Raw genomic sequence first — 107952 nt, forward strand, 5'->3', positions numbered from 1 at the left:
GTCAGCGCGATGATGCCGGCAGTGAAGGCATCGAGCTCGATGCCGAACTCCGGCAGGATGAAGAAGATCAGGAAGATCTGCACCAGGAACGGCGTGCCGCGGATGAGATCGACCCAGGCCCCGATCAAGCTGTCGATCAGACGGTTGCCGCCGGTGCGCAGGATGCCGAGACCGAAGCCGAGCAGGGTGCCGAGCACCAGGCTGATCAGCGACAGCACCACGGTCATGCCGAGGCCGCGCAGGGCCAGCGGATAGGAGCCGGCGAGGCTTTGCAGCTGTTGCCAGATCATGTCCGCGCCCCCGCCGTGCCGAGCCAGCGGCTGGAGAGGCCAGCCAGTCCCTTCAGTCCGTAATAGAGCAGCAGATAGAAGGCGGCGATGGTGAGAAAGCCCTCCGCCGGCATGAAGCGGTCGGAGGCGAGCAACTGGCCGGCGCGCGTCAGTTCGGAAACCGAGATCAGCGACAGCAGGGCGGAATCCTTGACCAGCACGATCGCCTGGCCGAGCAGCGGCGGGATCGTCACCTTGAAGGCCTGCGGCAGGACGACCAGGCGCATGCGCTGGACATAGGTCATGCCCGAAGCGACGCTGGCTTCGACCTGGCCGCGCGGGATCGACAGGATGCCGGCGCGAATGATTTCAGCGATATAGGCGCCGCTGTTTAGCGATAGCGCGAGGATGCCGACGACCAGCTCCGGCAGCACGAAGCCGAGCCGGGGCAGGCCAAAATAGAGGAAATAGAGCTGCGCCAGCAAGGGCGTGGCGCGCACTGCGTCGATATAGGCCTTGGCCGGCGCGCGAAACAGCCAGCCGCGCTGCAGGTTCATGGCGCACAGCACGATGCCGACGATGAGCGCGCCGACAAAGGACAGCGCCGACAGCCAGACGGTTGTGACCAGGCCCTGCCCGAACAGCGGCAGATATTCGACGATGGTGCGGAAACTGAAATTTTCGAGCATCGTTGGGTGAAATCCCAGAGTGCAGGAAACGACGGATGAAGCGAAATTCCAGGCGGTTTCGCGGCGCTTGAGACGTGCGCGAAACCGCCGGGTTCTATCGCTGCTTAGTGATCCTTCTTCCAGGCGTCGGAATTGACCCAGTAGTCGAGGTTCTTCTGCAGGCGGCCGTCGATGCTGACCTGGTTGAGGAACAGGTTCATCCAGATCAACAGGTCCGGCTCGTCATAGCGGGTGGCGAAGGCAAGCGGCTCCTTCGACAGAAGGTCCGGCATGATGGTGAAGGTGCCGGCCGGATAGGCTGTCGACTGGCCCTTGACCGCCGAGATGTCGTTGACGCCGCAATCGGCCTGGCCATTGTTGACGGCGTCGAGCAGCAGCGGACCGCCGCCCTTGTAGCTCTTGATGTCGGCATCGGGGAAAGCGGTCTTGGCTTCCTTCTCGCCGGTGGCGCCGAGCAGCACGGCGATCTTGGTGCCCTTGGCCTTGCAGTCCTCGGTGGTCTTGAACTTGCTGTCGGCCTTGGTGAAGACGGTGCTGCCCGTGTACATGTAAGGCGTGGTGAACGCGACCTTCATGCCGCGCGCCAGCGTTGGTGTCATGTCGGCGACCAGCAGGTCGGCCTTGCCCGACAGCAGTGCCGGGATCAGGCCGTCCCAGTCGAAGTCGAGGAAGGTGATCTTGACGCCCATTTCCTTGGCCATCAGTTCGGCGAGTTCAACCGAACTGCCGGTGCGCTCGCCATTGGCGCCGACCAGCGAGAAGGGGGGGCCCTGGGTCTGCACGGCGACGCGCAGTTCGCCGCGCTTGGTGATGTCGTCGAGCGTTCCGGCACTGGCCGCGGCGGTGAGCCCGGCGAGGGCAAGTCCGGCGATGAAAAGTCTGGCAATCTTCATTTCGGTATTCCTCCTTGTTTTATTGTTCCACGTTGTTTTTCACCCCTGGGGGTGCTTTTTGAGCGGCAGCGCCGTTGCCGGCGGCAGCCACCGTTCGAAAATCCTCAGTCCCAGGCCACCGTCTCGGCAACCGTGATGCCGCGCCTGGCCAGTTCGTCGAAGAACCTGATGTCGGGCACATCCAGCAGCGGGTTGAGCAGACCGGGTTTGGTGATCTCGCCGCGTGCCAGCATCTGCGCCACGATGCTGGCGGGATAGCCGACGCCGAGGCTCATGCCGAACAGGCCGGAAACCAGGTCGCGCTCGATGATCAGGTCCGACGTCACTGTCTTGGCGCGGCCGCCTTCAAGGCCGGAAAAGACATTGCGCATCACGCACAGGTCCTTTTCGCCGGGGCCATATTGCAATTGCGGCCCGAGCAGCCGGCCGAGGAATTCGCGCGGGCTGTTGCCGGTGCCGGGCACCTTGTCTTCGGAGAGGAAGCCGAGCTCCTTCAGCGGCGCCCAGAAGGCCGACCATCCCGGCCAGCGCAACGTGTAGCGGCCGGAGCGGCGCAGCCCCTTGGCCGCGTCCAGCATCTCGACATAGTGCAGCGCATCGCCATTGGGGAAGGCTTCCAGCCTGCCGAGGCCCGCGATCTCGATCTCATGGATGAACGTATTGTCGTGCTGCTGGCCGGCCGGCACCGCGACGCGTTTTCCGTCCTCGATCATCACGCTGTCGCGGTTCTGGCTGACCAGGACCATGTCGAAATTCCAGCTCACCTTGTAGCAAAGCGGCTTGGCCATCGCCTTCGGCTCGGGGATGCCGCCGCAATAGGAATCGATCGAAGAAATCGAAGAAAACTGCCTTGCGGCGCGCGCGTAGAGCACCAGGTCGATGCCGGGGTCGAGCCCGCATTCGGTCATGATCGGGACGCCTGCCTGTTCGGCGGCCGGCGCCAGGTCGGCGATCGATTTGGCGTAATTGGTGGTGACCAGCGGCGTGCGCGTTGCGATCGCGGCCTGCACCGCCTCGCGCATCAGCGGCTGCGGCAACAGGTCGATGACGGCGTCGACATCATCGAGCACCGTGGCCAGCGCCGGGCCGATCGCGCCCTCAGGTACCACGAAGCGCACGCGGGCAAGATCGGTCAGGCCGGCAAGCCGGGCAGGGCCGTCCGCTGCGGTGTCGACGCAGACGATTTCCTCAACGCCGTCGCTGGCGACGAGGTCGGCGATTGCCGCCCGGCCTTGCAGGCCGAGGCCGCCGAGTACCGCGATCTTCATACCGGCTCCTTGCGGTCGTCCGACCAGCAGCCTTCCGGCAGGCTGACCCATTTGTTGCAGGACGCCATGACGACGAAGGTTTCGCTGCGCACCACTTCGCCGGGCTCGCCGGCGCCGGGGATCAGCTCGCTGGTGACGCGGTAGAGGTCGGCGACGTCGCCGGCCACCGTCACGTCGACGATGATGTCGAAGCGCCCGGTGACCACCGAGGCCGAATTGACGAAGGGCAGTTCGGAAATGCGCTGCGCCAGCTCGCGGGCCCGGCCGCGCCCCTGGGCATTGATGCCGACAATGGCCGAGATCAGCTCGGGGCGCTCGGTCAGGTTCAAGAGCCCGACGATCTTGAGCAGGTTGCGGTCAAGCAGATTGCGCAGCCGCGTGCGCACCGTCGGCACCGAAATCGCCAATATCTCGGCGATGCGGTTGATGCCCGGCTGTGCATCCTGCGACAGCTGTTTGACCAGCCGCCGATCAGTCAGATCGAGATGTTCCCGCAAAGTCCCCGTCTTTCACAAAAGGAAAAAACTTCGGCAATTTTTTTGCCAATGTGCAAACAAGCTACGTCACGAATATTTGAAAAGCAAGGCAATGATTCAGCGCTTCTGAGGATGCCGGCGCCAGTCGGCTCAGCCTTGCGGTCACTGGTCCGGCTTAGACGAGTGCTGCCGCCAGCAGTTTTGCCTGCGGCGTCAAATCGTCGAAGCGGCGGGCGCAGAGGTTGAGCTGGCGCGTCGCCCAGTCGTCGGTCAGGCGCAGGCTGCGCAGCGAGCGTGCCGAGCGGCGCGCCGCACTTTCCGGCACGATGGCGATGCCCGCACCTTGCGCGACCAGCCGGCAGACATTGTCGAGGCCAGGCACGCGGATGCGAACATGCAGATGGCCGCCAAGGCGGGCGGCCTGTCGGGTGATATGCTCCTGCAGCGCGTGGCCGGTGCTCAGTCCAACGAAGGATTCGCCGAGAATTTCGGTGAGGCTGATGGTGCGCAGGCCGGCGAAGCCGGGCCAGTTCCGCGCGGCGATCACCACCAGCCGGTCGATGAAGAACGGTTTCTGCTCGAGATGCGACAGGCCGGCCCACGTCGCGGCGATGCCGAGATCGGCCGCACCGCTGGCCACGGCTTGCGCGATCTCATGGCTGGGGCGCTCGTCGAGATCGATGTCGATCCGGGGATGCGCGACCAGGAAGGCCGGCAGGATCTTGGGCAGCAGTTCGCTGGTGGCGGCGGTGTTGGCCAGCAGCCGCACGCGGGCGCGCAGGCCATCGGCATAAGCGGCGAGGTCGCCGGCCATCGCCTCGATCTGGTTCTGCACGGCGCGCGCATGATGCAGCAGCGCCTGTCCGGCGGCCGTCGGCACCACGCCACGGCGGCGGCGCTCCAGCAGCGGTGCGCCGAGCCGCTCCTCCATGCCCTTGATGCGGGCGCTGGCCGAGGCCAGGGCCAGCCCGGAAAGCTCGGCGCCATGGGTGATGCTGCCGCGTTCGGCCACCAGCAGGAACAGCCTGAGATCGACCAGATCGAAGCGCATTCTTTTGCTCCTGTGAAGATTCGGCGCCCCGGGGGAGGCGGTCGCCCTCCAGCCTTCGTCCTAGCCGAAGGCTGGCAGCGCAACTTCCACATTGTGACCGGCCGGGATGTTCGTCAAACAGTTTCGAAGGAGAAGTGTGATGAACGAACGAACATCAGGCCGGCTCGGCATTCTTGAAAGCACGGCGATTGCGTTGGCTGTTGCCGTGGCTGGCCTTGCCATGGCGCGCGCGGAGCCAGGCCTGCGGGGATGCGCGGCGACGGTCGCATCCACCAGCCGCGATGCCGCGCCGGCAAAGCCGACGCCAGAGGCCGACGCGACGGACATGCTGCTGCATGACTGATCCGGCCCTGAAGATACGATCATGCTGAGCGCCGGCGTCCTCGCCTGGATCGGCGCCGTCTTCCTCGCCGCCGGCTTCGTCAAGGGCGTGGTCGGCATGGGGTTGCCAACCGTGGCGATGGGCCTGCTGGCGGTGACGATGCCGCCGGCGCAGGCCGCTGCTTTGCAGTTGATCCCGTCGCTGGTCACCAATCTCTGGCAATTGCTGACCGGGCCATCCTTTGGCGGCCTGTGCAAGCGGCTGTGGACGATGATGGCCGGAATTGCGCTCGGCACCGTCACCGGTGCCGGCCTGCTGACCGGCGCGCATACGGGCGCGGCCTCGGCGGGGTTGGGCCTGGCGCTGGTGCTCTATGCCATCCTCGGTCTCGCCAAGGCCGGCTTCACCGCGCCGGCGCGCCACGAGGCCTTGATGTCGCCGCTGGTCGGCGTGGCGACCGGGCTGGTCACCGGCGCCACCGGCGTCTTCGTCATCCCGGCGGTGCCTTATCTGCAATCGCTGCGGCTGGACAGGGAGGACCTGATCCAGGCGCTCGGCCTGTCCTTCACCGTGTCGACGGCGGCGCTCGCCATCGGGCTGTTCAGGACCGGCGCCCTGGCATCGCCGAGCGCGCAACTGGCGGGGTCGATCCTGGCGTTGGCGCCGGCGCTGGCCGGGATGTTCGCCGGCCAGGCGCTGCGCCGGACAATGAGCGTCGAGACCTTCCGCACGGTGTTCTTCGCCGGGCTGCTGGCGCTGGGGGTGTATCTCGTGGGGGAGGTGGTGCTGTAGCCGTGCTTCGCAGCAGACCCTACCGCACCACCAGCACCGGGACCTCCGTGTAGGACAGCACTTCCGCCGTCTGGCTGCCCAGAAGCAGCTTGCCCAGTCCGCGGCGCCCATGCGAGGCCATCACGATCAGGTCGCAGCCCAGGGCCTGCGACAGCTCCAGGATGGCTTCGGCTGGCCGCTTGTCCTCGACATGCACGACCTCCGCGGAGACGCCGGCGGCGTCCGCCGACGCCTTGCTCTTGTCGAGAACCTCCTTGGCGTATTTGCGTGCTTCTTCCTGATAGGCGGCCAGTTCATCGCCAGCGGCATAGCCGGCCATGGCGCCTCCCCAGGCGAAGATCGGGAATTGTTCGGAGACGGTAACGAAGGTGATGGAGGCGCCGAGGCCCTTGGCCAGCGTCAGGCCGTGGGCAACGCCCTTGTCGGCCAGTTCCGATCCGTCCGTGGCAATAAGCAAATGTTTGTACATGATGACATGACCTGTTGTGCAAGGGCAAATGCCCTTGAGGGCGGGGAGCCTTGTGGAGGCTGACCTTGATATAGTTGCGGCATCGGGCTGATCACAGGGCCAGCCTGATGCGGATCAGGGCCAGGCGACCACGCAGTTTTGTACCAAGCGGATTCCCCTTTGCCGCATCGTCGCTTAAGGTGCCGGCGACATTGAAAGGCATCCCATGAGCAGCGCGTATCCCCAAATCCATCTGGTCCGGCATGGCGAGACGGCGTGGAGCCTTTCGGGGCAGCATACCGGCCGCACCGACATGCCGTTGACGCCGGCCGGCGAGGCCGCCGCGCGGGGTGTCGCCGAGCGGCTCAAGGGCCTGTCGTTTTCGGCGGTGTGGTCGAGCCCGTCGCAGCGCGCCTACAACACCAGCGTGCTGGCCGGCTTCGGCGCGCAGAGCGTCAAGAAGGACGATCTGCAGGAGTGGGACTACGGCGCCTATGAGGGGCTGACGACGAAACAGATCCTGGCCGAGCGGCCCGGCTGGAATGTGTTTCGCGATGGCTGTCCGAAGGGCGAGATGGCGGCCGATGTCGGCGCGCGCGCTGACAGGATTATCGGACAGCTTCGTGACGCTGGCGGCTCGATCCTGGTGTTTTCCAGCGCACATTTCCTGCGCGTGCTGGCGGCGCGCTGGATCGGCCTGCCGCCCGAGGGCGGCGCGCTGTTCGTGCTCGATACGGCCAGCATCAGCGTGCTTGGCTACGAGCATGATTTGAGCGAGCCGGTGGTTCGCAAATGGAACCAGAAATAGAACGGCTGAAAGCAGATCACGACCATGCATGACATTCAGCCGAGGCTGCTGCTTTCCGTGCAACGCGCGCTTCTGGGTGCCGTTTCGCCCAACCTTCGGGCGGTTATCTGCGGCTGGGCAGGCGTGGAGATCAAGCTCCGCTTTGTGTTTGACGGCGAGATCGCCGAAGAGAACCTTGACGATGTCCGCATCGTCGGAGCCGAAGTGGCCGCCGACTTTCCGGCACCATGGACCACCAGCGAAGATGTTGCTCGACTGGACTATCCCCACGACATACGCCCGGGCGCACTCGACCTTTGGGCATACCTGCGCAAGGAAAGCGTTGCGGCGACAGGAAATCCGTACTGAACCACCAGCTAGCGCCGATGGCCAGGTGCCTGCCGCCGATAGCCGGACGGCAACGCTTTATTTGTCGAACTTCCTGATCGCTTCGGCGGTTACCGGCGTGAAAAAATTGACCAGATTGCCATCCGGGTCGCGAAACAGCAGCGAGCGGTTGCCCCAGGGCATGGTGGTCGGCTTCTGCACCGTAACATCCCTGAGGAGGTCCGAGAGCCTGGCGAATTCCGCATCGACGTCGCCGACGCGGAATTCGAGGATGGCCGTGTGGTTGTCGGCAGGGCGGGCGATGTCGCCGCCGAACAGCATCAAGGTGCGCGTGCTGCCGATCGCCAGCGTGCAGGCCGGCGTCGCCAGTTCCGCGAAGTCTTCCGTGTACACCGTCACGGGCATGCCGGTGATCTCACCATAGAAGTGCACGAGACGCTGGACGTCTGACGTGATGATGCGGACTGAGACGAAATTCATCGCGTGGCTCCTTGATCGTTGAAGCCGTGGCCGGCTCCCAACCGATCTATAGGCCAGGCCTCCTGACAGCTTTCCGTCAGGAGAGGGGCGTAACGATCATTTGTTCGGCGCGGGCCAGACGGGCGGCAGGCCGAAGGCGGCGAACAGTTCGGCCGCGAGCGGGCCGACATAGACCGTCAGCGAGGCGATCCGGCCATCGGCCGGTTCGATGACATGCAGCGACTGCGCGCGCCATTCGGGTTCCCGATGGCGCCGGGCATAGACCGCAACGGCGGGCTGGCCGTTGGCCCTCGTCGCGACGGCATGGTAGCCGGCGAAATTGCCCCAGACGGTTTTGAAGAAATTGTGGATCGCCTCGCGCCCCTGATACCAGTCCAGCCATGGCGGCATGTGGTAGGTGGCGTCCTCGCGCAGCAGCTCGATGAAGCCGTCGAGATTGGCGGCCTGCCAGGCCTGCATGTAGCGTTCGAGCAGCAGGCTCTCTTCGCGATTGGGCCGCTCGCGCTGCAGGGGGCGTCCCTGCGGATAATGCATCGCCAGCGTCGCGCGGGCGCGTTGCAGGGCGCTGTTGATCGAGGCGGTCGTGCCGCCCAGCAAGTGCGCCGTCTCGAGCGCCGACCAGCCCAGCACGTCGCACAGAAGCAGCGCGGCGCGCTGCCTGGGCGGCAGAAGCTGGATCGCGGCGACGAAGGCAAGCTGCACGGCTTCGCGGGTCTCGTAGCGCGCGTCCGGGCCGGGCTCGCCGTCGACAAGATCCGGCAGTTCGGCGTCCGGGTACGGCTCCAGCCAGGAGAGCTCAGTGGCGGGCCCGCCAGCGGCGTGCCCCTCGGTCGGTGGCCGGCCGGGCTGCTCGAGAATGCGATGCGCTGACGACCTCGCCTTGATGGCGTTGAGGCAGCTGTTGGTGGCGATGGTGTAGAGCCAGCCGCGCGGCGAGCCGCGCCCGTCGAATTGCGAGCGGCCGCGCCATGCCCTGAGAAACGTCTCCTGCACGAGGTCGTCGGCCTCGTGCAGCGAGCCCATCATCCGGTAGCAATGCAGCTTGAGTTCGCGGCGGTGGGCCGTTGTCAGGCGCTCGAAGGCCAGACGATCGAGGACCGGCTGGCTTGTCCGGCCTTGGGGCTCAAGCGGGCCGGGAGCATCTGTCATAGTGAGCCTGCGGTGCTGATTTCGGCTGGCATCCTGCGCGCCTCATGCCGCCGCCGCAAGGCCGCTGCCGCTGACCGCGAAGGAGACGCCTGACAGCTTGCCGCCGGCGAGCGTGACCACGGCACGCCCGACATCGGCCGGCGTCTGCACGTCGGTCATGCTGGCGAGGAAATCCGACGGGCTGATGCCGAGATAGGCCGAGATGCCTTCGATGCCGCCCTGGCCGACGCCGGTGCCCGCCATGATGCGCATCGGTACCAGCGCCATGAAGCGCAGGCCAAGGCCCAGCCGGTCGGCTTCCTTCTGGCTATGGCTGGCAAGAAACATCTGCATGCGCTTGGCGCCGGAATAGCCGCCGGAATTCGGCGGCCCGCCGCTGAGTGCCGCGCCACTGGAGATCAGCACCACCCGGCTGCCCGGCTTCAGCCGGCCCTTGAGGGCCGCCTTGCAGAACAGGAACGACGCCTTGACGTCCATGTCCCAGTTTGCGGAAAAATCCTGCCAGCTCTGGTCCGGGATAGGCGCGGACGGGGCAAGCGCCCCGGCGCAGATCACCAGCACGTCCGGTTGCAAGGCGGCGAACACCGCATCGGGTGCCGTGTCCTGCGTGGCGTCTGCGGCAAGCGTCTTGACGCCTGACATCTCCCAGGAGAGTTCTTTCAAATCGGCCACGCCGCGGGCGACGGCGAGCACTGTCGCCCCCTCGCTGAAGGCGGCTTCTACGATCGAGCGGCCGACACCCCTGCTGCCTCCGACAACGACGACATTCTGACCTCGCAACGATCCCATGGATCACCTCGCTTTTCGGCCCGGAGGATTCCGGTGCCTGTAGGTGAAGACAGTGGGGATGGGTGGAAATCATCGGTGTGGGTGAGAAATTTTCTGAGACGCTCTCAAGAACCCACCGCCGAGTTCTGCCTTTGAGCTGTCACTCAGCGCTCAGCAGCGCCAGTTCCTCCGGCGTCAGATGCCGCGCCGCGCCCTTGGCGAGGTCGCCGAGCGGCAGGCGGCCGATGGCGATGCGGATGAGGCGCTTGACTTCGATGCCGTGCGCGGCGAGCAGCCGGCGGATGTGGCGGTTGCGGCCTTCGTCGAGCACGATCTCCAGCCAGGCGGTGCGGCCGCCGCTGCGCAAAAGCTCGATCGAGCTGGCGGTCAGGGTCTCACTGTCGACGGTGACGCCGGCGCGGAACTTGTCCAGCATCGTCTCATCCGGCACCGTGCCGATCTGCACGTGATAGGTCTTGGGCAAATGCGAGGCCGGGTCCATCAGCCGGTTGGCAAACCGGGTGTCGTTGGTCATCAGCAGCAGGCCTTCGCTCGCCTTGTCGAGGCGGCCGACCGGCGAGACGAAGGGCAGGTCGAGCCCTTCGAGGCAGGCATAGACGGTGTCGCGCTGTTGCGGGTCGTCGCGGGTGGTGACCAGCCCGCGCGGCTTGTTAAGCATGAGATAGACCTTGCGCTCGGCAACCACCGGCCTGTCGTCGACGACGATGCGGTCGCGGTCGAGGTCGACGCGCAGGGCTGCATCGCGCACCACCTTGCCGCCGACGCGCACGCGGCCTTCCGCGATCAGCACCTCGGCCTGCGTGCGCGAGCACAGGCCAAGCTTCGACAGCGCCCGGTTCAGGCTGACGCCGGCTGGCTTGCCGGTGGCTCGTGGCTGGCGTGGTGTCATGTCCTGCTTTGTCATCCGGCTGGCTTGTCCGGTTCGCCGGCGAGCTTGCCGCCGGCACCGTCGTTTCATGGTGGGCGGACTTGCCGCCGCACCTTGGCTATCACGCGCATCCGGTGCTGCTCAAGCTGCTGGCATGGGGCGGCCTATCTGGTGGCGGCCGCGACCAGCATTTCGCACGGCCCCTCGAACTGTCCGTCATGCTCGAACTGGCCAAGCGCGGTCTCGATCTCCGCCCAGGCGTCGTCCTGCTCGCTGGGCGACAGGCCGGCCAGCATCTGGTGCAGCGCGCCGAACGATTCCTGCTCGAACTGCAGGCATTCCAGCGCCGACTGCAGCCGCACCGGCGCGTTGACCTTCTCGATGCGCACGTCATGGAAACCGGCATCGGTCAGGAGTTTGGCAAGCACCGCCGGGTCGCCCAGGCTGAACGGTCCGGGCTGGCCGGGCAGGGGGGCGGGTAGGGCGGCGCGGCGGCGGATGATACCGACCGGGATCGAGAAGAACGGGTTCTTGTCGGCGGTGGAATAGACGATGGCGCCGACCTTGCCTCCCGGCTTGAGATGATCGCGCATGCCGCCCAGCGCCCGGTTCTGGTCGGGAAAATAGATCAGCCCGACGCGCGAGATCACGGCGTCGAAAGGTTGGGCTGATATGGCATCCAGCATTTCGCCGTCGGCAACGACCGTGTCGACATTGGCATGGCCGGCTAGCTTGGCGTTGCTGGCGGCAAAGTCGAGAATGCCCGGTGAGATGTCGGTGGCCAGCACATAGCCCGTCGGTCCCACGCGCCGCGCGGCGGTCAGCGTCTGTTCTCCGGCACCGGCGGCGACATCGAGGACGCGGCTGCCCTTGCCGATATCGGTCATATCAAGCATCAGTTCGGTGGCAGGCCCCAGCCAGCGGGTCAAAAGCGAACCCCAGCGGTTCCAGGCTTCGGCGGCGCTGTCCCATTGCTTTCGGGTGGTGTCCTTGAACTTGACCGGATCGAAAACCGGTTGCTGTATGGTCATGGCTTCCTCCTGAAAGGCACTATTGCCTTGCCGGAAACCGTATTGATCGCGTAGTTCTGGTGCCATTCTCGAAATCTCGACGCCCATTTTGCAAAATTGCACGGATCGGGGTCCAGGATGCATTGGGATGACTTGCGGATCTTCCTGGCCGTCGCGCGCGACGGCTCGATCAGCGGCGCCGCAAAACGCATGAACATCCAGCACTCCACCGTGTCGCGCCGCATCCGGCTGCTGGAGACGCAGCTTGGCACGCGGCTGATCGAGCGCAAGAAATCCGGATATGAGCTGACCCCGGCCGGCGACGAGTTGAGGATGGCAGCCGGCAAGATGGAGCTCGAAGTGCTCGAGATCGAGGGCGCGCTCGGCGGTCAGGAAGACCGTGTCGCCGGGGAACTAAGGGTATCGGCGATCAACAACATGGCTTCATCCGTGCTGATGCCGATCTTCGCTGACTTCAGCGAGGCCTATCCGGATATCCGGCTGCATGTGCAGGTCTCCAACAAATATGTCAGCCTGGCCGAACGTCATGCCGACATCGCCATCCGGCTGACCAACACGCCGCTGGACACATTGGTCGGCACGCGGCTCACCAATGTGGCGTCGGCCGTTTACGGAGAAAGGCGCTACCTGGAGGGCCTGCGCGCCAGCGGTGCCACGCCGCTCTGGATCGGCGTGGAATGTTGCGCCTTCCATCAATCCTGGACCCATGCGGCATGCCCGGATCACCGGCACAGTTTCTTCGTCGATGACACGCTGCTGACGCTCGCCGCCCTGAAACAAGGGCTCGGCCTGGCCTATCTGCCATGCTTCATGGGCGACAGCGCCGAGGAGCTGGCGCGCTTTCGCCAGCCGGACCCGATCCACGATCTCGGACTCTGGCTGCTCTACCATCCAGACCTGCGGCGCACCAAGCGCATTAGGGTGTTTCGCGAACACATGGCGGCACGCATCCGCGACCAGAGTGCGCTGTTCGAGGGCCGCCTGCCGCAGCCAGATCGGCGTTAGCCGCGTGAATGCGCAGCATGAGTGAGTCTCCCGCGCCGATCACCAAGACCGTCGTCATCGGTGCCGAGCCGGCCAAGGTCTGGCGGATACTGACGACGCCAGAAATGATCCCGCAATGGATGTCCGACGAGGAGTTGACCGTTAGCCTGCAAGGGCATGCCGGCAGCGCGATCGTGATGCGCGGACTACTGCACGGAATGCCGTTCGAGAACCATGGCACCATCCGCGCTTTTGAGTCGGAAAAGAGCTTCGCGTACAGCTACTGGAGCACGCTGTCGGCAGATCGGCTGGCGGACGTGCCCGAGAACCACACGGTGGTCAGCTTCGATCTGGCGCCGGCGGATGGGGGAACGCTGCTGACGCTGACGCTCAGCGACTTCGCCGAACCGGCGATCCGTCCGCATGCCAATCTCTACTGGGGTCCGACCTTGCAGATCCTGAAGGCGGTCTGCGAGCGCGCTTGAGGGCGGGCGTCATCGCAGCGGATGGGTGCCCTTACTCTTTGGAGTGTCGGGCGAGGGCCAGCGCGCGGATGCGGTCGGCCACCGCGCTGTCGACCGGGTTGTAGACGGTCAGGCTCAAATCCGGCCGGCCGTCGACCGCGAACCCCGAATATTCCAGCTCGATATCGCCGAGTTCCGGGTGCTTCAGGCGCTTTGTCCCGTCGCCGTGGCTGAGCACGTCGTTTGCCCGCCAGAGGGCGGCAAACTCGGGGCTGGCGCCGCAAAGCTCGTCGACGAGCTGGGCGACCTCGGAGACCGCGCCGGCGCGCGCCGCATCGGCACGGAACGCGCCCACCACGAAACGGGCCAGGTTTTGCCAATCGTGCTGCCTGGCGCGGATATGGGGACTGAGGAACATGAAGCGCAGGATGTTGCGCTCGCCCTCGGGCAGGGTGCTGTAGTCGGTCATCACCACCTGCGCGGCGCGGTTCCAGGCAACGACATCCCAGGTGGCGGTCCTGACTATGGCGGGGCTGGCATCGAGCGTGTCGATGAGGCGTTGAAGCCGGGGGCTGACGCCCTCGACGCCCCTGTAGTGGACTTCGGGCGGGCGCCCCAGCCCGAGCATGAAAAGATGTTCGCGTTCCGCCTCGGTCAGCAGCAGGCCCTTGGCGATGCGGTTGAGGACATCGGCGGAGGGCGCGCCGCCTCGGCCCTGTTCCAGCCATGTATACCAGGTCGGGCTGATGTTGGCGCGCTGGGCGACCTCTTCCCGGCGCAGTCCCGGCGTGCGTCGGCGCCCCGAGAAGCCAAAGGACGCCGGATCAAGCCGGGTGCGCCGGTCTTTCAGGAACGCTGCCAGTGAGCCGGCGGAATTGGAGGGCATCCTGTTAGCCATTATACCATGATAAGATCACTACTTTAATAGAATAATAGACCAGCAATATTACGCAGGCAACTGTGCAGGAGATTTTGCATGCGTATCTTTCTCACCGGCGCGACCGGTTTCATCGGTTCGGCGCTGGTTCTCGAACTCATCAAGGCGGACCATCAGGTCGTCGGTGTTACCCGCTCCGACGCTGGCGCCGAGGCGCTGGCCGCCGCTGGTGCCGAGGTGTATCGCGGGACCCTCGAAGATCCCGAGGGGCTGCGAGACGGCGCGGCCAAGGCGGAGGCCGTGATCCACACGGCATTCGACCACGACTTTTCGCGGTTTGTCGAGAATTGCGAAAAGGACAAGCGCGTCATCGCGGCACTCGGCGCCGCACTGGCCGGCTCCGACCGGCCGCTGGTGATCACCTCCGGCGTCGGCATGGGCAGCCCCGGACATGGCCAGTTGGCGATAGAGGATGTCTTCAACGCCAGCCATCCCAATCCGCGCATCGCCTCCGAGATGGCCGGCAATGCCTTGCTGGACGCAGGCGTCAACGTGTCGGTGGTGCGGCTGCCGCAGGTCCACAACCCGGTCAAGCAGGGCCTCATCTCGCCGCTTATCGAGATCGCGCGTGAAAAAGGCGTCTCGGCCTATGTCGGCGAGGGCCGCAATCGCTTTTCGGCGGGGCATCTCTCGGACGCGGCGCGCCTTTACCGGCTCGCCGTGGAAAAGCGGCAGCCGGGCGCGCGCTATCACGCGGTCGGCGAGGAAGGTGTCGAGATGCGTGCAATCGCCGAGGCGCTTGGCCGGGGCCTGAAATTGCCGGTCGTTTCCATCGCGCCGGAAAAGGCGGCGGAGCATTTCGGCTGGATGGCGATGTTCGCGCCGATGGATCTGCCGGCCTCCAGCGCACTGACCCAGGCACGGCTGGGCTGGCACCCGACCGGCCCGACGCTGATCGCCGATCTCGACGCCATGCGATACGCCGATTGACGGGCTGAAACCTCGGCGCTGAAGCGGACGATATAGGGTCGGTAATCTCAGTCAGATTGCCGGCCCTTTTTGTACGAGCGCATCATCCAGGAGTAACTGCGTAGCGCAGATGGACGAGCCCATGCGCCAGCGCCTCGCAGCTCTTCAGGGACAATTGCGTCTTGCCCGCCAGGCCATTCTCGCCGAACTCGACGAAGGCCTGGTTCGCGGCGCGTCCATCAATGGCAGGCGCGACGAGAAGGCTCAACTCATCGACGAGGCCGGCTGCGAAGAAGGAGCCGTTGATGCCGGCGCCGCCCTCGAGCAGCAGCCTTCGGATGCCGAGTTCACGTCCGAGCGCCTCGAGCATCGCGGCGAGATCCATGTCCGCCGTTTCCGCGACGATATAAGACACGCCGTCGGCGGTAAGTTCTGCCAGATGGCTGTCGGCCACGGCATGCCCGAGCAGCACCACGACATGATCGCCGCCGATGTCCGGTTTGGAAAAGTGAAGCTTGCCCGAGGCATCGAGCGCCACGGCATAGCTGCCCGCACCCATTTGCGCGAAATGATAGGGCCGGTCGACCTTGCCGGCTTTGGCCGGCGGATGCGCGCCGGCCTTGCTCATCTCGGCCATGGTGACACGCCCGACGATCCAGCCGTCAGCCGCGAGGTCGTTGTGGATGTGCTCATAGAGGCTTGACCACTCGGCCCGGCTGCCGTCGGGGCTGTTGGTGTAGCGGCTGGGGTGGAGGCTGCCGTCAAGGGATGCCAGCATATGGCAGATGATTTGCGGCTTCATGCGGTTTCTCATGTCAGGGGTTTTGAAAGCTCAGGCTCAGTCCAAGGTAGCGCTGGGCCGAAAGAATGGAAGCAGCGAACAGGTTATTGGCCCGGCCACGCACTCTTATGCGGATATCGCGACAATCCAAACCCGCGCCGTAACCCTTTGTTTTCTTGCGGGGCGTATCCACAAGGGCCGCGTCGCCTGTGGCCGACGCACCAATGGACGCGTGAAGCATGGGTTCACCCTGGTCCGAATTGCTGGCCAATCTCGCCGTCGTAGCGATGTTCGTTTCCGTCTGGATCCACACCCATGTGTGGCTGGACCGCAGGGCGGCTTTGACGCGGGCGACGGCTTTCGGCCTACTGATGGGGGCCGGCGCCGTCATCCTGATGCTGACGCCGATGCAGTTGCAGCCCGGCCTCTTCGTCGATCTGCGCGGCACGATGATCGCACTGGCGGGCTTCTTCGGCGGTCCCGTGGCCTGTGTCATCGCTGGGCTGGCCGCCGTCGCGTTCCGTTTCCATGAAGGCGGTATCGGCGTGTTCGCCGGCGCCATGGGGATCGCCATCGCCACCTTGATCGGTATTGCCGGCCATCTCGCCCTGCGCGGCCGCGCGCCCGGCCGGGTAGACATCCTGATCCTGGCCGCAACGGCCGCCGCCGGCTCGCCGCTCGGCCTGCTCGCCCTGCCACGGGAGATCATGCAGACGGTGCTGCCGCAAGTGGCGCTGCCGACGTCGCTGCTGATCTTTCTTTCGATCATGCTGTCGGGACTTGCGCTCTACCAGGAACGCCGCCGCATCGAGGCACTGCAATCGCGGCGCATCTACAAGGCGGTCGTCGAGGCTCTGCCCGATTGCCTCAATGTCAAGGATCTGGAGGGCCGGTTTATCGCCGCAAATCCGGCTACCGCAAGGCTGATGCGCGCCGTGGATGCCAAGGCGCTGATCGGCAAGACCGATTTCGATTTCTATCCGCAGGAAACAGCCCGGAAATTCCACGAGGACGAGCTCGCCATTCTCGCGGGCGGCGTACCCTCCACCATCGAGCAGCGCCTTCATCACGAAGACGGACCCGACGGTTGGCTGTCGACGCTGAAAGCGCCGTTCCGGGATCACAGCGGAACCATCGTCGGGCTGATCACGCACAATCGCGACATCACCACGCGCAAGCAACTGGAGGACGAACTGGCTGAAAGCCGTGTCCGGCTGGCGGACGCCTTGACGCATATGGCCGACGGCCTGGTGATGTTCGACGGGGATGGCAAACTGGTGCTCGGCAATGCCCAATACATTGCCATGTTTCCACAGACAGCCGACATCCGGATACCCGGTGCCGATTATCGCGATATCCTGCGCATCTCGGCCGCGCGCGGCGAACAGATTGTGCCGCCGGACAAGATCGAGGATTGGATCGGCGGCATCGTGGCGTCACGGAAGCTTCCCAGCAACCGCCAGGAGATCAGGCTTTCCGACGGGCGCTGGCTTGACGTCAGGACGAGGCCGACCAGCGATGGCGGCAGCCTCAGCGTCTACTCCGACATCACCGAGGCCAAGCATGTCGAGGCTGAGTTGCTGGCGGCCAACGAGAAGCTGAACCTGCTGGCCAACCGTGACGGCCTGACCGAACTGCTGACGCGCCGGGCCTTCGATGAAGCGCTGGCGCTCGAATATGCGCGCGGCAAGCGGAGCATGGCGCCGCTGAGCCTGCTCATCATCGACGTCGACTGGTTCAAGCGGTTCAACGATCATTACGGCCATCCGGCTGGTGACGAATGCCTGCGCGCCGTCAGCGGCTGCATCAAGGCAACGGCCCGGCGGGCGGCCGATGCGGCCGCCCGCTACGGGGGCGAAGAGTTCGCCCTCATCCTTCCTGAAACCGATGCGCGCGGCGCATTCGTGATCGCCGAAAATCTCAGAAAAGGCGTGCGCGACCTCAGGCTCGCACACGCCGGCAGCGAAAAGGGCATCGTCACCATCAGTGTCGGGGTGGGGACCTTCGATCCGGGCGGCGCCTCGATCGAGATCGCCGATCTGCTCAGGCGTGCCGACGAGGCCCTCTATGGCGCCAAGGTGGCGGGGCGGGACCGGGTCCACGGCTGGCGCCCGCATGTCAGCGAGCCGCACGCGACAGGCGCACGACGCCGGTCGTAAGCAGGGGCGGGGGCAGCGTCCGGTAGGGACGCCCATGCCCGCAATTCAAAAATCCGACAATTCCGATAATTTGCCCGGCAGCTCTGTTATATCGATGTTGCACAAATGGTTGACCCTGGGTTAGCATCTCCGGGCAGGCGTCGGTGGGAGGCTCTTTTAACAGCGGCGGCCAGCTGGAGCGGCATGCGTTTTCGGGCGCAGGGAGGATGCTCCAACACTTTGAACCGACGCATGATCCTTCCTGAAACCGATCCCGGTTTTCGGGATCGTGCGTTCTTGTGGAGGAGGATCCCATGAACAGACGCGAATTCCTGCTGTCGTCCGCGGCCTTTGGCGCCATGATGCTTGCCGCACCTTCGGTGTTTGCGCAGGACAAGCTCACCATCCTGGGCTCGGTGCCCAATCTCGGCTTTCCGTTCTTCGTGCACATGCTGAACGAGATCAAGGCCGAGGCCGCCGCGCAAGGCGTCAATTTGACCGAGAGCGACGGCCAGAACTCGGCCACCAAGCAGACCGCCGACATCGAGGCGGCCCTGGTGCAGAAGGTCAACGCCATCGTCATCTCGCCGCTCGACGTCAACGCGCTGGCGCCGGCCATCGAGGAAGCGGTCAAGGCCGGCGTTCCCGTGGTGACGATCGACCGCCGCGTCGACGGTGTCGAGGGCATCCTGGCCCATGTCGGCGCCGACAACGTCAAGGGCGGCGAGGCGGAAGCCAACGCCATGGTGGCGGCATTCCCCAACGGCGCCAAGATCTTCCATCTGCAGGGCCAGCCAGGTGCCGGTCCGGCGATCGACCGCAACAAGGGCGTCCACAACGTGCTCGATCCCCTGAAGGACAAGTACCAGATCGTCTTCGAGCAGACCGCCAACTTCGCCCGCGCCGAGGCGCTGTCGGTGACAGAGGCCGGCCTTGCCGCCAACGGCAAGCCGGACGCCATCGTCTGCGCCAATGACGACATGGCGCTGGGCGCCATGGAGGCCTGCGCGGCGCGCAACTTCACCGACGTCAAGATCTACGGCTTCGATGCGCTGCCGGAAGCGCTGGTCGCGGTGCGCGACGGCAAGCTTGCCGGCACCGTCGAGCAATTCCCCGGCGAACAGTCGCGCACGGCGGTGCGCATCGCGGTGGCCTTTGCCAAGGACAAGACCGAGCCGAAGGAGAAGCTGGTGCTGCTGACGCCGATTGTGATTGGCAAGGACAATTTGGACAAGGCGGAGCGGATTGGCGAGACGAAGTAGGGGGTGAGAGCCGGGCGCATGACGGGTGGAGGTCGCGTTCTGTCGCGCCCCCTCTGTCCTGCCGGCAAAACTGCCAATCTCCCCCCTCTCGTGGGGGAGATGTCCGGCAGGACAGCGGGGGGCGCTGTCCCGCATCCTGCTGAAATCCGGGAGCAACCCTTGCCAGCTGAAGCCGCATCGCCCAAACCCGTCCTGCTTGCCGTCGAGGGCATCACCAAGCATTTTTCCGGCGTGACCGCGCTCAGCGATGTCTCGCTCGACATCCGCCCCGGCGAAATCCTTGGCCTGCTGGGCGAGAACGGCGCCGGCAAGTCGACGCTGTTGAAGATCCTGTCGGGCGTGATGCCGCCCTCCAGCGGCCACATCATTTTCGACGGCGCCGACTATCAGCCATCCAGCCCGCAGGACGCCAAGCGGCTCGGCATCGTGACCATCTATCAGGAGCTGAGCCTGATCCCGACGCTGACGGTGGCGGAGAACATTTTTATCGGCCGTGCGCCGGTGGGGCCGCTCGGGCTGGTCAGTTGGCGCAGGATGGAGGCGGCGTCTCGCGACATCATCGCCCGCGTCGGTCTCTCCATCGATCCGATGACGCCGGTGTCGGCACTGTCTGTCGCCGAACAGCAGCTGGTCGAGATCGCGCGTGCGCTGTCGCTGAAAAGCCGGCTGATCATCATGGATGAGCCGACCTCGGCGCTGACCGAAACCGAGGTGCAGAGGCTGCTGTCGATCATGGACCGGCTGCGCAAGGACAAGGTCGCCATCATGTTCGTCACCCACCGGCTGGAAGAGGCTTCCGCGATCTGTGACCGCATGACGGTGCTGCGCGACGGCAGGCTGGCCGGACATCTCAACCGCGAGGGCGGGCCGATCGCGCTGCCCAGGATCATCGAGAAGATGGTCGGCCGTGCGGCGTCCGAACTCTATGCGCGGCCGGCGCAGCGCGCGGTGGCCGGCGATGTCGTGCTGTCGGTGCGCGGCTTGCGCACCGTGCGCGACCCCGAGGCGCCGCATGCCATCGTGCTCGACGGCGTCGACATCGACCTCAAGGCCGGTGAAATCCTCGGCGTTGCCGGCCTCGTTGGCTCGGGCCGCACCGAACTGGCGCGCGCCATTTTTGGCGCCGACCGCATCGCGGCCGGCACCATCACGCTCGACGGCAAGCCGATCGCACCGGCATCGCCGGCGGACGCCATCGCGCTCGGCATCGGCCTGGTGCCGGAGGACCGCAAGCACCAGGCGATCTTTGCCGCACTCGGCATCCTGCCTAATTTCTCCGTCGCATCGCTGGGCAGCTTCAGCAACGGTTTCGGCTTCATGGCCGAACGGCGCGAGCGCGATGCACTCGCCGGTTTTCGCAAGATGCTGTCGATCCGCATGGCCTCGGCTGAGCAGGCGATCGAGGGCCTGTCGGGCGGCAACCAGCAGAAGGTGATCCTGGCACGCTGGCTGGCGCGCGATCCCAAGGTGCTGATCGTCGACGAGCCGACGCGCGGCGTCGATGTCGGCGCCAAGACCGAGGTGCACCAGATCCTGGTGCAGCTTGCGGCGCGCGGCATTGCGGTGATGATGATCTCGTCGGAACTGCCGGAGGTGCTGGCGGTGTCGGACCGCATCGTCACCATGCGCCGCGGACGCATCACCGGTCAGATGCCGGGCGTCGAGGCAAACGAGGAAAGACTGATGGAACTGATGGCACTCGACCGCAAGGAGACACCATGAGCGTGGCGGAGGACCAGCGCGGCGGCATCAATTTCGCGCGGCTGTTGATGAGCTTCGGGCCGCTGCTGTTCCTGGTGGCGCTGATCGTCGTCTTCACGGTGCTGAAGCCGAGCTTCATGGACCCGATCAACCTGTTCAACATCACAAGGCAGATCTCGATCACCGGGCTGATCGCGCTCGGCATGACCTTCGTCATCCTCACCGCCGGCATCGACCTGTCGGTCGGCTCGCTGCTCGCCTTCTGCGGCATGGTCGCCGCCGTGGTCGCCAAGGGCGGTACCGCCAACACGCTGTCGCTGTCGACGAGCGGAACGCAAGGTTATGGCTGGTTCGCAGCACTGCTCGCCGCCGTCGTGGTCGGCGCTGCGGCCGGCGGCGTGCAGGGGCTTGTCATCACCCGGCTCAAAGTGCCGCCCTTCGTCGTCACGCTGGGCGGGCTGACGGTGTTTCGCGGGCTGACGCTGACCATCTCCAATGGCGGCCCGATCTCGGGCTTTGACGCCTCGATGCGCTGGTTCGGTACCGGGCTGATCGGCCCGGTACCAGTGCCGGCGCTCATCTTCGCGGCGGCCGCCATCCTGTGCCACATCGTGCTGCGCTACACGCGCTATGGCCGCGCCGTCTATGCCGTCGGCGGCAATGCCGAGGCGGCGAGGCTGTCTGGCCTGCGCGTCGACCGCATCCTGGTCTCGGTCTATGTCATCGTCGGCTTTTTTGCCGGGCTCGCTGCCTTCGTGCTGTCGGCCAGGCTCAACTCCTCGGAAGCGGTGGCCGGCATCGGCTACGAGCTGACGGTCATTTCGGCCGTCGTCATCGGCGGCACCTCGCTGTTCGGCGGCATCGGCTCGGTCGGCGGCACGGTGGTCGGCGCGGCCCTCATCGGCGTGCTGCAGAACGGGCTGCAGTTCAACAACGTCTCGTCCTACACGCAAAGCATCGTCATCGGGCTGATCCTGATCCTGGCGGTGGCGTTCGACCGGTGGCTGAAGTCGCGGGTAAGGCGGTGAGGGGACGGTTCTCTTTTCTCCCACAAGGGTAGAAGGGGAGCCCCATTCCTTGCAAAACAATCATGCTTTGCTAGAAAGGTTTTGGCGGGTGGCATCGTGAGAGAACCTCATGTTTGCCGATATCATCAGACCGATCACCTTGAGTTTTTCGCTGCTGCGGCAGTTCTGGCCGCAGCTCGCAGCGCTGGTGCTGGCCGGCGTGCTGGTCGGCGATCTCCTCATGCAGCTGGCGGCGAGGGTGGCGCTTGCCAATCACTTCGCCGGGCTGGCGATGCTGACGCTGGTGGCGCTGGCGCAGCTGGTGGTGACGGTGGCGATGTTCCATGTGCTGCGCCCCGGCCTGCCGCATGTGCTGGCTGCGCAGCGCAGCGCGGACAGCGCCGCAATCGCCGAGGCGCAAGCCGCCGGCAAGGAGCAGGGCGCCGCGGCGGACCGGCGCGGCTCGCGGCTGGTGCGGATGATCACCATCGCGCTGCTGCCCTTCTTCGCCTATTACGCGGCCTGGGGATTTCTGGGCGACATCGTGCGCCAATATTCGCGCGCCACGCTCGACCAGGCCGATTTCGGCCAGAGCGCCAATGTGCTTGACGTGCTCGATTCGCGCTGGCTGCTGGTCTCGGTGGCGGTGTCCTGGCTGATCCGCCGGCTGGCCAAATTCATGCAGACCAAGACGAAAGCCGCCTCGTTCTGGCAGATCGTCGTGGTGATCTGCGAGACCAACTGGATCTTCGTCGGTCTTTACGTCATCAGCCGCTGGAAGGACAGCGCGCTGCAATGGCTGATGAGCCGCAATTTCTGGTCGGCCCTGCAAGCATCGGCCGACGGGCTGGCGAGCCCGGTGCCGATCGCCTCGGCCGCGCCCATCGTGCCGGTCGAGATCACCTCGATCGCGCCGTCGACGGTGGCGATCAATTTGTTCTTCTTCATGCTGCTGCCGCTGATCTGGCTGGTGATGGCGGCGCTGATCTATGGCTATGACGTGCGCGACGATGCTGCGCTGATGCGGGTGCATGGCCGGCTGGAGCGCGCCGGCCAGCGCTATGCCGGCCTGCCGAAATTCCTGCGCGATTTCGTCGAGCATTTCATTGCGGGCTATCGCTCGCGCTACCTGCCGATCGCCAATGGGGTACGGCTGACGGTCAGCTCGAGCCTGGTGCTTTTGTGCACGCTGGTCGTCGGCTACCGTTTGCTCGACTGGGGCGCTGCGTGGCTGTGGCTCGGTGCGACGCGGCTGATCGGTCCGCACGAGCTCGACGTCTGGCAGATTTTTTCGCACGGCGTAACGCTGCTGTTCGGCAGCCCGTTCCAGGATTCCTCCACCGGCATCCTGATCGAGCCGCTGCGCATATGCTTTCTCGCCGCCGCGCTGGAGACGGCGTTTTCGATGGCGAAAGGGGCGGGGGCGATTGGTGAGGTGGCTGAATAGCTGGCGAGGAACCCAGGCCCTGAGAGGACGGCTCACTTCGGCGGCCTCTGAAAACGCAGATACCACGGCCGTTCGCTGCCCAATCCAACCGCCGGGCGGATGGTCTTGACGGCATCTTCGGGCACGATGAAGGTTTCGCCGACGGTGATGACGTTGCCTTTCTTGGCGCCGGAGAAGATCGCCGAGGTGCAGTTCATCACGCCATCCGGCAGGCTGACGCCGGAGATGAAATCCGGCAGCCAGCGGCGGCCGGTGGCATCGGTCAGCATCAATTTGCAGCCCAGCCACTGCTTTTGCAGATCGGGATCGCCGACCGTGACGGCGAAGGTGGCGATGACGGCGAAGGCGTGCTCGGGCAAGCGGCCGGCCTTGCCGCCGCGCAAATCGGCCAGCCGCCAGTCGCTGCCGCCGAACGGCATGGACTGGCCGAAGTCGATATCCCTGGCGACGAGGTCTTCGCCGTGCAGCCATTCGCGGACGCTGTCATAGCTTATCTCGGCCAGCGTCAGCGGCAGCAGGATGGCGAGTGCGCCAAGACCGCGCCGGCGCCATTTTGTCTCGGCCTGCCGGACGTCGCCGGCTGGTTCGATGTCGGCCGAAACTGCGCTCATGACTTGCCTTGAACGGATGGCACAGCAGCGTCGAGATCGTATTGCGGCAAGATCTCTGCAGGCTGGCCATCGGCGCCGGTCGGCACCGCGTCGAGGCTGATGCGGGCCTGGGCGTCGAGCGGAGCGAACTGGCGCGCAGCGACCAGCAGGCTGGCGCCGCGGATCTGGTCCGGCGGCACTTCGAATACGAACAGGCCGTTTCTTTCCAAACCCGGATCGACGGCATGTGGCGGCATGTCCTGGCGATAGCTGAGCCGCTCCGTCTGGTGGTAGCGCAGGCCGGTCCGGCCTTGCCAGGTGCCGTCGGCGACCGTGGTGGAGGTGCTGGTGGCGGTGAGATTGGTCGTCACTACCGCCCACAGGCCGCTCGTGGTCAGCACCCTGGTCTGGCCGAACTGGTCGGTCTTCAGCGTGCGGGCGAAGACCACTTTGTCGAGGCGGACATCGAAGCTGCGCGCCCGCACCGTGTCGTGCATGGCGCCATCGATCGGGATAGGCGCGGTGAGCTCGGCATAATGCGGCTTCGACACCTGCATGCCGTAGCTGAGCGCCACGGTGGCGGCGAGGATCAGGAGATTGCCGATGGCTCGGATCTTCATGAGCCGGTTCCCAGTGAGTCTGTCGGCAGGTCGGCGATCGGCAAGGTGACGGTGCCGAGCCGGGTGGGATTGAACCAGCCGGGCGTGCCGTAAAGATTGTCGCGCGGCTTGAAGATTTCGGCGGTGATGCCGAAGCTGAGATTTGCCGGTACGATGGCGTCACCGGCAAGTGGCCAGACATAGGCCATGCGCTCGGTCATGCCGGGATGCAGTTCCGGCGTCAGCGTCTGATCGCGGGTCAGCGCGATCATCGGCAGGCCGTCAGGCAAAGCGAGGCCGTCCGGCGCGAAGACATTGAAATAGGCCTTGTCGGATTGCGCAGTGCGGTTGGTCATGTCGGCCTCCAGCACCAGCGCCTTCTGGCCGGGCTTCAGCGGCACGCCATAGACCTTGGCGCGGCTGACATAGGCGCGCACCGACTGGACCCGCCAGCGCCCGGCATCGATGGCGGCATCGGGCGGCAATTGCGGCGGCGCGTGAGCGGGCAGGGCGCCGAAGGCCCCCATCAGGCCGGCGACGAACAGGGCGGCGATGGTTCCGGCGCCGGCCGTTATCCAAGTCTGAAATCTGCTACGGGCAGTCTTGAACATTCCAAACTATGCACGTCGAACGATCAGCCACCCGGGTGCACTCTAGAAAGAAAAAACGGCTGATGGAACCCGCAATTGGCTGGTCCAGCCCTCGCGCCGCTTCCCTTGCCCAGAGCCTGTGGCCATGGCGGCGGAAGTAGCGCGCCACCAGGCGCTGTTGCTTGGCCCTGATCAGGTCGGGCAGGCGCCGCTCCTGACGCCAGCGCGGCATGTTGCGCCAGCAGGCGATGACGCGGGCGGCATCCTCGATGGCTTCCTCAGCCGACAGTGCCGGGCCGATCGCCGCTAGGAACAGCGCCTCCGACTGCTTCAGCTCGTCGATCACCGCCTTGCGCCTGATGTGATCCAGGCGGGCGTGGACGATGCCGTTGCGGCGGATGGCTTCGAAGGCTTCGAGGAGGGCAGGGCTGTCGCCGGTGTAACCGCAGGCGCGGGCGAAATCGGCGGCGTCCATCGTCACTCCCGGGCTTGATGTGGCGGTGGGTTTGAGCCCCGACTCACACTTACGAGTTGATGTAAGCATAACTCAAAGATAGGTAGAAGAAAAACTTTTGGGACTGTTTGGAAACTGCGACTCGACTCCCGGCGCAAAACGCAGGAATATGCGAACAAATCAGGAACAAAAGGCGAGGAGGGGCGATGGCATTGCGGGGCAGGGAACCAGTGATCGCGCACGTCGCCTCGATCTCGGTCGAGTGCGCCGATTGCGGCCGCAACCGTTGGTGGCGGCCCGATCAGCTGAAGCGGTTCGGGGTGACAGGCAACACGCCGCTGGCCGCCTTGTCGGGCCGCATCGTCTGCTCGGCCTGCCGCGCCGAGGGGCTGCCGGGGGCGACTGTCACGATCCAGGCGGCGTTCATAGACGAGCGCCAGCGCGTGCGCAGCGAAGCGCAGATGCTGAGTAAGCGCGAGGTGCCGCTCGAGGGGTCGCGGCGGGCTTGAGGGGGAGAAGGAAAAAGGGCGCTAATACCCCAGCAATTCCTTCAGCGGAATCACCCGCCAGACGTGTTTGATCGCGTAGCGGTTGAAGGTCAGGGTCTTGGGTGGATTGTATTGCTCGACGACCAGCTCGGCGGCGGTGCGCTTGACCAGCTTCTTGATGAAGGCCTTGCCGTTGCGCTCATTTTCTTCCGGGAAGGTCTCGATCACCACATGGTCGCCGGGCACGGCGTCGCGGCCGCCGCAATAGATCAGGTCGCCGGGCTCGTAGCGCGGCACCATGGAATCCGAGAGCACGTGCAGCGCAAAGACCTTCGGCAGGTTGCGCACGCCCGGTGGGCGCTGGACATAGCCTGCCGGCTCGCCGTTGAAGGTGAAATCGCCATCATCGCCGCCGACGGCCGCGCCCAGTACTTCGATATCCATCGACCCGGCGGGTAGCGGACCGGCATCGGTGACGATCTCGGCGTCGGCGACCGGGCCGGCATCGTCGAGGAAGACGACCTGCCCTTGGCCCAGCGCCACCGGGTCGACGCGCAGGAAGGCGGCGGTCTTCAAGAGGTTCTCGGTCTTGGGCAGATTGCGGCCGGTTTCCCAGTTGCCGACAGCGGCGACATCGGTGTCGTTGTGCTCGGCGATGTGGCGCATGACCAGGCCGCGCTGCTTGCGCGCCTTGCGGATCGCCGCTCCGACCTTGATCGACAGTTCCGTTTTTGCCATGGCGCCATGTGAGCGATGAAAGCGGCTCTCGTCCATGAAAGAATGGCTTGCATCTATTTTTGAGTTATGCTTATATATGATCATGCAAAACCTGTCCAGCTTTGAAGGCGCAAGAGCGCCGGCCTCACGCGAGGCGCATCCGGCGGTCGTCACCGCTGCCCATTCCCTTCCGCCCCGGCCGTCCTCCTCCCCGGCCGAGGTGAAGCCCGAGGCTCAGTGCTTCAATGCACCAGCCGCGGGTCCGGTCCGCCCATCCCCGGCGACCGGAACGGCCGGAGCCGCCGCTCCCAGCGGCTCCGGCCCCCAATTCGATCAGCGTGGCGCCGGTCTGTCCGACAGGTCGTGCATCCGTACCGAAGACGGCACCGTCATCCTGTTCGACAGGCCGACGGGCAGGGCGGTTTCCGCCCCCGACAGAAAGACGGCAGAGGCGCGGCTTTCGCGCCTCGCCCAAACCGCCGGGCTGCAAAGCCGGTCCGGCTGAGCCGGCGTCAGCCGGCCCTCGAACCACACACCCTGACTGCGGCCCGGCGGGCCAAACCTGACGCTGCCTGACGGCGCGCGGCCGAAGGCAGAACTTTGGATGGAGCCTGGACATGGCAAGCTATACCGACCCCGAATTGCAGGAGATCGCCCGCTGGCTGAAGGACGGGCTTTCCGCCTCCAGGATCGCCGCCGCATTCAGCGCGCTGCGCGGCAACGCGGTGTCGCGCAACGCCATCATCGGCATCGTGCACCGCAACGCCATGCTGGGCGCGATCGGCTTTGCCAATGGCAAGGGGTTGCCGGCCGGGGCCAAGCGGGCTGCACGCAAGCGCAGGGTGAGCAAGCGGGCGAACGGAACATCGGCGAGCGCCAGGCCGGCCGCCGGCACCATCGACGCTGCGCTCGCTGTCACCGGCATGCGCAAGGCGGCCACCACAAAGCGCGACGCTTCGCCGGCCTGGCTGCCGCCGCGCCTGTTCGTATGCGAGGTGGGCGTGCTGATCGCCGACGGCGAGGCCTATCGTTTCAAGGTCCCGGTGCCGCCGCGCACGCCCGTCGGCCGACAGCCGCATGGCGTGGCGATGCGCTTCATCGACTGCCTGTTTGACCGCTGCCGCGCGCCGCTAGACCTGACGCTGGAAGAGGACCCGGACAACGACGCTCCAGGCAGCCGGCCGGGCGCCGACATGCTGTGCTGCGGCATGCGCACCAGGGCGCTGAAAAGCTATTGCCCCTACCACCAGGCGCGCTTCCAGCGCCGCGTTTTTGTGGCGGGGTAAGGCTGCTCTCCCATTGCTGCCGCCAGCCCCCTCATCCGGCCGCTTCCCGGCCACCTTCTCCCCGTGGGGGAGAAGAGGGAGGCGCCGGCGCTGCAAGTCTCCTCTCCCCTCGGGGAGAGGTCAGCCGAGCGAAGCGGAGGCTGGGTGAGGGGGCTGCCTCGCCGTCACTACCAGGGGTGGAGGATCTGAGATGAATCAAGCCAAAAACAAAACCACCAAAACCCTATTTCGGCGCCTGCCGGCCCTGCTTGGGCGTGCGGCTCTGCACGCTCCTTGCATCCATCGTCATGGCCGGGCTGCCTTCGTCGACCAATATGTCGGCCACCCGGGCAAAGCCGGTGAACACTTTCATGGCATCGGCTTCGGAAATCTGCGCGGCGATTGCCGCGCTGCAGGCGTTGAGGGCGCTGCGGTAGACATGGCCGCGCCGCTCAAGCGGCCAGCGTTGCAGGAAGTCGGCAGCTTCGCTGACGCTGTCGATCTCTTCAATCTGCTCGTCCATCCGCACCTTGAGCGGCACTCCGGTCTTCATCGTACCCACGGCGTTCACCTTCGCTTTGCGCGCGGCTCTACCTACCGCTTTCATAAACGCGCCGCGCCGGCGGGCGGTTGCATCAATTTTTCGGCCGGCGCGCGCCTGTCACCAACCGGCCACGGCATCCAGCCAGTCATGGGCGCGGCTTTTCGGCTTCGCCACAACTATGTTCTGTTGCCTGGCCGCCTTGGTGAGAGCCTCGAAGGCGATGCGCTGGCAGCAGGTGCCGTCGACGGCGAGCGTGACCAGCCGGGCCGCCTCGACATAGCCAGGTGCTGTCTTGTCGGGCCATTGCTGGCTCAGCGCCCTGGCGGCCTCGGCCACCGAGCTGACCAGCATGGTTGTGTTGTCGCAAAAGCGCAGGGTAACCGGCATGAAGGCTGTCATCGGCATCTCTCCCGTGTCCGTGGACGCCGCATAACGTCGAAAATTCGCGCTGGTTCCATTAGCCCTGATGCGGGCAAGCTCCCGCGTGTGCTGCCATGAGCGAACGGCCCTTCATGCAGCTTTACGTCTCCGATTTCGTCGGCGACACGCTGCAGCTCTCCACCGAGCAGATCGGCGCCTACATGCTGTTGTTGATGGCGATGTGGAACGCCGGCGGCAGCTTGCCCGACGACGACGCCAGGTTGGCGCGGGTGGCGCGCCTGTCGCTGAAAAAGTGGCGTGCGCTGAGTCCCGACCTGTTGACCTTCTTCGAGCGCGCGGGCGGCGAGATCGGCCACAAGCGGCTGACGAAAGAGCTGCGCAAAGCCCAGGTCAAAAGCCAAGCGAGGGCCGCCGCCGGGGCACGCGGTGGCGCCGCCACCGCTTTGAAAACAAAGACGCATGCAGCGGCAAATGCCGGTGGATTGCCGCGGCATCTCCCAGACTCCAGAAACCAGATGGAAAAAGCTGCCGCTTTTTCCCCGGACAACGCGAAGCGTTTGTCCTCCGAAAATGCGCAGCATTTTTCGCTGGGCAATGCGAAGCCTGCGGATTTCTCCCCGGCAGGCAAAAACAAAACGGCTCCCGTTTTTTCGGGAAGAAAGCCCGGCTGGCATCAGCCGAAAACCCACACCGACGCCGCCAACGCCATCATTGAGGAGATACGCAGACATGACCGCAGCCGAATTGCAGCAGGCGACCAAGGCGTTGGCCGCGATGTTCTCATGCTTCCCGCAATCCGCGCTGACTGACGTCGACATGCAGATGCGCGGCTATCTCAGCGCCGTGCAGGATGCCGAGCTGACCGACGTGCAGAGCGCCATCCAGCGCTTCATGCGCGGCGAGGTGAAAACCGGCAACGCCCAGTTCTGCCCCTCCAGCGCGCAACTCTGCATCGAACTGCGCGAACGCCGCGCGATACGAGAGCTGCTGGCGCGACGGGCGGCGGGCACGCTGGGGCCTGCTGCCAACAAGAGGAGCTAGACCCCCTCATCCGACCGCTTCGCGGCCACTTTTGCCGGGGCGAGTCACCTGCCTCGCCCATCCTTCGGACCCCCGGTGGGGAGAAGAGGAAGGCGCCGGCGCTGCAAGTCTCGTCTTCCCTCGGGGAGACGGTGGCCGAGCGAAGCGGAGGCCGGGTGAGGGGGAAGTTACACGGCCAGTTATCAGCCAACGCCCGACCCAACACCCAAACCAGGAGCCATCCATGCCCAGGAAAACCAAATCCGCCAAACCACAGGCGCCGAAACTGCCCAAGGGCGAGGCCGAGCAGGTACGCATCCGGCGCGAGGTCGGCCATGATTTCGCGCTCAGGGACGACGCCTTCGGCCGCAAGCGGCTGGCCGCCGGCACTTCTGAGGCAAGCCGCGTCTACGAAGTGTCGAATGACGGCTTCGCCTCCACAGGCGGCATCGTGCGGGTGCGCACGATCGATCCGCTTCTCGGCATCACCTCGCTGTCGCGCCAGCAGCGCGAAGCCGGCCTGCGCTACCGCGGGGATTTCCGCTGCAGCCAGCAGGCTGATGTCAAGCCGATGCGCTGGACCGAGCGCATCGACGGCGGCCGCCACGGCGGCGGCATCGCCGACAGCGTGCTGGACGCCGGCCGCGCGCACGCCGCCGCCACCAAGGCGCTAGGCCATTGGGAGGTGGCCGCCGTGGTGCGACAAGTCTGCTGCGCGGAAGGCTCGATCAAGGGCGTGGCGGAACAGACCGGAGAGGGTCGCGAGGTGGTGACGAAGCTGCTGAAGGTCGGGCTGGATCTGCTGGCGGTACATTATGGGATGATGATGGGGCGGCGGTGAGGGGCGCAATGATCCGACCAGCGATGCCGGCCGGATCATGATTTCATACGATCAGGTTACCGGCAGACGCGGATTTCCTCAGTGATCCTGTGGTGGTAGCGCCAGTGCGTGACCAGTTCCACGTGGCAACGGTGGTGCCGGTGGAAATAACGCGGCCTGTAGCCGTTGTCGTAGGCGTCGTAGGGGCTATAGACGTAGCGGCCGCCATAATCCCCATAACCATCGTAATAGTCGTTACCGTAGTAGTCGTTATAGCCGCCGATGCCGATAAAGACATGACTGCGGGCATCCGCGGGGGCGATCATCGCCGCCGCCGAAGCAATGGCGATAACCGAAACAAGCAGGAGCTTCTTCATAGCTACCTCCTTTTCAAGGTTGACCTAATATAACCCCTAAGATGCGGCCTCGTTCCACAGATTCGTAAGACAAAGGATGCGGATACCGGCGCGCGAGAGTCCTGGGCCGCGCAATGGGGTGGCTGGCGTGGTGCGACAAGTCTGCTGCGCCGCTTCTCACCCCTAAAACAGCGCCCGCTCCAACGGCCCTTCCAGCGTCTCCGCAAACGCCGTCGCCAGATGGTGCCTGTCGCGGAAAGCTAGCTTGCCGCCGATGACGACGTGGCAGGCTGTTGGGCCACAGAAGTGGTTGGTGAGGTCGACATAGCGCGTGTCGGGCACGCTTGCCACGACCGCGCGCTCGGCGGCGGCGGTGCTGTCGTTGGCGGCGTCCGTCCTTGGTGTGTCGCAGTGCGGCGAGGGTGCTTCGCGCCACCACAGCGCGCGCGCCACGCAGGAGTCGGCGAAGCTGTCGTTGATCGGTGTGTCGCGAATCACGGCCGTCTCGACACCGGCCCGACTGAAGGCCTGCAAGGTCGAGCGCAGGCCTGCCTGCCAGCGCGCGGTCTCGGCTCTGCGGCCGGCGGTGGGCATATCGCGCGTCAGGTTGCCGATGGAGAATTCCGAGATCACCACCAGGCGCGGCTTGGCGCGGATGATGTCTGCTATCGCTTGCTCGCGCCAGGCGTCGCATTCGGTGTAGTCGCGCTTCAGCACCGTGTTGAAGGTGGAGAGCCGCGAGGCGCGGCATGATGATTTGAGGTAGGTGACCACCTTGGTGTCGTTGCGTTTCGCCGCTTCGATCAGCGGCGTCGACCAGTGGTCGGCATGCGAATCGCCGAACAGCACGACGGTATGGGCGGCGTCCGCGGCGCCGAACACGCAGGGTTTTGGCGTCACCGTGTGGAAGTCGAGCAGGCAGCTCTTGTCGACGGCACGCGCGATGGAGGGTTTTTCGGCGGCTTGTTCGATGCCGCGCTGCTCGGGGCCGATGTTGCGCTGGGCCAGATGCGCATTGGCATAGGCGACCGCTACGCCGGCACCGGTCAGCGCCAGCGCTGGAATCAGAGCAATTGCAGGAAAAGTGGGAAGCGGTTTTGCGCCCGCAATTGCGCTGGGAAAGGCGCGGGCGCCCGCCGTCAGCCAGGCGCCGCGCCGCGCCGGGTTCTCGATCAGATGATAGGTGAGCACCGACAGCGCCAGCGCCAGCACACCGCAGCCAAGGCGCTGCGGGACGGAGAGATCCGGCGCCAGCATCCCGGCATAGACGATGACCGGCCAGTGCCAGAGATAGAGCGAATAGGAGAGCGTGCCGATCCATTGCAAAGGCGGCAGTGACAGGGCGGCGGCCGGGCCAAGGGCTGGCCTGCCGGTCCGCCCATTGGTCTGCTCCGCGCCGGCACCGCTCAACAGCACCAGCACCGTGCCGGCCACCGGCAGCAGCGCGTACCAGCCGGGGAAGGGCAGGTCTTCGCTCAAGCAGAGATAGGCCGCCGCGATCAGCGCCAGGCCGAGCCAGCCAAGGGCGGGCCGCAGCCAGGCGCGGTGTTGCTGGAAAGCTGCCGGCACCAGTGTCGCCAGGCCGCCGGCGGCGAACTCCCAGGCGCGCAGCGGCGAGAAATAGAAGGCCCAGGCCGGCGCGACGGTGGTCAGCCAGAGGCAGGCGGCGAAGGAGGCGAGGCCGGCCACGCCGATCACGGCCACGACCGTGCGTCGGCCCGGCCGCAGCCAGGCGGCCAGCAGAAGCAGCGCCGGCCAGGCCAGATAGAACTGCTCCTCCACGGACAGCGACCAGAAGTGGATGAAGGGATTGCTGGTGGCGTCGGCGGCGAAATAGTCGAACGACCAGCGCAGCAGCCACAGATTGATGGCGTAGGCGGAAGCGAACATGGCGCCACGCGAATAGAGCGCCTGCTCCTGCGGCGCCAGGATGAAGTAGCCGGCGGCCAGCGTGACCAGGATGACGAACAAGGCTGCCGGCAAAAGCCGCCGGGCGCGCCTGGCATAGAAGCGCCAGAGGTCGAGCCGGCCGGTCTCGGTGATTTCCTGCATGAGGTGGGTTGTGATCAGCCAGCCGGAGATGACGAAGAAGATGTCGACGCCGGCAAAGCCGCCGGGGAGCGCGGTGAGGCCGAAATGATAGGCGACGACGCCGCCGACGGCGAGCGCGCGCAATCCTTGTATGTCCGGCCGGAACGATGCTGCCACGGAGACTCCTTCGTGTAAGCCCGAACCCGTCGCCAGTGTCGGCGGGGCAGGCTGATATCGCAACGCAACAAATCTATCGCAGTGCAACATGACCAGAATGGGACGACGGTGCAGGGAGTGGGAGACGGTCCAGGTCTGGCGACGCTCACCAAAACGTTCTTGGTCGCAGCTTGACAGGGCGGGCACGGCTGATGCCTCTTGGCGTTGTCATTCGGGCCATGGGGACATCGATGAAGAAGATTTATGAGAAGCCGACGCTCGACAAGCGCGGGAAGCTGTCCGCCGTGACAGCGGGTCCACCCAGTTCCGGGAGATAACAAATATCCTTCGACCTTTGGCTGCTTTCTGTGTGCCATCCCGGTGTTTTTAGCTTTGGCTTGACAACATCTTGCCGCGGGCGCCCTTTAAAGCGCTCGCTTGGGGGCAGAGGATATCCCGTGAAAAAGACCTACGAAAAGCCGGTGCTGGTAAAGCGCCAGAAGCTCTCAAATGTCGTGGCGAGCGCGGTCTCAGTGACGGACTGACAGGTCCCGCTCGACGATCAGGGTTTGAAGCCGACAGGCTGCGGGCTTGCCCGTTTCGAGGCCCGGACGCAAAACAGCCCCGCAAAGGGGCTGTTTTTCTCGTCGGTTCAGTGGATTGCTACTTGCTGCCGCCGTTCGCTTTCACGCTGCTGCAGAATTCCGGATGGCTGTTGGCCGCAGTGGCGTCCTTCGACTCGTCCTCGCAGGCCTTCATCATCGCGGTCTGGTCGTCCGGCGTTAGGGCCTTCCAGGCCTTCACGAAGTCGTCGTTGCTGACCATCGTCTTCATGCTGGAGTCGGTGTAGAAGGGCTGCATCTTGGCCGGATCGTCGAGAGCCGACGTTTTGGCAAACGCCGCGCCGCCGACCATCGAAAGCGCCATGGCGCCCAAGCAGATCATCTTGATGTTCATGGTACAATCCTCCTGTTGCTTTGAGATCGTCGAGCAACGATCGTCTGGAAAAACGACAGGTTTGGATGAAAGTTCCAGGAAGCAGGCCAATCCCGGGTAAAATATAGTCGAAAAAAGCTTGAAACTTTTTCGGATTTTGCTCGTTTCGGCCAAAGTGGGATTCCATGACCGGAATCATTTGCCGCGCGATCAAGATTGTGGGCTGCCTTGCTGTGCCGCGATGCGCATAGGGCCACTGTATTTGCCGCTCTGGTCGACTCCAGACAATCAACCGGCATGTCAGGCAGGAAACAGGAACGCCGCTGTCGGATCGAAAAAGACCTGCCGGCTGCAGGGCGTCAGGTCCTGCAACTGCATGGCGGCGGAGGTCGGCCTGATGTCGACCCCCTCGCCGCCGGCGGTGCGCGCGACGATGCGCCGGCGCTCGCCGTAGAAGGCGACATCGACGATCTCGACGTTGAGTTCCGCGCTCGCCGGGCGCCTCACCATGCCAAACGCTTCCGGCCTGATCATCAGCCTGGTCTTCTGGCCTTTGCCGAACGTGCCGTTGGCCCTGACGCCGGAGACGACCGAACCGTCGGCCAGCCGGATTGTTGCCGTGCCATCCTTGGTGTCAAGATGTTCTGCGGCGAGGAAATTCGAATTGCCGATGAAGCCGGCGACGAAATCGGTGGCTGGCCGCAGATACAGGTCCTCGCCGCTGCCGGTCTGCTCGATGCGGCCGTCCCGGAACAGTGCGATCCGGTCCGACAGATGCAGCGCCTCTTCCTGGTCGTGGGTGACGTAGAGGATGGTGACGCCGGTCTCGCGATGGATGCGGCGGATCTCGCCCTGGATCTCTTCGCGCAATTTCTTGTCGAGCGCCGACAAGGGTTCGTCCATCAACAGGATAGGCGGATCGTAGGCCAGCGCACGGGCGAGCGCGACGCGCTGCTGCTGGCCACCCGACAGGGCGCCCGGCAAGCGCTGGGCGAAGCTTTCGAGCCGCACCAGGGCCAGCATGTCGGCGACCTTCTTCTTCACCTCGGCCTCCGGCCGGCGGCGAACCCGCAGCGGAAAGGCGACGTTCTCGGCCACCGTCAGATGCGGAAACAGCGTGTAGCGCTGGAACACCATGCCGATGTTGCGCCTGTGCGAAGGCACGGCAAGCAGCGATCTTCCTTCCAGCTCGACATCGCCGGAACTCGGATCCTGGAAGCCGGCGATGGCGTAGAGCGTCGTCGACTTTCCCGAGCCTGAAGGCCCGAGGAAGGTCAGGAACTCGCCTTTGGGTATATCGAGGGTGACGTCGTGCACGGCGGTGATGGCGCCGAACGCCTTGCGCAGATTGCGGATGGAGAGGAAGGGCTGGGTCATGTCTTGACCTTTCGCTGCAGCAGTGCCGTCACCACCATCAGGGCCAGCGTCAGCCCGACCAGCAGGCTGGAGGCGGCGGCGATCACCGGGCTCAGATCCGAGCGCAGACTGCCCCATATCTTGACGGGCAGGGTTTGCAGGCTGGGGCTCGCCATGAAGATCGCCACCACGACTTCGTCCCAGGAGGCGAGGAAGGAAAAGATCGCGGCGGAAAAGATGCCGATGCGGATCGATGGCAAGGTGATCCTGAGCCTGGCCTCGAGCGGGCTTGCGCCGCAGACGATGGCCGCGTCCTCGATCGACTTGTCGAAGCCTTCCAGTGCGGTGGCGATCGGGATGATGGCGAAGGGCAGGGCCAGCACGGTGTGGGCGATGACGAAGCCGATCGTGGTGCCGCCGAGGCCGAGGCGCAGGAAGAAGGCGTAGATGGCGATGGCGAAGACGACGACGGGCAGCACCATCGGCGTCAGCAGCAGGCCGCGCAGGATCTCACGCCCGGCAAACTGTCCGCGAACCAAAGCGAAGGAAGCGAGAAGGCCGATCACCACGGACAGGATCGCCGTCATGGTGGCGATCCTGGCGCTGGTCAGCGCAGCGTCGAGCCAGGCCGGATCGGCAAACAGCTCGTGGTACCATTTCAGCGTCCAGCCGGGCGGCGGAAAGGCCAGCCAACGCGACGAGCCGAAGGAGAGCAGGACGATGAAGACGACAGGCAGCAGGAGAAAGCCGGCAACCAGAGCGGTGAAGCCGAGCAGGGCAATTTTCAGCCAGCCCATACGGTCATAGTCGAGCAGCATCTCAGGCGCCTCCGCTGATGCGCCTGGCCCCGACAAGGCGCAGCTGCAGCGCGTAGAGCGCCATGGTGACGACAAGCAGGATGAAGGCTGCGGCGCTGCCCAGCCCCCAGTTGAGCAGCGACTGGATCATCTGCGCGATCATTTCGGCCAGCATCATGTTCGAGGTGCCGCCGAGCAGTGCCGGGGTGACGAAGTAGCCGAGCGACATGACGAAGACCATCAGGCCGCCGGCGGCGACACCGGGCAGCGACAGCGGCAGCAGGATGCGGCGGAATGCCTGGAAGGGGCTGGCGCCACACAGTGCCGCGGCACGCAGCGTCATCGGGTCGATCGCCCGCAACGTACCGACCAATGGCAGGATCATGAAGGGCAGCATGATGTAGACCATGCCGATGGTGACGCCGGTGAGATTGTTGATGAGCGGCAGCGGCTGGTCGATGATTCCAGCGGCCATCAGCGTCCGGTTGATGACGCCGGTGCGCTGCAGCAGCACCATCCAGGCATAGGTGCGGGTCAGCAGGTTCGTCCACATCGACAGGATGATGACGCCGAAGACGATCGAGGCGAGTGCGGAGGGCATGATCGCCAGCATCCAGGCGACCGGAAAGGCGACGAGGACGGTGACGATAGTGACCACCGACGCGACCAGAAAGGTGTTGAAGAACACCCGCGCATAGGTGCCGTCGCCAAGCAGGGCGGCGTAGTTCTGCAGGCCGGGTTCGGGCTCGGTGACACTGCGCAAGAGCAAGGCCAGGACCGGAACGACGAAGAACAGCACGATCAGGACCAGCGCCGGCAGCAGGCCGTTGAGGCCTGCCGGCATGCGGAATGTTGGTAGGCTCTGAGGTGTTTCGACCGACATGGCGGCGACCCGGGCTACGGGACGAGACGGCACAGGCCGTCCCGTCGCTTGCTGTTCAAGGGGCAGGCTTATTTCGCCTGCCAGGCATACCAGCGCGTGGCGATCTCGTCGCGGTGCTCCGCCCAATAGTTCATGTCGAGGTTGATCTGCCCGTCGACATGGGCGTCCGGCAGCGCCTTCACCGCATCGGCCGGCATCTCGGCCTTGGCTTTGGTGTTAACAGGCGCATAGCCGCTGGCTTCGGCAAACTTCGCCTGGCCGGCCGGGCTGCTCGCCGCGGCGAGGAACTTCATCGCGGCGTCCTTGTTCTTGGCGCCCTTCGGCACCACCAGCACGTCGGCCGCCGTCAGGTTCTGGTTCCAGGAGACGCCGACATCGGCGCCGTCCTTCTCCAGCGCGAAGACGCGGCCGTTCCACAGCTGGCCGAACGTCGCTTCGCCGGACGCGATCAATTGCTGCGACTCCGCGCCGCCGCCCCACCAGACGATGTCGGACTTGATGGTGTCGAGCTTCTTGAAGGCGCGGTCGAGATCGAGCGGATAGAGCTTGTCGGCCGGCACGCCGTCGGCCAGCAGCGCGATCTCGATGACGCCGGGCGCCGACCATTTGTAGAAGGTCCGCTTGCCCGGGAATTTCTTCGTGTCGAACATGTCGGCCCAGCCGGCCGGGTCGCCCGAAACGGCGCCCTTGTTCCAGGCGAGCACGAACGAATAGTAGAAGCTGCCGACGGCGTGATCGGTGGTGAAGCGCGGGTCGAGATCGGCCTTCGGCACTGCGGCGAAGTCGATCGGCTCGAGTAGGCCATCCTTGGCCGCCTTGATGGCGAAATCCATCTCGACGTCGACGACATCCCAGTTGACGCTGCCCGCGTCGACCATCGCCTTCAGCTTGCCGTAGTCGGTCGGGCCGTCCTGCATGACCTTGATGCCGGATGCGGCCGTGAACGGTTCGGCCCAGGATTTGGTCTGCGCTTCCTGGGTCGTCCCGCCCCAGGAGGTGAACACCATGTCCTCGGCCCTTGCGGCCGTCGTTGCCAGAAGTGTCGTTGCGAGAAGTGTTGTTGCAAGAAGGCGGGCAAGGACGCCGGTGGTGATCAGTTTCATGTCGTTCTCCTCTGTTTGTTTTCGTTGTTTTCTGTTTGCGACCGGCGTTTTCGCCTTGATCGCGTTTCCCCGGCCTGCGGCGGCTACCGCATGACGAAAGGATCGGGAATCGGGTCGTCCGAGGTGCGTATCCACACCGATTTCGAACGCGTGTAGTCGCGGATCGCGTCCATGCCACCTTCGCGGCCGAGGCCCGACTGGCCATAGCCGCCAAACGGAACCAGCGGCGAGACGGCCCGGTAGGTGTTGACCCAGACCACGCCGGCATGGATGCCGCGCGCCATGCGATGGGCCTTGGCGAGATTGGTGGTGAACACGCCGGACGCCAGGCCGAACGGCGTGTCGTTGGCAAGCGCGAGCGCCTCGGTTTCCGTATCGAAGGCGAGCACGCTGAGCACCGGACCGAAGAGTTCTTCGCGCACGCAGGGCAGGCCGGTGTTGTCGTTGGCATCGATGATCGTCGGTGCGTAATAGAGGCCGCTTTCGTGGCCGGTGGGCCGCTCCCCGCCGGTGACCAGCCGTCCGCCCGCGGCAAGGCTTGCCATCACGATCTTCTCGATCCAGTCGCGCTGCCGGGAGGTGGCAAGCGGCCCCATTTCGGTTGCGGGATCTTGCGGGTCGCCGATCCGGATCGCTTCTGCCTTGCGCTTCAACCGGGCGAGGAATTCGTCCTTCACCGAACGCTCGACCAGCAGGCGCGAGCCGGCGACGCAGCTCTGGCCGGTGGCGGCGAAGATGCCGGCGACGACGGCGTTGGCGGCACTGTCGAGATCGGCGTCGGCAAACACCACGACCGGGCTTTTGCCGCCCAGTTCGAGCGTCGTGTAGGCGAGATTTTCCGCCGTGTTCCTGACGATCTGGCGGGCGGTTGCCGGACCGCCGGTGAAGGCGACACGAGCGACGAGCGGATGGCTGGTCAGGCGCTGGCCGCAATCATGGCCGAAGCCGGTCAGGATGTTGACGCTGCCGGCGGGAAAGCCGGCCACATGGACGAGTTCGGCGAAGGCGAGCAGCGGGGCAGGGCCATCCTCCGAAGCCTTGAGGACGACGGTGCAGCCGGCGGCCAGCGCCGGCCCGAGCTTGACGGCGGACAGGAAGAGCTGCGAATTCCACGGCACGAGCGCGGCGACGACGCCGATCGGCTCGGGCCTGATCGTCACTTCCATATCCGCCTTGTCGATGGGGACGAACGCGCCTTCGTTCTTGTCGGCCAACCCGCCATAGTAGCGGTAGTAGTCGCCGACATAGGCGATCTGGGCGCGGGTCTCGCGGATGATCTTGCCGGTGTCGCGCGTCTCGAGTTCCGCCAGCCGGTCGGCATTGGCGACGACGAGATCACCGAGCAGCACCAGGAGCTTGCCGCGCGCCGTTGCCGTCATCGCTGCCCATGGGCCGGAGCGCAGCGCAAGGTGGGCGGCTTCGACGGCGCGATCGACGTCATCGGATGACGCAGCAGGCATCCTGGCCCATGCCGTGCCGGTCGACGGGTCGATGCTGTCGAAGGTCGCTGCCGCATCCTCGAAGCTGCCGTCGATATAGTTCCTGAATTGAGCGGTGCTCATCGCGATCCCGCTTTCGGTTCGGCAAAAGCCGGCATCACCCTGTCGATGAAGAGCTGCAGCGATTTCTTCTTGCGCTCATGGGACAGGCCGCTGTCGATCCAGATCGAATACTGGTCGTAGCCCAGCGCCTCATAGGCCTTCAGCCTGGCGATCACCTCGTCGGCTTCGCCGATGACGAGGTTCTGCCGGATCTTGTCCGGCGCATATTGCGGCATGGCCGCGATCTCGGCCTCGCTCAGCGGCTCCAATATGCCCTGGCGCACCGGCTTCTTGTTCTGGAACCAGGCGCCGAACTGGCAGTAGAATTGCGACAAATCCTGCACCAGGCGATCGGCATCGGCCGCGTCCTCGGCAACGAAGGTGTGCATCAGCAGCATGATTTCCGGCCGCGCTATGTCGGGGTGGGCAGCACAGGCGGTGTTGAAGCGCTCCATCAGGCTGGCCACTTCGCCGTCGCCGGAGGCCAGCGGCGTCACCTGCACATTGCATTTGCTGGCAACGGCAAAGTCGTGCGAGTTCGGATCACGCGCTGCCACCCAGATCGGCGGATAGGGCTTTTGCAGCGGCTTGGGCGACGACGTGGTCGAGGGGAACGACCAGAACTCGCCGGAGAGTTCGAAATCGCCATCCCACAGGCCGCGGATCGCCGGCACCATCTCACGCATCCGCTGGCCGGCTCCCCAGGCCTCGAGGCCGGGAAAAAGCCGCTGGTATTCGTAAGCGTAGGCGCCGCGCGCAATGCCGATGTCGAGGCGGCCGCCGGAGATGACGTCGGCCATCGCCGCTTCGCCGGCAAGCTTGATCGGGTGCCAGAACGGCGCGACGATGGTTCCGGTGCCCAGCCGGATGCGCCTGGTCTTGGCGGCGAGCCAGGCGATGTTGATGAACGGGTTCGGCGAGATGGTGAATTCCATGCCGTGATGCTCGCCGATCCAGGCGGTCTCGAAGCCTGCCTCTTCGGCCTGCACAACCAGCTCTTCCAGCTCACCGACAAGCTCGGAATGCGGCTTGGCCAGATCCGAGCGCTCCATGTGGACGAACAGCGAGAATTTCATCAGCGTCACCCGCGACCGGAAAGAAGAACTGGCTTGGCGAGCGGCCGGACTTCGCCTTCGACCTCGTTGCCGACATAGACGCCGAATGCATCTTCCGTGCGTTCGCGAACATAGCGGGCAAGCATCGAGCGCACCGCAGGGTCGGCGATCCTGAGATCGGTTATCTGCTCGATGTCGACAAGCCGGATCCGTCGATCATCGGAACACTGGCCGTCGATCGTTCCGCGATAATAGACATGCGTGCGCGACGGAGCGGCTGTGTCGTCCCAGACGGCGAACAGGAAGCCGAGTTGCGCGTCGATAGTCTTGGCGGCAAGGTGCCCCTTGAGGCTGCGCGGATCTTTCGGCGTGCCCAGTCCGCGTCCGGCCGGCAATTCGTGGAAGCCGTCGGATGTCTCGAAGAACAGCACGCGGCCGTCATTCTCGAGAATGGCGCCGACTTCCGTGTCCGGGGGTGCGGCCGCCAGCGCCTCCTGGCTGAGGCCGGGCGTCACATAGGTGCCCCGGCAATAGCCGAGCGGCTGTGCTCCATTGTGGCTGAAATCGCGCACGCGGCCGATCAGGATCGAGTGATCGCCGGCGTCGACCAACTGCTGCATGGCGCAATCGAACACCGCGACGGAACCGTCGATCAGGGGATTGCCGGTCTGTCCCGGTTGCCAGGCCACGCTCGCGAACTTGTCGGCGGCCTTGGAGGCAAAGATGCCGGACTGGGCTTTCTGGCTCTCCGACAGGATGTTGATGGCAAAGCCCTTCGACGTCGAGAAGGCGCTGTGTCCCAGCGCCTTCTTGGCGATGCAGACAAGCACCAGCGGCGGATCGAGCGAGACCGAGGTGAAGGAGTTGGCGGTGAAGCCGCGCGGCTCGCCTTCCGCACTGACCGTGGTGACGATGGTGACGCCGGTCAGGAAGGAGCCGAGCGCGCGCCGGAATTCGCCGCTGTCGAAGGCGGGATCGGCCTGCGGCGTCGCGGCTTCGGCGTCAAGAAAGGCGCTGATGTGTCGAGTCACTTTTTCGGGCGAAGCCATTGCCATCATGTGCCTTTCTCCGCTGAGCACCAGGCATTGACCGTGCGGCGCGAGCCTCGCCATCGCCGCCGACATGGAAGGGGTCGAATTGCCGTCGTCAGACCCGGTCATGAACAGGGCTGGTGCGGCCAGCCCGGCCAGGGCATCGGCATGCTGGGCATCGGCATGGGCAAAAAGACGATAGGTGCGCGCGTAGCCCTCCGGGTCGACGCTTTCAAGAGCCGCGCGGGCGGTGGCGGCCGCCCCCACCAGGCTCTCTGGCAGCGGGTCGCCGAACCAGCGGGCAAGCGTTGCCGCGATGGCGGAAGGATCGCCATGCGTGCCGAGCGCCGCCGCTCGCTGGCGCACGGCCTGCGCCAGGGCCTCGGGTCGGCGGAACACCGCGTTGAGGCAGACGATGGAGCGGACGCGCGACGGCGCGCGAAGGGCGATTTCCAGGGCGACCAGCGCGCCCATCGAATGGCCGACGATCGACACCGAGGCGAGACCGAGATGGTCAAGCAGACGCAGCGCCTGATCGGCGAAATCCGAAAGGGCGGCATGTTCCGGCGGCAAAGGTGAGGTGCCGTGGCCGAGCATGTCGATGGCGATGAGGTCGTGGCGGTCTCTCATCGACGCGATCTGATCCTGCCAGATCGTTGCGTTCATGCCGACGCCGTGAATGAGCAGAACCGGCGCGCCGGAGCCGGCGCGGATGAAACCGGTGCCGTCCGGCGCCGTGTTGCGAACCCATGCGGGGGCGGCGACATCAGCCATGCAGGTCTCCCACCTCCTTGAGGTCCTGATAGCGGTCGCCGATACGGTGATGCGGGCGGCCGCCGATCGAAGCGCCAAGCGCCACCACCAGTTCGTCGGGGGCGGGGGCGTCGCCGATCTGGAAATGCACGGTCAGATAGTGCGAGCGGCGGCCCTCGTCGTTCTTGTCCATCAGCGGGATCATGATCGGCGTGTTCGGCCCGCCGCGCAGATTGGTGAAGGCGAGATAGGTCTTGGCGCCCACCGCTCGACGATAGTGATTGCCGAAATGCAGCGTATGGATCAGCGCCGACGCATGCTCGATCTCGCCCGCCGTGCCGCAGATGGCGGCCTTGCCGTAGCCTTCGATCGCCTCGCCCGAACCGGCGACGGCGATGATCTCGCGCGTCAGCAGTTCGCCGAGGACGGGAGCGATGGCGCGGATCTCAGGCGACAGATCGTCGGTGAAACCACGGCCAGCCCAGGGGTTCGTCAGCACCGCGGCCACGCCGATCAGGCGCAACGGCCTGGGTGCGGCCTTGCCGCCCTCGATAAGCGTGTTCTCGATGTAGGTGGCAGTCTTTCGAATGGCCGGTTTCATCAGCAGTCCTTGGTCGCGATGGCGCGGTGCAGCGCCGTCATCCCTGTATCGTCTTATGGTATACCATGCTATGGAGCGCCAAGGACCTTGTCAATCGGCTGCGGAATCTGTTTTGTGGCGGCGCAAGCGAAGGCGGAGAAAAAATGTCAGACGATACGCTGCGGATCGACCGCTCTGCCAAGACGTTGCGGACGCTGGCGCTGGAACGCATGCGCGATGCGATCATGGGCTTCCACTTCCAGCCTGGTGAAAGGCTGGTCGAGCGGCCGCTTTGCGATCAGCTTGGCGTGAGCCGTTCCGTGGTGCGCGAGGTTCTGCGGCAATTGGAGGCGGAAGGCCTGGTGCAGATGATACCGGGCCATGGACCTGCCGTCGCCAAGCCGGATCTCGGCCGCACCGATGAAATCTATGAACTGCGGGCGCTGCTGGAGGGGATCGCAGCGCGGACTTGCGCCTTGTCGGCCACCGACGCGCAGATCGCCTCGCTCGATGCGGCCTTGACGAACCTGCTCGACGCCTGGGCATCAGGCGCGCCGGTCGAGGTGATGCGGGCGACGACCAAGTTCTACGAAACGCTGTTCGGGGCGGCTGACAAGCAGATTGCCTGGGAAATCGTGACGGGGCTGAATGTGCGCATCAACCAATTGCGCTCGATGACCATCGCGTCGGAGAACCGCCGCGAGCCGGCGATCGCCGAAATGACCGAAATCATGGATGCCATCCGGTCGCGCAAGCCGGACGAGGCGGAAGCAGCGGCCCGGCGGCACGTTGAATCCGCCTGGCAGATCGCACGCAACACGCTTCGCCTTGGCTGACTGCGAACGCCGGCGCGGCTGGTGTATCAGGCCTCACGCGCGAGACTGACCACCAGCTGATCGACACCGGGGTCGTCGAGGCTGACGACATGCGCCATCTGCATCGCCCGTCTCATGCTGATCCTGGTGACGTCCTGGCGCATGATGACAGACACGCAGGCTGGCCCCGATCCGGTCAGGACCAAGGCGCTGCCGACCAGAACCGGCTCCGAGATGGGGGCCCACTGCACGGTCATGATCGAAGGTTCGGCGGTCTGGCGGCGGTTGATGCCGCTGAAATAGATCCAGTTCAGGCGCGAGATCGCCACGCCGTAATGGTTGCCGGGCACTCTCGCGCCGCCCTGACCATCGCCCGGGGCCCACCGCGTCACCCGCCTGAAGGTGACCAGCTCGGCCTCGCGCCGCACGAAGGTGACCGAGCGCATCAGAAGGTCGGGGTGGCCGGGGACCGAAAAATAGGTGAAATAAGTGCCGCCGGCGATGGCGGGCGAGGGGGGACGCACCATGTTCTCATACAGTGTCTGGCGCAGCGATGCGTGGCCGTCGTCAGCCCCTGCTCCGGCTGCGGGCTCGCGATACAGCTCATTCTCGTCGATCTTGAAGTAATCGCAGATCAGCCTGGCGGTGGCCTTGTTGGGAATGGCCTTGCCTTGCAGGTAGCGTTCGAACTGGGTGCGGTTGACGCCAAGCTCGCGGCACACCGCGCTCACCGAAGCGTGGCGCTGGATCAGCCGCCTGAGGTTGGCGGCGAGATTCTCGCGAATTGGCACGACATCTTCCCCGCGACAGACGTACGAACCATTTATTCAAGCGATAGCTTATATAGGGCAATCTCTCACACGGCGAAGATGGCGCAAAGAGGGACCTTTGGCCAATGCCGGAGCCGGCGGCGCGAAGACTGTACGTTTTTGACAGTTTGGCTATGCAAGTCTTGCAAATGGGCGTATTTTGATAGCAAGAGCGACCTCAGATCGGCCTCTCGACATCCTGTGATGGAGGGCGGTTTGGATCATACCGACCTGGTCGAGCTTCTGGACTACACTCAAGCGCAATTGAGCAAGATACGCCAGGCGGTCGCGGCGAGCGACCATGCCGGTGCCATGTTTGCCATCGATTGCCTTGTCGGCGCGGCGGCCGAACAGACGAAATGCAAGCTCGCAAGCCTGGAGCATGCCGGGCTGCCGATTGGCCGGGATGCATTTGAAGGCGGTGCGCCACCGCCCGGCAAAGCGTCGGGCAAGCCAGGCGGCAGCCGCTCCTGATCAGGCCGCGCTGATCTCGCCGATCAGCCTGACATATTCGGCCTCGGGTTCGCCGTAACTGCCATTGGCGAGCTCAATCAGCCCGGCGCGGTCGCGAATGACGATCTCGCCCCGGCGTGCCCGGATCAGTGCACGGCCTTCGAGCAGCTGGAGGGCGACGGTGACGCCCGGCCGCCTGACACCAAGCATGATGGCCAGGAATTCGTGGGTGATGGCGAGATGTTCGCCCGGCACCCGGTCGTCGCACATGAGCAGCCAGCGCGCCAGCCGCTCCTCGAGCTTCAGCCGCGCGTTGACGAGCGCGGTGCAGCCGGCCTGGGTCTGCAGCGCATTGACGAAGCGCAGCAGGAACATGCGCAAGGTCGCGCTTGCCGCCAGTGCCGCATTGAAAGCGCCGGCTTCGATGCGGATCGCATCGCCCTCGAGTTGGACATAGCAGGCGTGCGGCGCGCGGTCGTCGCCCATCACCAGGGAAGAGCCGGTCATGCCTTCGAAGCCGATGAAGCCCACTTCCGCCTCGTGGCCGCTCGCCGTGCTGGCGACCACCGAACCGATGCCCTGTTCGATGAAGTAGACGGCCTCTATCGGGATGCCGGGGGTCGCCAGCATCATGCGCAACGGCAATTCGCAGCGCCGCATATGCGGCTCAAGCAAGGCCAGATCATCCGCGGGCATGCGCCGCAGCAATTGATTTCGATATTGGTGATCTTTGTCGGGAGATTTCTTGCCGGAATCAGTCATGGCGCGGCCCAATGCAGGGCAAGAGCCATCCGATCTCCCAGCCGTCCGCGCCCGTATCGACGTGCCGACGATCGCCTACACATAGGGTCTTTGAACGAACAAACCTAGGAATACGATATGAAATGCGATGCACAGCGTCCCCCACTGCCGTTCGCATACGAAAAGATCGACTTCAACGTTAGTGTCGGAAACGTACCAAGCCCTTCTTGGTACAAAACCGACATTTTGCTGAGAGACGCCGGATCGGGTGATGGTCGATAAAATCCGCCGGCTAACGATCAGGCGCCATGTCGCGCCTGCCCTGCGAACGGCTTGAAAGCATGCCGAATTTCAGTGGGAGAATTGTACGGTTTTTACGGTGATGACGCTGATATTGACTCTCGCTGCGCGCGATTTCATTTTTGATCGACAGCGTCAGGCAAATGGGTCGCTGCTCCGAAAGGGGCTTCTCATGTCGAGCCTTAACAAGCGCAATCCCGGCTTCCATCCTTCCGATCTGCAACTGTGCCAACGCGTCTTTGATCGGGTCTGCTCCGAACGCAAACTTGACCCGAAGTCGAGCGAGCCGGACGTGCAGCGGCTCGCAGCCACGGTGTTCTCGCTTTTCGAGAATGGCTACAGCAATGAAGCCGAATTGCTCGACAGTTTCAGGCGGCCGCGGCAATGACCAAGGTCAGGGTCACGTCCTCGACACCGGGGACTGAAAACGAGCCTTACGACACGGCGGTCTTTGCCAGGAAACATGGCATGTCGGAGAAGGCTGCGGAGGTCGTGCTGTTCGCAAACGGACCGTCCAGAACGGCTTGTGACGCTGCCGCACGCTCCTTTATGGAAGCGGTCGCCCGCAGATCGAAAAAGCAGCCATGAACGCTGTCGATGCGCCTCGGCAGACAGGCGTTTCCATCCAGCCTATCGATGGCCAATGGGCCGTTCGGATCGTCGAGAACGGCGAAACCATACAGCGCCTGTTCGAGGAAGAGCAGTTCGCCCGGAACTTTGCGGCTGGTTAGCGGCTCCGCCTGTGGCTGCTGCCAATGAATGCCGATGATGCCGAGATCATTGGGTGCCAATGATCCCGGCATCATTGGCACCCAATGATCCGAAGGTCGGCTAGAGCAATTCCAGGAAAAGTGTGAAACGGTTTTCCCGGGAAAAGCGCATAGCGCTTTCCCTTGAGAATTGCGTCGAAACAAAGAGTTAGAGCGGTTCGCCGTTTCCGTGAAACGGTGAATTGCTCTAGGCCTCGGGCGCGGTTCGCGCTGCCTCTTCCTCGAGTTTGCCGAGCTTCGCCCTGATGTCTTTCGGGTCGGCATGCTCCAGCCCGACGACATCGTTTCTGGTGTCGTTGAGGGCGACGATGATCTCGTCGAGCTTGGCATGGATCGCGGCGGTGTCGCGGTAGCCCTGGATCAGCACGACACCGGTGATGACGATGGCCGCGACCGACAGCGCGTAGGTGACGGCATTCGTCAGGCCGAACGGTACCAGGGCGGTGCACACCACCATGGCAATGATCATGACGTAGAAGCCCGGCGGGCGAGACAGAAAATCAGCGGCTGCGAAAAGGAACTTGTTCATGGTGCCGACCAACCTTGCAAAATGCTCACAGGCGCTCATGACGTCAGCAAGTTCGCAAAAGGAATTTCGTTCCAGGAACCTAGGTGGCCTCCCGAAGTTTGGCTGACAGGAGGCCAGCAATGCCGCGTTACCAGATTGACGAAATGGACGCAGAGTCACTGTCTGCTTCGCACGTTGCCAGTGGGGCTACGGCACTTGAGGCGCTGCAGAAAATCACGGGCAAGGCCATGTCGCCGCGCGCCTTGCAAACCCACTGGTTCCGGGTGGTCGACGAAAGCGAGGGCAGCGTATTCCAATACAGCGTCGACCCGGAGCTCACGTCACGGCTCTAGTTCTGGGTGTCACTTTCCGCCGGCTTGCTGGGGCGGGCGCTGCCAGATTTCACGATCGGCAAATCTTTGCCAGGCGATTGAAGTTTTGACAGGCCTCGTAAATGACCGACGCGGCTGCCGGTGAAAAGCATTGATCAGGCGGCTACTTTTCAAGGCATATGTCAGGCTTCAAATTCCCGACCCGCTGTATCTGGCGGCTTCCTTCCACAATGCGAGCGCAACGGCAGGTGTCCGTCCCTTCACCTCATATTTGCGATCCCGGTAACTTCCCGCTGCAATCCATACGGTCTTTGAGCGTCGGTAAATCATAATGCCTCGTGCGCTCGCCCAATTGCACAGTTTTTCATCATTCCTATACATCGCCTCTGCTCCCGTTACCCCATCGAGTTCTTCGATGCATCAAACGTGCCACAATTACGTGTAGCTAATGTTACATTTGCCTTGGTTGTGCTGCTACTAGCGGCGGCGCATAGTTTGGATCGTGCGCAAATAGGCGCGAGATGCTTGTCGGATGCGGTGCGTTGGGAGCGTCACTCCAACTCGATAGTCTTGCGTGTCGCTTTTCGGGCGCCAGGCTTGCGCTTTGTCATGGCGGTCCCTGTCGAGATTGGCGCCTCTGAGGAAAGCCGCAGTTCTCGCAGCCGGGCCGTCTTTGCCTCACGCGCCTGACGTTCGATGGCGATGATGGATTGAGCCTCGCGGGTGGCACGTTCAATCCGGTCTTTGTCCTGAGGCAGTCTGGTCAAGGAAGTCTCTCCTGTCTTTCGATGGCACCCAAAATGCTGGCCGGGAGAAAACGTTCCGACCCGCAGCGCCTGGGTACGAAAAAAACATCATCCCGCTCCGATCTCATTTGTTGTTGAGCGCGTGCGCAAAGCCGCTATGTGCGAGGGGTCACCGGCCACGAAACGGGCGCTGGTGCTTGAAAGTGTGATGTATTCCCGCCCCGCCGGGAGACATCGGATGGAAGACGACCAAGGCCCCAGCGGCGTGATATCCGCTGCCTGAAGCGAAATGGGCGGAACATGCCACGGCGATGACGCGCGAACTCACGGGCAATCTCGACGTCGGCGCCGGCGTCATCGAATGGATCATCCGCAAGTGAGGCCGCCAGTCCCCATCGACCTAGTGCACGCCGCAGACCTAGTGCACGCCGCAGACCTGGTTCACGACAAAGCCGAGGGTCACCTGGCGATGGTGACGCTGGGTCTGTACGCCACCCTCAAGGGCCTCGCGGCTCCTGTCGAATTGCTGGCCGAGGCTTTAACGCTCAAAGCCCCTATGGATGCTTTCTCTGGAGGGTGTGGCGACGAATTAGCGGAGGGATCCGCTACATTTGCTTGAGGGAAGCGCGATGCTCCGTCGCCACGCGAACCAACTGTCTCGGCAGAGGATGGTTCCGCGATTGCTCGCTTGTCTCCACCGGGCGACGGAGGGATTCGTTCCGCCCCCGGGTATTCAATACCGGGGCCGTTTATCGGAGACCACGACAAGCCTCCCCCCAACATTTTGGCATCGTTTGCACACCAGCTTCGATGCCAACCGCTTTTCGGTGATGAAATCATAGTGGGTGCCGTAGATCTCGATCAGGCCATCGAGATCCAGCGAACGCAAATGACCGCAGCGCGCATTGCCGCAATATGCACTGAGGCCCATGCCTTGTTCACGAAGCTCACCGAGCCTGGTGGGCAGCGCGACTGGAATCAGGATATCTTCGGACATTGCGGGGTTCGCCACCACCACGAGAATGGGTTTTCGAAACTCGGCCCGGTCAATGTCGCCGATCGCGTGGACTGCCTTTTGTTCTGCGACACCTATAAGGGAATCGATCTCTTCCATTGCTTCGATATGGCCGCGAACAGACAAAGCCCTTCGCAGCACATGCAACGCATCTCTCGTTTCGCAAAGTGTCGTCCGCAAGGTGAGAGGCATTTTCGCGCTCACTTCTTCATGTAGCTGTCGGGGAGACAATCGGCTTCAACCGCTGCCGCAATGAAGGCTCGATGGACGTCCCTTGTGCTGCAACATCCCACTCTTTCCCCCACCAGGGCAGCAAGCGCAGCCAGAAACATTGGCCCATCGGATGGCCAGCCATCCGCCAAAGCGTCGGCCATTTGAGGAAGTGTGCAAAGGACGGAGATGGTGCCGTCACTTCTTTCGATGGGAATTCCGGAAAACATATTTGGCTGGTTGACTGTCATCGCATAGCTCCCGCTGGGGCGGGAGAACGGTAATCTCTCTCAAGCACCAGCGCCCGTGCCATAGCTGATGACAGATTTACTTAACCACCTAAACAAGGTTACGTCTATTAACTATGACGCATTGGGCGAATAATATTCAATTATTCTCACTTTACGATTTACTTGCGGATAACAGTGCGATTCCGACATTTCTCCATCGAGTATTGGTACAGAACCGACAATGTTGAGCCGACCGGAGGCAACAGGCGCCGTGCCCGGTCATCAATCCCCCGAGCCGGTCTCTCCCAAAAGCCTGCTATATTCAGCTTCTGGCTCCCCATATCCACCATTGGCCAGCGCAATCAGTCCAGGGCGGTCCAGTATGATGACCTCACCCCGGCGCGACCGGATCAGAGCAAGGCCTTCCAATTCTTGAAGGGCGATGGTGACGCCTGGCCGTCTGACGCCCAGCATCGTGGCGAGAAACTCGTGGGTAATGGAAAATCGTACTCCCACCACGCGGTCGTCGCACATCAGCAACCACCGGGCCAGACGGCTCGCCAACCGCAGCCGCGCGTTGACAAGCGCGGTACATCCGGTCTGGATCTGCAGAGAATTGACGAAGCGCAACAGGAACAAGCGCAAGGTGGGACTGGTCGTCAGAGCCGCATTGAAGCTGCCTGCGTCCATGCGCATCGCTTCGCCTTCGAGTTGCACGAAGCAGGCTTGCGGTGCGCGGTCGTCGCCCATCACCAGCGAATATCCGGCCATCCCTTCATTGCCGATGAAGCCGATCTCGGCCTCGTGTCCACCGGGCGTGCGCGCGACGACCGACGCGATTCCGTGCTCGATGAAATAAACGGCTTCAATCGGCACGTCGGGCGTCACGAGGGGCATTCTCAGCGGCAGGGCTACCCGGTGCAAATCCGGTTCGAGCAGCGCAAGGTCCTCGGCGGTCATCCTTCGCAACAGTTCATTTCGGAACTGGTTGTCCAAAGCCAGTGCCTGGCCAGCGACAGTCGATTTTGGGATTTCGTAGTTCAATATGCAGCTCCCGCAGGGGCGGGAGTACGATCGGCACTCTCAAGCGCCAGCGCCCGTTAAAGTGGCCAGCGACGGGGAAGTGTACGCTTTCGACAATCCGATAGCGAGTCATTCCGTGCCGGGTTGCTATTCGGAATCTTTTCCCTGGAGGGGGCGTGGTGACGAATTGGCGGAGTCCTCCACCGCATTCGCTTGAGGGAAGCGCGATGCTCCGCCGCCACCCGAACCAACTGTCCCGGCAGGGGTTGGTTCCGTGAGTGCTGCCTCGACCGCCCACAAGGCAGGCCTCTGTACCGATGAGGTTTGGGGATCGACCTCGCCGAGCCATTCGTCGTAGCTGAAGCGCATAGCGGCAAGCAGTTCCGCGGGCATGTCCATGCCGCCTTGAAAAAGCTCCATGGCACGGCACCCGAGACGTTCCCTGGCCGGTTGGCCCGCGGCAATGCCGGCCTGGCGGCAATAGTCATCGAGCACTTTACCCAGGATCGAAAGCTGATCTGAATCCACTGACCCGTTGAAGATCATCGCGCTTCTCCCATCGTTGGGGCGAAAGCGCGATCTGCTCTTTCAAGCGCCAGCGCCCATTCAACGGCCAGCGACACGCGCACCGTATGCTTCCGACAATTGGTTAGCGAGTCCCGCGAACTGTCCGGAAGCGTACCAAGCAATTCGCGTAATTGTTCGCCTTGCGGTAACTGGGTAGCTTTGCAACGCGGCGGACCTTAGATGCCGCCTTGGCCGACGCGGGACCCGGCCCCCCGCCCAACCTAACCCCCGCGTCGGCCATCGATAGCGGTGCCTTCATTGGCGGGCCTTGCGAATGGGACGCTTGATGCCGAGAGACGAAATCGCCTAATGCCAAAAGACAGATTTGAGTGCCTGCAGGAAGCGCCCGGCAGCTGGATGGTGTGGGACCATACGGGTGGAGCGCCGGCAAGGCTCGGCGGCGTCGAGTTGCGAGGCCAGGACAAGCACCGGGCGGAGATCGCGCGCGACATCCTCAGGCGGATCTTTCGGACTGGCCGGGATGTCGACGCCGCGAAGAGCGACCCTTCGGACGCATGAGGCGCAACCAGGTGCTGCGTGTTCCTGCGCGGCGCCCTCTGCGCGCAGAAGACCCGCCACCGACGCAAATCGTGACAGGTCTCCCGGAGTAGACCGGGCGTCCCACCGCCAGGTCTATTTTCAAAACTTCACGGCGGGACAATTGTTCCGCCAAACCGGAAACCAGTGCGTTCCATGGGGATAAAAGAAACCCCGCCGGCCGGAGCCTGACGGGGCATTTGATTGGAGGTGTTCCGGATCGAATGGGAGACGATCCGGGGGAAGAACGCAAAGGCCGCGCAAAGGTTCCGGACGGTGCTGAAGTACATCGCGGGAATGCCCTGTGGTGGCGTCAGCCTGACGGGCCGATCGGGCCCGATGACGGGATTGCCTGCGCCGTCAAGGCCGACAGTTTCTGCCGTTTGACCAGCACCGGCTTTTCATAGGTCTTCTTCATGGTTTGCCTCTCAGTAGAGTTCGATTGCGGCAGCGTCGTCGCCGGCCGCGCTCTGTCAAGCTGAAGCGGCCAAGGCCGGCCAGCGACGAAACCTGCCTCAGTTCCTGTCGGCGGGTTTTGAGCGCATGCGCGAAACCGTCTCGCGTTCGGCGCGCTTGGAGCGCAGCGGCGGCAGGCCGCGGTCGATCAGGTCCATGTCCTCCAGCACCATGTCGCCCATGCGCTTGAAAGCGATGTCGAGCGCGCCGGCGCGATGGGCCGAGCGCAGGAAGCCGGGCAGGGCGCGCACGGGGTGGTCTGACGCCAGCGGCTCCTCCGGGAAGACGTCGCTGGCGGCGACGATGTGGCCGCTCTTCACCGCGGCCATCAGCGCGGGGAAGTCCACCACGCCGGCGCGGCTGAGCAGGATAAAGGCGGCGCCCTTGCGCATGCTGGCGAAGGCATCCGCGCCGAGAAAGCCCTGGTTCTCAGAGGTCACCGAGGCGACGACGAAGACGAAGTCGCTGGTCGACAGCACCGCGTCCAGCGAGGCCGGCTCGACGCCATTGTCGATGAGGATCGACGGCGGCAGCCAGGGATCGAAGACTTTGGTGCGGGTGCGGAAGCCCGACAGCAGCCGGTTCAGCGCACGGCCGAGATCGCCGAAGCCGATGATGCCGACATCGGCGCCCGACAAGAGCCGCGCCGTCAAATTGCCGTCGCCGCCCCACAATTCCCTGCCTTGCCGGAAGGCGAGGTCGGCATCGACGATGTTGCGGGCGAGGTTGAGCGCCATCGCAAGGCCAAGCTCGGCCACCGGCTCGGCGAACACCAGGCCGGTGGTGACGACATGGATGCCGCGCGCGAACAGCGTCTCGTAAGGCATGTTGTTGATGAGGTTGGTCTCGACATTGAAAACGCAGCGCAGCGCCTTCATCTGGTCGAGCGTGTCGGGTGAGATCGGCGGCTGGCCGACAATGTAGCGGGCTTGTGCCAGCACATCGGCCGGCAGGTTCGCCACGCCGTCGGCGGTGGTCTCGACGATGCGGTATTTCGACCTGAGGCGCGCCAGCTGCGGCTGGGTGAAGATGAGATCGAGCGTGCGCGGTTCCGGCGCGCTGATGACCAGCGGCAAGGCATTGTCTGACATGATGATTCCTCCCGGCGCGATCCGGATCGCGTTTTCTGGGAGGTAAATTACCTTCGATTAAACGATTTACAACCACGAAAAATCGATTTACCCATTTCTCCAGCGGACGAGAAATGCTGATGTCCGCATCTCGGGAGGAGGACCAATGGCGCGTCGGCAAGGCCAGCAGCGGCGTGCCTCAATCCATGATGTGGCAAGCCATGCCGGCGTGTCCGCCGCCACCGTCTCCAAGGTCATGGCCGGCGTCACCACGGTGAAGTCCGAAAATGCGCAGCGCGTCTTCGATGCCGTCGAGCTGTTGGGCTACCGCGTCGATCCGCTGGCTTCCGACATGCGCAGGGCCAAGCGCCGCATCATCGGCGCCATCATGCCCGAGTTCGAAAGCGAGTTCTTCGGCCAGATGGTCACCCAGCTCGAGAGCCTGGCCGAGCAGCGCGGCTACACGCTGGTGGCGGCGTCGAGCCGCGAATCCGAAGCGCGCGAAACGGAGATCCTCGCCCGCATGCATGACTGGCGGGTGGCCGGCGTGGTGCTGGCACCGGTGCGCAACGAGCATGGACCGGCGGCCGCATTCATGAAGGCCAACGGCATGACCGGCGTGCTGATCGACCGCGTGCTGTCCGACGACGCCTTCGACACGGTGTCGGCCGACAGTGCTGCCGCAAGCGCCGAAGTGGCGCGCGAACTGCTCGGCAACGGCCACCGCCACATCCTGGTCATCGGCCTTGGCGAGCAGGCGGCCACCGTGCGCGCCCGCCTCGATGGATTTCGCGCCACCGCGCTCAAGCTGGCGCCGGGTGTTCGCATCGACGTCGTGCTCGCCGAAACCGATGTCGAGCCGCTCAGGGCGCAGCTGCGCGACTATTTTGCGAAGGGAGAGCGGCCGACGGCGGTCTATTCGCTGTTCCTCAAGGGTACGCTGGTGGCGCTCTCGGAGTTCCGCCGACGCGGCTGGCACTGCCCCAACGACATTTCGCTGGTCGGCTTCGACGATGCCGAATGGATGCAGGTGACATGGCCGGCCATCGCCGCCGTGGTGCAGCCGGTGCGCCAGATCGCCGGCCACGCCATGGAGGCCTTGTTTGCCAGGATCGAAGGCGGGGAGGGGCCGCCGATCGCGCGGCTCGAGCCTTGCAAGGTTCTGATGCGGGAATCCGTTGGCCCGCCAGGCAACGGCCCGCATTCCGGGACGGCTCGCGGCACGTGACATCAAATGGAGGAAAACGAATGACCCAGTTCGTCCTGAAGATAAATCGATTTACTCTGGCTTCCGGCCTCGCGTTTCCGGCGCATGAACGGAGAGGCTACAGCTGATGAATGTTTTTGGATTGCACACATTCGCCATTGCCCCGGTCTGGGACCTCGACCTGATCGAGCCGCAGATGGAGCGGTTGAAGGTACTGGGCATCGGCCTGCTCGAAATCCCGCTGCTGCGCCCCGAGGAGATCGACACTCTGCGCACGCACGCCTTTGCCGAACGTTGGAATGTCGCGCTTATTCCGTCGCTTGGCCTGCCTGCTTCACTCGACGTGGTGGCGCGGCCGGACGAGGCGCTGGCTTTCCTCGAGCCGGCCTTCGGCGTGTGTGAGGCGGTGGGCAGCGAGGCGCTCGGCGGCGTCACCTATGGCACGATCGGCAAGACTTCCGGACGTGCGCCGATGGCTGAGGAAATGGACGGCATGTGCAGGTTCCTGGTCCGCGCGGCCAAGGCGGCCAAGGCGCATGGGCTGAAGCTCGGCATAGAGCCCTGCAACCGCTACGAGACGCATCTGATCAACCGTGGCATCGACGCGACGCGGATCATCGAGCGCGTCGGCGCCGACAACATCTTCATCCATCTCGACACCTACCACATGCATATCGAGGAGGAGAGTTTTGAAGCCGGCTTCCGCGCCGCCGCACCCTATCTCGGCTACGTCCATGTCTCCGAAGCCAATCGCGGCGTGCCGGGGCGCGGCATGCTCAACTGGGCGGCCTGCATGAAGGCGATATCGGACATCGGCTACAGCGGAGCCATCACGCTGGAAAGCATGAACCATGTCGATGTCGACATTGCCGGCGGGCTGGCCGTGTGGCGGCCGGTGGCCGACAATCCGGACGATGTCATCGAGGTCGGTCTGCCGTTCCTGCGCAAGGAGGCGAGGAAGGCCGGGCTGACGCTGGGGTGAGGGTGCTCCAACGGAGCCGTCACATGTGCCAGCGATGCAACAGTGCAGAATCGTTTGACCGAGGTGCTGCAGAAACGGTGTAAGAACCAGTAACGGCACAATTGACACGAGGCAGGGAATTGGTTCTGCTGGCGCCGTATCCAATGTGGAGGGGACTTTGCGGTGAAGAAATACGAGAAGCCAACTTTGCAGAAGCGCGACAGGCTTTCGGTCGTCACGGCCCAGACTGCCCCCTCGACACCTCCGCCGCCGCCCGCCTGAGCGGTTGGCGTCTGACGCATTCGCCTCATAAGGGCAATCAATAGGGCGCGATTGGCTGATCGCGCCCTATTGCATGTTGGCCACGGGCGCCTGCCGTTGTCCCAGATGCCGCATCTTGCGGCCAATGATCATCAGCCGGCGCGCCGTGTTGTTGCGCAGGCGCCGTACGCGCCATTCCAGCCCGGTTTCGATGGTGATCGACTTGGCATAGTAGCTCACACGCATACCGTCCTCATCGGTAGCCACCTTGACCGGGTCGTCATAGAAGGCATTGATCTTGTCAGCCGCCATGCCTGGTGTTTCCAGCCAGCGCGGAATGTGAACCGAATGGAGCTGGTCGACATCGGTCATCACCCGCCCGATGCCGACGCCCGGCGTTGGACACGTCGTGCAGAAAGCGTCGCCGATGAAGACGACCCCGTCGCGGCGATGGCCTTGCGTCGTATTCAGGCTGACCTGCCTGATCTCGACGGGACTTGCGACTTCGAAGTTGCCGCATAGCGCTGCTATCTCGGGCATCAGCTCGCAAAGCATCTTCTGCGGATCCTGGCGAAACGCCCTCGTCCACGGTTCGGCCACGGTGCGATAGACGAACATGTTCGCCCGCATCTTGTTGCCGAGAGGAAAGATGCTGATGTAGGCGACACGGTCGGCGGCCCGCCTGCCGTAGCAAGTAGCGGACTGATAGGCGAATTCACGCGGCGAGATGGCGAGATCGAATCCCATCGACAGCGAATGCGCCTTCGATTGCTCGACACGCTCGACCCCGACGGCGCGCCGCACCGCTTCGCCGTGGCCGGTGGCCACCACCAGCAGGCGGGCACTGATGACGGAGCCGTCGGCCAGCACAAGCCGCTGCCGGTCCGGTCCGGTCGAGATCTCGGTTACCTTGCCGACCGTCAGCGGCACTTGCGGCGGCAAGGCGTCGCGCAGGCCATTGATCAGCGCGCCATAGGAAAATGTGAATTCCGACTTCTTCTCATGCGCGAACAGCTGGCCGAGGCGGAAGACATGGGTATCGGTTGTTGAGGTGACGAGACGCTTGACCGTCGCATCGAGGCCGAGCTTTTCGAACAGCAGCATCTGATCCATGCCGATCTTCTCGGCCCGGAACTCGTCGTGGTGGACGCGGTGCGGATCGATCAGCGCCACCTTGCGCCCAGCTTGTCCCAACACCGTTGCCAAGGTGGTGCCGGCCATTCCGGCGCCGACGATCACCACTTCGACTTCGGTTTGGCCAGCCTCTGCGGTACTCATTTCGCTGCCCTTTCTGGTAGCAACTCCCGAGTGCAACTACGGTGGAAGATATCTCCCGGACCTAATTCAACCTCAAGCAACCGGAGCATGTATCTGGTAGTAACCAATGTTTAGGTTAATCGCGGACCCGTCGTTTCCAGCGCGGTGCGATCGCCGAGCCATCGATGAACTCAAAACCGCCTGCCTCGTTGAGCGTGTGAAGTTTGCGCCCATTCCATAGCGCACCTGGATTTAAGATGGTTTCAACGACTTGCTCCATGCCGATCAAATCAAGGTGAGAAATGCGTGCGATGCCGAGAGCCGCGCCATAGCTCCTGCGGCAGTCCTGAACCGGGCGCAGCAAGTCGTTGCCGCGCTTGACCATGCGCCCGGCCGGCCGCGCCGAGGCGATGTCGATCAGCACGGGATTGTTCGGATGCGGTGTCCAGGGGCCGCGAAAATCCGGCGCCGACCACAGATGCAGCGCGTCGGAGAAGGCGCCGCCGCCATCGCGGATGGTGCCTCCACCATCCCGGACAGTGGCGAACAGCCACCAGGCGCCGCCGTGCTCGACCAGGGTGGCGTCGCTGGCGATGATGCCGGACAGAAGCGTCGCCTCCTTGACCCATCCGCCGGGAAAGGCGGTGGCCCGGTAGAGATCGACCGTGCCGTTGGCGCAGCTTTCTGGCACCATCCAGACCTCGCCGTCGCGCTCGAAGACGAAGGGGTAGGAGAGATGGTAGGGCAGGTCGAGCACCGGCTCAGGGCGGCCGAGCGGGCCGGCCGGGCCGAAGGGCACGGCGGAGATGATGGCCCGGCCCAGCCGATGGATATAGTCCTCGACGAACAGGGTTAGCTGGCCTTGGCGAACGATCGGGAACGGGTCGGCATAGAAGCGGCTGCCGTCGTCCGGCAGCTCTTGCCAACCCGATGCCGGATGCGCGCGCAGGTCGAACAAATCGCGACCCTTGGTCTGCCGCCAGCCGACCTTCCAGTGCGGCGCGTTGTAGCAAAGATGGTAGATCTTCTGGACGATCCGCCGCGCCAGCGCCTTGCCGGCTCTGACGCCAAGCTTGCCGGCCGAAGGCATCGGCGGCGGGCTACCTGCCTGCGGCGGCTCGGGCAGGTCGGGCACGGACTTTGCCGCGCCTGACAGGGCAGCTATGATCAGGCTTGCCGTGCGCGCCAGCATGTCCTGGAAGGATGCGAGCGCGATGCCGCCATATTCGGTTCCCAGGCGCCCGGCTGCAATCGCAATACCGTTCTCCTCGATGCGGGCAAGCGGTGTGCGGCCGGCAAGGATCAGGGCCAGCAAGGCCGCTTCGCCGCTGGCGCCATCGTAGGTGACGCGCCAGACCCGCATGCCCTCCAGCATGACATCGCCGCAGAGGTCGATCACCAGGTCAGGCGAAGCAGAGGACTGCGTCCGGTAGGGGGCGAGCGTCGAAAGCGGCACACGCTTGCCCAGCCCATCATGGGACAGGCCGTGTATCGCCGTTTCGAGTTGAAACAGGGCCGCGGCGCTGCGCGGGATGCCGCCGCCCGCCGGCCTGATATCGACGGACAGCACGACATCGCCAAGCGCGGCAAGGCGTTCCAGCAGCGCGACATGGAAGGCGCGCACGCAATCGCCGTCCAGGCGCAGGCTTATCCGCATGTTGGGGACCCGAAAAGGCGGTGTCCGGCCTTGCCGGTCCGGTCAAATTGTAGCCCCATCCGCATACATCTCCGCTCGCTGCGCACTGAGCACCTCGGTATGTATATTTTTAAGCAAACTGCGTGCCAAAATTCACGTGACCTCTCAACATAATTAACAATCTTTTAACAGTTGAAGGAATAGCTAGGTTAGTGCCGCAATCTGATCTTGCCGGCATATGGAGTATTGTCGGAGGCAGCCATGCAATCATCTCTGCCCATGGTTCCTCAGCAACACGCTCCAGATGCGGGACAAGCGGGATCATACGCGGCTTCGACTGTCGAACTGGGCGATCTGAAGCGCATCCTGGTGCGCCGCCGGTTCTGGATCTTCGGCACCGTCGCGCTGCTGACGCTGGTCACCTTGCTCTACGGTCTCTTCACGCCCGCGCTCTACAGCTCGGCGGCTGAAATCCTCATCGATCCGCAGGATCTGCAAGTGGTCACCAACGACGTCAATCCCAGCCGTATCTCGCCCGACGGCGGCATCACGCAGGTCGAGAGCCAGGTCAGCGTGGTCCAGTCGACAGGCGTGCTGATGCGGGCGATCGCAGCGACCAACCTGACGCAGGATCCGGAATTCAACGGGCAGGGCTTGCTGTCGCGCCTGCTCGGTTCGGCATCGGCCGAAGGCGACAGGTCGGCGCAGACCCTCGACGCGCTGCGCCGACGCCTGGCGGTGAAGCGGGCCGACAAGGTCCTGGTCCTCGACGTCATCGTCACCGCCAAGAGCGCCGACAAGGCCGCCCTTCTGGCCAATGCGATCGCCCAGGCCTATCTGGTCGACCAGGCCAGCGCGCGGGCGCAAATGGCCAAGGACGCTTCGGAGTCCATCACCGCGCGGCTGGACGAACAGCGCAAACGCGTCCAGCAAGCCGAGAATGCCGTCGAGGCCTACAAGTCGGCCAACAATATGGTGATGGCGGCAGGCAATCTGGTCAGCGACCAGGAACTGACCGAGATCAACACGCAGCTTTCAGCGGCGCAGAGCCGCACCGCGGCGCTGAAGGCGCAGGTCGACCAGATGCGCCGGCAGAGCGGCACGGCGGACGCAACCTCGGAAGCGATGCGCTCGGCGGTAATCTCGAGCCTGCGGGCACAAGAGGCGACGCTGGTCGACCAGGTCTCGCAGCTCGGCACGGAGCTGGGGCCGCGTCATCCCTCGCTGATCGCAGCCCAGCAGCAGCTGCGCGACACGCGCCAGCTCGTCGCGCGCGAACTCGGCCGCATCGCCACCGCCACCGAGACCGACTATGAACGGGCGCTCGCCAACCAGCAGGCGCTGGAAGCCAAGGTCGCGGGCATGAAGAGCAAGTCGCTCGACACCGACCAGGCCTCCGTGCGGCTGCGCGAATTGCAGCGCGACCTCGAGGCGCTGCGCTCGGTTTATGCGAACTATCTCCAACGGGCCCAGGAGACGCGCGAGCAGATCAATGTTGACAGCACCAATGCGCGCATCATCTCCAACGCCATGCCGGCCCTGAAGAAGAGCTGGCCGCCTTTGTCGCTGCTGCTCGTCGGCGCGATCTTCGGCGGGCTGGGGCTCGGCACCGGCCTGGCGCTGATCGCCGAATATGCCTCGCCGACGGTGCTTTCAAGCGCCCAGATGCAGTCGGCCATCGAGGCGCCGGTGCTGGGCGTGGTGCCGGCAAGGTCAGGCACTGGCCGGCACTGGTGGCCTCTCGGAGGGAATGCGGCCGCCGCGGCCAGCCAGAAGACCGACGCCGTCGTCGGCCTTGCGCTGAGGCGCATGTTCAGTTCGGGCCAGCGGCCGCCGGACTGGCCGCTGGTGCCATCCATCCTGGTGACATCGTCGCCGGGCGAGGGCGCGCAGCGCAGCCGGGTGGCGCGGCTGCTGGCCAATACCGCTGCGTCCAGGGGCAGCCGTGTGCTGTTCATCGATGCCAATGCCAGCGGCAGCGGTCCGAAAGATCCACAGCCGGGAATCCTCGACGTGCTGCGCGGCGAATACGCGTTTGAAGCCGTCAGCCACTACGCGGCCGGCAGCAACGTCGCGCTGCTGGGCAGGGGCCGCTCAAAGGCGGTCTTCCAGGAAGCGCATGGCATCTACTTCGCGCAGCATATGCTGGCCCAGGCCAGCCGGAGCTTCGAGCTTGTCGTTATCGACGGCGGCGCGCTGGCCGACAATCTCAATGCCTCGCCGCTGGTTGCGATGGTCGACGAGATCCTGCTCGTCGCCACGCTGAACGCCACGCCGATGCGCGACGTCACCGCGACCTCGCAGGCCGTCTCCGTCATGGGGCGGCTGCCGACAGGCGCCTTGCTGGTCGACGAGGCGGCCTGATATGGCCGCCAGCTGGAGCGGAAGCGCTTCGAACTACGGTGCTGCCGCGCCCCGCGCCGGCACGTCGGTCGACGCGCTGACGCGCTTCGGACTGATCGCGGCGGTGGCGGTGCTGTTCAGCGTCTCGGGCGGCATGCTGTGGCTGGTGGGCTACAATTACGACGGCCTGTTCGGCAACCCGGCGACCAAGATCCACCCGTCTACCTATCTCATCGTGCTGCTGCTTGCCTGGCGCTCCTGCACCTTCGGCAATCCGGTCGGCTATCTCGTGCATGTCGCCGACAGGCGGCCGGCCAGCGCACTGATGGCCGCCATCTCGATCGTGCTGCTGTTCGTCGTCATCGCCAGGCAGCGTCCCGGCATGGCCGGCATGATCGATACGTTCGTGGCCGCGGCACTTCTGGTGCTGATGCTCAGCGAGGATGACGAGCGAACATTCGCCGGGCTGCAGACCGTCATTCACGTGGTCATGACGGCGAATGCGTTGCTTGCGCTTTTCGAGTTCGCCACCAAGACGCTTATTTTCCCCTATCGCCTCGACGGCGTGGCGTTTACCACCGATCTGCGCTCGAGCGCGCTGCAGGGGCATCCGCTTGCCAATGCCATGGCGACAGCGATCTACGTGCTTGCGCTGCTCTCGGGTGCCAGATCCCTGTCGATGCCTGTGCGGATAGGGCTGATCAGCCTGCAATGCGCGGCACTCGTCGCCTTCGGCGGCCGCACGGCGATGGTGACGACGGTGGTGCTCGGCGGCTGCTACCTGCTTTTTCAGGGCATCATCAAATTGCGCCGGGGCCGCGTCAACCTGCTGGGTGCGGCACTCGGCTTCATGCTTGCCGCGCTGCTGCCGGTCGTCGTCGTCGTGGCGGCATATTATGGCTTCTTCGACGCGCTGCTGGAGCGCTTCGTGTCGGACAGCGGCAGCGCCAATGCCCGCGTCGAGATGTTCGAGCTCTTCAAGTATCTGGAATGGCGCGATCTGATCGTTGGGCCGGATGTCGACCTGGTCGACAGCCTGCGCCGCATCAACGGTCTCGAACAGGGCATCGAGAACCCGATCATCCGCACGATCGTCTATCAGGGCGCCTTCTTCACCCTTTTGCTGACGTTTGGCTTCGTGCTGTTCCTGTTTGAGGTGGCGCGTCGCTGCCACGCCGGCATCTGGCTGCCGATGCTGGGCTGGATCATCCTGATCAACACCTCGGAAAGCGTCGCGTCGAAGACGACGCTGCTGACCAAATTCGTGGTGCTGGTTCTGGTGCTTTACCGGCCGGCGCGAGCGGTGGTGCGGCAAAGGGCGCAGCCGGCGCAAACGTAGCGCTCGGGATGGCGGGTGCCTATTCCGGCATAATCAGCCCAAGCGCCTCAACCATCGCCGGGTCCAGCGCCCGCGTGCTGTCGTCCATCATACCCATGCCGTCGAAGAGGTCCCAGAAGGCCCAGGGGAAGCCGAACGACTCGGCGCTCTGCCTGACATCGGCGATGTAGCGCGCGCGATCCGGATTGGGCGCGGCGACGTAGCGGGCATCGGTGCGCAGCGCGCCGAACTCGCCCATGATGATCCGTTCCGGCGCAAGGCCGTGGCCGTCGGCCCAGGCGCGAGCCTCGCCAAGATATTTGTCGACAAACCAGCGGTCGGGCCGAGCGTCGAAATAGACCTTCAGCACGCGCTCGGTTTCGGCATAGGCGGCCTGCTTGGCCTCTTCAGGGGTTTCGGTGTCCTGCGCCATACGTGCCCTGACCGAGGCCAGCGTCTGTTCCAACGAGCCGGCGGATGCCGGCCACGGCACATTGTTGAGCGACCGGTAGACCGGCTCGCGCATCCAGGGTGCGCCCTGATGGCTGAACAGATAGGGCTCGTAGAAGTGGAAGGTGAACAGGATCGGCTCGAACCGCGCCAGCGGCGCCGGATCGAGCGCGGTCAGTCCGCTCACCATCGAGCCGCAGCCGCCGGTGACGACCAGCGGCAGGGTCGCTGCCGACGCCCTTGCGGCGGTCAGGAGTGAAAGCTGGATCTGCGACCAGACGTTCGACGCGCAGGCCTGCGCCGGCTCGTTGACCGGCTCGAGCGCCACCCTGCCAGGCTGGAAGCGCTCCAGCCTGCCGGCAAGCTCGCCGACCAGCCCACGATAGAGATCGAAAGCGGGTGCCGCGGTGCTGGAGACCATGCGGTCGGGGTTCCAGTAATGGGTGGCGCCATTGGCCTGCACGTTGACGATGATGCCGAGGCCGGCGTCGAGCGTGGCGGTGACGGCCGCGTCCAGCATGTCCAGCAACTTGCCGCGCGTGGCGGCGTCGGCGGCCAGGAAAGGACCGGGATCGACGGGCAGACGGATGAAATCGAGCCCGGTCCTGCGCAGCCGACCAAGGTCATCTGGGGTCGGCACCGGCCGTTGCGACTGGAAGGGCGGCCAGTCATAGTCGGTGCGGGGTGCGGGAAATTCGCGCGTCAGCGAGAACCAGGGCCAGGCGTTGACGCCGCGCCGAAACTGCGGCCCGGCGGCGCGGGCGGTTGGCGCGATCGGGAGCGAGCCAAGGGCCGCCGCCGTGGACAGCGCCGTCCGCAGCACCCGCCGGCGCGACCAGCCTCTCATACAGTTCCGTGCGATGCGTGATCCATCGCGGTGGTCTTGGCGGCGGTCACGCCGAGCAAGCGGTAGGCTTCATTTTCATAGGCAAGCAGGACATCATCCCAGCGGAAGGCTTCGCGGGCGCGCGCCCTGGCGGCAACGCCGCAGGTCTTGACCAGGTCATCATCGTCCAGCGCCTGGTGCATCCGCTCGGCGCAACTGTCCTTGTCGGTGAAGTAGACCGCGGCCGCTCCCGCGGTCCACCTGTTGTAGGGATTGTCGTGCGCGATCACCATGTTGCCGGCCGCCAGCGCCTCGACCAGCGACGGGTTGGTGCCGCCGACCGTGTGGCCGTGCAGATAGGCGCGGGCGTGGAAGCGCAGCGCCTTCACCGTTGCCTGGTCGTAGATGGCACCCGGCAGGACCACCGAGCCGTTCGCCGCCTTGCGGATGGCGGCATGGTAGGGGATGTCGTCGGACAGCGTTCCCAGCACCACCAGCTTCATGTCGCGCTTGGCGGAGCAGAAGGCTTCGACGATCGGCAGGATGTTGTTGTCGGGTTCGATGCGCGCGATCGAGACCAGATAGCGCCCGGGCTCGAGGCCGAGCGCCCGCACCGGCGCTTCCGGCGCCGATGTCACCGGATCGGCGCCATAGGCGATGGTGGCGATGGCGCTGCGCGGCCGGCGCGTCGCCAGGTGATCGGCGATAGCGGGATGATCGGCGACCAGCCGATGCGAGGCCCACGCGCCGATCCATTCGTTGAGCCAGAACCAGGTGCGCGCCGCCATGCCCCATTTGGGGCGGCGCCACTCGATGCCGTCCATGTTGGTGAAGATCTTGCGCCGCTTCAGCCTGAGCCAGGTCAGGAAGATCGCGCCATTGTAGCCGAGCACCAGGCAGACGCCCGGCCGGCTGGCGGCGTCGCGGACGCATTGCCAGTCGAATTCCAATGTCGCGCGCGGCCCCTTGGAGGCAACCTGGATGTGAATGAGCTCGATGCCGCGCCAGGTTTCGCTGCGCACCCGCTGGTCGATCCGCTCGACCTCATCCTGGCAATAGACGGCGACCTTCCAGCCTCGCCCGACAAGAAACAGCGCCAGTCTTTCGGCAAAGGTTTCAAAGCCGCCATGGGCCGCGGGTATGCCGCGGGTCCCCAGGATCAGAATGGCGGGCGTCTCTGGCTTCATGGCTGGTGGCACTTTCGGATGCTATATATTAGCTGCTGCTTAATTTTTAGGAAGCAGGTGGCAACTTCCATGCCATCCGCCGATTTTCGGCGTACTGGCGGGTGATCATCGCGTGGGGTTGTAAAAAAACGGTATTGAACCCGGTGGTTGTTTCATTCTCGGTCAACCCTTCTGTGCGTAGCTGTATCGAAACGAGGCATTGCCAGGGTCGTGCGGCCGATAGCCGGGCATATCGAACTGATAGCCGGGCATATCGAACCAGGCATGATTCTTGCGGCAAGGATTCTGCACACCCTCGTCGAGCGCGATGGTAGCAGCACCTGGCGGGATACAAAGATGCGGATTGCCTGTGTTCATCAGGGCTATGAACTCTATGGTTCCGACCGCAGCTTCGCGGAGAGCGTTGCTGCGTTGCGCGCCGCGTTTCCGTCGGCCGACATCGAGGTGGTCTTGCCGCGCAGCGGGCCGATCGTACAGATCCTGGAAATGCATGCCAGCCGCATCGTCTTTGAACCGCTCTGGGTGCTGAGGCGTCAGGCCATAGCGCGCCTTGCGACGGTCGAGATGGCGCGATTGCCTATTGCCGTGTTCAGGGCGTGGCGGCGCCTCAGGGAATGCGACCTCGTCTATGTCAACACCTCGATCGTGGCCGACTATGCGCTGGCCGCGCGCTTGCTGCCTCACAAGGCCGTCCTGCACATCCACGAAATCCCCGAAGGCGCCATGCGCAGGATACTCGTCGGCCTGATGCACTGGAGCCATGCGGATCTGATCTTCAACTCGCGCGCAACGCGCGCCGCGTTCGGCGATCCCAAGACCGCGCGCACGCATGTCGTCTACAACGGCGTTGCCGGGCCGGCGGCGGTCGAACCGACCACCTATGACGGCAAGCGCCCGTTGCGTGTGTTGCTGCTCGGCCGCATCAACCGGATCAAGGGGCAGGAGGTTCTGCTGGAGGCGATCGCCTCGATGCCGGCAGAACTCCAGTCGAGGATCGAGGTGCGGCTGGTCGGCGGCGCCTTCGAAAGCACCGAGCGCGAGCGCGCTTTGGCCGAACTGGTCGAGACGATGGGTCTCACCGGGCGCGTCAGCGTCTTGCCCTTCGTGCCTGACCCTTCGGAGCATTACCGCTGGGCCGATATCGTCACCGTGCCGTCGCGGCGTCCCGAATCGCTCGGGCGCGTCGCCATCGAGGCAATGGCCTATGGCCGGCCGCCGCTGGTGTCGGCGATCGGCGGGCTCGTGGAAGTGGTCAGCGACGGCGAGACCGGCTGGCATGTTCCGCCCGGCGACGCAGCAGCCCTTGCCGCGAAATTGCAGGAGATCATCCTCGCCCCTGAGGCCTGGCGCGGTTTTGTCGCCGCGGGCCGAGCGCGCTACGAGGCAATCTTCAGCGAGCCGGTCGCGGCCGCCGCGATCGCTGCGATCGCCGCCGACAAGCTCAAGACGACCATGGCGCGACCGGGGCGGGCGCGGGCTGCCCGCCAAGCGGAGACACGGCCGTGAAGTTTGCGTTCCCGAGCCATCTGGTTCGACGCCTCGTGCTGATGATCGGCGGCGAGGCGATGCAGAGCGGCTTTCACTTTGCCCTCAACATCATGCTGTTGCACATGCTGTCGGCGCAAGGCTACGGCCTCTTCGCCATTGGCATGGTGATGGGCGGCGTCGGCCTGTCCTACATCAGGTCGCTCACCGCCGTTCCCGCCAGCATCTGGATGAGCAAAAGCACCAACAGCGCAGGCGTCGATGCCTATGACGTGGCGTTTGGAACGGCAGCGCTGATCGTGGCGTTGCTGATGGCCGTCGGTACGGCTGTTCTGATGCATCTGCTTGGCGATCCAAGCGGAATTGCCGCCGGCTGCTTCGTCGGCGCCTGGTCGTTGCGCAGCCATATGCGCACGGCTTTCTTCGCCCGTCGCCAGCAGGTGGTCGTTTCCATCAGCGACGGCGCTTTTACAATCGCCGGCATTGTCCTGACCGGGCTGACGATCTGGAAGGTCCAGGACCCGCTGCAGACCGTGTTCTATGCACTTGCCGCGGCAAATGTGTTCGGCATTTTCGTCCTGGTCCGACTGGCTCGGCGCACACTTCGCATCAGCTTCCGCATGCCGACGCGGCGACGCTATATCGGGCTCTGGCACCAGCTGCGCTGGTCGGCGTTCAGCGCGACCACCACCAACATCCAGGGGCAATGTCTGGCGCTGCTGGTCGCTGGCATTGCCGGGCCTGCCGCCTACGCGCCGCTGGCGGCGGTCCTGGTGCTGTTTGCCCCGCTGCGCATCATCAGTCTTGCTTTCGTCAACATGACGCAGCCGGATCTTGCCAGGCTGATGCGCAACAACGAAACAGGCCGTGTCTGGGCGCAGGCAAAGATCTGGGCGCTCGTCATGGGGCTCGGCGGGCTGGTTTATGGATGCGCCATCATGTTCGTCCTGCCGATGATAAAATCCCAGGCCCTCCAGGACGCCTCGGTCGGATTCATCGGGATTTTCGTGATCGCGAATTTTGTCCCGATCATGCTCTATATCATGCCCCGCATCGTGCTTGAGATACTCGGCGATTTCCGGATCGTCGCGTTCACCACGCTGGGCGGGGCGGTCGTCGGGCTGGTGCTGATCGCGATCCTGCTGGCGATTGCGTCGCCGCCGTGGGCGCTGGTGGGTTCCGCCATGTCCGAGATCTTCGTGCTCGCGGCATCATGGTATTTCGCACATCACCGCATATGGAATCTCGAGCATCCGGATGAGGCGCGCGACAGCCGATTGGGTTCGTGGCGGCGGGCGGTCTCGTTCGCGACGGCAAAACGATAGGAGAAGATGAAGATATGGCAGGCCAGGCAGTGCAAAGTGCTGCGGCGACCGGCTTGCCCGAAGGGCAGGTCCCCAATCCCGCAACCGTCGCCGCGAACCACGCCTATACGGCGCGATTGCACACCAGCCTGGAAGCGGCCAGGCCGCTCTGGCTGCGCTACGAGGCGGACGGTGTGTGCACCGCCCACCAGCACTATGCGTGGGCCGAGGGAATCGTCGCGCGGCTGATGCCGAAAGGTGCGGACGTGCTCATCGTAGAGGTGAACGACGCCGCAACGGGCGCGCCCCGTATGCTGGTGCCGCTGATGCGGCGAGCGGCCTTCCGCCATCGAGTGATCGAATGGCTGAGCTGTGGCGTTTGCGACTATTCGGCACCGCTGCTGGCCGACGCGAGTCCGTGGACGCGGCAATCCGCACAGGCCGCGTGGGCCGCGGTGCGTTCCGTGCTGCCGCCGGCGGACCGCATCAACATCACGGGAATTCCGCAATTGATCAGCGGCGTCGCCAATCCGCTGGCCTTGCTCGCGGCTACGCGCGATTCCCTCCATACCAGCTTCGGCCTCGCTATCGACGGCGACCCGGAAACCGTCCTCAAGCGTCTATGCAGGCCATCCTTCGTCAAGGCCTTCAACAAGGACTGGCGCCGGATCGAACGGCTCGGCGGCGTGGAACTGGTCGAGGCCAACACACCGGCCCTGGTGGAGCTCATCTTCGGCAGCCTGGTGCGGATGCGGCTCAGCCGCTTTCGCGAATTGGGCCGTTTCGACCTGCTGACGCAGGGGACGGTTGTCGATTTCTACCGAAACGCCGCTCTCGACGGGCTCTCGGATGGATCGGTGCGGCTCTTCGGGCTGCGCGTTGGTGAAGCTCTGATCGCAGTCCAATACCTGCTGGTCCATCAAGTTACTGTTCATGCTCTGCTGATATCAATCGACCAGGGCGCGGTGCCCAACGTCTCACCGGGACTTCTGATCATGGGCAAGTTGATGAGCTGGGCGCGCGAGAAGGGTTTCGACTATTTCGACCTGTCGGTAGGCAACCAGAGCTACAAGGAACATATGGGCGCCACGGGTTCGGCCCTGCGCGAGCTTTGCCACGGGATCACGGTGCGGGGCAATGCCGTGAGCACCGCCCTCGAGGTCCGCAACCGGACCGAGGTGTTCGTGCGCTCCAAACCTCGGCTGCTCAAGACGATCCAGGGACTGATGCGGGGTTTGCGGCGCTTGCGTGGAGGGCCGGAATGACAGGACAAGCACGTGGCAAGCCGGGCAATGCAAGTGGTTGCGATGACGGACAATGGGCCGGTTTTTCCGATTGCCGCCAGCGCCGGCGCCGGCGCGTGCTATACGGCGCGGCTGCACACCAGCTTTGAGACCGTCAAGCCGCTCTGGCTGCAACACCAGGCGGATGGCGTCTGCACCGCCCATCAGCACTACGCGTGGGTCGAGGGAATCGCCGCACGGCTGATGCCCAAAGACGCGGACCTGCTCTTCGTCGAGGTGAGTGACGCAGCGACGGGCGCGCCGGCCATGCTGCTGCCGCTGATGCGGCGCCGGGCCCGCGGCCACCACGTGATCGAATGGCTAAGCTGCCGCGTGTGCGACTATTCGGTGCCGCTGCTGGCGGATGCGAGAGCGTGGACCAGGCAGAGTGCCGACGCCGTCTGGGCGGCGGTCCGTGCCGTGCTACCGCCGGCCGATCGCATCCATATCGCGGGAATCCCGCAGCAGGTCCACGGCGTGGCCAATCCGCTGGCGCTGCTTTCGGTGGCGCGCGGTTCCATCCAGATCACCTCCGGCCTTGTCCTGCATGGCGAACCGGAGACGCTCATCAAGCGCATCTGCAAGCCGTCCTTCGCCAAGACCTTCCACAAGCAGTGCCGCGCCTTCGAACGGCGTGTCGGCCTCGCTCTGGTCGAGGCCGACACGCCTGATCTGACCGAGGAGCTTTTCGACACGCTGCTGGAACTGCGGCTGAAGCGCTTTCGCGAGCTTGGGCGTTTCGACCTCCTGACGCAGGCCCCGGTCGTCGACTTCTACCGCCACGCGGCGCTGCAAGGCCTGTCCGACGGATCGGTGCGGCTGTTCGGGCTGCGCGTCGGTGAAGCCTGGCTCGCCTCCATCTACGTGCTGGCCAGAAAAGGCACGCTTCACGCTCTTCTGCTCGGCATCGACCAGAACGCGGTCGCCAATGTCTCACCCGGCCTGACGATGATGGGCAAGCTGATGATGTGGGCGCGCGGACAGGGGTTCGACTATTTCGACCTGTCGGTCGGCAGCCAGGGCTACAAGGAACATATCGGTGCCGCGAGCTCGGTTCTGGCCGAGATTTGCGAACCGATGACGCTGCGGGGCAGGGCTGCGAACGCAGCCATTTTGCTAAGCAGCCGGACCGAGCTTTACGTGCGCTCCAATCCGCGGCTGCTCAAGGCCGTCCGGAGCCTGATGAGCCGCTTGCGGCGATTGAAGGACTGAAGCTGGCCGCATTCGAACTCGCGGAGCCCGCCAAGGCGGCCGCGCCTGACCGCCCCGGCAAGGACGTTCTCGCTGAGGACATTTCAGGGGTGGCTTGACAAAGCACTGGTGCATGCCCCACTTGCCGCGGCCATTTGGGGCTTTGGGGATTTCGATGAAAAAGACTTACGAAAAGCCGACGCTCAACAAGCGTCAGCAGCTCTCGCGCGTCACAGCGGTGTTCGCCGGGTCGGCACCACAACCAACCTGACAGGCTAACAGCCGTTCGGCGATCGCGACCATCAAACCCGCCGCCGCAAGGCGGCGGTTTTTTTGTCCTCTGATCCCGGTACAAAGCGTATGATCTCGAACAATTTCGGGAACACCGCATATCGATCCGTTCCAGCATCCACCGGCGCGTTGCTCAATCGCCTGAGATCGTGGACGGCGACAAGAACAAGCTCCTGCTGGGGGCGTTCATGCGCCTGTAGCCTTGCCCAGCAAACCAACGCTTCACATCGCCTCCGACTCGAAAAGCAGCATCATGGCATCGTCGTCTTCAGGCGCGTATTTGCGCCGGTCGACGGCGCAGGCCTTGCCGATCTCGCTGGCAAATGCCGCACGAATGGCGTCCAGGCTGTCGAAATAGAGGGTCGCGACGAGGTAGGGCATCTCGCCCGGCGACAGGTTCACGATCGGCCGCTTGCTGACATCATAGCGCCGCAGGCCGGGAAGCTGTTTTGCGAGCGGCAGATGGATGTCGAAATAGTGCCGGTCGAAGGCGGCCGGATCGGCCGGTGTTTTGTAGATGACAAGCATTTTGGCCATGGGGTGCTCCCTTTGTCTCGCATGATCGGCGCTGCGATGTTCGTTGGCGCCACACCAGTGTCGTTCGCGAAGAGCGGATTTCGACAAAGGGGGCGGATTTTTCGCAAGACCGACAGCATGACGCCGTCCCCTGGTGATATTTCGCGCACCGCCTTGCCTGCCGATAAGCAGCTGATGTGCGGTCGCGTGGGCGATTTATGAAAAGCCGACGCTGAGCAAGCGTCAGCAACTCTCCCGCGTCACGGCGATATCGATCCCGTCAGCAACCTGACAGGCAAATCGCCGTTCGAGGATCGCGATCATCAAACCCGCCGCCGCAAGGCGGCGTTTTGCATGGCCCAGGTGCAGCAGACGGCACCGCGCCACCGCGCACAATATCAGCCGTTTGCACCGAAATTGACAGGAGATCGCGTCTCCGTCATCCTTGAGCCCAGTCGCCAGGCTGCGGACAGCGGCCGCGTTGCGTGTCAGGGCGACCGAGGGCAGTGTCATGGTCAGTCCCGTCATCGGCCAGAATTCCAAGCGCGCCGCGGTGCGCAAGGCGCTCGACCGCCACAAGGTCTACATCACCGCGCAGAGCTTTTCGGCCGGCACCTACCAGGCCCGCGTCCTGGTCGACGGCGAGGCTTACTGGGTCGACGAATTCCGGTTGAGCCAGCTGCAGCAGGGACTGTCGCCGGCGGAGCTCGAGTTGACGCCGGCCACTGACGATTGAGCGTGACTGGCGTGTTCCTGGCCGCCGTGCTTCGCTCCTGGTCATGACAACTCCACCAAAACTCAAAGCCTATCGCGCCAAGCGCGAATTCTCGAAGACGCCGGAACCGGCCGGTGGGCTCATTGCCGGCGACGGCAACCGCTTCGTCGTCCACAAGCACCACGCCACCGCAGACCACTATGATCTGCGCCTGCAGGTCGGCGATGTCTTGAAGAGCTGGGCGGTGCCGCGCGGGCCTTCGCTCAATCCGGCCGACAAAAGGCTGGCGGTCCAGACCGAGGACCATCCGCTCGAATATATCGACTTCGAGGGCGTCATTCCCGAGGGCGAGTATGGCGGCGGGCCGATGATCGTCTGGGATACCGGCACCTGGGCGCCGATGGACGACGTCGAAAAAAGTTTCAAGACCGGCGCCTTCAAGTTCCGGCTGGCCGGCGACAAGCTCAATGGCGGCTGGATGCTGACCAGGCTGAAGCCCAAGCCCGGCGAAGACGAGAACAAGAAAAACTGGCTGCTGTTCAAGGAGCGCGACCTTGCCGCCGACACCGCGCTCGACATCCTCGAAGCGCGGCCGGAAAGCGTCAAATCCGGATTGCGCATCGAGGAGCTGGTGGCGCCGGCGAAACCGGCCGCCAAACCCGCACCCAGGCAGGGTTCGCTGAAGCCGGGCACGCTGCCGGGCGCATTCAAGGCGCCGGCACTCAGCCGCATCGAGCCGCAGCTGGCGACGCAGGTGCCGAAACCGCCCGATGGCGAGGATACCAAGGGCGGTACAGGCGAGGTCTGGCTGCATGAGATCAAATTCGACGGCTACCGCACCATGGCACATCTCACCGAGGGCGTGGTCAAGCTGATCACCCGTGGCGGCATCGACTGGACGAAGCGCTATGGCGACCTGCCGCATGCCTTCGCCAAGCTGCCGTGCCGCGATGCCATCATCGATGGCGAGATCGTCGTGCTCGACGCCAAGGGCATCAGCCGCTTCGCGCTGCTGCAGGATGCGCTGGCCGAGGGCGCCGGCAGCAGGCTGCACTTCTACGCCTTCGACCTTCTTTATCTCGACGGCTGGGACCTGACCAAGGCGCCGCTCATCCGGCGCAAGGCGCTGCTGGCGCAGATGCTGTCCGGCCTCGGCGCCAATTCTGCCATCCAGTTCTCCGATCATGTCGAGGGCTCGGGGCAGGGGCTCTACGACCAGGCGTCGGAACTCGGGCTGGAGGGCGTCGTCTCCAAGCGCGCCACCGCGACCTACCAGAGCGGCCGCACCAAGAGCTGGACCAAGACCAAGGCGCTGCAAAGCGGCGTTTTCGTCATTGCCGGCTACACCACCTCGGACGCGGCGGAGGGGCTGGCAGCCCTCGGGCTTGCCGAATTCGAGGACGGCGAATTGCACTATCGCGGCAAGGTCGGCACCGGCTTCGACAGCGAAACCGCTGCCGAGCTGCTTGCCCGGCTGGAGTCGCTCACATCAGGCGCGTCCGCACCGGAAGGCGCGCCGCGCGAAATCATGCGCGAGATGAACTGGGTGAAGCCGCTGCTCTCGGCCCGCATCCACTACGCCAACCGCACATCGGACAATGCTCTGCGCCACGCGGTGTTTCGCGGCTTGCGCGATGTCGGCCTGTCGACGCCGGTGTCCTCGACGCGCAAGCGGCTCATCTCAGAGGCTGATCTGGCCACCATCTGGGTGACCAATCCGACGCGGCGGCTGTTCGGCAAGACCGGCCCGACAAAGCTCGACATCGCCGTCTACTACGCGTTGGTCGGCGACTTCATGCTGCCGCATATCCTCGGCCGGCCGGTGTCGCTGGTGCGCTGCCCGACCGGCCTGCCGAAGGACTGTTTCTTCCAGCGCCATGCCTTCACCGGCATGCCGCCCTCGGTGGTGACGTTCGAGGCGACCAATTCCGAGGGCGAGACCAAATCCTACCTCTCGGTCGAGGGAGCAAAAGGGTATCTGGCGCTGGCGCAGTTCGGCGTCGTCGAGTTCCACACCTGGGGCACGCATCGCACCAGCCTCGACAGACCCGACCAGATCGTCTTCGACCTCGACCCGGGCGAGGGGATCACCTGGCGCGAAGTGGTCGAGGCTGCGGTGCACATCAAGGGCGAACTGGAGGGGCTGGGGCTGGTGCCCTTCGCCAAGACCTCCGGCGGCAGCGGCATCCACATCACGGTGCCGGTGACGTGCAAGCAGAACTGGAAGAAGCTGCACCAGGCGACCAGCGCCATATCAACGCATCTGACGGCAACCGCGCCCGACACCTTCACCACCACCATGGGCAAGGACAATCGCAAGAAGCGCATCTTCATCGACTATCACCGCAATGCGCGCGGCCACACTTCGGCGGCACCTTACTCGCTGCGCGCCCGCACCAATCTGCCGGCCTCGACGCCGGTGAGCTGGAGCGATCTCGAATCCATCGATGCGCCGCAGGATCTGAACTATTCCTCGCTGCCGGGCTTGCTGGCAACGTCGGGCGATCCATGGGCGGAGATCGAGGACTTTGCGCGGGATTTGCCGGTGTTCGAGGGGGCGAGGTAGATCATTCGTGATGGCGCGACCCTCTCACATTCGTCATCTTAGGGTCTGCGCCGCGTCGCTTCGCTCCTTGCTCCGGCCTAGGATGACGAAGGGAAGGACGGCCACTTCCTCAACCTCCATCGACGCTTCATACAATTTGAATTATCCTCCCGTCCGCGACCCCTTCGGCGAGCTAAAAGATTTCGTCAGGGATTTTCCTGTATTGTGCGGGGTCGGTGTAGGATTTGCGCAAGCTCGTTCGTCCTTCGGACGAAAAGCGCTGCAGAGAGCATGATCCCGAAAAGTGGGAACCGGTTTTCGGATAAGATCATGCTCAAGCTAAAATGTCAGTGCGTGGCCGCGTAGGAGTGTTTCATGGCGCCCAGGGCAAGTTGGAAAGGTTACCTCAAACTCAGCCTCGTGAGCTGTCCGGTGCGGCTATACCCCGCCACCAGCGCGAGCGAGCGCATCAGCTTCAACCAGCTGCACAAGAAGACCCACAACCGCATCAACATGAAGCCGGTCGACCCGGAACTCGGGCTGGTCGAGCGCACGGACCTGGTCAAGGGCTACGAATACGAGGACAAGCAGTACATCATCATCGATGATGCCGACCTCGACGCGGTGCGCATTGAATCCAACCATACGATGAACATCGAGGCCTTCGTCGACGAGGGCGAGGTCGACGTCATCTACCAGGATGCGCCATACTATCTGGCGCCCGACGGCGCGATGGCCGAAGAAACCTTCGCCGTGCTGCGCGAAGCGATGCGCAAATCCGGCAAGCTGGCGATCGCCCGCCTGGTGCTGTCGAGCCGCGAGCGGGTGGTGACGATCGGCGCCCGCGAGAACGGCATGTTCGTGTGCACATTGAGGAACCCGAACGAAGTGCGCGGCACGGCTGAATATTTCGGCAACATCCCGGCCGGAAAACCCGATGCCGAAATGCTGCAGCTAGCCGAAGCGCTGATCAAGCAGAAGGAAACCACCTTCGATCCGAAGAACTACGAGGACCGCTACGAGGCGGCGCTCATGACGATGATCCGCGAGAAGCTGAAAGGCCACAAGCCGATCATCGCGGCGGCACCCGAGCGCGGCAATGTCATTAATCTGATGGATGCGTTGAAGGCGAGCCTGTCGCAATCGAAACCGCCGGCCAAGTCGAAGAGCAAGGCCGACGAAGTGGCAAAGCCAGCCGCGAAGAAGGTGGCAGCGGGTGGTGCTGCTGAAAATCCGCTGAAGGCCAATCTGCTGAAGGCGGTCGGCAAGAGCAAGAAATGAGGGCACAAGCGGTCCTGGGGGCTGTCTTCGGTACCATCGGCGCGCTGGCGGCGTTTCCGCTCAGGCTGGCGGCACGCGAGGTCGAGCGCCAGCACGGCCAGTTGCGGCGCGGCGTCACCAGGCGCACCACGCATGTCGTGTTCGGCCGGACATTGTTGGCCAAGGCCGGGCTCCCCAGGAACGGTGATGTCGGGATCGAGCGCCGTGTCGCCGCCGAGCGCGGAGCCGCGCACAAGCTCCTCAGCGAGAACGGTTTCCTGCGCCTGCTCGGGTTAATGAAGGCGCCGGAGGCGTCTTCGCTGTCCAGGCAATCGCTGATCGAGCAATCGCGGCTATCGGGCGCCGACCTCGACCTGTTGTCGCTGTTCGATGCCTTCGAGCATGACGCAGAACCCTATTCCTTCCGCGACCTGATCCTGGCGCGCAAATATGCCGGGCTCATCGCCGGCGGTGCGACATGGGGCGCGATCGCGCGCTCCGTCCATCGCTCCGGCCCGGTGGCGTCGCTGACCGCGAAGTCGCTCAATGTCGGCTCGCAGCATGGGCGCGCCGACGCGATCTATCTCGAGGGTGGGCAGAGCGAACTCGACGGCCAGTTGTTGTTCGATTTGGGCACCGCCGGGGCAGAGGGCGACGACACGCTGGAAGAGCTCTTCGCTGAAGCGGAAGCGGCGGAGGAGGGCGGCGACCATGAAGGCGCTGCCGCACTCTACCAACGCTGCCTGGCCATCGACCCGAGCGATGCCATCGCCGCCTTCAACCGCGCCAACTGCCTGCGCGCCGGCGGCCACGCGGCGGACGCCGCGCACGACTACATCAGCGCGATAAAACTCGATCCGGCCTTCGTCGAGGCCTGGTTCAATCTGGCCGGGCTGATGAGTGAGCAAGGCCGCGAGGCCTCGGCGCGGAGGCACCTGCAGAAGGCGATCGCACTCGACAAGAATTATGCCGATCCGGTGTTCAACCTGGCGAGGCTGGAGTTTGATGCGGGCAATCTGCTGGAGGCACGCCGACTGTGGGTGCGCTATCTGGAGCTCGACGCGGATTCGGAGTGGGCGCGAGTGGCGGCCAAGGGCGTGCAGTTCGTGGATTTGCAGCTGGCGCGGACGGCGGGGTGAGGGCAATGGTCGCGCTTGGACACCCCCCTCTGGCCTGCCGGCCATCTCCCCCGCAAGGGGGGAGATTACGCGCCCAGTCGCTTTCGCCAATCTCCTACTTTGCAAGAAGGGGCGAAGCGCCCAAGCTGCCGATCTCCCCCCTTGCGGGGGAGATGTCCGGCAGGACAGAGGGGGGTGCGAAGGAACTCGGCCTCTCCAGCGAGGCCGCCCGATGACCGCCTTCTTCTTCGACGGCCACGACAACGCCCCCGTCACCATACTGCTCGCCCATGGCGCGGGCGCGTCGATGGATTCCCCGTCGATGACCGCCACAGCCAAGGCGCTTGCCGAAGCCGGCTTCCAGGTCGCGCGTTTCGAATTCCACTATATGGCCGCTCGCCGCTATGGCCACCGCAAGCCGCCACCGCGGGCCGAAACGGTGAACCCGGAATATATCAAGGCGATCGCCGATTTGAGGGCGAAGGGTGTGACTGGGCCGCTCATCATCGGCGGCAAGTCGATGGGCGGGCGTGTCGCTTCGATGGTCGCCGACGAGATGTTCGCCAAGGGCGAGATTTCAGGCCTGCTGTGCCTTGGCTATCCCTTTCACCCGCCGGCCAAGCCCGAGCAATTGCGAACAAAACATCTGGCCGGATTGAAGACGCCAACGCTGATCTTCCAGGGCACACGTGACGAGTTCGGCACCAGGGACGAGGTTGTGGGTTATGGCCTTTCCGATGCGATCGAGGTGATTTGGCTGGAGGACGGCGACCATGACCTCAAGCCACGCAAGAGCGTTTCGGGATTTTCGACCGCTGATCATCTGAAGACGTTGGCGGAGACGGTGAAGGCGTGGTCGGGTCGGATCGCCTCCTGACCCGCCAATGAAAATCGCCTCCTTCAACATCAACAACATAAACAGTCGCCTCGAAAACCTGCTTGCGTGGCTGGCTGCGGCAAAGCCCGATGTCGTGTGCCTGCAGGAGTTGAAGGCGCGCGACATGCAGTTTCCGCGCTCGGCCCTCGCGGCGGCGGGCTATGGCGCTGTGTGGAAGGGCGAGCCGACCTGGAACGGCGTTGCCATCCTGGCGCGGGGTTCGGAACCGGTGCTGACCCGCGATGCCTTGCCCGGCGACGATGCCGACAAGCAGAGCCGCTACATCGAGGCGGCGGTGAGCGGCATTGTCATCGCTTGCATTTATGCGCCGAACGGCAACCCGCAGCCCGGCCCGAAATTCCAATACAAGCTCGCCTGGCACGCGCGGCTGGAGGCGCATGCCGAACAGCTGCTCGACACCGGCCTGCCGGTGGTGCTGGCCGGCGACTACAACATCGTGCCCGAGCCGCGCGACATCTACGCCACCCGCTCCTATGACGACAACGCGCTGGTGCAGCCGGAAAGTCGGGCTTCCTTCGCCGCCTTGCTCGAGCAGGGCTGGGCGGACGGCCTGCGCAAGAAACACCCGAAGGAGACGCTCTACACCTTCTGGGATTACCGCCGTAACCGCTGGCCGCGCGACGCCGGCTTGAGGCTCGACCACATCCTGCTGTCGAAGAAACTGGCGCGGCGTCTGACCGCCGCAGGCATTGATCGCGACGTGCGCGGTGAGGACGGCGCCAGCGACCATGCGCCGGTGTGGGTGGAATTGAAGTAAGGCGACCTTCAAGCCTCTGCGGCCGCGGTCTCCTTTTGCTGCCGCCAGCGTCGTCTGTGCAGCGACGTTAACGCAGGCTAGTCTGTTGCAAAGTGCTCCAACGCAGCCGGTTTGCCCATGATCACCAACAAGACCTGTGGATCGAGGCCCCATGTTTGACCTCGGCCCTGTCGGGATCGTGCTTGCCATCGTGGTGCTTGCGGCTGCTGCTGCCGTGTTCCGGTTGTTGTGGCAGAGGCGCAGCCGCCGCAAGGGGCGGCGGCTGGCCAATCCGGCTGACGATTACTCTGTTCGCAGCGATTGGAGCGGCAGCGGCGGCACTTTGAACTATTCGTCCTTCGTTTATTTCGACGTCGATCGCGACGGCAAATACGGCGTCGGAGACCGGCCGATGGCCGGGATCATGGTGCGGCTGTATGACGAGGCCGGCAAGTTCACCGCTTCAGCGCGCACCAACAATGCCGGCTTTGCCAACTTTCCTATGTCGGTGAAACGCAGAAAGGCCGTGATCCGCGCGCCAGGCAACTGGCGCTTTGCGGTTTCAGTGCCGCCCGGCTGGCAGGCGAAAAGCGAAAACGACATCCAGTCCCGACACCTCCTGTCGATGCCGGGTTCGCCGGCCGGGCTGGTGTCGCACGAGATGCTGCAGCCGGTCGGGCTGGCGCCACCCCGGCGCCTCGGCGGGCGCGTTGGCGGTGACGGATCGGCGATCCTCTCGGTGATGAGAAACGGACACGTGCTGGAGACGCGGCCGCTGGCGCCAGGTGCTGCCTTCAGCGTCGATGTGAGTGATGACGCCGACACGGTCAGCATCAGTGGCGGCGGCCTTGAGCGGCGGCTGGCGCTGTCGCCCTATCCGGCCGATCTCGGCCTGCTGTCGCCGCAGACCGCTTGCATTGCCGCTGACGCCGCCCTGGAAACGATCGATTTCGACGATGTGACGTCTCGCACCTTCAGGAAAATTCCGTCCGGCTATGCCGGGTTGGCGTGGCGCAACCTGAATGCGATGGCGCGCGACTACACCAAGGACAGCCAGGGCTATGTCAATGGCAACGTCTCCGGCGACCATGTGGTCTACACCAGCAGCGGGCTGCCGGCCGAATTCAGCAGCGAACAGCCGTTCGGTTTTCACTCGGTCATGCTGAGCGCTGCCTGGCTGAAGTCGGAAGGGGAGGTGGCGCTGATCGAAAGCTGGCTTGGCGAGCAGCTGATCTCAAGCGATCAGGTCACGCTGTCGGCGCTGACGCCGTTGCACTACGCCCCGATGCTCAAAGCCGTAACGCGTGTTCGCCTGTCGACGAAACACTATTGGCAAATGGTGTTGGACGATCTGGTGCTAACGCGCTGAAATCAGGATATCGAGGCGCCGTTTGCCGCCGTGATCGCCGAAAGACGGCCTTTTTTCAAAAGAATAGGCTTCACATAGATCTTCTTCATTTTCAGACTCTCCTAAAATCCCAGCTTGATGGTCGCAGACTGCGGCCATCTGTCAACCACGCGGGCTGAAGGCAATAATCTGCAATAAATCCAAAGGCTAGCGACAAAGTGCTCGGTCTGTAATTCTTTGTTTTGCGCAATTCCGTCCGGAAGGCCGGCTCGATCCAGCCAGCCAGAATGCGCCGGGATTATATTGTGGGGCTGCTCGGGCCGTTTGCCGTGATGGCTGAAAGCTTGCCCTTCCTGACGAAGGTCGGCTTGGCGTAAGTCTTCTTCATCGCGGTCTCTCCTGAATCCCTTTAGCGATGATGGCAGACTGGCGACATGTGTCAACCAAGCCGGAAGGCATGCGAGCGTCGGCAAAGGCGCGAGCCCTTCGCTCCGCACGAACTGTCGGGGCGGCGGGCTCTTGGCGATAGGAGCGCGCCGCTGGTAGTCTCGACCATTGCACCATGCGGCGGGCGACCGTCACGTCGCCAAGGGCCACCAATAAACGCCCCGGGGGAAGAAATCCGATGGACAGGTTGGCTGACAGGCTGTTTGCGCTTCCCCTGCTGGCGGCGGCCATGGCTTGCCTAGTGCGCACATATCTGCTCCTGGGCGGCCGGGATTTCACCTGGAGTGGCATGGTGCGGATGCTGCATGGTCCGGCCACGCTTTGGCCGGTGGTGTTCCTGGCGGTGGGTGCGCTCTGCCTGATTGGCGCCCTGTTGTTCTGGGCCGGGCTGCTGCCCGGCCGGCCGAACCATCCCACTGGGACGCCGCTTTTTGGCCGCGACGCCGAGATCGATCCCAAGGGCCGGCCGAACTTGCGGCGCGCCTTCCTTGTCTTGCCGGTGATTGCCGTGCTGACGCTGCTGGCCGACCAGGTCTTGTGGCGGGCGCAGGGCCCGGGCAATGGGGTGGCTTCGCCAAGCCAACCCAAGGCCAACGAACCAAAAATCCCTGAACCGAAGACCAACGAGCCCAAGGGGCAGGATGTCGCCAGCGTGCCGCCGGCGCCGGAGCCAGTTGCCCCGCCAGCGCCGCCCGCTCCGCCGCCAGAGGCCGCCAATCCGCCTGCGGCACCCGTGCCGCCGACCCCGCCTGCGCTGGTGCCACCGACGCCGCCGGAGGTCGCGGTCATTCCGCCGCCCACCGTGGCGCCGCTGCCGCCGGCTCCGCCACCGCTGCCGACGCAGCCCGAGGGCCACCGCGACGCGGTCGTCTGGCTGGCGGTGGCGCCCGACGGGCACTCGATCATGAGCGCCAGCACCGACCACACGATCAAGCTCTGGGATATGGCCGGCAAGCACCTGATCCGCAATCTCGGCATCCACAAGGATATGGCCCGCACGGCGTTGTTCATGCCCGATGGCGTCAGCGCGCTGACGGCCGGTGACGACGGCGAGATCGTGCAGCGCAAACTTTCCGATGGCGCGGTGCTGCATGTCTTCTCGGCGGGCGGCAATGGCGGCGTCAACAAGCTGGCGATCAGCCCCGACGGCAAGCGCGCCGTCAGTGGGCACGATACGGGCAACGTCATCGTCTGGGACCTCGAGAAGGGCGCGGTGCTGCACGTCATGAGCGGGCACGACTGGTCGGTCAGCGCCGTCGCCGTCTCGCCCGATGGCAAGCATGCCCTCAGCGGCAGCATCGACGGCACGCTGAAACTCTGGGACATCGAGACCGGCAAGCAGCTGCGCAGCTGGCACGGGCACGAACAAGGCACCTATGGCGCGGTGTTCACCGCTGACGGGCACCATCTTGTCACCGGCAGCGGCGATTACATGATCAAGCTCTGGGATGTCGATAGCGGTCGCGAAGTGCGCCGCTTCGAGGGCCATGAGGGCACCGTCTACGCGCTGGCGTTGTCGGCCGACGGCAAGCGCCTGGTTTCCGGCTCACTCGACGGCACGGCGCGGCTATGGGACATGGACAGCGGCAACCAGATCGCGATGTTCGACAGCCAGACAGGCCCGATCTATGCGGTGGCCTTTGCCGCCGACGGCACGGTGCTGACCGGTGGCAACGACCGCACCATCCGCGACTGGCCGGCCACCGGCGGCGATGGCGTGGTGCTGTTTGCCGGCGCGCCGGAGTGAGCAAATCCTTGATCACCTTGTCCGCCGTGCTATGTAAAAAACCATGTCAGCTGCCAGCCTCCCAGACAAAGCGCCGCTCATTGTCATCGATCTCCAGACCGGCATGTTCGACGGCGTGCACGAGCCGCCGATCCATGATGCGCCTGATATTGTCGAGCGCACCAAGGCGGTGATCGACTGGGCGCGGCATAGCGGCCGGAAGGTCGCCTTTGTCAGGCATGATGGACCCGAAGGCGATCCGCTGGCGCCGGGTGAGCCGGGCTGGCCGGTGTGGCCCGCCCTTGGCCAGGCAGCGGACGAGCCGACCTTTGCCAAATCCGTGCGCGATGCGTTCAGCAATCCCACATTCGGCGATTGGGTGGTGGGGCAGGGCGCGGGTGCTGTCGTGCTGCTGGGCGCACAGACCGATTTTTGCGTGGCGGCGACGGTCAAGGGCGCGATGGCCAGAGGGCTCGGCGTGACCGTGGTGTCCGACGCCCACAGCACGCTGGACAACGCCAGCGAGAGCGCCGAGCAGGTCATCGCCCGGCACAATGGCGAATTCACTGAAGCCGGCGTCAATCTGGTGACGACGAAGGCGCTGGTCGGCGGCTGAAGCGGTAATGAACGTCGCTGCGGGCTGTCGCCTCGCGTGGCGGGTGCATTGTCCGGCTCTGCCGGCGCACGACTTCACCGATCGCATGATGGCGCCAGTCGGCGCCGTGGTCGACGCGGACGGGGGGGCGCATTGTTGGGATGGCTCGGGCGCCCGCGTCAACCAGGGCGGCTCGTACCGCCGCATTAGCAGCATTGCATATTGCGCGCCGGTCGAAACTTCCGCGAAAGCGGAATAGGCCGGGGCTGAAGTGCAGATTCGGCGCCTGGGATTTCGGCGTGCCTAAAGTGCGTCGCGTTTGAACGGATTCCGGCGGCGCGCTTTAGGTTCTTTGTTTCTATGCATGTCGTTTTCCCAAAACCGAGGTCACTTTTGGGCGACATGCATTAGAAACGGTTTCTCTTTCCTGCCGCATTGACCGCCGGCGGACGAGCGGCGACGACTGCGCTTCAAACGATGGATGGCGCCCTTGAAAGAACAGACGATTTTCCGAAACGCCAAGCTGGCCGACGGCTCGCTGGTCGACCTCACCGTGACCGAAGGGCGCTTCGGTGCCATCGTGCCGGCGCAGAAGATGGCGGACCTCGCCGGCATCGACCTTGGCATTGTTGATCTTGCCATTGTTGATCTTGGGGGCCAGCTTGTCGTGCCCGCCTTCGTCGAGGGCCATATCCATCTCGACACGTCGTTCTATGGCGATGCCTGGCGTCCGCACATCCCTTGCACCAATGGTTTCGACGTGCGCGAGCGTGTCGCCTTCCAGACCAGGAATCTGGCCGCCGCCGCCCCGATGGCGGAGCGGGCGAAGAACCAGCTCGAGCTCTGCATCGGCCATGGCAGTCTCGCCATGCGCAGCCATGTCATGGTCGACGGCTCGGTCGGCCTGACGCATCTGGAAACGATCCTGACAGTGCGCGAACAGTATCGCGACCTCATCGACATCCAGCTCGTCGCCTTCCCGCAAAGCGGCATCCTGGCCTCGCCGGGCACGCCGGAGCTCCTCGAAGAGGCGCTGAAGCTCGGCTGCGACCTGATTGGCGGGCTCGACCCCGCCAGCTTCGACCGCGACGTGAAGGGTCATCTCGACGTGGTATTCGGCCTAGCGCAAAGACACGGCGCCGGCGTCGACATCCATCTGCATGATGGCGGCACATCAGGCCTGTTCCAGGTCGAGGAGATCGCCGCGCGGACAAGGGCGCTGGGCATGCAAGGCAATGTCGCCGTCAGCCATGCCTATGGGCTGGGCGATATTCCAACCGACGCCCTGCTGAAAGCCGGCGAGATGCTGGCTGCCTGCGGCATTGCAATCATGACCAATGCACCGGGCAATCACGCCTTCCCGCCGGTGGCGGCGCTCAGGGAAGCCGGCGTCACCGTGTTCAGCGGCTCCGACAACATCCGCGATTCCTGGTGGCCCTATGGCGATGGCGACATGCTGAGCCGCGCCAACATGATCGGCTACCGTTCCGGCTTCTACGAGGACCACGAACTGGCCGCCGCCTTCGACATGGTGACCCATGCCGGGGCAAAAGCGCTGGGGCTGGCGGGCTATGGCCTTGCGGTCGGCGCCAGCGCCGACTTCGTCACCCTGTCGGCGGAGCATGTGCCCGAGGCGGTGGTGGCGGTGCCCAAGGCGCGGACGGTTTATCGCCGGGGCAGGGCGGTGGCGAAGGATGGCAAGATGCTGACGCACTGACACGTGCCGCATCGCCGGCGCGTGAAAACGGCAAGCGAGAAAAATGGCCCGGCGGCCAGGTGCAAAGGGAGGCTCGCCGGGCCCGGCCGGCTTCTGGCGGTCGCCGGCCGATTTGCTATATTCGCCGTCTCTAATATTAATGCAAGCGCCGTCAAACCTCTTCGGTGGATAAAAGGCTGTCGGGCGTCAGAAGCCGACCGTTCCGGCCACCATCAGGATCAGCATGACGACCGCTGCGCTCCAGACGGCGACCATGGACAAGGTTCTTCCGTCCAGACGAAGCCTGCGATGACCCTCGCGCGGCGGTAATTTCGACATCGCTCAGAAGCGGTCGAAGTCGCAGATGCGCACCTTCTGGATCACCCAGTGGTGATGGCGCCATTGCTTCCTGACCTTCACGAAGCAATGGCGGTCGTGACGCCCGCGCCAATGATGATCACGGTCGTGATACCGACGCCAATGATGACGGCCCATGCCCGTATCGCCGTTGTCCGTCGTAATGACGAGGCTGGCGGCTTGCGCCGGAGCGACGATCGTGGGCGACACGACGGAGATGGCGACTAGGGCCGAAAGAATGAAGTTCTTCACTATGGATCCTCCTTTATTAGTCGTTGCTTATGCCAATTCGAAAGACGGCTGTTTGTTCCGTGGGTGCGGACGCGATCAGTTTGCCGCTCTGCCATCCGCCGCCTGGATCGATCGGGCCGGTGGGGAAGACAGCGCGCGTTGATCCGAGGGCGGCTCGCTGAAGTAGAGCGAACTGCCCAGAACGAGGAACACGAAGCCCACCGCCATCAATCCAACCATAAGCACGGCAATCGCCGTGCCCGGGCCGTGGCCTGTCTTGATGATGGTGGACCGATGGGGCATCGCGCTGTTCTCCGAATTGGGCGCCGGCTGTTGTCATGCCGGAGCCTTCGCGACAAACGACAAGCAGGCCCCGATGTTCCCTTGTCCGGGCTTCAATCGGTCACGTCGGACTTTTGCTTTTTACTGTAGGACCAAGGTCTTAGATGCCAAACGCAAAAGTCCGAGGGGCCCTGTTCGGTTCCGGCAATGTCCATTGGACGTTCCATTATTTTAGTCAGAACTGATATAATGCTCGAGCAAAAAACTTAGCCGGCCAAGCGTCTTCGCCAAGAATTCGGGCATGGAAAATGTGGTTTTGGCAACACCCGAAGCGATTGACAACACGCCGTCGCATCTCGGCGGGCCGGTCTGCGTCTCGGCGCAGGCGGGCCGCGGTTCGAACAGGGTCCTGCCGATAGTCAGGAATTCGAACTTGCAGGACTCGCGCCGGCCGAGCGGTGGCGAGATATCATGGTTCCGCACCGGCATCGCGAAGCCGAATTCACCGCCTTCGCATCCACCACGGTCGAGCCAGTATTCATCCATGTCCGCATGCTTGCCGAGGCGCTTTTGCGGTGTGCGGAAATTGATGGTGTGCCTGGCGTCGGAGACGCCGAGAAAGTGACCGGCGCCGCCGCCGATCGCGATGCCTTCGATGACCAGCAGCGCCGCATCCTTCGGGCGCAGGCCGCACAGGTCGCGCGTGGCGTCGATGACGGCGCGTCGAGACTCCCGGCTGCCCTGGATCCCGCCGATGGCGACCGTGTAGCGGCTGTTGCCCATCCGGTAGAGGATGAAGCTCAGCGTAACCAGATCGAGCCGGTCGCTCTGCCGCGTCAGCTTGATCGAGAAGGCGCCTTCGTGGCTGCTGCCTGAATGGACGGAGAGGAGCATGCTCAAGCCATAGGCATCGCGCCGCCCGTTCACCATGCCGATATCCATCGCCCGCCCGCGCCATGCCGCCTCCAGCAGTTCTCGCGACAGGCCCGCCGCCGCCAGATTGAAGTGGTCGGCCAGAAGATCGAAGCCGCGATGACCTGACAGACCAAGGGCAAAGAACTTGTAGGGCTTCTTGCGCAACAGATCGTCATTGGGGCAGCCCAGCCTATGCCGCCGCCGGAAGCTGGACAGGAAGCGGAACCATTTGAAGAAGCTCACTGGCTTCAACGCGAACCGGGTCAGGAACACCCGGGCTTGCCCGGCGCCCAGGCGCCTGCAGAGGCCCAGGATCTGGCTGACGACGCCGACAGTCTCGTGCAGCCAGGCACGCTTGCTCGTTTCGATGGTCAAGATGCATCCCACACGGCTGGATCGTTCGCCGGTGGGGGTAATTCCGGGGCATTACGTGGACATTGCAGGGATGCGTGGAAGGCGCTTTATGGCGCAAGACATCAGAGTGGCTGAGCGTCGCCTGTCTCCTTCCTCCCATGTCCTGGTTCCCGGGCGCTTGTTCCCATGCCCGCCGGGCAAAGACTGGATCTGGGTTGCCGACGGCCTGGAGGTCAGCCTAGCCACCACCACAGCGCCGCAACCACGGCCACTATCGCCGCGATCGCCAGCCCCAGCATGATGTAGGAGCCCTTGATGATGTCGCGGATGATCTTCTTGATTGTTTCGCGGTCGTTGAGGTTGGGGAAGGGCTCGTTGGGCAGTGCCACGCCGAGGAACTCGCAAAGTGGGCCCCAGCCTTCGGTCACCTTGTAGACCAGCAGCTTTTGCGGCGGCACCGCCGCCTTCACCTCCTCGATATAGGCGTTGTAGCGCGCCACCGCCTTGGCGCGGTCGTCCATCACGCCTTTCAGGGTGCGGCCCCACACCAGCTTGCTCGACATGTCCCCGAATTTCCGGCCGAAGGGCGTCAGCCATTCCAGGATCTTGAACTGCCAGACAGTCTCGGTGAAATAAATCGTGTCGATGGTGCTCTCATACCATGCTTCGGCGCCGCGCGGGTGGAGCGTCAGCAACACCTTGGCGTCGGGGTAGGCGGCCATCAGTTCCTTCCACACGCAACAGCCAGGATTGTCGACGGTGGCCGTATAGTTGGCGAACACACGGTTCCAGTCGTGCTGGCTGCCCGCCGGGCTGTTGGCCACCTTGCGCCAGAAATCGAGATGGCCCTTGTTGGCCTTGTTCATGATCACTTCCTGCATGTGGTAGGAAGGCAGGCCGAGCCTGTTCAGCGCGGCAAAGGTCGACCACGTGCCAGTGCGGCCGAAACCGGCCCCGATCAGTTTGAGCGTCATTTCCCCATCCCCGGACTTGTTTTCTTCGTTACCCCAGTCCGTGAGCATCAAATTGCTCCCGACCAGGCCGGCGCGCAACAAATTTCGAGCGCGCGTACCGGACGGGCGATCACATAGTTGCGAAGTTGCTAAAATAATGGAACGTTGTCCGCGGGTAACGGGAATTTGGCAGGGAGTCGTTTGGAACCGGGCGGTTTCGACGATTTTGGGGAACGATGTATTTTGGACAGTTTCTTGTGGGGATGTCAGCCACGGCCGTCATTGTCGCGGTCTGGACCTATATGGCCACCAGTTCTTTCTGGGAGGCATTTGCCTGGACGATCGTGACGCTGCTTGTTGTGCAGGTCGGCTACTTCGTGCTCGTCGTGAGGCTGATCTTCAGGCGTGCGCACCATGCCGCGACAAGCCAGGATCCAGTCGACGCTGTCCCGCCGCTGCATCGCGACGGTGTCTGGTTTTGAGGCCGGGCACTCGGGTTCGCTGAAACGGCCCATTCATTCGCCGTGCGCACAAGAACTCAAAGGTCGGAACCAGTGTTGACGCTTCGCGTTTTCCTGGCGTGACCGGGTGAGGCTGCCATCTCCACCGGCGCCGTTCAAGGCTCGCTCTGCTCCCGGCAGGGCGGGCCTTTTTCGTGCGGAGCTTTCCTGCGATGCTGAGACCAGCGGCCGGAACGACATGGCCTGCTCTACGTTAGCTGATGCTAAGGCAATTGAGCATATAGAGGCCGGTCCAGTCGCTGCCGGCTGCCGCCTTTCCAGATAAACGGGCGCTTGCCGTTGTGGCTGCCGTACCGCCAGCAGTTTTATGCGCTCTCCGCATTAATATCCAATCCGAATGACGCAATTTATACGCGAGGTTTTTAGCCATTCTCGCGCCTGAATCTGAATATATGATCAGCACACGATCACTATTATAGCCGATCATGTGATGTTTGAATTCTGAATTTGAAATGGAACCTCATGCCGGCGATGGAGTTTCCATGCAGGGCGGAATTTGAATTCAACCTGTAGGAGATGGTTATGAAACTTTATATTAAGAGTGCGGCGGCCGCGGTCGTCCTGATGGGTGGCATGGGCGTGGCCGTGGCGGAAAATGTCGTCGTCGTCCAGCCGGAGCAGGAGACGGTCGTTCGCGAATACGTCAAGAAGCAGCCGCTGGCGTCGGTGAACCTTCTGGGTGTCGAGCTCAAGCTCGGCTCGCCGGTGCCGGACACAGTTGAATTGCGCGAAGTGCCCAACGTCAAGTATCGCGTTGCGGTGATCAACGACCAGACCGTCCTGGTCGATCCCGATACCCATCAGATAGTTGAAGTCTTGCATTGATTGATGCTTGACGCGGGGGTGCCCGCGCCACGCCAGGCTTGCCTTGGGAAAAGCCCGCCCCGACACCGCGTCGGTGGCGGGCTTTCTTTTTGAGGCCGGCTTTATCGGCTGTTCGGCGGCTGTTTGCCCTGCGTCTTCGCATGGCAGGCTTGTGCCTCGATCGCCTCGGCCTGCGCGATCGGCCGCATGCATCGGGCTGGCAAAGTCGTCCGCCAGGGTGCAGGGTTGCAGCGCGCGAACGTTCGCGAGCCGGCATATATCGATGTGCAGCCGGCCTTTCGGCCGAGACCTGAAAGCCCTTCGATGACCATCCCGCCCATCGAGACTGTTCGCGATGACGCACCCCGCATCCTGCTTCTGCTTGGCAGCGCGCCCGACGCGGTGCGTTGCGAGCCCTGGCCGAAGCAGGCGTTCAGCCGGATCGTCGCCATCAACAATGCCTGGCGAGTGCGCCCCGACTGGGATTTCCTCGTCCATTCCGGCGATTTTCCGTCGGACCGGCTGCCCCACGACGCGACCTTGCGACAGGCTCGGATATTCAGCGCCACGCAGTATGTCCCGGCGCAGAACGCCTTCGGTGGCTTCGTCTATGCCGGCGCCACGATGGCGCTGACCGCTGCGTATTGGACCATTCACAGCCAGAAACCCGATGTGCTGGCATTCCTTGGCTGCGACATGATCTACGACCGGCCGGACAAGACGCATTTCTACGGCATCGGCCGTCCCGACCCGCTGCGCGACGACGTCACCCTGCGCAACCTCGAGGCCAAGTCGGCGCGCCTGCTCGTCCAGGCGTTGAAGCACGGCTGCCTGTGCATCAATCTGTCCGACCTGCCGCGCAGCCGGCTGGTGTTTCCCAGGCTCGCCTTCGACGCGCTTGGCGGCCTTTCGCTCACGCGGATTGCCGAAATGAAGGCGGACATTCTTGGCAGCCTCCGGCTCGACAAGGCCGAAAAGGCCGAGGAGATCGAGAAGGACCTCGGCTATTTCTACGAGGACGGCATGTACTGGAACCATCTCGACGAGATCGACGAGACGTTTCTTGCCGACATCGACGGACTGTGGATGTCGGCCGTCGAGCAGAGACGAGCGGGCTGAAGCTGCCAACCTCCCTCGCAGGAGAGCGAGGTCGGCGCGCTAGCTGTTCAGCTCACTCGGCCGCCAGCTTGTCCTGCGTGTTCGTGTCGAAGTCGCTGGCGTCATGGCGCTCATGCAACTGCAGGGCCGGTTCGCCGAAGGCGCGGTTGACCATGCGGCCGCGCTTGACCGCCGGGCGGGCGTCGATCGCCTTCGCCCAACGCCGCACATGCTTGTACTCCTGCACCGACAGGAACTCGGCGGAATCATTGTACATGCGGCCGAGCGCCAGCCCGCCATACCAGGGCCACACCGCCATGTCGGCGATGGAGTAGTCCTTGCCGCCGAGATATTCAGTCTCGGCCAGCCGACGGTCGAGCACGTCCATCTGGCGCTTCACCTCCATCGAGAAGCGGTCGATGGCATATTCGAACTTTTCCGGCGCATAGGCGTAGAAATGGCCGAAGCCGCCGCCCAGATACGGCGCCGAGCCCATCTGCCAGAACAGCCAGGACAGCACCTCGGCGCGCGCCGGCTGTTCGCTGGGAAGGAATTCGCCGAATTTTTCGGCGAGGTAGATCAGGATCGAACCGGATTCGAAGATACGCACCGGCGTGGCGCCGCTGCGGTCCATCAAGGCGGGGATCTTGGAGTTGGGGTTGACCTCGACGAAGCCGCTGCCGAACTGGTCGCCATCGTTGATCCTGATCAGCCAGGCATCATATTCGGCGCCCGTGTGGCCGCGTGCCAGAAGCTCCTCCAGCATGACCGTCACCTTGACGCCATTCGGCGTCGCCAGCGAATAGAGCTGCAGCGGATGCTTGCCGACCGGCAGTTCCTTGTCATGCGTGGGGCCTGCGATCGGCCGGTTGATGCTGGCAAAGGCGCCGCCACTCGGCTTGTTCCAGGTCCATACTTTCGGCGGGGTGTATTCGGTCATCTCGGGGCCTCGTGTCTTGGGGGCTTGGGGAAAGGATGGGCAGGTCCGCCTAAAGCTAGGGCTGCGGATGGGGAAGTTCAACTTGCGTTGAACTATTGTTTTATGCCGCCGCTGCACGGAGCTTCCCCTGCGCGGGGGATGAGGTCAGCACCACACCCCTTGCACCATCTCCCATGCGGCATAGGTATAAGAGGTATCGCGTCGCCAGAGCATTGCATCGCAGGACAAAAGCATGACCATCAATCCCAATCCGCGCTCGGTCGTTGCCGTGCGGGCCACCGTTCCCGAAGATGCCTTTACGGCCGGGGCGCTCGGCACGCTCAGGGAAGGCAGCGGCGTCGTCATTCGCAATGACGGGCTGGTGCTGACCATCGGCTATCTCATCACCGAAGCGGAGGAGGTCTGGCTGACCAGCCATGACGGCCGCGTCATCCCCGCGCACGCGCTGGCCTATGACCAGGAATCGGGCTTCGGCCTGGTGCAGGCGCTGGCGCCGCTCGGCCTGCCGGCCGTGGCGCTGGGCGATGCCGGCAAGGCCAGGATCGGCGACGCCGTCGTGCTGGCCGACGGCATTGGCCAGTCGGTGCAGGCCAGGATCGTCACCAAGCAGGAATTCGCCGGCTATTGGGAGTATCTGCTCGACGAGGCGATCTTCATTGCGCCGGCACATCCGTCCTGGGGCGGCGCCGGGCTGTTCGGCGCCGATGGCTCGCTGCTCGGCATCGGTTCGCTGCGCCTGCAGATGAGCCGCAACGGCGAAGTCGCCGATATCAACATGGTGGTGCCGATCGATCTGTTGCCGCCGATTCTCGACGATCTCCTGACGCGTGGCCAGGTGGCCAAGCCGCCGCGCCCGTGGCTCGGCGCCTTGTCGGCCGAAAGCGACGGCAAGGTGGTGGTGATGAGCGTGACCGAAGGCGGCCCGGCGGCCAAGGCCGGCCTGCGCCAGGGCGACATCATCTCCGACATCCGCGACGGCGCGGTCGATGGGCTGGCCGATTTCTATCGCAAGCTGTGGGAGAGCGGCTCGGCCGGCGCCGAGATCCCGATGCGGGTGCTGCGCGACGGCCGCGAAACCTGGCTGCGCGTCAAGTCGGCCGACCGCGGCAGCTTTCTCAAGAAGCCACAGCTGCAGTAGGCGCGTCAGCCACGCCATGCATCCGAGACTGCTCAAGACTTTCCTGGCGGTGGCGCGAAGCCGCAACATCACGCGTGCCGCCGAGACGGTCCACCTCGCGCAATCCAGCGTCAGCGACCAGATCCAGACGCTCGAAACGGAGCTTGGTGCGGCCCTGTTCACGCGTACGAAGTCCGGCCTTGAGCTGACGCCGGCGGGGCTGGCGCTGAAGCCGATCGCCGAGGACCTGTTGCGGCTCAATGGCGAGGCGCGCGCGGCCGTGCAGGCTGCGGCCGGACGGACGGGCGGACATGTGACCATCGGCGCGCTGGAGACGATCGCCTCGGCACGGCTGGCGCCCTGGCTGCCGGCGTTCCAGGCCGGCCATCCCGAGATAGCCGTGCGGATGAAGGTGACGGACAGCGGCACGCTGCGGCACCTGCTGGAGGATGGCGACATCGACGTCGCCTTCTGCTTCGACCGTCGTGATGTGGGGAGGAAGAGCACCGCCGATGAACGCCTCGCCAGGCGCACAATAGCGGCCGAACCGCTGGTGCTGGTCGCGGCTCCGGGGCAGCGCAGAGCAGAGCATGACCTGGCCGCCCTTGCCACGCTCTCCTTCGTGGCAACGGAGCCCGGATGCATCTACCGGCACATGTTCGACACGGCCTTTGCCGAGGCGGGCGTTGCCGCACCCAGACTTGCCGCTGAGCTCGGCAGCATCGGCGCCATTGCGCGGCTGGTGGCGGCCGGCACGGGGCTGGGTCTCGTGCCGCGCCTTGCCGTCGGCGATGCGCTGGCGCGTGGCGACCTCGTCGAAATGCCATGGCCCGGCCAGGTGCTGACAGCGCCGCTGGCGATGATCTGGCGCCGCCGCCGCGTCCAGCCGCCGGCGCTCAAGCAATTTCTCACTGCCGCGCGCGACACGCTGGTGCCGGTTGCGTCGCCCGACAGGACCGGTTCAGGACTTGAATCGGCTAACCGCTCCAAGGCCTTGTTTGCAAACAACTCCTGACGGAAGCAGCGGCGGCCTAGATCAACCGATGGCCGCCCTCGACATGCAGCGTCGTTCCCGTCGTAAAGCCATTGCTTATCAGGAAGGCGATGGCGTCGGCGATGTCGTCGGGTTGGCCGATCCTTCCGACCGGCAGCCGCCCGGCCATCGCGGCCAGCGTCTCGTCCTTACGATCGCCGGCCACCTGCGCCCAGATCGTGGTGTCGACCCAGCCGGGTGACACGGCATTGACGCGGATTGGCGCGAGCTCCACGGCCAGCGCCCGCACCAGCCCTTCGAGCGCCGCATTGACTGATGCAACGACGGAACCGCGCGCGGCCGGCCGGTAGGCGGCAATGCCGGAAACGAAGGTCATCGAACCGGTCGCTGCCAGCCGCGGTGCGCCGTGCTTGGCGAGCAGCAGCGGGCCATACAGCTTGCTCTCAACCACCTTTTGCGCTGCCTTCAGGTCAAGCTCCGGCAACAGCTGGTAGGCGCCTTCAATGTCGGCGGCGGTGCTGACGATGTGGTTGAGCCCGCCGATGCGCGCGAAAAGTGCGGCGACCTGGTCTTCCCGGGTGACGTCGACGATCGCCACATCCAGGTCGGCTGGATTGCCCAGCGCTTCGCGCGCCTGTTGCAGCCGATCCTCGCCACGCCCGGCGATGATCACCTCGATGCCGGCCTCAAGGCAGCGCCTGGCCAGCGCCAGACCCATGCCGGAGCCGCCGCCGACGATCAGGATTTTCTGATTTGAAATGCTCATTTCGCTCTGCCTTTGCTTGGATGACAAGGGCATGGATTGGCAGTTCGGCGCGACAGAAGGAACCGGAAGAAACCGATAGCGCCATCGGAAAGGCCGATGGAGCAGGGCGGACGAGCGCCGTCTCTGGCTCAGCGCACCAGCGGACTTTCCCAGACGACAAACAGCAAAGCTTTCAGCTGGGCAAAGCGCTCCGGCCCAAGTTCGATGCGCCACTCCTCCTCGATCTCGCGCAGGATATCGACCATTTTCCAGAAGGCAGCATGGCCGCGTTCGGTGGACCGCACCACGCGCGCACCGCCGTCGCCGGGAATGTCGGAGCGAACCAGATAGCCGTAACCTTCGAGACTGCTGAGCAGTTGGTTGATGGCCTGTTTGCTCATGCCGGCACGCTCGGCGATGGTGCCGGGCCGCGCGCCGTCCGGTCCGGGAAACTGCAACACCGCCATATGCGGCAGGCGCAATTCGTCGAAACCGGCGGCGTTGAGTTCCTTGATCAGCCGTCGCTGGATCGCTTGTGCCGGCACGCGCAGCAGGGCGCCGATTAGCAGGTTCTCGGTCTTGGTCTGCAGAACTTCCGCTGAGGTGGCCATTGACGATCCGGTAAATTGAGTTTACTGATAGCTAGTAAATGTAATTTACCGGAGGGGTTTGCGCAATGTCAGTCATGAATCTTCAGGTCAATCCAGCCAATGAAATCATCGGCACCACGGGTCTGTCGGTTCGCTTCCTGGTAACGGGCGACAATTCGAACGGCAGCGTTGCTGCCTTCGAGCTGATGGTACCGGGCGCGCAGCGGCTGCCGGCGCCGGCGCACAGCCACGACCACTATGAAGAGACGATCTATGGCATTGACGGTGTGCTGACCTGGACCGTCGACGGCAAGCCGATCGAGGTCGGACCAGGAGAGGCGCTGTGCATTCCGCGTGGCGCAGTCCATCGCTTCGACAACAATGGCAGCACGGATGCGAAGGCGCTGTGCGTCGTCACACCGGCGGCGATCGGCCCGGACTATTTCCGCGAGGCTTTCGGCCTGCTCAACGCCGCCGCCGGCGGTCCGCCGGACAAGGCCAGGATGATGGACATCATGCGCCGCCACGGGCTGACGCCTGCAGCGCCGCCACCGAGTTGAAGTCGGTCGAAGAGGCGCCGGTCATTCGCCGCAAGCGGTGAAGGTGGTGCCCGGGGTCCAGTCCTTGAAGGCGATGGTCTGGCCTTCGACCGAGACGGTCTTGTGCTTCGTGCTGCCGTCCGGCTGCTTTTCGCTGCTGGTGCCTTTGCCGGTCAGCACATTGTACTCGCAGGCGCTTTCGGCATTCTCCTCCATATAGTCATAATGGTCATAGGCAAAGCCGGCGACGATGAAGGCGCCGTTGCGCCAGGCGATGGTCAGCGTCATGTCGGTCCGTTCGCTGCCGATCTCCATCGCCGGCAGGTAGAATTTGATCGAGCCGTTGGGCAGCATCGTCAGTTCCGGCTCGGTGTCGGAGTTCTCGTTGCCCGGGTGGTCGTAGTTGTTCCATTCGCCGAGGATCTGCCCGTGCACGATTTCAACGGGCTTGAGGTAATTGTGCTCCTTGTCCCGGAGGAAGAAGTGAACGTCCATCGGATGGCCGGGCTCTGTCTCGACCACCATGGCAAGGTCGACGGCGCCATCGCCATTGAAGTCGCCGGTCACCGCGGTGATGATTTTCCGGGTTTCGATCGGTTCGGCGAGGGCCATGGTCGGCAGCAAAAAGGCAAGGGCGAGGAGCGGAGATTTCATGTCGTATTCCCCCCGGGAGCGAGATGGCGTGCCCGAGCACGAGCATGGCAGGTATTCCGAGATTTTCTACAGCGGGGCCGGGAGAAAAATGTTCAGGTCGAGGGGGCGCGAAGGTACGCCGTACGCGCCCGACAAGTTTGCTGCCGGAAACTGACAGCGACTCGTGCCATTCTGGTCGATGACGATGGGCATGATGCCGGAGGCGGGATGACAGTGAAGACAGGGGACATGATGGCGCGAGCGACACCGAACAGGCAGGCCAACTGATGGCGCCGGTCAAAGTCGATCCCGACAAAGTCCACGAGTTTCCGGATCCGGCCAGCTTCCACGCCTGGCTCGGCAAGCACCACGCCACGGAAAGCGAAGTGTGGATCAAGGTGCACAAGGCGGGGTCGGGACTGAAGTCGATCACGCCCAAGGAAGCCATCGAGGTGGTGCTGTGCTTCGGCTGGATCGATGCGGTGCGCAAGGGGCTGGACGACAAGAGTTTCCTGCAGCGCTACACGCCGCGCGGCAGGAAGAGCATCTGGAGCCTGATCAACATCGACAACGTCGCGCGGCTGGTCGAGGAGGGCCGCATGACCGAGCATGGGCTGAAACAGGTCGAGGCGGCCAAGGCCGACGGGCGCTGGGCGCGCGCCTACGGCAGCGGCAAGGAGATGAAAATCCCCGATGACCTGCAGGCTGCCATCGACGCCGAGCCGGCGGCGAAGGCGATGCTGGCAAAGCTCAGCGCGCAGAACCGCTTCGCGCTCGCCTTCCGCACCCACAACATGAAGACCGAGGCTGGACGCAAGAAGAAGATCGAGACTTTTGTGGCGATGTTGAAGCGTGGCGAGACGATCCATCCGCAGGGCAGGAAGTAAGCCCCTCAGGCGCCCGAGTGCGGATCGATGCTGTAGGGATGGACCGGATGGCCAGAACCGATGGCGTCGCGCACGCGGCCAGTCCACGCGGCGAAAGCCGGATAGCCCGTCAGCGAGAAGCCGCAATCCTCGGCGCGATGGGCGTAGGCATAGACGGCGATATCCGCGATCGTGAAATCGTCGCCAATGAGAAACGGGGCATCGCCAAGGCTGCGGTTGAGTGCGGCGAGGGTGCGGGCCCCGGCTTCGCGCTTGCCCGCAACCATGTCCTGGTTGCGCTCGAGCCTTCCGGTCAAGGTCCAGAAGCGCAGCGAGCCGATGACCGGCTCGACATTGTATTGCTCGAAGAACAGCCACTGCATGATCTTGGCGCGCCGATAGCGGTCCGAAGGCAGGAACGGCGTTCCTTCGGCGAGGTAGGTGAGGATCGCATTGGATTCAGCGATGGCGCTGCCGTCTTCGAGCTGAAGCACGGGAACCGCACCGGCCGGATTGAGAGCAAGGAAGGCGTCGGTGCGGCTCTCGCCCTCGAAAATCGAGACAAGGCGACTGTCATAGGCGATGTCGAGCAGCCCCAGGAGGACCCGGACTTTCCAGCCATTTTGCGATGGCAAATAGTCGTGGAGCGTGAGCATGGCCCATCCTTTTGCGGCGAGGGGCTAGCGTTTCGCATGCGGCCCCGCCGCCCGCCACCCGATTCCTGCGCGGGGCATCGGACGTCGGTGCGAGGCCGGCGCTAAAAACTGCTGCCGGCAAGGATGATGCCGAAGCCGGCAAGGCAGATGGCGCTGGCTTGTCGCAGCGATCGCTGGCTGAGCAGGTTTGAACCGCTGCGGCGAACCATCAGGCCGACGACGAGCCAGGCCGCTCCCGCAAGACCGACCAGAGCCGCGATCGTTGTCAGAAGCTGGGCTGTCATGCCCTCGGATTGAACCAGCACGGCGACGATCATCGCCTTGGGATTGATGAGCGTGGTGGCGAAAACCTGCCTCACCGTCACCAGCCGGATCTCGACGCCGTCGTCCTTCGTGGTCCAGACGCTGTAGGCGAGCCAGAGCAGCCACAGCACCGCACAGATCCTCACGCCGGTCCGCAGTTCAATCTGGTTGCCCGCCGGGATCAGGGCGACAATTGCGGCAACCGCAAGGGTAATCGCCATATAGGCAAGCACGGCCGCACCCAGCATCGGCACCGTGCGCCGGACGAAACGGTCGAAAAAGCCAAAAGGATGTTGGTTGGTCCGGGCGTCAGCAACAGCCCGCCCAGCGCCAGGAGATCAAGCTTGAGCATCGCAGGCCGTTATCCCGCATCGTGTCCATCGGACCGGACTGTTAGCGGCCGCGGCGCCATGAGTCGAGTTGACACGCATGAGACTTCTCAGCATCTGAATCGCTAAATTGCCATAAACTGCTGTTTTCACGAGGAATAATAGTATGGCCATTGTGCGTCGGGCGGTGGGCGCCGCCATCGCCGGTGGACGAAGGACGGCACGGCGGCTACCCTCTCGAAAGCCGCGATGGTTGGGCGGCAGGCGCTGGGAGTCGTTGCCGTTGGGAAGAATTGCTTCGTGGACGATGGCGCTCGTTCTCACTGTCGTCGCCGTGTGTGTCGGAGCCGGCGCCACGCTTGCCCAGACTTCGCCCGACCCGGCTTCGCCCTCGGCCTTGCCTTCAAAAGAAATATCGGTCGGGATAAAGGAGGCACCGCCTTTCGCGTTCAAGCTGCAGGACGGCAGTTGGTCCGGATTGAGCATCGACCTCTGGCAGAAAATGGCAGGGCGGCTCAATCTTCGCTTCCGCTATGCCGAAGTGCCGACTGTGCAGGACCAGATCGATGGCATTGTCAGCGGCAGGTTCGATGTGGCGATGGCCGCGATCACGGTCACTGCCGACCGCGAAAAGGCCGTCGATTTCACGCAACCCTTTTTCTCGACCGGGCTCGGCATCGCGACACCGCTCAACAATCAACCGTCCTGGCGGCCGGTGCTGCATGCGCTGACCTCGTTCGGCTTCCTGCAAGCGGTACTGGCGCTGATCGTCATATCGGTCGTCGTCGGCGTTCTGATCTGGATGTTCGAACGCCGGCACAATGACGATTTCGGTGGCGGCATCGCCAAGGGCCTGTTTTCCAGCATGTGGTGGTCGACTATCGCCGCGACACAGGCCAGCACCGGCGACTTCGGCCCGCGCACCGTGCCGGGACGGGTGCTGGCCGCGATCTGGATGATGGGATCGATCATTGCGATCGCGGTGTTTACTGCGGGCGTCACATCGGTGCTGACGATAACGCAGATGGAAGGAATGGTGCAGGGCGAGGGCGATCTTGCCGCGGTCAGGGTCGGCGCGGTGCAGAGCTCGTCGACGGCCTCCTATCTGGATTCGACCCAGATACGCTATCAGGATTTTGCCTCCGTCAAGGAAGGCCTCGATGCGCTGCGTGCCGGCAAGATCGATGCGCTGGTTCACGACAAACCACTGCTTAGCTGGCTGGTGGGGCAGAACTACGCGACGAGCCTCCAAGTTCTCGACGCGACCTTCGACCACCAGCAATATGCTATGGCGCTGCCGCTCGGCAGCCCGTTGCGCAAGCCACTCGATGTCGCCTTGCTACAGACCGTCGAAAGCGATTGGTGGAAGCAGGCCGTTTTCCAGTATCTGGGCGAAAAGTAGCCCGGCGGGAACCTGCGCCCGTGACGCGCAAGAGTTGACGGCTGTCGTTCACTGGTTCAGGTCGACCGGTGTCACTCCAAGAAGCTTCAGGGCGTTGGCGAAGGTCCTGATGCCTTGTGCCTGCTTGCGCTCGGCACAAAACCGGTTCGCCTTGTCCTGGAGCGCGGTTGCCTCGGCGATCTCCCTGGCGTTGGCTCCGGGGTCGGCTTTCGTTTGAATGGCCCCGTCGAGTTGAAGACCGAGCCGGCTGCAATATTCGCTTCGGGTAACCGCCGCTGCCGCACCCGGCTGCGCGACCGCAAGCATGGCAAGCGAAATGCCTGTCAGGGCCCCTATCCATCCGGTCGAACGTCGTTGCATGTTTCGGGACCATCCCTTGGCGTTGTGCCGCGGCCCGCTTCGGCCGCCGCGGGGATGGTTATGACAGGGGATTTTTTCGCCAGTTTTTCCGGAGTGTTGAATCTTGTTTCTGGAGTGTGTCTGGCGGGTTTTCCCTTCTCTCACAAGGGAGAAGGAAGAGCGTTCCGCGGTCTGCGGCGCTTGCGCCTCTTCCTTTGCGGCCATCCTTCGCGTAAGGCGCCGGGCAAATCCTTTCATCGCAGGCTCAGCCCCGGAAACCGCATGATCAGACTGGAAAGCATCAGCAAGCAGAACGGCCGTCAGCTTGTCTTCATCGAAGCGTCGGCGTCCCTGCAGAAGGGTGAGAAGATCGGCCTCGTCGGCCCCAATGGCGCCGGCAAGACGACGCTGTTTCGCATGATCACCGGCCAGGAGCAGCCCGACGAAGGCCAGGTGCAGGTCGATCGTGGCGTCACCATCGGCTATTTCAGCCAGGATGTCGGCGACATGGAAGGCCACAGCGCTGTCGCCGAAGTGATGAACGGCGCCGGTCCGGTCTCTGAAGTCGCGGCTGAAATGGCAGCGCTCGAGGCGGCCATGGCCGATCCCGACCAGGCCGACCAGATGGACGAGATCATCGAAAAATATGGCGAGGCACAGCACCGCTTCGAGGAGCTCGACGGCTATGCGCTCGACGGCCGCGCCCGCGAGGTGCTCGACGGTCTCGGCTTCTCGCAGGAGATGATGGACGGCGATGTCGGAAAACTCTCTGGCGGCTGGAAGATGCGCGTCGCGCTGGCGCGCATTCTGCTGATGCGGCCCGACGCCATGCTGCTCGACGAGCCGAGCAACCATCTCGACCTGGAAAGCCTGATCTGGCTGGAATCCTTCCTGAAGAATTATGACGGCGCGCTGCTGATGACCTCGCATGACCGCGAGTTCATGAACCGCATCGTCAACAAGGTGGTCGAGATCGATGGCGGTTCGCTGACCGCCTATTCGGGAGACTACGAATTCTACCAGCAGCAGCGTGCCATCGCCGACAAGCAGCAGCAGGCGCAGTTCGAGCGCCAGCAGGCCATGCTGGCCAAGGAGATCGCCTTCATCGAGCGCTTCAAGGCACGCGCCTCGCATGCCGCCCAGGTGCAGAGCCGGGTGAAGAAGCTGGATAAGATCGATCGCGTCGAGCCGCCCAAGCGCCGCCAGACCGTTTCCTTCGATTTCCAGCCGGCGCCGCGCTGCGGCGAGGATGTCGTCACGCTGAAGAACGTCCACAAGGGCTATGGCAGCCGCTCCATCTATGAGGGGCTCGACTTCCAGGTCCGCCGCCGCGAACGCTGGTGCATCATGGGCGTCAATGGCGCCGGCAAGTCGACGCTTCTGAAGCTGGTCGCCGGCGCTTCCGACCCCGACACCGGCACGGTCGCGCGGGGGCCTAGCGTGAAGATGGGCTATTTCGCTCAGCACGCCATGGAAGTGCTGGAAGGCGAGCGCACCGTGTTCCAGACGCTGGAAGATGCATTCCCCCAGGCCGGTCAGGCGCCGCTCAGGGCACTTGCCGGCTGCTTCGGCTTTTCCGGCGACGAGATCGAGAAGAAGTGCCGCGTTCTGTCAGGCGGCGAGAAGGCGCGGCTGGTGATGGCACTGATGCTGTTCGACCCGCCCAACCTGCTGGTGCTGGACGAGCCGACCAACCATCTCGACATCGCCACCAAGGAGATGCTGATCACCGCGCTCTCGCAGTATGAAGGCACCATGCTGTTCGTCTCGCACGATCGGCACTTTCTGGCAGCCCTTTCCAACCGCGTGCTGGAGCTGACGCCCGAAGGCATCCACACCTATGGCGGCGGCTATACGGAATATGTCGAGCGCACCGGGCAGGAAGCGCCGGGGTTGAGGAGCTAAGGACCTGCGGCTATTGCCCCACGACGGTCATCCGGTCGGTGTCCAAGCATCGCGGCGATCTGCTTGTGGGAAGAAGAGTTCTGTGTACTCTCCACAATGCTTAGGAAGGGCTTCGGGATGAGAATTGCCATGACCGTCGCATTGGCCGCGACAGTTGCTGGATGCGCGACCTCTCCGGTCGATTATGGGGCGTCGCTTTCGCAGCAGGACCAGAAATGGGCGTCGCCGCAATGCCAGCAAGCCAGGGCGGCGGCTTTGGACTACGACGCTCGCGAAAAACAGCACCCGGGTTGGGCATTCGTCGCGCTTGGCCCGTACGGGTTGGGGATACTGGCAGCCGTCAAGGAGCACGAGCAGAAGCAACGAAAGTTGGTCGCCCGCGAGGTGCACTTGCAATGCTCAAGCCTACCGCTGCCGCAGGAGCTGCAGGGCGATTTGAACCCTGCGAGGGTAAATCAGAAATATCCATAGTCACGCGACAGTCTCCTTCGCGACGAAGCGGAGGTGCCAGCGAAGGGCTCCCAGAAAGGCCCGCATCAGCCGGTCGGTTGCTTGCCGGCGTTGACCGCCAATTGCGCCTCAAAGGCACGCTTGTAGGCGGGCCGCGCTTCGCCGCGGGTGACATAGGCGGAGAGGTTCGGATAGTCGTCCAGGATACCCGAGGCTCTCAACCGGAGCAGCACCGACACCATCATCAGGTCGCCGGCGCTGAACGTGCCATCGAGCCAGTCGGCATCGCCAAGGCGACGGGAAAGTTGGCCAAGCCGGTTACGGACGCGATCCTCGACGAGAGGCATGCGTTGCGCGGTCCAGGACTTGTCGGCCTCATGGATCCTGGCGGTTGCGAGCTCAAGGATCGGCGGCTCCACCGTGCTGAGCGCGGCGAACATCCATGTGATCGCACGCACCCGGGCATTCGCGTCGTCCGGCAACAGGCCTGCATGGCGCTCCGCGATATGGAACACGATCGCCCCCGTCTCGAACAAGCCGAGATCGCCTTCTTCGTAGGTCGGAATCTGCCCGAAAGGATGAAGCGCCAGATGTGCGGGTTCCTTCATCGCCCTGAACGAAACAAGACGAACCTCGTAGGGTTGGCCCACTTCTTCCAGCGCCCAGCGAACGCGCGTATCACGCGCCAGTCCCTTGCCGCCATCGGGCGACCGTTCAAAGGCTGTGATGGTGGCAGTCATTGGAAAGCTCCGGGGTTGTCAGGTGTCCAGTTCTTGGCTTTGCCTCCAGAGGACGAACGACCGGCGCTACTCCCGACACCTTACCTCGTTTTAGCCATGGGATTTCGCGTGCCGAACCTTTTCGGGTTCGCCAAACCACCGCGATGCGGCCTGCGCAGCTCCCTCCAGGTCAGGCTCAGCGTCAGCGGCCCAGGCGACGAAGCCATCGGGGCGCACGAGGACAGCGCTCAAGCCGAGCCGATCCTTGGCGTCGCTTGCGGCATAGGCGATCCGCCCGCTCCAGCGGCTTGCAAGCGCCTGAAGGGGAGGGCTGACGTCGAAGCACAGAAGCAGGCCTTGCCCGTTCCTGAGGCGTTCTCCCAGCCTCGTCCCGTCGACCAGCTCGAAGTCCGGTGCGCTGCGGCCCACCAGTGGGTGGCTGCCGTCAAGATCGTAGCGGAGAGAGACGCCCCAGACGCGCTCGGCGAAGTATGTCGCGCCGTCGCGCGTGTCGACGAGATCACGGATGATGGCTTCGAGCGCACGCGAACTCCGGCTCGGCCGCATGAGCGCGACCTGGGCGCGCGACCAGTCGAGGACCTGCGCTCCCACTGGATGCCGTTCGTTCAAATAGCTGTCGAGCAGACCGGCGGGCGCATCGCCACGGATCGTTGAAGCCAGCTTCCAGCCGAGGTTCATCGCGTCGCCGAGCCCGAGATTGAGTCCCTGGCCACCCAGGGGGGAATAGATGTGCGCGGCGTCACCGGCGAGCAGCACCCGCCCCTTGCGGTAAGCGGTCGCCTGGTAGGCTCGATCCGTCCAGGTGGTGGCCAGCCGGAGCGCCGTCACCGTGACGTCGGTGCCGGAAATATGCCGCAACACTGCCTGCACCCGGTCAAGCGTGACCGGCTGGGTTCGGTGGAACGCGCCGCCGTCGAAATCGACCATCGCGATCACCCCGGGCGGCGCGTAAGTATACATGCCGGTCGGCGTGTAGTGGCGGCCCGGTTTGAGCTTGTCGGGATCGGCCATCTCGACCTCGACGGAATAGCCGGTGAATTCGGGATCGGTGCCGACGAACTCAAAGCCGCCAGCCTTGCGAACCGTGCTGCGGCCGCCATCGCAACCGACGAGCCAGCGTCCGCGAAAAGCCTTGCTGCCGGCGCGAACGGTCACGTCCTCGTCCGACTGGTCGAGGTCTTCGACGCCGACGCCGCGCCTGATCTCGACCCCCATCGCGCTTGCGCGGGCGGCCAGGGCGGCTTCGAGGGTCTCCATCTCGACCGCCATGCTGGTGCCGGCCGGACCTGGCAGGCGATACGACCACTTCGAGGCATCGATGCTGTCGTGGTAGAACTGGATGCCGGCAAAATGGCCGCCGGGGCGGCGCGCCTGCTGCATCCAATGGGCGCCAGCCGAAGCGCTGCCCGCGTCGTCTTTCGTGCGTTGCGGCGCCGCGATGTCGTTCAGCAGCCCGCGACGGTGGAAAGCTTCAAGAGTGGGCGCTGACAGGCCACGCATGCCGAACGGAAGCCGCTTCAACGGGGAGCGCGGGTCCTCGGCCTGCTCCAGCACCAGGACCCGGAGGTTCGCGAGGCGCAGTTCGCAGGCGAGAAACAAGCCGACGGGACCGGCTCCGGCAATTACGACGTCATAGAGAGGGGAATGTCGCTCATACATGGAAGACTCCTTGGTCGATGTTCGACCGGAGCGTTCCTCAAGCTTGAGCACCACACGGACGAACGATTGAACGCTTGGCAAGCGTCCGATGTTCGTCGTGGGGATCTCGTGCACGAAGCCAAAGACCAGAGCTTTCCCTGGCGAAGAATTTCGCCTGCGAAAGGACTTGGGCTTACCAAACCAAGTCTGCCTTTTCCGACACGGGCTATATAACGATGTGGCGATTGATCCGCAACGGGTGGCGGTGGTGAAGAGGGTAGTGCCATCGGCCCAAACATTGACTGCCCGAAAGCCGCCTTTCGCTTGGCTGCCGTCCGGTCGTCGGGCGGTTGGACGGTCAGCTCAGCACCTCATTGAGAAACCTGGCCGCCTCGGCGAGGCCGGTGTTCGAAACCTGGTGGCCCAGACCGGGTTCAATCGACGTCCTGGCATGGACACCGGCCGCCGTCAGCAGCTCCGCCGCTCGCACACTCTCGCTTGACGGCATGACCGGATCGGCGCCGCCGTGAATCAGGAGCAATGGGGTGCCGGTTGCAGGGACAAGCGGCGCTGGGGACGCCAGCCGCCCCGAGAAAGCGACCACCGCCCCGACAGGCCAGCGCCCGCTGGCCAGTGCGTCGAGCGCCACGATGGAGCCTTGGGAAAACCCCAGCAGCACAACGCGGTCAACGGCATTCGAAAATCCATGTTGCTCGATCAGATTGGCGATGACCGCGTCAAAGCCGGGCCGCGCCGCAACGACGCGCTCCGGCCGATTGACCTCGGTAACGCCGATGACGCTAAACCACTCACGGCGCGGGCCGCTGCCGCCTGGCGCATCGGGGCTTTCGAAGACGAAGCTGGGCAGTGCGGGTGCCAGCGCCCGCCCAAGCGCTGCCATATTGGCGCCGTTGCTGCCGACGCCGTGCAAAAGAATGACCAGGCCGCGATCCATCAGTGCTGTCCTGTCACGGAGACGGGTGCGAGGCCCGACAGGTCGGGCCCTTTCGGCACGATGCCGTTAGGGTTGAGAGCCTTGATCGAATAGTAGCCGGCCTTGATGTGCTCGATGCTGACGGTCTCAGCGACGCCCGACACGGCCAGAATCGCGGCCAGATAGGCACTCAGCGCCGGATAGTCGACCAGGCGCCGCAGATTGCATTTGAACAGGCCATGATAGGCGGCATCAAACCGTACCAGCGTGACGAACAGCCTGATGTCGGCCTCGGTAAGGGCGTTGCCGAGGAGGAAGGGGCCACCTTTGCCGAGCCGGGCCTCAAGGATCTCCAGCATCGAGAACACATCGTCGAAGGCTTCTTCGTAGGCGATCTGAGTGGTGGCGAAGCCGGCGCGATAGACGCCGTTGTTGAGCCGCGGATAGATATCGGCGTTGAGCGCGTCGATCTCGGCCCGCAGCGGTGCAGGATAGAGATCCGGCCCGCTGGCGAGGTCACCGAAGCCTGAATTGAACATGCGCACGATGTCGGCGCTCTCATTGTTGACGATGGTGCCCAGCTGTTTGTCCCAAAGCACCGGCACGGTGGCCCGCCCGGTATAGAGCGGGTCGGCCCTGGTGTAGATTTCATGCAGATGGCGGGCACCGTTTATGTCGTCCGGGCCAGTGCCGGGATAGCCGCCGAACGCCCAGCCTTCATCATCCAGGTGAGGGTTGACGATGCTGACGGAAATGGCGTCCTCGAGCCGCTTGAGCTTGCGCGCGATCAGCGTGCGGGATGCCCAGGGGCAGATGAGCGCGACATAGAGATGATAGCGGCCCGCTTCGGCGGCGAAGCCCGCATCACCCGTCGGCCCGGCGCTGCCGTCGGGCGTCACCCAGTTGCGAAAGCCGGAAATCTGCCTGACGAAGCCGCCTTTGGCATCGGTGGCCTGCACCGGCTGCCAGTTGGCCGTCCATTTTCCTTCAATGAGCATAGTCTTCGTCCTTCACCGCAATCGCCGGGGGATTGTCCACGGGTGCAGCGGCGCGTCACTTGGGCGATATCAAGTGACGCGTCGCGGCTTGCTATTTGTTGCCTTATGTCGCTCTCCGGCCATCGTCGCCGGGGAGCGATGAGTGCCTGGGTTATTAGATGCCGACCCAGGTCGGAGCGATATTGGTGCCTTTACCCTGGCCATAGCCGAGCCCAATGTTGAGAGCGGCCACGGCTTCAATGTTGCGCGACGCTGCCAGGGGACCGGCGACGATGGCCTTGAGGCCGGCTGAATTCACCAGCGCCTCGACCTCGGTGACAGCGTCGGCGTCGTCGCCTGCGAGCAGTACCGTTGCCGGGATGTCGGCGACCTGGCCGCCATTCTGCAGCACCGAGGCAAACAGCGTATTGAAGCCTTTAACCACCTTGGCCCGCGGGGCGAGCCGCGCGATTTCTTCCGCGGCGCTGGTCGAAAAGCCGATGGCCAGGCCGGAAAAATCGGCCTTCATGGGATTGGTCAGGTCAACGACGATCTTGCCCGCCAGGTCGCCAGCCGCCTTCACCACTTCGGCCGCGGCGCTGTACGGCACGGCGAGGAAGATGATGTCGGCCTTGGCCACGGCATCCCGGATCGAGGCGGCGGAGACGGTGCCGCTAAAGCCAGCGGCGACCGAAGCGGCCTCCGAGGGATCGCGCGAGCCGAAGACCACGGCGTTGCCGGCGCGTGAAAAGACCGTGGCGAGGCCTTTGGCCATATTGCCGGTACCGATGATTGCGAGTGTCATGTTCTGTGCTCCTGTCAGCTTTGCCCTGCGGCGATGACGGGAATATGCATCTGTTCCGGATCGATTATTATCCAGCAAAATTGCAGAAGATTTCTTCCAAAATGGAAAGTCTACCAACCTTGGTCCCAGGGCGGGCTGTCCTGGAAATGCGAGACCAGGAAATCCACCATCACCCGCACCTTGGCCGCCAGGTGCCGGCCGGTGGTGTAGACGGCCCAGAGAGCCATCGGGTCGGCCTCGTGGTCGGCCAGCACCGGAATGAGCTGGCCGCTCCGAATGCGCTCGCCGGCGACGAAGCTCGGACCCTGCACCAGACCCAGACCGATCGCAGCCGCGGCCGCACAGGCCTCGGCGTTGGAAAAGCGCAGCCGGCCGCGGATTGGCACCGTCAAGCCGTGGGCAAAACGCCAGCTGGCCCCGTCGGCGAAGTTGGTGTCGAGAATGCAGGCGTGTCCGGCAACGTCCTCGGGACGATCCGGAGCACCAAATGCCGTGAGATAGGATGATGCTGCCGTCGTCACCAGCCGGATCGGGCAAAGCTTTCGCGCAATGAGGCTGCTGTCGCGCAAGGTGCCGATGCGCAAGGCAAGGTCGAAACCTTCCTCCACCAGATTGACCATGCGATCGGAGAACGACACGTCGAGCTCGATCAGCGGATGCGCCCGCGCGAATTCGGCCAAAAGCGGCGCAAGGACCTGGGTGCCAAAAGTAATCGGCACGGACATGACCAGCCGCCCCCGCGGTTCCCCAGAAGCGCTGCGGATGGTGGAATCGAGTTCGTCCATTTCTTCGAGCAGGCCTTTGATCCGCTCGAAATAGGCGCGGCCGGCTTCCGTGGGCGATACGGAGCGGGTCGTGCGGTGGAGCAACTGCACGCCCAGTTCTTCCTCGAGCCGGGAAACCAGCTTGGACGCCTGGCCCGAACTCACGCCGAGCTTTTGCGCCGCGCCGGACAGGCTGCGGCGCTCAATGACCGCGACGAACATCCGGTCGCATGCCAGTCTGTCCATACTGGGG

At 64.2% G+C, this 107952-nt stretch carries 121 protein-coding genes and 1 pseudogene (1 of these 122 running past the window's edge); 53 read left to right on the forward strand and 69 right to left on the reverse strand.

Annotation, left to right across the window (positions count from 1 at the left end; all coding sequences use genetic code 11):
- From C8D77_RS06615 to C8D77_RS06640, 6 genes are all read right to left on the reverse strand, one after another.
- Nucleotides 1-290 carry the beginning of an amino acid ABC transporter permease gene (locus C8D77_RS06615; RefSeq protein ID WP_109660398.1) on the reverse strand. It extends 385 nt beyond the left edge of the window, so the window shows 290 of its 675 coding nt (coding positions 1-290); the start codon lies at nucleotides 288-290; its stop codon lies off the left edge, out of view.
- Entirely contained in the window at nucleotides 287-958 is a 672-nt protein-coding gene (locus C8D77_RS06620; protein WP_013530557.1) for an amino acid ABC transporter permease, read from the reverse strand. Before C8D77_RS06620 ends, C8D77_RS06615 begins: the two co-directional genes overlap by 4 nt.
- A gap of 104 nt (nucleotides 959-1062) precedes the next feature.
- The gene (locus tag C8D77_RS06625; RefSeq protein WP_109660400.1) at nucleotides 1063-1851 is read right to left on the reverse strand and encodes an ABC transporter substrate-binding protein; all 789 of its coding nucleotides are present in this window, start codon (nucleotides 1849-1851) and stop codon (nucleotides 1063-1065) included.
- A 104-nt stretch (nucleotides 1852-1955) separates the two neighbouring features.
- Nucleotides 1956-3119: a saccharopine dehydrogenase family protein gene (locus tag C8D77_RS06630; RefSeq protein ID WP_109660402.1), complete on the reverse strand. Its 1164-nt coding sequence runs from the start codon at nucleotides 3117-3119 to the stop codon at nucleotides 1956-1958.
- Nucleotides 3116-3616 (reverse strand): Lrp/AsnC family transcriptional regulator, encoded by a 501-nt coding sequence (locus C8D77_RS06635; protein WP_109660404.1) that lies wholly within the window; start codon nucleotides 3614-3616, stop codon nucleotides 3116-3118. Before C8D77_RS06635 ends, C8D77_RS06630 begins: the two co-directional genes overlap by 4 nt.
- Before the next feature lie 154 nt (nucleotides 3617-3770).
- Entirely contained in the window at nucleotides 3771-4646 is an 876-nt protein-coding gene (locus tag C8D77_RS06640; protein ID WP_109660406.1) for a LysR family transcriptional regulator, read from the reverse strand.
- A gap of 139 nt (nucleotides 4647-4785) precedes the next feature.
- Here C8D77_RS06640 and C8D77_RS06645 point away from each other — a divergent pair, with 139 nt between their 5' ends.
- Entirely contained in the window at nucleotides 4786-4989 is a 204-nt protein-coding gene (locus C8D77_RS06645; RefSeq protein WP_109660408.1) for a hypothetical protein, read from the forward strand.
- 21 nt (nucleotides 4990-5010) lie between these two features.
- Nucleotides 5011-5760, forward strand: a complete 750-nt coding sequence (locus C8D77_RS06650) for a sulfite exporter TauE/SafE family protein (protein WP_109660410.1) — start codon at nucleotides 5011-5013, stop codon at nucleotides 5758-5760.
- A 19-nt stretch (nucleotides 5761-5779) separates the two neighbouring features.
- Here C8D77_RS06650 and C8D77_RS06655 read toward each other — a convergent pair whose 3' ends face one another.
- Nucleotides 5780-6229 (reverse strand): universal stress protein, encoded by a 450-nt coding sequence (locus tag C8D77_RS06655; RefSeq protein ID WP_109660412.1) that lies wholly within the window; start codon nucleotides 6227-6229, stop codon nucleotides 5780-5782.
- A gap of 205 nt (nucleotides 6230-6434) precedes the next feature.
- Here C8D77_RS06655 and C8D77_RS06660 point away from each other — a divergent pair, with 205 nt between their 5' ends.
- Complete coding sequence (locus C8D77_RS06660) at nucleotides 6435-7016, forward strand: histidine phosphatase family protein (RefSeq protein WP_109660414.1); 582 nt, start codon at nucleotides 6435-6437, stop codon at nucleotides 7014-7016.
- A gap of 24 nt (nucleotides 7017-7040) precedes the next feature.
- On the forward strand, nucleotides 7041-7364 hold the full coding sequence (locus tag C8D77_RS06665; protein WP_109660416.1) for a MafI2 family immunity protein: 324 nt from the start codon (nucleotides 7041-7043) through the stop codon (nucleotides 7362-7364).
- A 57-nt stretch (nucleotides 7365-7421) separates the two neighbouring features.
- Here C8D77_RS06665 and C8D77_RS06670 read toward each other — a convergent pair whose 3' ends face one another.
- From C8D77_RS06670 to C8D77_RS06690, 5 genes are all read right to left on the reverse strand, one after another.
- Complete coding sequence (locus tag C8D77_RS06670; RefSeq protein ID WP_109660418.1) at nucleotides 7422-7823, reverse strand: VOC family protein; 402 nt, start codon at nucleotides 7821-7823, stop codon at nucleotides 7422-7424.
- 96 nt (nucleotides 7824-7919) lie between these two features.
- The gene (locus C8D77_RS06675; RefSeq protein WP_109660420.1) at nucleotides 7920-8972 is read right to left on the reverse strand and encodes an RNA polymerase subunit sigma-70; all 1053 of its coding nucleotides are present in this window, start codon (nucleotides 8970-8972) and stop codon (nucleotides 7920-7922) included.
- Nucleotides 8973-9014: 42 nt separating this feature from the next.
- The gene (locus tag C8D77_RS06680) at nucleotides 9015-9761 is read right to left on the reverse strand and encodes an SDR family NAD(P)-dependent oxidoreductase (RefSeq protein WP_109660422.1); all 747 of its coding nucleotides are present in this window, start codon (nucleotides 9759-9761) and stop codon (nucleotides 9015-9017) included.
- Between the two features lie 139 nt (nucleotides 9762-9900).
- Entirely contained in the window at nucleotides 9901-10650 is a 750-nt protein-coding gene (locus C8D77_RS06685; RefSeq protein WP_109661363.1) for a pseudouridine synthase, read from the reverse strand.
- Nucleotides 10651-10793: 143 nt separating this feature from the next.
- Nucleotides 10794-11660, reverse strand: coding sequence for a class I SAM-dependent methyltransferase (locus C8D77_RS06690; protein ID WP_109661365.1), 867 nt, complete (start codon nucleotides 11658-11660; stop codon nucleotides 10794-10796).
- A 117-nt stretch (nucleotides 11661-11777) separates the two neighbouring features.
- Here C8D77_RS06690 and C8D77_RS06695 point away from each other — a divergent pair, with 117 nt between their 5' ends.
- Together C8D77_RS06695 and C8D77_RS06700 are read left to right on the forward strand one after the other, a co-directional pair.
- Entirely contained in the window at nucleotides 11778-12665 is an 888-nt protein-coding gene (locus C8D77_RS06695) for a LysR family transcriptional regulator (RefSeq protein ID WP_109660424.1), read from the forward strand.
- A 17-nt stretch (nucleotides 12666-12682) separates the two neighbouring features.
- Nucleotides 12683-13129: an SRPBCC family protein gene (locus C8D77_RS06700; RefSeq protein WP_109661367.1), complete on the forward strand. Its 447-nt coding sequence runs from the start codon at nucleotides 12683-12685 to the stop codon at nucleotides 13127-13129.
- Nucleotides 13130-13160: 31 nt separating this feature from the next.
- On the opposite strand, the gene C8D77_RS06705 is transcribed toward C8D77_RS06700, so the two are convergent.
- Nucleotides 13161-13994, reverse strand: coding sequence for a helix-turn-helix transcriptional regulator (locus tag C8D77_RS06705; protein WP_170136676.1), 834 nt, complete (start codon nucleotides 13992-13994; stop codon nucleotides 13161-13163).
- A 90-nt stretch (nucleotides 13995-14084) separates the two neighbouring features.
- Between C8D77_RS06705 and C8D77_RS06710 the strand changes: the two genes are divergently transcribed.
- Nucleotides 14085-14975: an SDR family oxidoreductase gene (locus C8D77_RS06710; RefSeq protein ID WP_109660428.1), complete on the forward strand. Its 891-nt coding sequence runs from the start codon at nucleotides 14085-14087 to the stop codon at nucleotides 14973-14975.
- Nucleotides 14976-15057: 82 nt separating this feature from the next.
- Here the strand turns inward: C8D77_RS06710 and C8D77_RS06715 are convergent, their stop codons facing one another.
- The gene (locus C8D77_RS06715; RefSeq protein WP_109661368.1) at nucleotides 15058-15756 is read right to left on the reverse strand and encodes a RibD family protein; all 699 of its coding nucleotides are present in this window, start codon (nucleotides 15754-15756) and stop codon (nucleotides 15058-15060) included.
- A 218-nt stretch (nucleotides 15757-15974) separates the two neighbouring features.
- On the opposite strand from C8D77_RS06715, the gene C8D77_RS06725 reads away from it, so the two are divergent.
- The 6 genes and pseudogenes from C8D77_RS06725 to C8D77_RS06745 all read left to right on the forward strand — a co-directional run bounded on the left by C8D77_RS06725 (nucleotide 15975) and on the right by C8D77_RS06745 (nucleotide 23290).
- Entirely contained in the window at nucleotides 15975-17894 is a 1920-nt protein-coding gene (locus C8D77_RS06725; protein WP_109660432.1) for a diguanylate cyclase, read from the forward strand.
- 293 nt (nucleotides 17895-18187) lie between these two features.
- Nucleotides 18188-19135, forward strand: a complete 948-nt coding sequence (locus tag C8D77_RS06730) for a substrate-binding domain-containing protein (protein WP_109660434.1) — start codon at nucleotides 18188-18190, stop codon at nucleotides 19133-19135.
- A gap of 252 nt (nucleotides 19136-19387) precedes the next feature.
- A pseudogene (locus C8D77_RS39060) lies at nucleotides 19388-19816 on the forward strand (ATP-binding cassette domain-containing protein); the annotation flags it as partial.
- The gene (locus tag C8D77_RS06735) at nucleotides 19790-20857 is read left to right on the forward strand and encodes a sugar ABC transporter ATP-binding protein (RefSeq protein ID WP_425453708.1); all 1068 of its coding nucleotides are present in this window, start codon (nucleotides 19790-19792) and stop codon (nucleotides 20855-20857) included. The pseudogene C8D77_RS39060 and the gene C8D77_RS06735, both read left to right, overlap by 27 nt.
- Complete coding sequence (locus C8D77_RS06740) at nucleotides 20854-21864, forward strand: ABC transporter permease (RefSeq protein ID WP_109660437.1); 1011 nt, start codon at nucleotides 20854-20856, stop codon at nucleotides 21862-21864. The genes C8D77_RS06735 and C8D77_RS06740 overlap by 4 nt, the downstream gene beginning before the upstream one ends.
- Before the next feature lie 109 nt (nucleotides 21865-21973).
- A complete protein-coding gene (locus C8D77_RS06745) occupies nucleotides 21974-23290 on the forward strand; it encodes a hypothetical protein (protein ID WP_109660439.1) in 1317 nt (438 codons plus the stop codon).
- Between the two features lie 32 nt (nucleotides 23291-23322).
- Here C8D77_RS06745 and C8D77_RS06750 read toward each other — a convergent pair whose 3' ends face one another.
- The 4 genes from C8D77_RS06750 to C8D77_RS06765 are packed head-to-tail and all read right to left on the reverse strand — an operon-like array spanning nucleotide 23323 to nucleotide 25544.
- The gene (locus tag C8D77_RS06750; protein ID WP_109660441.1) at nucleotides 23323-23901 is read right to left on the reverse strand and encodes a hypothetical protein; all 579 of its coding nucleotides are present in this window, start codon (nucleotides 23899-23901) and stop codon (nucleotides 23323-23325) included.
- Nucleotides 23898-24500, reverse strand: coding sequence for a hypothetical protein (locus tag C8D77_RS06755; RefSeq protein ID WP_109660443.1), 603 nt, complete (start codon nucleotides 24498-24500; stop codon nucleotides 23898-23900). Before C8D77_RS06755 ends, C8D77_RS06750 begins: the two co-directional genes overlap by 4 nt.
- Nucleotides 24497-25090, reverse strand: coding sequence for a hypothetical protein (locus tag C8D77_RS06760; RefSeq protein WP_109660445.1), 594 nt, complete (start codon nucleotides 25088-25090; stop codon nucleotides 24497-24499). Before C8D77_RS06760 ends, C8D77_RS06755 begins: the two co-directional genes overlap by 4 nt.
- A complete protein-coding gene (locus C8D77_RS06765) occupies nucleotides 25071-25544 on the reverse strand; it encodes a hypothetical protein (RefSeq protein ID WP_245951652.1) in 474 nt (157 codons plus the stop codon). The genes C8D77_RS06760 and C8D77_RS06765 overlap by 20 nt, the downstream gene beginning before the upstream one ends.
- Nucleotides 25545-25729: 185 nt before the next feature.
- Here C8D77_RS06765 and C8D77_RS06770 point away from each other — a divergent pair, with 185 nt between their 5' ends.
- Entirely contained in the window at nucleotides 25730-26032 is a 303-nt protein-coding gene (locus tag C8D77_RS06770; protein ID WP_109660447.1) for a hypothetical protein, read from the forward strand.
- 21 nt (nucleotides 26033-26053) lie between these two features.
- On the opposite strand, the gene C8D77_RS06775 is transcribed toward C8D77_RS06770, so the two are convergent.
- Nucleotides 26054-26749 (reverse strand): XRE family transcriptional regulator, encoded by a 696-nt coding sequence (locus tag C8D77_RS06775; protein WP_164548893.1) that lies wholly within the window; start codon nucleotides 26747-26749, stop codon nucleotides 26054-26056.
- A gap of 76 nt (nucleotides 26750-26825) precedes the next feature.
- On the opposite strand from C8D77_RS06775, the gene C8D77_RS06780 reads away from it, so the two are divergent.
- Nucleotides 26826-27233: a hypothetical protein gene (locus C8D77_RS06780; protein ID WP_245951654.1), complete on the forward strand. Its 408-nt coding sequence runs from the start codon at nucleotides 26826-26828 to the stop codon at nucleotides 27231-27233.
- Nucleotides 27234-27345: 112 nt separating this feature from the next.
- Nucleotides 27346-28014 (forward strand): GcrA family cell cycle regulator, encoded by a 669-nt coding sequence (locus tag C8D77_RS06785; RefSeq protein WP_109660451.1) that lies wholly within the window; start codon nucleotides 27346-27348, stop codon nucleotides 28012-28014.
- Between the two features lie 223 nt (nucleotides 28015-28237).
- Here the strand turns inward: C8D77_RS06785 and C8D77_RS06790 are convergent, their stop codons facing one another.
- Together C8D77_RS06790 and C8D77_RS06795 are read right to left on the reverse strand one after the other, a co-directional pair.
- Entirely contained in the window at nucleotides 28238-28546 is a 309-nt protein-coding gene (locus C8D77_RS06790) for a DUF982 domain-containing protein (protein WP_164548892.1), read from the reverse strand.
- Between the two features lie 108 nt (nucleotides 28547-28654).
- On the reverse strand, nucleotides 28655-28936 hold the full coding sequence (locus C8D77_RS06795) for a DUF982 domain-containing protein (RefSeq protein ID WP_109661370.1): 282 nt from the start codon (nucleotides 28934-28936) through the stop codon (nucleotides 28655-28657).
- Nucleotides 28937-29031: 95 nt separating this feature from the next.
- On the opposite strand from C8D77_RS06795, the gene C8D77_RS06800 reads away from it, so the two are divergent.
- The 3 genes from C8D77_RS06800 to C8D77_RS06810 all read left to right on the forward strand — a co-directional run bounded on the left by C8D77_RS06800 (nucleotide 29032) and on the right by C8D77_RS06810 (nucleotide 30779).
- On the forward strand, nucleotides 29032-29727 hold the full coding sequence (locus C8D77_RS06800) for a YdaU family protein (protein WP_109660455.1): 696 nt from the start codon (nucleotides 29032-29034) through the stop codon (nucleotides 29725-29727).
- The gene (locus C8D77_RS06805) at nucleotides 29648-29959 is read left to right on the forward strand and encodes a hypothetical protein (RefSeq protein WP_146211767.1); all 312 of its coding nucleotides are present in this window, start codon (nucleotides 29648-29650) and stop codon (nucleotides 29957-29959) included. The genes C8D77_RS06800 and C8D77_RS06805 overlap by 80 nt, the downstream gene beginning before the upstream one ends.
- Before the next feature lie 223 nt (nucleotides 29960-30182).
- Nucleotides 30183-30779 (forward strand): DUF6456 domain-containing protein, encoded by a 597-nt coding sequence (locus tag C8D77_RS06810; RefSeq protein WP_109660459.1) that lies wholly within the window; start codon nucleotides 30183-30185, stop codon nucleotides 30777-30779.
- 56 nt (nucleotides 30780-30835) lie between these two features.
- Here C8D77_RS06810 and C8D77_RS06815 read toward each other — a convergent pair whose 3' ends face one another.
- The 11 genes from C8D77_RS06815 to C8D77_RS06870 all read right to left on the reverse strand — a co-directional run bounded on the left by C8D77_RS06815 (nucleotide 30836) and on the right by C8D77_RS06870 (nucleotide 43357).
- Nucleotides 30836-31135 carry a hypothetical protein gene (locus C8D77_RS06815; RefSeq protein WP_109660461.1) on the reverse strand — a complete coding sequence of 100 codons (300 nt, stop codon included), beginning with the start codon at nucleotides 31133-31135 and terminating at the stop codon, nucleotides 30836-30838.
- 162 nt (nucleotides 31136-31297) lie between these two features.
- Complete coding sequence (locus C8D77_RS06820) at nucleotides 31298-33322, reverse strand: acyltransferase family protein (protein ID WP_109660464.1); 2025 nt, start codon at nucleotides 33320-33322, stop codon at nucleotides 31298-31300.
- Nucleotides 33323-33964: 642 nt separating this feature from the next.
- Nucleotides 33965-34258 (reverse strand): hypothetical protein, encoded by a 294-nt coding sequence (locus C8D77_RS06830; protein WP_109660466.1) that lies wholly within the window; start codon nucleotides 34256-34258, stop codon nucleotides 33965-33967.
- A gap of 279 nt (nucleotides 34259-34537) precedes the next feature.
- Nucleotides 34538-35614 (reverse strand): ABC transporter ATP-binding protein, encoded by a 1077-nt coding sequence (locus C8D77_RS06835; RefSeq protein ID WP_109660469.1) that lies wholly within the window; start codon nucleotides 35612-35614, stop codon nucleotides 34538-34540.
- Nucleotides 35611-36411 (reverse strand): ABC transporter permease, encoded by an 801-nt coding sequence (locus C8D77_RS06840; RefSeq protein WP_109660471.1) that lies wholly within the window; start codon nucleotides 36409-36411, stop codon nucleotides 35611-35613. Before C8D77_RS06840 ends, C8D77_RS06835 begins: the two co-directional genes overlap by 4 nt.
- A 1-nt stretch (nucleotide 36412) precedes the next feature.
- Complete coding sequence (locus tag C8D77_RS06845; protein WP_109660473.1) at nucleotides 36413-37273, reverse strand: ABC transporter permease; 861 nt, start codon at nucleotides 37271-37273, stop codon at nucleotides 36413-36415.
- 68 nt (nucleotides 37274-37341) lie between these two features.
- Nucleotides 37342-38376 carry an ABC transporter substrate-binding protein gene (locus C8D77_RS06850; protein ID WP_109660474.1) on the reverse strand — a complete coding sequence of 345 codons (1035 nt, stop codon included), beginning with the start codon at nucleotides 38374-38376 and terminating at the stop codon, nucleotides 37342-37344.
- A gap of 83 nt (nucleotides 38377-38459) precedes the next feature.
- On the reverse strand, nucleotides 38460-39938 hold the full coding sequence (locus C8D77_RS06855) for an aldehyde dehydrogenase (protein ID WP_109660477.1): 1479 nt from the start codon (nucleotides 39936-39938) through the stop codon (nucleotides 38460-38462).
- A complete protein-coding gene (locus C8D77_RS06860; protein ID WP_109661374.1) occupies nucleotides 39935-40993 on the reverse strand; it encodes an LLM class flavin-dependent oxidoreductase in 1059 nt (352 codons plus the stop codon). Before C8D77_RS06860 ends, C8D77_RS06855 begins: the two co-directional genes overlap by 4 nt.
- 5 nt (nucleotides 40994-40998) lie before the next feature.
- Nucleotides 40999-42777 (reverse strand): alpha/beta fold hydrolase, encoded by a 1779-nt coding sequence (locus C8D77_RS06865; RefSeq protein ID WP_109660479.1) that lies wholly within the window; start codon nucleotides 42775-42777, stop codon nucleotides 40999-41001.
- Nucleotides 42770-43357: an amino acid synthesis family protein gene (locus C8D77_RS06870; protein WP_109660481.1), complete on the reverse strand. Its 588-nt coding sequence runs from the start codon at nucleotides 43355-43357 to the stop codon at nucleotides 42770-42772. The genes C8D77_RS06865 and C8D77_RS06870 overlap by 8 nt, the downstream gene beginning before the upstream one ends.
- A gap of 143 nt (nucleotides 43358-43500) precedes the next feature.
- Between C8D77_RS06870 and C8D77_RS06875 the strand changes: the two genes are divergently transcribed.
- Entirely contained in the window at nucleotides 43501-44172 is a 672-nt protein-coding gene (locus C8D77_RS06875) for a GntR family transcriptional regulator (RefSeq protein ID WP_109661376.1), read from the forward strand.
- A gap of 26 nt (nucleotides 44173-44198) precedes the next feature.
- Here the strand turns inward: C8D77_RS06875 and C8D77_RS06880 are convergent, their stop codons facing one another.
- Complete coding sequence (locus C8D77_RS06880) at nucleotides 44199-44942, reverse strand: helix-turn-helix domain-containing protein (RefSeq protein ID WP_109660483.1); 744 nt, start codon at nucleotides 44940-44942, stop codon at nucleotides 44199-44201.
- Between the two features lie 234 nt (nucleotides 44943-45176).
- On the opposite strand from C8D77_RS06880, the gene C8D77_RS06885 reads away from it, so the two are divergent.
- Nucleotides 45177-45434 carry a hypothetical protein gene (locus tag C8D77_RS06885; protein ID WP_109661379.1) on the forward strand — a complete coding sequence of 86 codons (258 nt, stop codon included), beginning with the start codon at nucleotides 45177-45179 and terminating at the stop codon, nucleotides 45432-45434.
- Here C8D77_RS06885 and C8D77_RS06890 read toward each other — a convergent pair whose 3' ends face one another.
- Nucleotides 45435-46109 (reverse strand): Crp/Fnr family transcriptional regulator, encoded by a 675-nt coding sequence (locus tag C8D77_RS06890; protein WP_245951656.1) that lies wholly within the window; start codon nucleotides 46107-46109, stop codon nucleotides 45435-45437. It lies immediately after the preceding gene.
- Nucleotides 46110-46536: 427 nt separating this feature from the next.
- Between C8D77_RS06890 and C8D77_RS06895 the strand changes: the two genes are divergently transcribed.
- On the forward strand, nucleotides 46537-46842 hold the full coding sequence (locus tag C8D77_RS06895) for a hypothetical protein (RefSeq protein ID WP_164771723.1): 306 nt from the start codon (nucleotides 46537-46539) through the stop codon (nucleotides 46840-46842).
- A gap of 46 nt (nucleotides 46843-46888) precedes the next feature.
- Here the strand turns inward: C8D77_RS06895 and C8D77_RS38035 are convergent, their stop codons facing one another.
- Nucleotides 46889-47368, reverse strand: a complete 480-nt coding sequence (locus tag C8D77_RS38035) for a hypothetical protein (protein ID WP_215732038.1) — start codon at nucleotides 47366-47368, stop codon at nucleotides 46889-46891.
- Nucleotides 47369-47411: 43 nt separating this feature from the next.
- Nucleotides 47412-47753 carry a low affinity iron permease family protein gene (locus C8D77_RS06905; protein WP_109661383.1) on the reverse strand — a complete coding sequence of 114 codons (342 nt, stop codon included), beginning with the start codon at nucleotides 47751-47753 and terminating at the stop codon, nucleotides 47412-47414.
- 119 nt (nucleotides 47754-47872) lie between these two features.
- Here C8D77_RS06905 and C8D77_RS06910 point away from each other — a divergent pair, with 119 nt between their 5' ends.
- A complete protein-coding gene (locus C8D77_RS06910; protein ID WP_109660489.1) occupies nucleotides 47873-48085 on the forward strand; it encodes a hypothetical protein in 213 nt (70 codons plus the stop codon).
- Between the two features lie 530 nt (nucleotides 48086-48615).
- Here C8D77_RS06910 and C8D77_RS06915 read toward each other — a convergent pair.
- The 5 genes from C8D77_RS06915 to C8D77_RS38040 all read right to left on the reverse strand — a co-directional run bounded on the left by C8D77_RS06915 (nucleotide 48616) and on the right by C8D77_RS38040 (nucleotide 51834).
- Nucleotides 48616-48831, reverse strand: coding sequence for a hypothetical protein (locus C8D77_RS06915; protein ID WP_109660491.1), 216 nt, complete (start codon nucleotides 48829-48831; stop codon nucleotides 48616-48618).
- 712 nt (nucleotides 48832-49543) lie between these two features.
- Entirely contained in the window at nucleotides 49544-50017 is a 474-nt protein-coding gene (locus C8D77_RS06925; RefSeq protein ID WP_126069858.1) for a hypothetical protein, read from the reverse strand.
- Between the two features lie 8 nt (nucleotides 50018-50025).
- A complete protein-coding gene (locus C8D77_RS06930) occupies nucleotides 50026-50286 on the reverse strand; it encodes a DUF982 domain-containing protein (protein ID WP_109660497.1) in 261 nt (86 codons plus the stop codon).
- A 261-nt stretch (nucleotides 50287-50547) separates the two neighbouring features.
- A complete protein-coding gene (locus C8D77_RS06935) occupies nucleotides 50548-51225 on the reverse strand; it encodes a Crp/Fnr family transcriptional regulator (RefSeq protein WP_109660499.1) in 678 nt (225 codons plus the stop codon).
- Nucleotides 51226-51435: 210 nt separating this feature from the next.
- Nucleotides 51436-51834, reverse strand: a complete 399-nt coding sequence (locus tag C8D77_RS38040; protein ID WP_215732039.1) for a hypothetical protein — start codon at nucleotides 51832-51834, stop codon at nucleotides 51436-51438.
- A gap of 330 nt (nucleotides 51835-52164) precedes the next feature.
- Here C8D77_RS38040 and C8D77_RS06945 point away from each other — a divergent pair, with 330 nt between their 5' ends.
- Complete coding sequence (locus C8D77_RS06945) at nucleotides 52165-52374, forward strand: hypothetical protein (protein ID WP_109660501.1); 210 nt, start codon at nucleotides 52165-52167, stop codon at nucleotides 52372-52374.
- Between the two features lie 331 nt (nucleotides 52375-52705).
- Here the strand turns inward: C8D77_RS06945 and C8D77_RS06950 are convergent, their stop codons facing one another.
- Both C8D77_RS06950 and C8D77_RS06955 read right to left on the reverse strand, forming a co-directional pair.
- A complete protein-coding gene (locus C8D77_RS06950; RefSeq protein WP_109660503.1) occupies nucleotides 52706-52810 on the reverse strand; it encodes a putative RiPP precursor in 105 nt (34 codons plus the stop codon).
- A gap of 97 nt (nucleotides 52811-52907) precedes the next feature.
- Complete coding sequence (locus C8D77_RS06955) at nucleotides 52908-53939, reverse strand: hydroxyacid dehydrogenase (RefSeq protein WP_109660505.1); 1032 nt, start codon at nucleotides 53937-53939, stop codon at nucleotides 52908-52910.
- 145 nt (nucleotides 53940-54084) lie between these two features.
- Between C8D77_RS06955 and C8D77_RS06960 the strand changes: the two genes are divergently transcribed.
- Nucleotides 54085-55146, forward strand: coding sequence for a LacI family DNA-binding transcriptional regulator (locus C8D77_RS06960; RefSeq protein WP_109660507.1), 1062 nt, complete (start codon nucleotides 54085-54087; stop codon nucleotides 55144-55146).
- Nucleotides 55147-55252: 106 nt separating this feature from the next.
- The gene (locus C8D77_RS06965) at nucleotides 55253-56107 is read left to right on the forward strand and encodes a sugar phosphate isomerase/epimerase family protein (protein WP_109660509.1); all 855 of its coding nucleotides are present in this window, start codon (nucleotides 55253-55255) and stop codon (nucleotides 56105-56107) included.
- Nucleotides 56108-56434: 327 nt separating this feature from the next.
- On the opposite strand, the gene C8D77_RS06970 is transcribed toward C8D77_RS06965, so the two are convergent.
- Together C8D77_RS06970 and C8D77_RS06975 are read right to left on the reverse strand one after the other, a co-directional pair.
- Nucleotides 56435-57625, reverse strand: coding sequence for an FAD-dependent oxidoreductase (locus C8D77_RS06970; protein WP_109660511.1), 1191 nt, complete (start codon nucleotides 57623-57625; stop codon nucleotides 56435-56437).
- Nucleotides 57626-57740: 115 nt separating this feature from the next.
- The gene (locus C8D77_RS06975; protein WP_109660513.1) at nucleotides 57741-59261 is read right to left on the reverse strand and encodes a glucosamine inositolphosphorylceramide transferase family protein; all 1521 of its coding nucleotides are present in this window, start codon (nucleotides 59259-59261) and stop codon (nucleotides 57741-57743) included.
- Between the two features lie 240 nt (nucleotides 59262-59501).
- On the opposite strand from C8D77_RS06975, the gene C8D77_RS06980 reads away from it, so the two are divergent.
- Together C8D77_RS06980 and C8D77_RS06985 are read left to right on the forward strand one after the other, a co-directional pair.
- Complete coding sequence (locus C8D77_RS06980) at nucleotides 59502-61604, forward strand: GumC family protein (RefSeq protein WP_109661385.1); 2103 nt, start codon at nucleotides 59502-59504, stop codon at nucleotides 61602-61604.
- Between the two features lies 1 nt (nucleotide 61605).
- Nucleotides 61606-62922 (forward strand): VpsF family polysaccharide biosynthesis protein, encoded by a 1317-nt coding sequence (locus C8D77_RS06985; RefSeq protein WP_109660515.1) that lies wholly within the window; start codon nucleotides 61606-61608, stop codon nucleotides 62920-62922.
- Nucleotides 62923-62941: 19 nt separating this feature from the next.
- Here the strand turns inward: C8D77_RS06985 and C8D77_RS06990 are convergent, their stop codons facing one another.
- The 3 genes from C8D77_RS06990 to C8D77_RS07000 form a co-directional block, all read right to left on the reverse strand.
- Nucleotides 62942-64198 carry a glycoside hydrolase family 5 protein gene (locus C8D77_RS06990; protein ID WP_109660517.1) on the reverse strand — a complete coding sequence of 419 codons (1257 nt, stop codon included), beginning with the start codon at nucleotides 64196-64198 and terminating at the stop codon, nucleotides 62942-62944.
- Entirely contained in the window at nucleotides 64195-65364 is a 1170-nt protein-coding gene (locus C8D77_RS06995) for a glycosyltransferase (RefSeq protein WP_109660519.1), read from the reverse strand. Before C8D77_RS06995 ends, C8D77_RS06990 begins: the two co-directional genes overlap by 4 nt.
- 162 nt (nucleotides 65365-65526) lie before the next feature.
- On the reverse strand, nucleotides 65527-65721 hold the full coding sequence (locus C8D77_RS07000) for a hypothetical protein (protein WP_109660521.1): 195 nt from the start codon (nucleotides 65719-65721) through the stop codon (nucleotides 65527-65529).
- Here C8D77_RS07000 and C8D77_RS07005 point away from each other — a divergent pair.
- From C8D77_RS07005 to C8D77_RS39065, 5 genes are all read left to right on the forward strand, one after another.
- Nucleotides 65701-66870 (forward strand): glycosyltransferase, encoded by a 1170-nt coding sequence (locus C8D77_RS07005; protein ID WP_109660522.1) that lies wholly within the window; start codon nucleotides 65701-65703, stop codon nucleotides 66868-66870. The genes C8D77_RS07000 and C8D77_RS07005 overlap by 21 nt on opposite strands.
- On the forward strand, nucleotides 66867-68174 hold the full coding sequence (locus C8D77_RS07010; RefSeq protein WP_109660524.1) for an MATE family efflux transporter: 1308 nt from the start codon (nucleotides 66867-66869) through the stop codon (nucleotides 68172-68174). Before C8D77_RS07005 ends, C8D77_RS07010 begins: the two co-directional genes overlap by 4 nt.
- 14 nt (nucleotides 68175-68188) lie before the next feature.
- Entirely contained in the window at nucleotides 68189-69418 is a 1230-nt protein-coding gene (locus C8D77_RS07015) for a GNAT family N-acetyltransferase (protein WP_109660526.1), read from the forward strand.
- 12 nt (nucleotides 69419-69430) lie between these two features.
- Nucleotides 69431-70648 carry a GNAT family N-acetyltransferase gene (locus C8D77_RS07020; protein ID WP_425453699.1) on the forward strand — a complete coding sequence of 406 codons (1218 nt, stop codon included), beginning with the start codon at nucleotides 69431-69433 and terminating at the stop codon, nucleotides 70646-70648.
- Nucleotides 70649-70802: 154 nt separating this feature from the next.
- Nucleotides 70803-70898 (forward strand): putative RiPP precursor, encoded by a 96-nt coding sequence (locus tag C8D77_RS39065; RefSeq protein ID WP_425453700.1) that lies wholly within the window; start codon nucleotides 70803-70805, stop codon nucleotides 70896-70898.
- 242 nt (nucleotides 70899-71140) lie between these two features.
- Here the strand turns inward: C8D77_RS39065 and C8D77_RS07025 are convergent, their stop codons facing one another.
- Complete coding sequence (locus C8D77_RS07025) at nucleotides 71141-71455, reverse strand: EthD family reductase (protein ID WP_109660530.1); 315 nt, start codon at nucleotides 71453-71455, stop codon at nucleotides 71141-71143.
- A gap of 222 nt (nucleotides 71456-71677) precedes the next feature.
- Nucleotides 71678-71962 carry a hypothetical protein gene (locus C8D77_RS07035; RefSeq protein ID WP_127373474.1) on the reverse strand — a complete coding sequence of 95 codons (285 nt, stop codon included), beginning with the start codon at nucleotides 71960-71962 and terminating at the stop codon, nucleotides 71678-71680.
- Between C8D77_RS07035 and C8D77_RS07040 the strand changes: the two genes are divergently transcribed.
- The 7 genes from C8D77_RS07040 to C8D77_RS07075 all read left to right on the forward strand — a co-directional run bounded on the left by C8D77_RS07040 (nucleotide 71946) and on the right by C8D77_RS07075 (nucleotide 80075).
- Nucleotides 71946-72170, forward strand: coding sequence for a hypothetical protein (locus C8D77_RS07040; RefSeq protein WP_109660535.1), 225 nt, complete (start codon nucleotides 71946-71948; stop codon nucleotides 72168-72170). The genes C8D77_RS07035 and C8D77_RS07040 overlap by 17 nt on opposite strands.
- A 43-nt stretch (nucleotides 72171-72213) precedes the next feature.
- Complete coding sequence (ligD, locus tag C8D77_RS07045) at nucleotides 72214-74715, forward strand: DNA ligase D (RefSeq protein WP_109660537.1); 2502 nt, start codon at nucleotides 72214-72216, stop codon at nucleotides 74713-74715.
- Nucleotides 74716-75069: 354 nt separating this feature from the next.
- Nucleotides 75070-75975, forward strand: a complete 906-nt coding sequence (ku, locus tag C8D77_RS07050; RefSeq protein ID WP_109660539.1) for a non-homologous end joining protein Ku — start codon at nucleotides 75070-75072, stop codon at nucleotides 75973-75975.
- Entirely contained in the window at nucleotides 75972-77093 is a 1122-nt protein-coding gene (locus tag C8D77_RS07055) for a tetratricopeptide repeat protein (RefSeq protein ID WP_109660541.1), read from the forward strand. Before ku ends, C8D77_RS07055 begins: the two co-directional genes overlap by 4 nt.
- Before the next feature lie 211 nt (nucleotides 77094-77304).
- Entirely contained in the window at nucleotides 77305-77949 is a 645-nt protein-coding gene (locus C8D77_RS07065; RefSeq protein WP_109660545.1) for an alpha/beta hydrolase family protein, read from the forward strand.
- A gap of 7 nt (nucleotides 77950-77956) precedes the next feature.
- Nucleotides 77957-78727, forward strand: coding sequence for an exodeoxyribonuclease III (locus tag C8D77_RS07070; RefSeq protein ID WP_109660548.1), 771 nt, complete (start codon nucleotides 77957-77959; stop codon nucleotides 78725-78727).
- 151 nt (nucleotides 78728-78878) lie between these two features.
- Nucleotides 78879-80075, forward strand: coding sequence for a hypothetical protein (locus C8D77_RS07075; protein ID WP_109660549.1), 1197 nt, complete (start codon nucleotides 78879-78881; stop codon nucleotides 80073-80075).
- Nucleotides 80076-80077: 2 nt separating this feature from the next.
- On the opposite strand, the gene C8D77_RS38270 is transcribed toward C8D77_RS07075, so the two are convergent.
- The gene (locus C8D77_RS38270) at nucleotides 80078-80164 is read right to left on the reverse strand and encodes a putative RiPP precursor (protein ID WP_109660551.1); all 87 of its coding nucleotides are present in this window, start codon (nucleotides 80162-80164) and stop codon (nucleotides 80078-80080) included.
- Nucleotides 80165-80352: 188 nt separating this feature from the next.
- Nucleotides 80353-80442 carry a putative RiPP precursor gene (locus C8D77_RS07085; protein ID WP_109660553.1) on the reverse strand — a complete coding sequence of 30 codons (90 nt, stop codon included), beginning with the start codon at nucleotides 80440-80442 and terminating at the stop codon, nucleotides 80353-80355.
- Between the two features lie 237 nt (nucleotides 80443-80679).
- Between C8D77_RS07085 and C8D77_RS37520 the strand changes: the two genes are divergently transcribed.
- The 3 genes from C8D77_RS37520 (at nucleotide 80680) to C8D77_RS07115 (ending at nucleotide 84539) form a co-directional block, all read left to right on the forward strand.
- Nucleotides 80680-82248 carry a WD40 repeat domain-containing protein gene (locus tag C8D77_RS37520; protein WP_170136677.1) on the forward strand — a complete coding sequence of 523 codons (1569 nt, stop codon included), beginning with the start codon at nucleotides 80680-80682 and terminating at the stop codon, nucleotides 82246-82248.
- 43 nt (nucleotides 82249-82291) lie between these two features.
- On the forward strand, nucleotides 82292-82843 hold the full coding sequence (locus C8D77_RS07110; protein WP_109660556.1) for an isochorismatase family protein: 552 nt from the start codon (nucleotides 82292-82294) through the stop codon (nucleotides 82841-82843).
- Nucleotides 82844-83303: 460 nt separating this feature from the next.
- Complete coding sequence (locus C8D77_RS07115) at nucleotides 83304-84539, forward strand: amidohydrolase family protein (protein WP_109660558.1); 1236 nt, start codon at nucleotides 83304-83306, stop codon at nucleotides 84537-84539.
- Between the two features lie 321 nt (nucleotides 84540-84860).
- Here the strand turns inward: C8D77_RS07115 and C8D77_RS07120 are convergent, their stop codons facing one another.
- The 4 genes from C8D77_RS07120 to C8D77_RS07135 form a co-directional block, all read right to left on the reverse strand.
- The gene (locus C8D77_RS07120; RefSeq protein ID WP_109660560.1) at nucleotides 84861-85127 is read right to left on the reverse strand and encodes a hypothetical protein; all 267 of its coding nucleotides are present in this window, start codon (nucleotides 85125-85127) and stop codon (nucleotides 84861-84863) included.
- 75 nt (nucleotides 85128-85202) lie between these two features.
- Nucleotides 85203-85409, reverse strand: coding sequence for a hypothetical protein (locus tag C8D77_RS07125; protein WP_109660562.1), 207 nt, complete (start codon nucleotides 85407-85409; stop codon nucleotides 85203-85205).
- Nucleotides 85410-85619: 210 nt separating this feature from the next.
- Nucleotides 85620-86678 carry a DUF535 family protein gene (locus tag C8D77_RS07130; protein ID WP_164757760.1) on the reverse strand — a complete coding sequence of 353 codons (1059 nt, stop codon included), beginning with the start codon at nucleotides 86676-86678 and terminating at the stop codon, nucleotides 85620-85622.
- 212 nt (nucleotides 86679-86890) lie between these two features.
- Nucleotides 86891-87631 (reverse strand): sulfotransferase family protein, encoded by a 741-nt coding sequence (locus C8D77_RS07135; RefSeq protein ID WP_109661387.1) that lies wholly within the window; start codon nucleotides 87629-87631, stop codon nucleotides 86891-86893.
- A gap of 242 nt (nucleotides 87632-87873) precedes the next feature.
- On the opposite strand from C8D77_RS07135, the gene C8D77_RS07140 reads away from it, so the two are divergent.
- The 3 genes from C8D77_RS07140 to C8D77_RS07150 all read left to right on the forward strand — a co-directional run bounded on the left by C8D77_RS07140 (nucleotide 87874) and on the right by C8D77_RS07150 (nucleotide 90054).
- Complete coding sequence (locus tag C8D77_RS07140; RefSeq protein ID WP_245951657.1) at nucleotides 87874-88092, forward strand: hypothetical protein; 219 nt, start codon at nucleotides 87874-87876, stop codon at nucleotides 88090-88092.
- 561 nt (nucleotides 88093-88653) lie between these two features.
- Nucleotides 88654-88956, forward strand: coding sequence for a DUF1236 domain-containing protein (locus tag C8D77_RS07145; protein ID WP_109660568.1), 303 nt, complete (start codon nucleotides 88654-88656; stop codon nucleotides 88954-88956).
- Between the two features lie 303 nt (nucleotides 88957-89259).
- Nucleotides 89260-90054 carry a hypothetical protein gene (locus C8D77_RS07150; protein ID WP_109661389.1) on the forward strand — a complete coding sequence of 265 codons (795 nt, stop codon included), beginning with the start codon at nucleotides 89260-89262 and terminating at the stop codon, nucleotides 90052-90054.
- Nucleotides 90055-90106: 52 nt separating this feature from the next.
- Here the strand turns inward: C8D77_RS07150 and yghU are convergent, their stop codons facing one another.
- On the reverse strand, nucleotides 90107-90973 hold the full coding sequence (gene yghU, locus C8D77_RS07155) for a glutathione-dependent disulfide-bond oxidoreductase (protein ID WP_109660570.1): 867 nt from the start codon (nucleotides 90971-90973) through the stop codon (nucleotides 90107-90109).
- Between the two features lie 232 nt (nucleotides 90974-91205).
- On the opposite strand from yghU, the gene C8D77_RS07160 reads away from it, so the two are divergent.
- Nucleotides 91206-92111 (forward strand): S1C family serine protease, encoded by a 906-nt coding sequence (locus tag C8D77_RS07160; RefSeq protein ID WP_109660572.1) that lies wholly within the window; start codon nucleotides 91206-91208, stop codon nucleotides 92109-92111.
- 16 nt (nucleotides 92112-92127) lie between these two features.
- Complete coding sequence (locus C8D77_RS07165; RefSeq protein WP_109660574.1) at nucleotides 92128-93105, forward strand: LysR family transcriptional regulator; 978 nt, start codon at nucleotides 92128-92130, stop codon at nucleotides 93103-93105.
- 16 nt (nucleotides 93106-93121) lie between these two features.
- Here C8D77_RS07165 and C8D77_RS07170 read toward each other — a convergent pair whose 3' ends face one another.
- A complete protein-coding gene (locus C8D77_RS07170) occupies nucleotides 93122-93850 on the reverse strand; it encodes an SDR family oxidoreductase (protein WP_109660576.1) in 729 nt (242 codons plus the stop codon).
- Nucleotides 93851-93978: 128 nt separating this feature from the next.
- Nucleotides 93979-94440: a MarR family winged helix-turn-helix transcriptional regulator gene (locus C8D77_RS07175; protein ID WP_109660577.1), complete on the reverse strand. Its 462-nt coding sequence runs from the start codon at nucleotides 94438-94440 to the stop codon at nucleotides 93979-93981.
- A 65-nt stretch (nucleotides 94441-94505) separates the two neighbouring features.
- Between C8D77_RS07175 and C8D77_RS07180 the strand changes: the two genes are divergently transcribed.
- Entirely contained in the window at nucleotides 94506-94979 is a 474-nt protein-coding gene (locus tag C8D77_RS07180) for a cupin domain-containing protein (protein ID WP_109660579.1), read from the forward strand.
- 21 nt (nucleotides 94980-95000) lie between these two features.
- On the opposite strand, the gene C8D77_RS07185 is transcribed toward C8D77_RS07180, so the two are convergent.
- Nucleotides 95001-95612 (reverse strand): hypothetical protein, encoded by a 612-nt coding sequence (locus C8D77_RS07185; RefSeq protein WP_109660581.1) that lies wholly within the window; start codon nucleotides 95610-95612, stop codon nucleotides 95001-95003.
- Between the two features lie 266 nt (nucleotides 95613-95878).
- Between C8D77_RS07185 and C8D77_RS07190 the strand changes: the two genes are divergently transcribed.
- On the forward strand, nucleotides 95879-96478 hold the full coding sequence (locus C8D77_RS07190) for a YdeI/OmpD-associated family protein (protein WP_109660584.1): 600 nt from the start codon (nucleotides 95879-95881) through the stop codon (nucleotides 96476-96478).
- A 5-nt stretch (nucleotides 96479-96483) separates the two neighbouring features.
- Here C8D77_RS07190 and C8D77_RS07195 read toward each other — a convergent pair whose 3' ends face one another.
- Nucleotides 96484-97113 (reverse strand): glutathione S-transferase family protein, encoded by a 630-nt coding sequence (locus C8D77_RS07195; RefSeq protein ID WP_109660586.1) that lies wholly within the window; start codon nucleotides 97111-97113, stop codon nucleotides 96484-96486.
- A gap of 101 nt (nucleotides 97114-97214) precedes the next feature.
- Nucleotides 97215-97664: a hypothetical protein gene (locus C8D77_RS07200; RefSeq protein ID WP_109660589.1), complete on the reverse strand. Its 450-nt coding sequence runs from the start codon at nucleotides 97662-97664 to the stop codon at nucleotides 97215-97217.
- 364 nt (nucleotides 97665-98028) lie between these two features.
- Here C8D77_RS07200 and C8D77_RS07205 point away from each other — a divergent pair, with 364 nt between their 5' ends.
- The gene (locus C8D77_RS07205; protein WP_245951659.1) at nucleotides 98029-99147 is read left to right on the forward strand and encodes a transporter substrate-binding domain-containing protein; all 1119 of its coding nucleotides are present in this window, start codon (nucleotides 98029-98031) and stop codon (nucleotides 99145-99147) included.
- 48 nt (nucleotides 99148-99195) lie between these two features.
- On the opposite strand, the gene C8D77_RS07210 is transcribed toward C8D77_RS07205, so the two are convergent.
- Nucleotides 99196-99507 carry a hypothetical protein gene (locus tag C8D77_RS07210; protein WP_164757661.1) on the reverse strand — a complete coding sequence of 104 codons (312 nt, stop codon included), beginning with the start codon at nucleotides 99505-99507 and terminating at the stop codon, nucleotides 99196-99198.
- A gap of 261 nt (nucleotides 99508-99768) precedes the next feature.
- On the opposite strand from C8D77_RS07210, the gene C8D77_RS07215 reads away from it, so the two are divergent.
- Both C8D77_RS07215 and C8D77_RS07220 read left to right on the forward strand, forming a co-directional pair.
- Nucleotides 99769-101391: an ABC-F family ATP-binding cassette domain-containing protein gene (locus tag C8D77_RS07215; RefSeq protein WP_109660593.1), complete on the forward strand. Its 1623-nt coding sequence runs from the start codon at nucleotides 99769-99771 to the stop codon at nucleotides 101389-101391.
- 117 nt (nucleotides 101392-101508) lie between these two features.
- Complete coding sequence (locus C8D77_RS07220; protein WP_109661393.1) at nucleotides 101509-101862, forward strand: hypothetical protein; 354 nt, start codon at nucleotides 101509-101511, stop codon at nucleotides 101860-101862.
- A 65-nt stretch (nucleotides 101863-101927) separates the two neighbouring features.
- Here C8D77_RS07220 and C8D77_RS07225 read toward each other — a convergent pair whose 3' ends face one another.
- From C8D77_RS07225 to C8D77_RS07250, 6 genes are all read right to left on the reverse strand, one after another.
- A complete protein-coding gene (locus C8D77_RS07225) occupies nucleotides 101928-102581 on the reverse strand; it encodes a glutathione S-transferase family protein (RefSeq protein WP_109660594.1) in 654 nt (217 codons plus the stop codon).
- Between the two features lie 90 nt (nucleotides 102582-102671).
- The gene (locus tag C8D77_RS07230) at nucleotides 102672-104240 is read right to left on the reverse strand and encodes an FAD-dependent monooxygenase (protein ID WP_109660596.1); all 1569 of its coding nucleotides are present in this window, start codon (nucleotides 104238-104240) and stop codon (nucleotides 102672-102674) included.
- A 337-nt stretch (nucleotides 104241-104577) separates the two neighbouring features.
- Complete coding sequence (locus C8D77_RS07235; protein ID WP_109660598.1) at nucleotides 104578-105174, reverse strand: alpha/beta hydrolase; 597 nt, start codon at nucleotides 105172-105174, stop codon at nucleotides 104578-104580.
- On the reverse strand, nucleotides 105174-106151 hold the full coding sequence (locus tag C8D77_RS07240; protein ID WP_109660600.1) for a glutathione S-transferase family protein: 978 nt from the start codon (nucleotides 106149-106151) through the stop codon (nucleotides 105174-105176). Before C8D77_RS07240 ends, C8D77_RS07235 begins: the two co-directional genes overlap by 1 nt.
- 154 nt (nucleotides 106152-106305) lie before the next feature.
- A complete protein-coding gene (locus C8D77_RS07245) occupies nucleotides 106306-107052 on the reverse strand; it encodes an NADPH-dependent F420 reductase (protein ID WP_342770032.1) in 747 nt (248 codons plus the stop codon).
- Nucleotides 107046-107945 carry a LysR family transcriptional regulator gene (locus C8D77_RS07250; protein ID WP_109660604.1) on the reverse strand — a complete coding sequence of 300 codons (900 nt, stop codon included), beginning with the start codon at nucleotides 107943-107945 and terminating at the stop codon, nucleotides 107046-107048. Before C8D77_RS07250 ends, C8D77_RS07245 begins: the two co-directional genes overlap by 7 nt.
- Nucleotides 107946-107952 lie beyond the last annotated feature (7 nt).

It is taken from the genome of Mesorhizobium loti (genome assembly GCF_003148495.1).
GTDB lineage: Bacteria > Pseudomonadota > Alphaproteobacteria > Rhizobiales > Rhizobiaceae > Mesorhizobium > Mesorhizobium loti.

Excerpts from the sequence above, each read along its gene's own strand:
- C8D77_RS06620 (WP_013530557.1), bottom strand. The coding sequence starts at position 958 with ATGCTCGAAAATTTCAGTTTCCGCACCATCGTCGAATATCTGCCGCTG.
- C8D77_RS06625 (WP_109660400.1), bottom strand. The coding sequence starts at position 1,851 with ATGAAGATTGCCAGACTTTTCATCGCCGGACTTGCCCTCGCCGGGCTC.
- C8D77_RS06630 (WP_109660402.1), bottom strand. The coding sequence starts at position 3,119 with ATGAAGATCGCGGTACTCGGCGGCCTCGGCCTGCAAGGCCGGGCGGCA.
- C8D77_RS06640 (WP_109660406.1), bottom strand. The coding sequence starts at position 4,646 with ATGCGCTTCGATCTGGTCGATCTCAGGCTGTTCCTGCTGGTGGCCGAA.
- C8D77_RS06645 (WP_109660408.1), top strand. The coding sequence starts at position 4,786 with ATGAACGAACGAACATCAGGCCGGCTCGGCATTCTTGAAAGCACGGCG.
- C8D77_RS06650 (WP_109660410.1), top strand. The coding sequence starts at position 5,011 with ATGCTGAGCGCCGGCGTCCTCGCCTGGATCGGCGCCGTCTTCCTCGCC.
- C8D77_RS06655 (WP_109660412.1), bottom strand. The coding sequence starts at position 6,229 with ATGTACAAACATTTGCTTATTGCCACGGACGGATCGGAACTGGCCGAC.
- C8D77_RS06660 (WP_109660414.1), top strand. The coding sequence starts at position 6,435 with ATGAGCAGCGCGTATCCCCAAATCCATCTGGTCCGGCATGGCGAGACG.
- C8D77_RS06665 (WP_109660416.1), top strand. The coding sequence starts at position 7,041 with ATGCATGACATTCAGCCGAGGCTGCTGCTTTCCGTGCAACGCGCGCTT.
- C8D77_RS06670 (WP_109660418.1), bottom strand. The coding sequence starts at position 7,823 with ATGAATTTCGTCTCAGTCCGCATCATCACGTCAGACGTCCAGCGTCTC.
- C8D77_RS06675 (WP_109660420.1), bottom strand. The coding sequence starts at position 8,972 with ATGACAGATGCTCCCGGCCCGCTTGAGCCCCAAGGCCGGACAAGCCAG.
- C8D77_RS06680 (WP_109660422.1), bottom strand. The coding sequence starts at position 9,761 with ATGGGATCGTTGCGAGGTCAGAATGTCGTCGTTGTCGGAGGCAGCAGG.
- C8D77_RS06685 (WP_109661363.1), bottom strand. The coding sequence starts at position 10,650 with ATGACACCACGCCAGCCACGAGCCACCGGCAAGCCAGCCGGCGTCAGC.
- C8D77_RS06690 (WP_109661365.1), bottom strand. The coding sequence starts at position 11,660 with ATGACCATACAGCAACCGGTTTTCGATCCGGTCAAGTTCAAGGACACC.
- C8D77_RS06695 (WP_109660424.1), top strand. The coding sequence starts at position 11,778 with ATGCATTGGGATGACTTGCGGATCTTCCTGGCCGTCGCGCGCGACGGC.
- C8D77_RS06700 (WP_109661367.1), top strand. The coding sequence starts at position 12,683 with ATGAGTGAGTCTCCCGCGCCGATCACCAAGACCGTCGTCATCGGTGCC.
- C8D77_RS06705 (WP_170136676.1), bottom strand. The coding sequence starts at position 13,994 with ATGCCCTCCAATTCCGCCGGCTCACTGGCAGCGTTCCTGAAAGACCGG.
- C8D77_RS06710 (WP_109660428.1), top strand. The coding sequence starts at position 14,085 with ATGCGTATCTTTCTCACCGGCGCGACCGGTTTCATCGGTTCGGCGCTG.
- C8D77_RS06715 (WP_109661368.1), bottom strand. The coding sequence starts at position 15,756 with ATGAAGCCGCAAATCATCTGCCATATGCTGGCATCCCTTGACGGCAGC.
- C8D77_RS06725 (WP_109660432.1), top strand. The coding sequence starts at position 15,975 with ATGGGTTCACCCTGGTCCGAATTGCTGGCCAATCTCGCCGTCGTAGCG.
- C8D77_RS06730 (WP_109660434.1), top strand. The coding sequence starts at position 18,188 with ATGAACAGACGCGAATTCCTGCTGTCGTCCGCGGCCTTTGGCGCCATG.
- C8D77_RS06740 (WP_109660437.1), top strand. The coding sequence starts at position 20,854 with ATGAGCGTGGCGGAGGACCAGCGCGGCGGCATCAATTTCGCGCGGCTG.
- C8D77_RS06745 (WP_109660439.1), top strand. The coding sequence starts at position 21,974 with ATGTTTGCCGATATCATCAGACCGATCACCTTGAGTTTTTCGCTGCTG.
- C8D77_RS06750 (WP_109660441.1), bottom strand. The coding sequence starts at position 23,901 with ATGAGCGCAGTTTCGGCCGACATCGAACCAGCCGGCGACGTCCGGCAG.
- C8D77_RS06755 (WP_109660443.1), bottom strand. The coding sequence starts at position 24,500 with ATGAAGATCCGAGCCATCGGCAATCTCCTGATCCTCGCCGCCACCGTG.
- C8D77_RS06760 (WP_109660445.1), bottom strand. The coding sequence starts at position 25,090 with ATGTTCAAGACTGCCCGTAGCAGATTTCAGACTTGGATAACGGCCGGC.
- C8D77_RS06765 (WP_245951652.1), bottom strand. The coding sequence starts at position 25,544 with ATGGACGCCGCCGATTTCGCCCGCGCCTGCGGTTACACCGGCGACAGC.
- C8D77_RS06770 (WP_109660447.1), top strand. The coding sequence starts at position 25,730 with ATGGCATTGCGGGGCAGGGAACCAGTGATCGCGCACGTCGCCTCGATC.
- C8D77_RS06775 (WP_164548893.1), bottom strand. The coding sequence starts at position 26,749 with ATGGCAAAAACGGAACTGTCGATCAAGGTCGGAGCGGCGATCCGCAAG.
- C8D77_RS06780 (WP_245951654.1), top strand. The coding sequence starts at position 26,826 with ATGATCATGCAAAACCTGTCCAGCTTTGAAGGCGCAAGAGCGCCGGCC.
- C8D77_RS06785 (WP_109660451.1), top strand. The coding sequence starts at position 27,346 with ATGGCAAGCTATACCGACCCCGAATTGCAGGAGATCGCCCGCTGGCTG.
- C8D77_RS06790 (WP_164548892.1), bottom strand. The coding sequence starts at position 28,546 with ATGAAGACCGGAGTGCCGCTCAAGGTGCGGATGGACGAGCAGATTGAA.
- C8D77_RS06795 (WP_109661370.1), bottom strand. The coding sequence starts at position 28,936 with ATGACAGCCTTCATGCCGGTTACCCTGCGCTTTTGCGACAACACAACC.
- C8D77_RS06800 (WP_109660455.1), top strand. The coding sequence starts at position 29,032 with ATGAGCGAACGGCCCTTCATGCAGCTTTACGTCTCCGATTTCGTCGGC.
- C8D77_RS06805 (WP_146211767.1), top strand. The coding sequence starts at position 29,648 with ATGACCGCAGCCGAATTGCAGCAGGCGACCAAGGCGTTGGCCGCGATG.
- C8D77_RS06810 (WP_109660459.1), top strand. The coding sequence starts at position 30,183 with ATGCCCAGGAAAACCAAATCCGCCAAACCACAGGCGCCGAAACTGCCC.
- C8D77_RS06815 (WP_109660461.1), bottom strand. The coding sequence starts at position 31,135 with ATGAAGAAGCTCCTGCTTGTTTCGGTTATCGCCATTGCTTCGGCGGCG.
- C8D77_RS06830 (WP_109660466.1), bottom strand. The coding sequence starts at position 34,258 with ATGAACATCAAGATGATCTGCTTGGGCGCCATGGCGCTTTCGATGGTC.
- C8D77_RS06835 (WP_109660469.1), bottom strand. The coding sequence starts at position 35,614 with ATGACCCAGCCCTTCCTCTCCATCCGCAATCTGCGCAAGGCGTTCGGC.
- C8D77_RS06840 (WP_109660471.1), bottom strand. The coding sequence starts at position 36,411 with ATGCTGCTCGACTATGACCGTATGGGCTGGCTGAAAATTGCCCTGCTC.
- C8D77_RS06845 (WP_109660473.1), bottom strand. The coding sequence starts at position 37,273 with ATGTCGGTCGAAACACCTCAGAGCCTACCAACATTCCGCATGCCGGCA.
- C8D77_RS06850 (WP_109660474.1), bottom strand. The coding sequence starts at position 38,376 with ATGAAACTGATCACCACCGGCGTCCTTGCCCGCCTTCTTGCAACAACA.
- C8D77_RS06855 (WP_109660477.1), bottom strand. The coding sequence starts at position 39,938 with ATGAGCACCGCTCAATTCAGGAACTATATCGACGGCAGCTTCGAGGAT.
- C8D77_RS06860 (WP_109661374.1), bottom strand. The coding sequence starts at position 40,993 with ATGAAATTCTCGCTGTTCGTCCACATGGAGCGCTCGGATCTGGCCAAG.
- C8D77_RS06865 (WP_109660479.1), bottom strand. The coding sequence starts at position 42,777 with ATGGCTGATGTCGCCGCCCCCGCATGGGTTCGCAACACGGCGCCGGAC.
- C8D77_RS06870 (WP_109660481.1), bottom strand. The coding sequence starts at position 43,357 with ATGAAACCGGCCATTCGAAAGACTGCCACCTACATCGAGAACACGCTT.
- C8D77_RS06875 (WP_109661376.1), top strand. The coding sequence starts at position 43,501 with ATGTCAGACGATACGCTGCGGATCGACCGCTCTGCCAAGACGTTGCGG.
- C8D77_RS06890 (WP_245951656.1), bottom strand. The coding sequence starts at position 46,109 with ATGCCCGCGGATGATCTGGCCTTGCTTGAGCCGCATATGCGGCGCTGC.
- C8D77_RS06895 (WP_164771723.1), top strand. The coding sequence starts at position 46,537 with ATGACGCTGATATTGACTCTCGCTGCGCGCGATTTCATTTTTGATCGA.
- C8D77_RS06905 (WP_109661383.1), bottom strand. The coding sequence starts at position 47,753 with ATGAACAAGTTCCTTTTCGCAGCCGCTGATTTTCTGTCTCGCCCGCCG.
- C8D77_RS06910 (WP_109660489.1), top strand. The coding sequence starts at position 47,873 with ATGCCGCGTTACCAGATTGACGAAATGGACGCAGAGTCACTGTCTGCT.
- C8D77_RS06925 (WP_126069858.1), bottom strand. The coding sequence starts at position 50,017 with ATGCCTCTCACCTTGCGGACGACACTTTGCGAAACGAGAGATGCGTTG.
- C8D77_RS06930 (WP_109660497.1), bottom strand. The coding sequence starts at position 50,286 with ATGACAGTCAACCAGCCAAATATGTTTTCCGGAATTCCCATCGAAAGA.
- C8D77_RS06935 (WP_109660499.1), bottom strand. The coding sequence starts at position 51,225 with ATGACCGCCGAGGACCTTGCGCTGCTCGAACCGGATTTGCACCGGGTA.
- C8D77_RS38040 (WP_215732039.1), bottom strand. The coding sequence starts at position 51,834 with ATGATCTTCAACGGGTCAGTGGATTCAGATCAGCTTTCGATCCTGGGT.
- C8D77_RS06945 (WP_109660501.1), top strand. The coding sequence starts at position 52,165 with ATGCCAAAAGACAGATTTGAGTGCCTGCAGGAAGCGCCCGGCAGCTGG.
- C8D77_RS06950 (WP_109660503.1), bottom strand. The coding sequence starts at position 52,810 with ATGAAGAAGACCTATGAAAAGCCGGTGCTGGTCAAACGGCAGAAACTG.
- C8D77_RS06955 (WP_109660505.1), bottom strand. The coding sequence starts at position 53,939 with ATGTCAGACAATGCCTTGCCGCTGGTCATCAGCGCGCCGGAACCGCGC.
- C8D77_RS06960 (WP_109660507.1), top strand. The coding sequence starts at position 54,085 with ATGGCGCGTCGGCAAGGCCAGCAGCGGCGTGCCTCAATCCATGATGTG.
- C8D77_RS06965 (WP_109660509.1), top strand. The coding sequence starts at position 55,253 with ATGAATGTTTTTGGATTGCACACATTCGCCATTGCCCCGGTCTGGGAC.
- C8D77_RS06970 (WP_109660511.1), bottom strand. The coding sequence starts at position 57,625 with ATGAGTACCGCAGAGGCTGGCCAAACCGAAGTCGAAGTGGTGATCGTC.
- C8D77_RS06975 (WP_109660513.1), bottom strand. The coding sequence starts at position 59,261 with ATGCGGATAAGCCTGCGCCTGGACGGCGATTGCGTGCGCGCCTTCCAT.
- C8D77_RS06980 (WP_109661385.1), top strand. The coding sequence starts at position 59,502 with ATGCAATCATCTCTGCCCATGGTTCCTCAGCAACACGCTCCAGATGCG.
- C8D77_RS06985 (WP_109660515.1), top strand. The coding sequence starts at position 61,606 with ATGGCCGCCAGCTGGAGCGGAAGCGCTTCGAACTACGGTGCTGCCGCG.
- C8D77_RS06990 (WP_109660517.1), bottom strand. The coding sequence starts at position 64,198 with ATGAGAGGCTGGTCGCGCCGGCGGGTGCTGCGGACGGCGCTGTCCACG.
- C8D77_RS06995 (WP_109660519.1), bottom strand. The coding sequence starts at position 65,364 with ATGAAGCCAGAGACGCCCGCCATTCTGATCCTGGGGACCCGCGGCATA.
- C8D77_RS07005 (WP_109660522.1), top strand. The coding sequence starts at position 65,701 with ATGCGGATTGCCTGTGTTCATCAGGGCTATGAACTCTATGGTTCCGAC.
- C8D77_RS07000 (WP_109660521.1), bottom strand. The coding sequence starts at position 65,721 with ATGAACACAGGCAATCCGCATCTTTGTATCCCGCCAGGTGCTGCTACC.
- C8D77_RS07015 (WP_109660526.1), top strand. The coding sequence starts at position 68,189 with ATGGCAGGCCAGGCAGTGCAAAGTGCTGCGGCGACCGGCTTGCCCGAA.
- C8D77_RS39065 (WP_425453700.1), top strand. The coding sequence starts at position 70,803 with ATGAAAAAGACTTACGAAAAGCCGACGCTCAACAAGCGTCAGCAGCTC.
- C8D77_RS07025 (WP_109660530.1), bottom strand. The coding sequence starts at position 71,455 with ATGGCCAAAATGCTTGTCATCTACAAAACACCGGCCGATCCGGCCGCC.
- C8D77_RS07040 (WP_109660535.1), top strand. The coding sequence starts at position 71,946 with ATGGTCAGTCCCGTCATCGGCCAGAATTCCAAGCGCGCCGCGGTGCGC.
- C8D77_RS07035 (WP_127373474.1), bottom strand. The coding sequence starts at position 71,962 with ATGACGGGACTGACCATGACACTGCCCTCGGTCGCCCTGACACGCAAC.
- ligD (WP_109660537.1), top strand. The coding sequence starts at position 72,214 with ATGACAACTCCACCAAAACTCAAAGCCTATCGCGCCAAGCGCGAATTC.
- ku (WP_109660539.1), top strand. The coding sequence starts at position 75,070 with ATGGCGCCCAGGGCAAGTTGGAAAGGTTACCTCAAACTCAGCCTCGTG.
- C8D77_RS07055 (WP_109660541.1), top strand. The coding sequence starts at position 75,972 with ATGAGGGCACAAGCGGTCCTGGGGGCTGTCTTCGGTACCATCGGCGCG.
- C8D77_RS07065 (WP_109660545.1), top strand. The coding sequence starts at position 77,305 with ATGACCGCCTTCTTCTTCGACGGCCACGACAACGCCCCCGTCACCATA.
- C8D77_RS07070 (WP_109660548.1), top strand. The coding sequence starts at position 77,957 with ATGAAAATCGCCTCCTTCAACATCAACAACATAAACAGTCGCCTCGAA.
- C8D77_RS07075 (WP_109660549.1), top strand. The coding sequence starts at position 78,879 with ATGTTTGACCTCGGCCCTGTCGGGATCGTGCTTGCCATCGTGGTGCTT.
- C8D77_RS38270 (WP_109660551.1), bottom strand. The coding sequence starts at position 80,164 with ATGAAGAAGATCTATGTGAAGCCTATTCTTTTGAAAAAAGGCCGTCTT.
- C8D77_RS07085 (WP_109660553.1), bottom strand. The coding sequence starts at position 80,442 with ATGAAGAAGACTTACGCCAAGCCGACCTTCGTCAGGAAGGGCAAGCTT.
- C8D77_RS37520 (WP_170136677.1), top strand. The coding sequence starts at position 80,680 with ATGGACAGGTTGGCTGACAGGCTGTTTGCGCTTCCCCTGCTGGCGGCG.
- C8D77_RS07110 (WP_109660556.1), top strand. The coding sequence starts at position 82,292 with ATGTCAGCTGCCAGCCTCCCAGACAAAGCGCCGCTCATTGTCATCGAT.
- C8D77_RS07115 (WP_109660558.1), top strand. The coding sequence starts at position 83,304 with ATGGCGCCCTTGAAAGAACAGACGATTTTCCGAAACGCCAAGCTGGCC.
- C8D77_RS07125 (WP_109660562.1), bottom strand. The coding sequence starts at position 85,409 with ATGCCCCATCGGTCCACCATCATCAAGACAGGCCACGGCCCGGGCACG.
- C8D77_RS07135 (WP_109661387.1), bottom strand. The coding sequence starts at position 87,631 with ATGACGCTCAAACTGATCGGGGCCGGTTTCGGCCGCACTGGCACGTGG.
- C8D77_RS07140 (WP_245951657.1), top strand. The coding sequence starts at position 87,874 with ATGTCAGCCACGGCCGTCATTGTCGCGGTCTGGACCTATATGGCCACC.
- C8D77_RS07145 (WP_109660568.1), top strand. The coding sequence starts at position 88,654 with ATGAAACTTTATATTAAGAGTGCGGCGGCCGCGGTCGTCCTGATGGGT.
- C8D77_RS07150 (WP_109661389.1), top strand. The coding sequence starts at position 89,260 with ATGACCATCCCGCCCATCGAGACTGTTCGCGATGACGCACCCCGCATC.
- yghU (WP_109660570.1), bottom strand. The coding sequence starts at position 90,973 with ATGACCGAATACACCCCGCCGAAAGTATGGACCTGGAACAAGCCGAGT.
- C8D77_RS07160 (WP_109660572.1), top strand. The coding sequence starts at position 91,206 with ATGACCATCAATCCCAATCCGCGCTCGGTCGTTGCCGTGCGGGCCACC.
- C8D77_RS07165 (WP_109660574.1), top strand. The coding sequence starts at position 92,128 with ATGCATCCGAGACTGCTCAAGACTTTCCTGGCGGTGGCGCGAAGCCGC.
- C8D77_RS07170 (WP_109660576.1), bottom strand. The coding sequence starts at position 93,850 with ATGAGCATTTCAAATCAGAAAATCCTGATCGTCGGCGGCGGCTCCGGC.
- C8D77_RS07175 (WP_109660577.1), bottom strand. The coding sequence starts at position 94,440 with ATGGCCACCTCAGCGGAAGTTCTGCAGACCAAGACCGAGAACCTGCTA.
- C8D77_RS07180 (WP_109660579.1), top strand. The coding sequence starts at position 94,506 with ATGTCAGTCATGAATCTTCAGGTCAATCCAGCCAATGAAATCATCGGC.
- C8D77_RS07185 (WP_109660581.1), bottom strand. The coding sequence starts at position 95,612 with ATGAAATCTCCGCTCCTCGCCCTTGCCTTTTTGCTGCCGACCATGGCC.
- C8D77_RS07190 (WP_109660584.1), top strand. The coding sequence starts at position 95,879 with ATGGCGCCGGTCAAAGTCGATCCCGACAAAGTCCACGAGTTTCCGGAT.
- C8D77_RS07195 (WP_109660586.1), bottom strand. The coding sequence starts at position 97,113 with ATGCTCACGCTCCACGACTATTTGCCATCGCAAAATGGCTGGAAAGTC.
- C8D77_RS07200 (WP_109660589.1), bottom strand. The coding sequence starts at position 97,664 with ATGCTGGGTGCGGCCGTGCTTGCCTATATGGCGATTACCCTTGCGGTT.
- C8D77_RS07210 (WP_164757661.1), bottom strand. The coding sequence starts at position 99,507 with ATGCAACGACGTTCGACCGGATGGATAGGGGCCCTGACAGGCATTTCG.
- C8D77_RS07215 (WP_109660593.1), top strand. The coding sequence starts at position 99,769 with ATGATCAGACTGGAAAGCATCAGCAAGCAGAACGGCCGTCAGCTTGTC.
- C8D77_RS07220 (WP_109661393.1), top strand. The coding sequence starts at position 101,509 with ATGAGAATTGCCATGACCGTCGCATTGGCCGCGACAGTTGCTGGATGC.
- C8D77_RS07225 (WP_109660594.1), bottom strand. The coding sequence starts at position 102,581 with ATGACTGCCACCATCACAGCCTTTGAACGGTCGCCCGATGGCGGCAAG.
- C8D77_RS07230 (WP_109660596.1), bottom strand. The coding sequence starts at position 104,240 with ATGTATGAGCGACATTCCCCTCTCTATGACGTCGTAATTGCCGGAGCC.
- C8D77_RS07235 (WP_109660598.1), bottom strand. The coding sequence starts at position 105,174 with ATGGATCGCGGCCTGGTCATTCTTTTGCACGGCGTCGGCAGCAACGGC.
- C8D77_RS07240 (WP_109660600.1), bottom strand. The coding sequence starts at position 106,151 with ATGCTCATTGAAGGAAAATGGACGGCCAACTGGCAGCCGGTGCAGGCC.
- C8D77_RS07250 (WP_109660604.1), bottom strand. The coding sequence starts at position 107,945 with ATGGACAGACTGGCATGCGACCGGATGTTCGTCGCGGTCATTGAGCGC.